This window comes from Propionimicrobium lymphophilum DSM 4903, assembly GCF_000423485.1.
Classification (GTDB): Bacteria; Actinomycetota; Actinomycetes; order Propionibacteriales; family Propionibacteriaceae; genus Propionimicrobium; species Propionimicrobium lymphophilum.
On record NZ_AUIB01000001.1, the window covers coordinates 230686 to 346028 of the forward strand.

General features: G+C 56.9%; 93 protein-coding genes, 1 pseudogene and 2 riboswitches (2 of these 96 only partly in view). Of the genes and pseudogenes, 69 read left to right on the top strand and 25 right to left on the bottom strand.

What is annotated here, in order from left to right:
- Positions 1-622, bottom strand: partial view of a hypothetical protein gene (locus G556_RS0101010; RefSeq protein WP_028821441.1) — the 5' portion only. 353 nt of this gene lie to the left of the window's left edge; the window shows 622 of its 975 coding nt (coding positions 1-622); the start codon lies at positions 620-622; its stop codon lies beyond the left edge, outside the window.
- Between the two features lie 115 nt (positions 623-737).
- Here G556_RS0101010 and G556_RS0101015 point away from each other — a divergent pair, with 115 nt between their 5' ends.
- Positions 738-1754 carry an ICP22 family protein gene (locus tag G556_RS0101015; RefSeq protein WP_024111327.1) on the top strand — a complete coding sequence of 339 codons (1017 nt, stop codon included), beginning with the start codon at positions 738-740 and terminating at the stop codon, positions 1752-1754.
- A 51-nt stretch (positions 1755-1805) separates the two neighbouring features.
- Here the strand turns inward: G556_RS0101015 and G556_RS0101020 are convergent, their stop codons facing one another.
- Positions 1806-2354: an inorganic diphosphatase gene (locus tag G556_RS0101020; RefSeq protein ID WP_016456732.1), complete on the bottom strand. Its 549-nt coding sequence runs from the start codon at positions 2352-2354 to the stop codon at positions 1806-1808.
- 91 nt (positions 2355-2445) lie between these two features.
- On the opposite strand from G556_RS0101020, the gene dacB reads away from it, so the two are divergent.
- The 12 genes from dacB to G556_RS0101080 all read left to right on the top strand — a co-directional run bounded on the left by dacB (position 2446) and on the right by G556_RS0101080 (position 14601).
- Complete coding sequence (gene dacB, locus G556_RS09760; RefSeq protein ID WP_051176514.1) at positions 2446-3870, top strand: D-alanyl-D-alanine carboxypeptidase/D-alanyl-D-alanine endopeptidase; 1425 nt, start codon at positions 2446-2448, stop codon at positions 3868-3870.
- A 10-nt stretch (positions 3871-3880) separates the two neighbouring features.
- Positions 3881-4882, top strand: a complete 1002-nt coding sequence (locus G556_RS09765) for a zinc-dependent metalloprotease (protein WP_024111485.1) — start codon at positions 3881-3883, stop codon at positions 4880-4882.
- 2 nt (positions 4883-4884) lie between these two features.
- Positions 4885-5859 (top strand): tRNA lysidine(34) synthetase TilS, encoded by a 975-nt coding sequence (gene tilS / locus G556_RS0101035; protein ID WP_024111413.1) that lies wholly within the window; start codon positions 4885-4887, stop codon positions 5857-5859.
- 5 nt (positions 5860-5864) lie between these two features.
- A complete protein-coding gene (gene hpt / locus G556_RS0101040; protein ID WP_016456728.1) occupies positions 5865-6416 on the top strand; it encodes a hypoxanthine phosphoribosyltransferase in 552 nt (183 codons plus the stop codon).
- Positions 6416-7009 (top strand): hypothetical protein, encoded by a 594-nt coding sequence (locus G556_RS0101045; protein ID WP_024111607.1) that lies wholly within the window; start codon positions 6416-6418, stop codon positions 7007-7009. Before hpt ends, G556_RS0101045 begins: the two co-directional genes overlap by 1 nt.
- A gap of 69 nt (positions 7010-7078) precedes the next feature.
- On the top strand, positions 7079-9046 hold the full coding sequence (gene ftsH, locus G556_RS0101050) for an ATP-dependent zinc metalloprotease FtsH (protein ID WP_028821442.1): 1968 nt from the start codon (positions 7079-7081) through the stop codon (positions 9044-9046).
- Positions 9047-9082: 36 nt separating this feature from the next.
- The gene (folE, locus tag G556_RS0101055; protein WP_016456725.1) at positions 9083-9697 is read left to right on the top strand and encodes a GTP cyclohydrolase I FolE; all 615 of its coding nucleotides are present in this window, start codon (positions 9083-9085) and stop codon (positions 9695-9697) included.
- A gap of 12 nt (positions 9698-9709) precedes the next feature.
- A complete protein-coding gene (gene folP, locus G556_RS0101060) occupies positions 9710-10531 on the top strand; it encodes a dihydropteroate synthase (RefSeq protein WP_016456724.1) in 822 nt (273 codons plus the stop codon).
- A complete protein-coding gene (folB, locus tag G556_RS0101065; protein ID WP_016456723.1) occupies positions 10512-10865 on the top strand; it encodes a dihydroneopterin aldolase in 354 nt (117 codons plus the stop codon). Before folP ends, folB begins: the two co-directional genes overlap by 20 nt.
- A gap of 14 nt (positions 10866-10879) precedes the next feature.
- Positions 10880-11377, top strand: a complete 498-nt coding sequence (gene folK, locus G556_RS0101070) for a 2-amino-4-hydroxy-6-hydroxymethyldihydropteridine diphosphokinase (protein ID WP_051176516.1) — start codon at positions 10880-10882, stop codon at positions 11375-11377.
- Positions 11378-11563: 186 nt separating this feature from the next.
- The gene (locus G556_RS0101075) at positions 11564-11899 is read left to right on the top strand and encodes a histone-like nucleoid-structuring protein Lsr2 (RefSeq protein ID WP_016456721.1); all 336 of its coding nucleotides are present in this window, start codon (positions 11564-11566) and stop codon (positions 11897-11899) included.
- 191 nt (positions 11900-12090) lie between these two features.
- Positions 12091-14601, top strand: a complete 2511-nt coding sequence (locus tag G556_RS0101080; protein ID WP_016456720.1) for an ATP-dependent Clp protease ATP-binding subunit — start codon at positions 12091-12093, stop codon at positions 14599-14601.
- Between the two features lie 314 nt (positions 14602-14915).
- Here the strand turns inward: G556_RS0101080 and manA are convergent, their stop codons facing one another.
- Positions 14916-16106, bottom strand: coding sequence for a mannose-6-phosphate isomerase, class I (manA, locus tag G556_RS0101085; protein WP_028821444.1), 1191 nt, complete (start codon positions 16104-16106; stop codon positions 14916-14918).
- 236 nt (positions 16107-16342) lie between these two features.
- Between manA and G556_RS0101090 the strand changes: the two genes are divergently transcribed.
- From G556_RS0101090 to G556_RS0101120, 7 genes are all read left to right on the top strand, one after another.
- Positions 16343-16630: a DUF3263 domain-containing protein gene (locus tag G556_RS0101090; protein ID WP_016456718.1), complete on the top strand. Its 288-nt coding sequence runs from the start codon at positions 16343-16345 to the stop codon at positions 16628-16630.
- A gap of 223 nt (positions 16631-16853) precedes the next feature.
- Positions 16854-18473 carry a chaperonin GroEL gene (groL, locus tag G556_RS0101095; RefSeq protein WP_028821445.1) on the top strand — a complete coding sequence of 540 codons (1620 nt, stop codon included), beginning with the start codon at positions 16854-16856 and terminating at the stop codon, positions 18471-18473.
- Between the two features lie 370 nt (positions 18474-18843).
- Entirely contained in the window at positions 18844-20232 is a 1389-nt protein-coding gene (locus G556_RS09770) for an MFS transporter (protein ID WP_081675465.1), read from the top strand.
- A 20-nt stretch (positions 20233-20252) separates the two neighbouring features.
- Positions 20253-21332 (top strand): LacI family DNA-binding transcriptional regulator, encoded by a 1080-nt coding sequence (locus G556_RS09775; protein WP_051176518.1) that lies wholly within the window; start codon positions 20253-20255, stop codon positions 21330-21332.
- Between the two features lie 27 nt (positions 21333-21359).
- Positions 21360-22001, top strand: coding sequence for a hypothetical protein (locus G556_RS0101110; RefSeq protein WP_028821446.1), 642 nt, complete (start codon positions 21360-21362; stop codon positions 21999-22001).
- Positions 21998-22702 (top strand): MgtC/SapB family protein, encoded by a 705-nt coding sequence (locus G556_RS0101115; protein ID WP_036915361.1) that lies wholly within the window; start codon positions 21998-22000, stop codon positions 22700-22702. Before G556_RS0101110 ends, G556_RS0101115 begins: the two co-directional genes overlap by 4 nt.
- Before the next feature lie 81 nt (positions 22703-22783).
- Positions 22784-24427 carry a phospho-sugar mutase gene (locus G556_RS0101120; RefSeq protein WP_028821448.1) on the top strand — a complete coding sequence of 548 codons (1644 nt, stop codon included), beginning with the start codon at positions 22784-22786 and terminating at the stop codon, positions 24425-24427.
- 67 nt (positions 24428-24494) lie between these two features.
- Here the strand turns inward: G556_RS0101120 and G556_RS0101125 are convergent, their stop codons facing one another.
- From G556_RS0101125 to cysS, 3 genes are all read right to left on the bottom strand, one after another.
- Positions 24495-25934 carry a glycine hydroxymethyltransferase gene (locus G556_RS0101125; protein WP_028821449.1) on the bottom strand — a complete coding sequence of 480 codons (1440 nt, stop codon included), beginning with the start codon at positions 25932-25934 and terminating at the stop codon, positions 24495-24497.
- Positions 25935-26026: 92 nt separating this feature from the next.
- The gene (rlmB, locus tag G556_RS0101130; protein ID WP_051176519.1) at positions 26027-26935 is read right to left on the bottom strand and encodes a 23S rRNA (guanosine(2251)-2'-O)-methyltransferase RlmB; all 909 of its coding nucleotides are present in this window, start codon (positions 26933-26935) and stop codon (positions 26027-26029) included.
- A gap of 2 nt (positions 26936-26937) precedes the next feature.
- Entirely contained in the window at positions 26938-28341 is a 1404-nt protein-coding gene (gene cysS, locus G556_RS0101135) for a cysteine--tRNA ligase (protein WP_028821451.1), read from the bottom strand.
- A 137-nt stretch (positions 28342-28478) separates the two neighbouring features.
- Here cysS and G556_RS0101140 point away from each other — a divergent pair, with 137 nt between their 5' ends.
- The 3 genes from G556_RS0101140 (at position 28479) to G556_RS11355 (ending at position 30920) form a co-directional block, all read left to right on the top strand.
- Entirely contained in the window at positions 28479-29000 is a 522-nt protein-coding gene (locus G556_RS0101140; RefSeq protein WP_028821452.1) for a hypothetical protein, read from the top strand.
- Between the two features lie 126 nt (positions 29001-29126).
- Positions 29127-30602: an NAD-dependent succinate-semialdehyde dehydrogenase gene (locus G556_RS0101145; protein ID WP_028821453.1), complete on the top strand. Its 1476-nt coding sequence runs from the start codon at positions 29127-29129 to the stop codon at positions 30600-30602.
- Between the two features lie 141 nt (positions 30603-30743).
- Positions 30744-30920: an NAD(P)-binding domain-containing protein gene (locus tag G556_RS11355; RefSeq protein ID WP_155941707.1), complete on the top strand. Its 177-nt coding sequence runs from the start codon at positions 30744-30746 to the stop codon at positions 30918-30920.
- Positions 30921-31005: 85 nt separating this feature from the next.
- Here G556_RS11355 and aroD read toward each other — a convergent pair whose 3' ends face one another.
- Both aroD and G556_RS0101160 read right to left on the bottom strand, forming a co-directional pair.
- Entirely contained in the window at positions 31006-31728 is a 723-nt protein-coding gene (gene aroD / locus G556_RS0101155; RefSeq protein ID WP_051176520.1) for a type I 3-dehydroquinate dehydratase, read from the bottom strand.
- A 16-nt stretch (positions 31729-31744) separates the two neighbouring features.
- Entirely contained in the window at positions 31745-32299 is a 555-nt protein-coding gene (locus G556_RS0101160; RefSeq protein ID WP_051176521.1) for a nucleoside/nucleotide kinase family protein, read from the bottom strand.
- An 82-nt stretch (positions 32300-32381) separates the two neighbouring features.
- Here G556_RS0101160 and G556_RS0101165 point away from each other — a divergent pair, with 82 nt between their 5' ends.
- From G556_RS0101165 to G556_RS0101175, 3 genes are read left to right on the top strand one after another with little or no spacing between them, the layout of a single operon-like run.
- Positions 32382-34082: a phospholipase D-like domain-containing protein gene (locus tag G556_RS0101165; RefSeq protein WP_028821456.1), complete on the top strand. Its 1701-nt coding sequence runs from the start codon at positions 32382-32384 to the stop codon at positions 34080-34082.
- A 60-nt stretch (positions 34083-34142) separates the two neighbouring features.
- Complete coding sequence (locus G556_RS0101170) at positions 34143-34829, top strand: HAD family hydrolase (protein WP_028821457.1); 687 nt, start codon at positions 34143-34145, stop codon at positions 34827-34829.
- Positions 34826-37324 carry a glycoside hydrolase family 65 protein gene (locus G556_RS0101175; RefSeq protein ID WP_028821458.1) on the top strand — a complete coding sequence of 833 codons (2499 nt, stop codon included), beginning with the start codon at positions 34826-34828 and terminating at the stop codon, positions 37322-37324. Before G556_RS0101170 ends, G556_RS0101175 begins: the two co-directional genes overlap by 4 nt.
- A 6-nt stretch (positions 37325-37330) precedes the next feature.
- On the opposite strand, the gene disA is transcribed toward G556_RS0101175, so the two are convergent.
- The 3 genes from disA to G556_RS0101190 all read right to left on the bottom strand — a co-directional run bounded on the left by disA (position 37331) and on the right by G556_RS0101190 (position 40527).
- A complete protein-coding gene (gene disA, locus G556_RS0101180; protein WP_028821459.1) occupies positions 37331-38392 on the bottom strand; it encodes a DNA integrity scanning diadenylate cyclase DisA in 1062 nt (353 codons plus the stop codon).
- A 49-nt stretch (positions 38393-38441) separates the two neighbouring features.
- The gene (gene radA, locus G556_RS0101185) at positions 38442-39821 is read right to left on the bottom strand and encodes a DNA repair protein RadA (RefSeq protein WP_028821460.1); all 1380 of its coding nucleotides are present in this window, start codon (positions 39819-39821) and stop codon (positions 38442-38444) included.
- 67 nt (positions 39822-39888) lie between these two features.
- Positions 39889-40527, bottom strand: coding sequence for a VOC family protein (locus G556_RS0101190; protein WP_028821461.1), 639 nt, complete (start codon positions 40525-40527; stop codon positions 39889-39891).
- Between the two features lie 116 nt (positions 40528-40643).
- On the opposite strand from G556_RS0101190, the gene G556_RS0101195 reads away from it, so the two are divergent.
- The 14 genes from G556_RS0101195 (at position 40644) to G556_RS0101260 (ending at position 59117) form a co-directional block, all read left to right on the top strand.
- A complete protein-coding gene (locus tag G556_RS0101195) occupies positions 40644-41444 on the top strand; it encodes a sugar phosphate isomerase/epimerase family protein (RefSeq protein WP_024111463.1) in 801 nt (266 codons plus the stop codon).
- A complete protein-coding gene (locus G556_RS0101200; RefSeq protein WP_028821462.1) occupies positions 41441-42355 on the top strand; it encodes a proline dehydrogenase family protein in 915 nt (304 codons plus the stop codon). Before G556_RS0101195 ends, G556_RS0101200 begins: the two co-directional genes overlap by 4 nt.
- A gap of 51 nt (positions 42356-42406) precedes the next feature.
- Positions 42407-43441, top strand: a complete 1035-nt coding sequence (locus G556_RS0101205; protein WP_028821463.1) for an aspartate-semialdehyde dehydrogenase — start codon at positions 42407-42409, stop codon at positions 43439-43441.
- A 122-nt stretch (positions 43442-43563) separates the two neighbouring features.
- Positions 43564-43665: a 30S ribosomal protein bS22 gene (locus tag G556_RS11195; protein WP_081636672.1), complete on the top strand. Its 102-nt coding sequence runs from the start codon at positions 43564-43566 to the stop codon at positions 43663-43665.
- A gap of 13 nt (positions 43666-43678) precedes the next feature.
- Positions 43679-45265 carry a uroporphyrinogen-III synthase gene (locus G556_RS10890; RefSeq protein WP_081675467.1) on the top strand — a complete coding sequence of 529 codons (1587 nt, stop codon included), beginning with the start codon at positions 43679-43681 and terminating at the stop codon, positions 45263-45265.
- Between the two features lie 12 nt (positions 45266-45277).
- Positions 45278-45928 (top strand): histidine phosphatase family protein, encoded by a 651-nt coding sequence (locus tag G556_RS0101220; protein ID WP_028821464.1) that lies wholly within the window; start codon positions 45278-45280, stop codon positions 45926-45928.
- 64 nt (positions 45929-45992) lie between these two features.
- Positions 45993-47438: an FAD-dependent oxidoreductase gene (locus G556_RS0101225; protein ID WP_028821465.1), complete on the top strand. Its 1446-nt coding sequence runs from the start codon at positions 45993-45995 to the stop codon at positions 47436-47438.
- A gap of 111 nt (positions 47439-47549) precedes the next feature.
- A complete protein-coding gene (gene typA, locus G556_RS0101230; RefSeq protein ID WP_028821466.1) occupies positions 47550-49409 on the top strand; it encodes a translational GTPase TypA in 1860 nt (619 codons plus the stop codon).
- Positions 49410-49582: 173 nt separating this feature from the next.
- Positions 49583-49795: riboswitch (cobalamin riboswitch) on the top strand.
- 34 nt (positions 49796-49829) lie between these two features.
- Positions 49830-52172 (top strand): anaerobic ribonucleoside triphosphate reductase, encoded by a 2343-nt coding sequence (locus tag G556_RS0101235; RefSeq protein WP_051176579.1) that lies wholly within the window; start codon positions 49830-49832, stop codon positions 52170-52172.
- 8 nt (positions 52173-52180) lie between these two features.
- Complete coding sequence (gene nrdG, locus G556_RS0101240; protein WP_028821468.1) at positions 52181-52705, top strand: anaerobic ribonucleoside-triphosphate reductase activating protein; 525 nt, start codon at positions 52181-52183, stop codon at positions 52703-52705.
- A 55-nt stretch (positions 52706-52760) separates the two neighbouring features.
- The gene (locus G556_RS0101245) at positions 52761-53363 is read left to right on the top strand and encodes an ECF transporter S component (RefSeq protein ID WP_028821469.1); all 603 of its coding nucleotides are present in this window, start codon (positions 52761-52763) and stop codon (positions 53361-53363) included.
- Positions 53338-55632, top strand: coding sequence for an ATP-binding cassette domain-containing protein (locus G556_RS0101250; RefSeq protein WP_233418156.1), 2295 nt, complete (start codon positions 53338-53340; stop codon positions 55630-55632). The genes G556_RS0101245 and G556_RS0101250 overlap by 26 nt, the downstream gene beginning before the upstream one ends.
- Positions 55633-55647: 15 nt before the next feature.
- A complete protein-coding gene (locus G556_RS0101255; RefSeq protein WP_036915583.1) occupies positions 55648-57384 on the top strand; it encodes an ABC transporter ATP-binding protein in 1737 nt (578 codons plus the stop codon).
- 2 nt (positions 57385-57386) lie between these two features.
- The gene (locus G556_RS0101260) at positions 57387-59117 is read left to right on the top strand and encodes an ABC transporter ATP-binding protein (RefSeq protein ID WP_028821472.1); all 1731 of its coding nucleotides are present in this window, start codon (positions 57387-57389) and stop codon (positions 59115-59117) included.
- A 62-nt stretch (positions 59118-59179) separates the two neighbouring features.
- Here G556_RS0101260 and G556_RS10895 read toward each other — a convergent pair whose 3' ends face one another.
- A complete protein-coding gene (locus G556_RS10895) occupies positions 59180-62782 on the bottom strand; it encodes a hypothetical protein (RefSeq protein WP_155941709.1) in 3603 nt (1200 codons plus the stop codon).
- Positions 62783-63023: 241 nt separating this feature from the next.
- Here G556_RS10895 and G556_RS0101270 point away from each other — a divergent pair, with 241 nt between their 5' ends.
- From G556_RS0101270 to G556_RS0101285, 4 genes are all read left to right on the top strand, one after another.
- Positions 63024-63479: a DIP1984 family protein gene (locus G556_RS0101270; protein WP_024111472.1), complete on the top strand. Its 456-nt coding sequence runs from the start codon at positions 63024-63026 to the stop codon at positions 63477-63479.
- Between the two features lie 380 nt (positions 63480-63859).
- A complete protein-coding gene (locus G556_RS0101275) occupies positions 63860-65527 on the top strand; it encodes a ribulokinase (protein WP_028821474.1) in 1668 nt (555 codons plus the stop codon).
- 3 nt (positions 65528-65530) lie between these two features.
- On the top strand, positions 65531-66229 hold the full coding sequence (locus G556_RS0101280; RefSeq protein ID WP_028821475.1) for an L-ribulose-5-phosphate 4-epimerase: 699 nt from the start codon (positions 65531-65533) through the stop codon (positions 66227-66229).
- Between the two features lie 27 nt (positions 66230-66256).
- The gene (locus G556_RS0101285) at positions 66257-67318 is read left to right on the top strand and encodes an NAD(P)H-dependent glycerol-3-phosphate dehydrogenase (RefSeq protein ID WP_028821476.1); all 1062 of its coding nucleotides are present in this window, start codon (positions 66257-66259) and stop codon (positions 67316-67318) included.
- Positions 67319-67743: 425 nt separating this feature from the next.
- On the opposite strand, the gene G556_RS0101290 is transcribed toward G556_RS0101285, so the two are convergent.
- The 7 genes from G556_RS0101290 to G556_RS0101320 all read right to left on the bottom strand — a co-directional run bounded on the left by G556_RS0101290 (position 67744) and on the right by G556_RS0101320 (position 76172).
- On the bottom strand, positions 67744-70746 hold the full coding sequence (locus tag G556_RS0101290) for a type I restriction endonuclease subunit R (RefSeq protein ID WP_028821477.1): 3003 nt from the start codon (positions 70744-70746) through the stop codon (positions 67744-67746).
- Positions 70743-71948, bottom strand: a complete 1206-nt coding sequence (locus G556_RS0101295) for a restriction endonuclease subunit S (protein ID WP_028821478.1) — start codon at positions 71946-71948, stop codon at positions 70743-70745. The genes G556_RS0101290 and G556_RS0101295 overlap by 4 nt, the downstream gene beginning before the upstream one ends.
- Entirely contained in the window at positions 71945-73504 is a 1560-nt protein-coding gene (locus G556_RS0101300) for a type I restriction-modification system subunit M (RefSeq protein WP_028821479.1), read from the bottom strand. The genes G556_RS0101295 and G556_RS0101300 overlap by 4 nt, the downstream gene beginning before the upstream one ends.
- A gap of 385 nt (positions 73505-73889) precedes the next feature.
- Complete coding sequence (locus G556_RS0101305) at positions 73890-74156, bottom strand: type II toxin-antitoxin system RelE family toxin (protein ID WP_028821480.1); 267 nt, start codon at positions 74154-74156, stop codon at positions 73890-73892.
- Positions 74153-74374 carry a type II toxin-antitoxin system RelB family antitoxin gene (gene relB, locus G556_RS0101310; protein ID WP_028821481.1) on the bottom strand — a complete coding sequence of 74 codons (222 nt, stop codon included), beginning with the start codon at positions 74372-74374 and terminating at the stop codon, positions 74153-74155. The genes G556_RS0101305 and relB overlap by 4 nt, the downstream gene beginning before the upstream one ends.
- A gap of 362 nt (positions 74375-74736) precedes the next feature.
- Positions 74737-75681 carry a CAF17-like 4Fe-4S cluster assembly/insertion protein YgfZ gene (gene ygfZ / locus G556_RS0101315; protein ID WP_028821482.1) on the bottom strand — a complete coding sequence of 315 codons (945 nt, stop codon included), beginning with the start codon at positions 75679-75681 and terminating at the stop codon, positions 74737-74739.
- On the bottom strand, positions 75678-76172 hold the full coding sequence (locus G556_RS0101320; RefSeq protein ID WP_028821483.1) for a heme-binding beta-barrel domain-containing protein: 495 nt from the start codon (positions 76170-76172) through the stop codon (positions 75678-75680). The genes ygfZ and G556_RS0101320 overlap by 4 nt, the downstream gene beginning before the upstream one ends.
- 147 nt (positions 76173-76319) lie before the next feature.
- Between G556_RS0101320 and dtd the strand changes: the two genes are divergently transcribed.
- From dtd to G556_RS0101370, 10 genes and pseudogenes are all read left to right on the top strand, one after another.
- Positions 76320-76766, top strand: a complete 447-nt coding sequence (dtd, locus tag G556_RS0101330; RefSeq protein ID WP_028821484.1) for a D-aminoacyl-tRNA deacylase — start codon at positions 76320-76322, stop codon at positions 76764-76766.
- A gap of 69 nt (positions 76767-76835) precedes the next feature.
- Positions 76836-77687: pseudogene (gene mshD / locus G556_RS11655) on the top strand (mycothiol synthase); the annotation flags it as partial.
- 30 nt (positions 77688-77717) lie between these two features.
- Positions 77718-79853 carry an RNA degradosome polyphosphate kinase gene (locus G556_RS0101335; protein WP_267878589.1) on the top strand — a complete coding sequence of 712 codons (2136 nt, stop codon included), beginning with the start codon at positions 77718-77720 and terminating at the stop codon, positions 79851-79853.
- 39 nt (positions 79854-79892) lie between these two features.
- On the top strand, positions 79893-80774 hold the full coding sequence (locus G556_RS09790; RefSeq protein WP_051176524.1) for an NUDIX hydrolase: 882 nt from the start codon (positions 79893-79895) through the stop codon (positions 80772-80774).
- 180 nt (positions 80775-80954) lie between these two features.
- The gene (gene pstS / locus G556_RS0101345) at positions 80955-82049 is read left to right on the top strand and encodes a phosphate ABC transporter substrate-binding protein PstS (protein ID WP_028821486.1); all 1095 of its coding nucleotides are present in this window, start codon (positions 80955-80957) and stop codon (positions 82047-82049) included.
- Positions 82050-82164: 115 nt separating this feature from the next.
- Positions 82165-83151 (top strand): phosphate ABC transporter permease subunit PstC, encoded by a 987-nt coding sequence (gene pstC, locus G556_RS0101350; protein WP_028821487.1) that lies wholly within the window; start codon positions 82165-82167, stop codon positions 83149-83151.
- The gene (gene pstA, locus G556_RS0101355; protein WP_028821488.1) at positions 83148-84263 is read left to right on the top strand and encodes a phosphate ABC transporter permease PstA; all 1116 of its coding nucleotides are present in this window, start codon (positions 83148-83150) and stop codon (positions 84261-84263) included. Before pstC ends, pstA begins: the two co-directional genes overlap by 4 nt.
- Positions 84264-84300: 37 nt before the next feature.
- A complete protein-coding gene (pstB, locus tag G556_RS0101360) occupies positions 84301-85080 on the top strand; it encodes a phosphate ABC transporter ATP-binding protein PstB (protein WP_016456659.1) in 780 nt (259 codons plus the stop codon).
- Between the two features lie 163 nt (positions 85081-85243).
- The gene (locus tag G556_RS0101365; RefSeq protein ID WP_028821489.1) at positions 85244-86461 is read left to right on the top strand and encodes an amidohydrolase; all 1218 of its coding nucleotides are present in this window, start codon (positions 85244-85246) and stop codon (positions 86459-86461) included.
- A gap of 17 nt (positions 86462-86478) precedes the next feature.
- Positions 86479-88071: an MFS transporter gene (locus G556_RS0101370; RefSeq protein ID WP_028821490.1), complete on the top strand. Its 1593-nt coding sequence runs from the start codon at positions 86479-86481 to the stop codon at positions 88069-88071.
- A gap of 65 nt (positions 88072-88136) precedes the next feature.
- On the opposite strand, the gene ribH is transcribed toward G556_RS0101370, so the two are convergent.
- From ribH to ribD, 4 genes are read right to left on the bottom strand one after another with little or no spacing between them, the layout of a single operon-like run.
- Positions 88137-88598 (bottom strand): 6,7-dimethyl-8-ribityllumazine synthase, encoded by a 462-nt coding sequence (gene ribH / locus G556_RS0101375; RefSeq protein WP_028821491.1) that lies wholly within the window; start codon positions 88596-88598, stop codon positions 88137-88139.
- Positions 88599-89834 carry a bifunctional 3,4-dihydroxy-2-butanone-4-phosphate synthase/GTP cyclohydrolase II gene (locus tag G556_RS0101380; protein WP_028821492.1) on the bottom strand — a complete coding sequence of 412 codons (1236 nt, stop codon included), beginning with the start codon at positions 89832-89834 and terminating at the stop codon, positions 88599-88601.
- Positions 89835-90437 carry a riboflavin synthase gene (locus tag G556_RS0101385; RefSeq protein ID WP_028821493.1) on the bottom strand — a complete coding sequence of 201 codons (603 nt, stop codon included), beginning with the start codon at positions 90435-90437 and terminating at the stop codon, positions 89835-89837.
- The gene (gene ribD / locus G556_RS0101390) at positions 90419-91456 is read right to left on the bottom strand and encodes a bifunctional diaminohydroxyphosphoribosylaminopyrimidine deaminase/5-amino-6-(5-phosphoribosylamino)uracil reductase RibD (RefSeq protein ID WP_028821494.1); all 1038 of its coding nucleotides are present in this window, start codon (positions 91454-91456) and stop codon (positions 90419-90421) included. The genes G556_RS0101385 and ribD overlap by 19 nt, the downstream gene beginning before the upstream one ends.
- A gap of 58 nt (positions 91457-91514) precedes the next feature.
- Positions 91515-91636, bottom strand: a riboswitch (FMN riboswitch).
- A 205-nt stretch (positions 91637-91841) separates the two neighbouring features.
- Here ribD and G556_RS0101395 point away from each other — a divergent pair.
- Positions 91842-92855 carry a bile acid:sodium symporter family protein gene (locus G556_RS0101395; RefSeq protein ID WP_051176583.1) on the top strand — a complete coding sequence of 338 codons (1014 nt, stop codon included), beginning with the start codon at positions 91842-91844 and terminating at the stop codon, positions 92853-92855.
- 66 nt (positions 92856-92921) lie between these two features.
- Here the strand turns inward: G556_RS0101395 and G556_RS0101400 are convergent, their stop codons facing one another.
- Entirely contained in the window at positions 92922-94346 is a 1425-nt protein-coding gene (locus G556_RS0101400; protein WP_028821496.1) for a DUF2079 domain-containing protein, read from the bottom strand.
- A gap of 126 nt (positions 94347-94472) precedes the next feature.
- On the opposite strand from G556_RS0101400, the gene G556_RS0101405 reads away from it, so the two are divergent.
- The 12 genes from G556_RS0101405 (at position 94473) to G556_RS0101465 (ending at position 111596) form a co-directional block, all read left to right on the top strand.
- Positions 94473-95705, top strand: a complete 1233-nt coding sequence (locus G556_RS0101405; protein WP_028821497.1) for a toxic anion resistance protein — start codon at positions 94473-94475, stop codon at positions 95703-95705.
- Between the two features lie 21 nt (positions 95706-95726).
- A complete protein-coding gene (locus tag G556_RS0101410; RefSeq protein ID WP_028821498.1) occupies positions 95727-96269 on the top strand; it encodes a hypothetical protein in 543 nt (180 codons plus the stop codon).
- 3 nt (positions 96270-96272) lie between these two features.
- Positions 96273-97481 (top strand): hypothetical protein, encoded by a 1209-nt coding sequence (locus tag G556_RS0101415; protein WP_028821499.1) that lies wholly within the window; start codon positions 96273-96275, stop codon positions 97479-97481.
- The gene (locus G556_RS09795) at positions 97478-98572 is read left to right on the top strand and encodes a hypothetical protein (protein ID WP_051176525.1); all 1095 of its coding nucleotides are present in this window, start codon (positions 97478-97480) and stop codon (positions 98570-98572) included. The genes G556_RS0101415 and G556_RS09795 overlap by 4 nt, the downstream gene beginning before the upstream one ends.
- An 11-nt stretch (positions 98573-98583) precedes the next feature.
- On the top strand, positions 98584-100968 hold the full coding sequence (locus G556_RS0101425) for a serine/threonine-protein kinase (RefSeq protein WP_028821500.1): 2385 nt from the start codon (positions 98584-98586) through the stop codon (positions 100966-100968).
- Positions 100965-102026 carry a PP2C family protein-serine/threonine phosphatase gene (locus G556_RS09800; RefSeq protein WP_155941710.1) on the top strand — a complete coding sequence of 354 codons (1062 nt, stop codon included), beginning with the start codon at positions 100965-100967 and terminating at the stop codon, positions 102024-102026. Before G556_RS0101425 ends, G556_RS09800 begins: the two co-directional genes overlap by 4 nt.
- A complete protein-coding gene (locus tag G556_RS0101435) occupies positions 102026-103330 on the top strand; it encodes a vWA domain-containing protein (RefSeq protein ID WP_028821501.1) in 1305 nt (434 codons plus the stop codon). The genes G556_RS09800 and G556_RS0101435 overlap by 1 nt, the downstream gene beginning before the upstream one ends.
- Positions 103331-103348: 18 nt before the next feature.
- Positions 103349-103948: an FHA domain-containing protein gene (locus G556_RS09805; protein WP_233418157.1), complete on the top strand. Its 600-nt coding sequence runs from the start codon at positions 103349-103351 to the stop codon at positions 103946-103948.
- Positions 103945-104721, top strand: coding sequence for a queuosine precursor transporter (locus G556_RS0101445; protein WP_016456642.1), 777 nt, complete (start codon positions 103945-103947; stop codon positions 104719-104721). Before G556_RS09805 ends, G556_RS0101445 begins: the two co-directional genes overlap by 4 nt.
- 77 nt (positions 104722-104798) lie before the next feature.
- Complete coding sequence (locus G556_RS0101450; RefSeq protein WP_028821502.1) at positions 104799-106082, top strand: adenylosuccinate synthase; 1284 nt, start codon at positions 104799-104801, stop codon at positions 106080-106082.
- 294 nt (positions 106083-106376) lie between these two features.
- The gene (locus G556_RS0101455; protein WP_081675469.1) at positions 106377-110855 is read left to right on the top strand and encodes a Rib/alpha-like domain-containing protein; all 4479 of its coding nucleotides are present in this window, start codon (positions 106377-106379) and stop codon (positions 110853-110855) included.
- Between the two features lie 540 nt (positions 110856-111395).
- Complete coding sequence (locus tag G556_RS0101465; RefSeq protein WP_016456640.1) at positions 111396-111596, top strand: NINE protein; 201 nt, start codon at positions 111396-111398, stop codon at positions 111594-111596.
- 54 nt (positions 111597-111650) lie between these two features.
- Here G556_RS0101465 and G556_RS0101470 read toward each other — a convergent pair whose 3' ends face one another.
- Positions 111651-112205, bottom strand: coding sequence for a hypothetical protein (locus tag G556_RS0101470; protein WP_028821504.1), 555 nt, complete (start codon positions 112203-112205; stop codon positions 111651-111653).
- A gap of 148 nt (positions 112206-112353) precedes the next feature.
- Here G556_RS0101470 and poxB point away from each other — a divergent pair, with 148 nt between their 5' ends.
- The gene (poxB, locus tag G556_RS0101475; protein WP_028821505.1) at positions 112354-114081 is read left to right on the top strand and encodes a ubiquinone-dependent pyruvate dehydrogenase; all 1728 of its coding nucleotides are present in this window, start codon (positions 112354-112356) and stop codon (positions 114079-114081) included.
- Positions 114082-114222: 141 nt separating this feature from the next.
- A protein-coding gene (purD, locus tag G556_RS0101480) for a phosphoribosylamine--glycine ligase (RefSeq protein WP_028821506.1) crosses the window boundary here: on the top strand, positions 114223-115343 show its 5' portion. 148 nt of this gene lie beyond the right edge of the window; the window shows 1121 of its 1269 coding nt (coding positions 1-1121); its start codon is at positions 114223-114225; its stop codon lies off the right edge, out of view.

Genomic DNA, 115343 nt, shown 5'->3' on the forward strand with positions numbered 1-115343 from the left:
GATGGCTTTCGGCCTCTTCCTCGGAGGGGATGGCTGTGCCCCAGTCGCCGTAGCGGTGCAGAATTCGCAGGGTTTTGGAGACCGCCTGATCGTGGGTGCCCAGGTAGGCCCACAACGCGTCGTCGCCCGCTGGGGAGCCCTCCACGAAAGATTTCTCGAACATGTACTTTCGATCTTCGGGCTGTTTGGCCTCGTCGAGGATGGCGATTGCGGCGGGTATCGTCGCGGTGGCCCAGGCGGGGCCGCTGACTATGGTGCCTCCGCTCCACGTGTCCTGTGGACGGGTCTCGACGGTGCCGATGGCCGAGATTGCGACGCCGACCTCCATCTCTCCGGATTCCTCGATGGCCGCTATTGCCTTGAGAATTTCGGGTTGGTCGGGGGCTTCGACCATGTTCGGGTTGGGTTCGGGTTCGGCCTCATAGATCTGCGACGGCGTGGTGGTGGGGGACGGCTCTGGGCCGTCACCGGATTTGGATGCGCCGTAGACGGTTGCGAGTAGCAGCATGAGTGCCATGACGAAAACGAGCAGCCAAAGCGGCGCGTTCTTAAACCAGGCGGGCACGCGTAGTTTGCCGAGCCTGGTTTTGCGTGCGTTGTCGAATTTTTTTGCTCTGCTCATCTGTCTCGTAGCCGGTCGGTGGTTCAATGATTATTAATTAAGGTAATCTCAAGTTTCACAGATTATAGAACGAAAAGAGGCCGTAAGGATGTTCTGCTCTCGCTGCGGAAGTCATGTGGGGATCAGCGACGTCGAATGCGCTGTGTGCTCGGCCTCCTTGAACTCTCCTGGCGCGATACGTCTCATCGACCCTAAATTGGACCCGGATTTCGTCCCGCAAATCCTAGATCAGGACGAAGGCTCCGAGGGTGAGCAAGCCGATGAGGGCGACGATTCGGTAGAGGGCTCCTATTCGCCCGCCGATGACGCTGAAGATTCCGCAGTGGAAGCCACTGGCCTTGGCGAGGAAACCCCGCCTGGCGAAGGGGATTCAGACGACGAGGCCGAGACAGAGCCCTCCGAGGAAGATTCAGTAGAGCCCGACCAAAACCAGCAAGAAGATGCCGCAGATGAGGGAGAGCCCGATGAAGGCACAGCAGATAGCGAATCTGTAGCTGGCGAAGATTCGGAAAGCGACAATGAGGCCGTCGACGTTGAGGAAGATGAGGAAGAGCCGGAGGATAAGGAGTCTCGATTCGCCTCAACCCGCGAGAATGCTAAGGCGAAGTTCGCGGTGGTTAACGACAGGTTTCAGGCCACCTTTGACGAAGTGCGCAACCCCAGCACCGAGAACATTCGCGCGGTCGAACGCAGTTTGGGGCTGGAGCCCGAGCGGGTCCCGAGGCAGAAGGTCACGGCGGCGCTGATCATCTTGTTCTTGGCGATAGCTTTTTCCGGCGTCCTGATGGCCCAGTTAATCAACCTGGATAAGACGCTGCTCGGCAACAGGCCGCTGCCGGAAAGCACGCTGTCGGTTGCCCCTGAGCCGTCGAGCACGGCGAATCGTCCTGACATGGACATGGACGAGGGCGCCAAGGAATGCGATGGCGGCGTATGGGCGGGAGAACACACCTCATGCGAGCTGGCGAAGGCCGCCGCCGATCAAGTCAAAGAAATCACGAAGCCCAAGACGATCAAGGTGACCATCGGCGAGGAGAAGCAGGAGTTCGAGCTCAGCTGTGCCGTCGATAAGGCAGTCACCTGCAAAGGAACTGACGATAGTCAGGAAATCGCCGTTTGGGTGACCAGATAGCAGGATAAAAAATAGCCCCAGGCGATCGCCTGGGGCTTAATTTTTTAAAAGTTAAATGCTCATGTGTTCGTACGGGGTGCCCTTCGCGCGTTCGAGCGAGGCGAGCACCTCCTTTTCAGCTTCGGCGCGGCCAACCCAGGTTGCGCCCTCGACCGACTTACCGGGCTCTAGGTCTTTATAGACGGTGAAGAAGTGTTCAATCTCCAGCAGCATGAACTCGGGGATGTCGTCCAGGTCGTCCATGTAGTCGCGGCGGGAGTCGGCTGTGGGGATGCACAGCACCTTATCGTCGCCACCCATCTCGTCTTGCATCTGGAACATCGCGATTGCGCGGCATTCAACCAGGCAGCCCGGGAAGGTGGATTCGGGAAGGATGACCATGGCGTCTAGAGGGTCACCGTCTTCGCCGAGGGTGCCTTCAATGAAGCCATAATCGTAGGGGTACTGAGTGGACGTGAAGAGAGTCCGGTCCAGCCTGATGCGCCCCGAATTGTGGTCCATCTCGTACTTGTTTTTGGTGCCCCTTGGGATTTCGACGGTCATGTCGAAAGTAAGGGCCGAAAGGGGTTTTGTCTCCACCTTGCGGAAATCGTCGGTCACAACGGCCATCCTTCGCTTTGAGGTTTCCCTGTTGCCTTTAAAAAAGTATTCTGATCCTTAACGTACCTTTTTTTCGGGAGTGATACGAAAAATGCGACGACTCTCTACCGATTCCAGCCAAAAATCTTCTCGTAAGTTGAGTCCTGGGTGGGTTGCTTGGCTGGTTACGGTGGGGTTGTTGGCAACCGCGGCGATCGGCACATTGCCTCTGGCTAGCGCTAAAGGTTGGCTGATTTCGAACGGCGAACCCACGATTACGAATCTGCCTATAGACGAGCTGCAGCCTGGCGCAGGCAAGGCTGGGCTGATCGGTCCCGATATTTTTGACGAATCGAAGCCGGCCTCCGCCGATGCCATCAAGGCGGCCATCGAGGCCGTCGGGCCTGGTGAGGGTACGATCAGCGCTGCCGCCGGCGATCTGAACGGCGATGGACTTAGCTATTCAAACAATTCCGAACGTGCGCTGACCCCGGCTTCAACGATGAAGCTGATGACGAGCATCGGCTCGCTCTATAAATACTCCGCAGATGCCAGGTTCACGACGAGCGTTATTTTCGACGGCGCCACCGTGACGCTGAAGGGTGGCGGAGATCCACTTCTCGCGTCCAGCCCGGATTCGCATCCGTACGCGAAGGAGATCGACTTGCCGAATCTGGCGCATCTGGCAGCTGACACCGCTGCAGGGCTGAAGCAGCGAGACGCGACGCGCGTGAAGCTTGCCTTCGACGACTCGCTTTTCTCCGGGCCGAGCTGGCAGCCATCCTGGGACGATAGCTACCACCAGTGGGTTTCACAGGTGAGCGCCTTGGCCGTAGATTTGGGCAAGCCAAAGGAACATTCGGATCAGGCTGATCCGGCCATGTCTGCGGCGCTTATCTTCGCGGATCAGTTGCGGGCCAACGGCATCGATGTCGGCGACGACGTCTCCCGCGCCGAGCAGCCGACTGGAGAGGCCGTCGCAAGCGTGCAGAGCGTCCCGCTGTTCAACATCCTGGAGCGCATGAACGTGCATTCGGACAACTACCTCGCCGAAGTGCTGTTCCGGCAGATCGCGCTCGCGTCGGGGCAGCCGGGCAGCTTCGAGGGTGGGGCTAGCGCCCAAACCACCAATTTGAACGAGCTGGGCTTGTGGAGCGACGGGCAGGCCATCCACGACGGTTCTGGATTATCGGAAGACAACAAGATCGCCACCGGTAACCTGGTAAAAGGCCTGCAGATCGCCCAGCATAACCCTAAAATTCGTCCGCTTTTAGAGGTGCTGCCTGCGGCCGCCTCCACCGGGACGATGGCAATCAGGTTCGCCGACGAGGCAAGCACCGCGGGACGAGGCGTGGTACGAGCTAAAACTGGAAGCCTGGATCGGGTTTCCGCGCTGGCCGGCTACGCCCCGACCCGCGACGGTTCGCTGGTGGCGTTTGCGCTGATCGGCAACGATTTGCCGGAAGACCAGGACCCGAGGGGCTGGTTCGACCACGTTGCCTCGTCGTTGGCCGCATGCAATTGCGCCGCTGGCTAATCTTGTAAACATGATTAATTGGCAGCTAGCAGCGGACTTCGGCAAGGCCATCGTCCCTATCGGCAAACCCGGCGACCCGATGATGAACAACAAGGCAGTCGGGGAGATCCGCGCTGCGGCCCGCAAGGCGCTGCCGATCATCACAGAGGTGACGCAGCTGCCCGAGACCGGCGATGTCCTCGAGCTCGTGGTCGACCGTAAGGCCATGGTCGAGGCCAACGTGGCGACGGCTAAGAACATCATGGGCGACGCCGAAAGCGGTCTGCTGGGAAAGCTCAGCGAGGCCAGCAGGGCAGTCACGCTGGGCGGAGCTCTAGCGCTGCTCGCCCCAAGGATCCTCGGCCAGTACGTGCCATATGCCGATCGCCCGATGCTGCTGCTCAACGCCCCGACCATCGTCCAGGTGGAGGAAGAACTGAAGGTTAATCCGCAAGACTTCAGGCTTTGGGTGGCGCTGCACGAGCAGACCCACCGTGTTCAATTCGCAAACGCCCCTTGGCTGCGCGAGTATCTGGTGGCGCTCATCAACGAGGTGCTCGAGGACGACGAAAAGTTGAACTTCGACGTCGCCAAGCTGCGCGAGGTGCAAAAGCAGAAGGCTAACAGTCTGGATGCCATCAAGGCCGCGCTCAGCCCGCAGCTTGCGAAAAAGCTGGACTCCATCAACGCCATCATGGGGCTACTTGAGGGACACGCCGACTTCATGATGGACGCCGTCGGCGCCCAGACCGTGCCGTCGGTGCGCACAATCAGGCGACGTTTTCAGAATCGTCGAAAATCCGCGATGCACTCCAAGAACATCTTTAAGGCGCTGCTGAACCGCCTGCTCGGCATGGACGCTAAACTCGCCCAGTATCAAGACGGCGCTAGGTTCTGCCGCGCGGCAATCGACGAGGTTGGCGTCGAGGGCCTAAACCTGGTTTGGGAAAAGCCCGAAAATCTGCCAACTGCCGACGAACTGAAAGCGCCCATGCGCTGGCTAACCAGGGTTGCCTACCCGCAGGTCGACTAACAATGGCATTTCGTAATCTGAGCCCGTCCTGCTTGGCGGTTGTGCAAGCCGTGCGAGCTTGGTTAGAGGCAGCATGCGAATATCCTGTTGCGCCGGTGCGCATCGGGGTTTCGGGCGGGGTGGACTCGATGAGCCTGGCCGCTGCTTGCGCGCACGTCAAGCAGCGTAGCCTGCCGGAGGCCAAGGTGGAGGCGATGATCGTCGATCACCAGCTCCAAGAGAGCTCCGGAAAGGTCGCCGAATACGCCGCTCAACAACTGCGAAACATCGGCCTGCCCGCCAGAGTCGAGCGTGTCAACGTCGTCGACGATGGCGTTGGCATGGAGGCCGCCGCCCGCGATGCCAGATACGCGGCGCTCACCGACCACTTCAAAGGGATGCTGCTTCTGGCCCACAGCATGGACGACCAGGCCGAGACGGTTCTGCTCGGGCTGTCAAGGGGGTCTGGAACCAGGTCAATGGCAGGTATGGCCGTCGAATCTATGCGCGGCGAAACCAGAGTGGTTAGGCCGCTGTTGGGGCTGCGCGCCCAGACGCTGCGTCAGGCTGCGGTGGACTGGGGGATCGACTTTTGGGACGATCCGCAGAATGCTCAGGATCGTTTTGCCCGAGTACGGGCCCGGAAATCTTCCCTGCCGACCCTCGAGAAGGATCTCGGGCCGGGCTTCACCCAGGCGCTTGCCAGGACGGCGACCATGGCCGGACGCGACGCGGACTATCTGGATGCAGTGGCGGAAAGGGAACTTCCTAACCCTGGCGACGAGATATCCGTCGAACAGCTAGCTGGTCTACACCCCGCCATCGCGACGCGCGTGCTCAGGCGTTGGCTGAATCATCTGGGCATCGAAGAGGTTGGTTTCGACCACGTTGAGGCGGTTTTTCGCCTTGTCAGCGCCTGGAAGGGGCAGCGCGGGGTGGATTTGCCGGGTTCAGTTCGAATTCGGCGTGCACAAGGCAGGTTGCAGGCGGTAAGGTAAGCGAAGTGGAAGCAACAGACATTAGCCAAGATCTTGATCACGTTCTTTACACTCAGCAGCAGCTAGAAGACCGCATCGAAGAAGTCGCAGCGCAGATTGACGCCGATTACCAGGGGCGCGAACCCCTCATCGTTGGCGTTTTGAACGGCGCCATGATCACCGTTTCCGATCTGACCAGGGCCATGAAGAGCCACTGCAGCGTCGACTGGATGGCAATCTCGTCATACGGCGCAGGCACTCAGAGCTCCGGTGTGGTCCGGATCCTGAAGGACCTATCCACCGATATCCACGGCAGGGACGTGCTTATCGTGGAAGACATCATCGACACCGGTCTGACCCTCAGCTACCTCGTGCAAAACCTGCTTTCCCGCGAGCCCGCGAGCCTGGAAATCATGACCATGTTCCGCAAGCCGGAAGCCATCGATTGCGAAGTAGACGTCAAGTACATCGGTTACGACGTCCCCAACGAGTTCGTCGTCGGCTACGGCTTGGATTACGACGGACGCTACCGCAACCTGCGCGACCTGGCGACTCTCGCTCCGCACGTTTATAGCTAATGAATCGTTCAGGCAAGCAGCCGCGTGGTGTACTCACGAAAGCGCTCTTCGGCGTTCTGATCGGGCTCGTTCTGATTGCGGTCTGCGGCCTCGGCGTTCTGCTCTCCGCGCAAAGTGGAATGGTGGAAATCGGCCCCGAGGAACAACTCGAGAAGACACAGTTCTCGCGGCTGCAGCCTGGCGATTGCATGGTTTTCGCGGCAAAACCAGACCAGAATCCGGCTCCCGAGGGTCCTTCTGAAGTTGCCCACCTGAAGGTGGATTGCCAATCTGGGGGCTTCAAATTCAAGGTGGCGTCCGAGGGCGGCGACAACCTCACCTGTCCGAGCGACTGGTATTGGCAGTATTACAGCCCGAAGCTGTTTGGCGACGGGGTGCGCCGCTCCCTGTGCCTTGCGCCGCAGTTCGAAAAGGGCGCCTGCTACGTTTCAGACAAACTTTCCGTCTGGAAACAAACCGACTGTCGTTCCGAACATTATCTGAAGGTGCAGAAGTTGGCGTCGTCGGCGCAAGAATGTCCACGCCCCGATGGTGCAATCGAGTTGCCGCTACCCGAGCCGAGTGTTGTCTGTGCGGTGTCCGGGCGCCAATAACCTCTCGGTTAAGTTTCAAAAGGGAATACGCTGAAGCAATTTCGCCGTCATTGTGGAAAACTGTAGGACATGCCTAAAGCCCAACGAAACGAGGCCCCCAACAACTCTCCGGAGAATGACAAGCGCGTTCTCCGGCGATCGATAATCGCGGTCGCGATCGTCGTCGTGCTCGCTTTCCTGATCGTTCCAAAGGTGATCGTGAGCGCCAACTACGAGAAGGTGCCGACGTCCAAGGCGGTTCAGGTGATCGACGGCACGGATCCCATCCGGCAAGTGACGATGACTGCCGGCGACCAGACCATCCGTATCGACATGCTTAACGGCAAGAAGTACCAGTCGACATACCTGGAGGGGCAGGCAGAGGGCCTATCCAAGCGGCTAGATTCGCGAGTTCGTGCGGGCTCCCTTAAAACTTGGGAGGGCATCACTTCGGGTGATTCCTTCGGCATCATTCTGCTCTACATGGGTTTGCCTATTCTGCTATTGATTTTCCTGGTCTTTTACCTGTCGCGCTCGTCGGCTGCGGGCGGTATGGGCAACCCGCTTAGCTTCGGTAAATCCAAGGCGCAGCTGATAGATCCGGACATGCCCCAGAATAAGTTTTCCGACGTCGCAGGTTGCGAGGAGGCAATCAGCGAGTTGACGGAGATTCGCGACTTCCTATCCAACCCGGATAAGTTCCGTCGTGTCGGAGCCCGCGTGCCCGCCGGCGTGCTGCTATACGGGCCTCCCGGAACTGGTAAAACTCTTTTGGCCAGGGCCGTCGCTGGTGAAGCAGGTGTGCCGTTCTACTCGATTTCCGGTTCTGATTTCGTCGAGATGTTTGTCGGTGTCGGCGCCAGCCGAGTGCGCGATCTGTTCGCCAAGGCGAAGGAGAACTCTCCCGCCATCATCTTCGTCGACGAGATCGACGCGGTCGGCCGCCACCGTGGTGCCGGCATGGGCGGCGGTCACGACGAGCGAGAGCAGACGCTGAATCAGCTGCTGGTTGAGATGGACGGCTTCAACGCCAAGACGAACGTGATCTTGATCGCTGCCACCAACCGTCCCGATGTTCTCGATCCTGCTCTGCTGCGTCCTGGTCGTTTCGATCGGCAGATCGCCGTCGAGGCACCGGACCTGAACGGGCGCCTGCAGATTCTGAAGGTGCACGCCGTGGGCAAGCCACTGGCCGAATCGGTGGATTTGAGTGGCGTCGCCCAACGCACGCCCGGGTTCACGGGCGCGGATCTGGCGAATGTTCTGAACGAGGCGGCCCTGTTGACCGCTCGCTACGACCTTTCACTGATCACCGATACCGAGATCGACGAGGCGATCGACCGGGTCATCGGAGGTCCGCAGCGCAGCACCAGGCTGCTCGACGATCGCGAGCGCCTGATCACTGCCTATCACGAGGGCGGTCACGCGCTGGTTGCAGCCGCCATGCCAGGCACTGATCCCGTGCAGAAGATCACGATTCTTCCTCGCGGTCGGGCACTCGGCTACACTATGGTGCTACCGGACAACGACAAGTACTCGCAGACCCGCGGGGAGCTGCTTGATCAGTTCGCCTACATGATGGGCGGTCGAGCGGCCGAGGAGCTGGTGTTCTACGATCCGACGACGGGCGCCGCGAACGACATCGATAAGGCAACCACGCTGGCCCGAAAAATGGTCACGCAGTTCGGCATGACGGAGAAACTCGGCGCCGTCAAACTCGGCGGCGATGAAACTTCCGAACCGTTCATGGGCATGTCCGCGACGCAGAATTCGCGTCCCTATTCCGATCAGACGGCGGCAGCCATCGACGATCAGGTGGCCGAAATCCTGGAGAACGCCCATCAGGAGGCCTTCGACACGCTCGTCGCCAACCGGCACATTCTCGACGAACTTGTGCGTCAGCTGCTGGAAAGGGAGACGCTCACCAAGGCCGAGGTGGCCGAGATCTTCAAGGACCTGCAGCGTCACCCGAAGCGAGGCGCATTTACTGGTTCCAGCAGGCGGGTTCCGTCGACGGTTCCTCCCGTCACGCCAAGCCTGCCTAGCCGCGCCGAGTAGGGTTAGTATTCATGTGGGGGACGTCTGGAGTGGAAAATGAGTAGTAACGCTAAGGCGCGCCGAGCGGTCAAGCGGGTCGAGGGCGGCTTCGATTATTCGCTGATCGAGCACGGAGTAAAAGAGATCCTGCAGGGCATCGGTGAGGATCCGAACCGCGATGGTCTTAAGGAAACTCCGGCACGCATCGCCAGGGCATGTGCGGAGCTTTTTGCTGGGCTAAGCCAAGACCCCAAAGAGTTGTTGGAGACCACCTTCGACGCCAGCCACGACGAGATGGTGCTGGTCAAAGACATCGACGTGCATTCGATGTGCGAACATCACCTGCTGCCGTTCCACGGTTTCGCCCACGTCGCATACATCCCACCCGCCAGCGGGCGGGTCGTCGGCCTGTCCAAGCTGGCTAGGCTGGTCGAGGTGTTCGCACGTCGCCCACAGGTTCAGGAGCGGCTCACCACTCAGATCGCCGACGAACTCGAGCACACGCTCGGGGCAAAGGGCGTGTTGGTCGTCCTCGAATGTGAACACAACTGCATGACAATGCGCGGTGTGCGCAAGCCCGGTTCCAAGACCGTGACGTCCGCTGTCAGGGGACAGCTGCGTAACGCCGCCACTAGGGCGGAGGCGATGAGCCTCGTGCTCGGCCACAACTAGAAGAAAGCCAAGATGTCTTATCAGCGCACCCTGGTTCAGGGCATTCTTAACGTCACGCCCGATTCGTTTTCCGACGGTGGCCGCTGGGCCTCTACGGACACCGCGATCGCTCACGGCATGGAGATGATCGCAGACGGCGTCGACATCATCGACGTCGGCGGCGAATCGACCCGTCCGGGGGCAACCAGACCCAGCGAGGACGAGGAATTAAAGCGGGTTGTTCCGGTGGTTCGAGAACTTGCCAAGCACGTTCCGATCAGCGTCGACACCATGCGCGCGAAGGTGGCGGAAGCGACGCTCGAGGCGGGGGCCACCATCATCAACGATGTCTCTGGCGGTCTTTCCGACGAAAGAATGCATCAGGTTGTCGCGGATGCCGGTTGCGAATACATCTGCCAGCACTGGCGCGGATACGGCGACCAGATGAATGAGCATGCCGTCTACGTCGATGTCGTCCGTGAGGTTTACGACGAGCTGGCCAGGCGCATCGAGGTTTGCGAGCAGGCGGGCATCGCCTCCGAGAAAATCATCGCCGATCCCGGCCTAGGCTTCGCCAAGACCGGAGATCAAGATTGGCTGCTCATGGGCAACCTGGGTCTTTTCAACTCGATGGGTTACCGGCTGCTGATCGGCGCCAGCCGGAAGCGGTTCCTGGCAGGTGCTATCGGCCAGCGTCCCGCCGAACAGCGAGACGCAGCCACCGCTGCGATAACCACCATCTGCGCCCAGGCTGGCGTGTGGGCCGTCCGCACCCACGAGGTCAAGGCGCAACGGGACGCCGTGGACGTCGTGGCACATTTAAGAATGGTTAACGATGCAACACACAATAATTAAACTTTTAGGCCTAAAAACCACCGGTTATCACGGGGTATATGAATACGAACGCAGGGAAGGGCAGGAATTCATAGTCGACGCGGAATTGAAAATTAAGACTCCCGAAGACGACGACCTGACTCAAACTGTGGATTACGGGCAGATAGCTAGAAAACTTTTGGCCGTAGTGGAAGGCGAGCCCGTAGATCTTATCGAAACGCTTGCCAAGAAATTGCTGGATCAGATTATGGCCGATCCGAAAGTGTTGGCTGCTAATGTCACCGTTCATAAGCCGAATGCGCCGATGAAATTAGAATTCGATGACGTGCAGGTTTCTATAGGTGCGCAGCGGTAATAGCTAATTATAAGGTGATTAATTTGCCCCAAAAGTGCATATTTTCAATCGGATCAAATCAGGGCGATAGTTTAGCTACCATTACTGCCACAATTAAAGAACTCGAGCAAACCCCTGGTTTGGACGTCGATGCCGTTTCTTCGTTTTATCGCACGAAGCCCGTCGGAGACGAAAATCAGCCGGATTTCCTCAACGTGGCGGTTCGCGTCCAATCCACACTCACCCCCCTGACTCTCCTGCGCAGGACGCAGGCGATAGAAAAGAAGCATGGGCGGCTTAGGGACCCTAGTCGTCCCAAGGGGCCGCGGACTTTGGATATCGATTTAATTGTCATTGATGATTTAGAAAGTCACTCTGCAGAATTAACTCTGCCCCATCCTGCGGCTCATTTACGCGGGTTTGTTCTAGTGCCTTGGGCCGAGATTGAGCCAGAGGCCCTATTGCCGCAGGGGCGAATTATTGATTTGATAAATCAACTAGACGTTAGGGGAATTGAAAAAGTTCCCCGTTAATTCGCCCCGTCGGACGCTTACTAAAGCATTAATGTCTAAGCCGATGGATGTAAATATGTATAATCCTGTCAGGGGACTGTGAAAATTGGATATCTGGGTGTAAATTGTTTTATTGTTTACCCGTAGGGTTATCAAAGGTGAGAGATCGCCTTTATGCAAAAGCTTAGATTTTAATAAAGGAAAATAATGGCTAGGAAGACACAAGTTCTTTTGATTGACGACCTGGATGGGGTTACTGAAGCTGACGAGACCGTAAGTTTCAGTCTCGACGGAGTTAATTACGAAATCGATTTGGTCAAGGAAAACGCCGATCGTCTTCGCGAAGGCCTAAACGAGTGGGTCGCTAAGGCTCGTCGAGTTGGTGGCCGACGCAGCACCGGCCGTCGCAGTGTTCAGGACGGCCCTGCCGCAAGCGACATTCGTAAGTGGGCGACGGAGAACGGCTACGACGTTTCCCCGCGTGGCCGAGTCCCTAGCGAGGTTCGCGAAGCCTACGAGAAGGCTAACGGCGGCGCCGAGTAAATCGGATCCGATCTTTTTCGATGCACACCGCTTAGGGCGGTGTGCATCTGTTTTCCTCCGGGAACAAATGAGCTATCCCGTGCCTTATAAAAAGGTGTAATTCTCCTTCTAGGTGTCACCTAATACACTGGGAGTAACTGGACTTTTCCTGGAAAGTTCCAGGCGAAGTCGACTATTCAAGGAGTCATAAATTGTTTGAGCGATTTACCGATCGTGCACGTCGCGTGGTCGTTTTGGCCCAAGATGAGGCCAAGATGCTCAATCACAACTACATCGGCACTGAGCATTTGCTGCTCGGCCTGATCCACGAGGGTGAGGGCGTTGCGGCGAAGGCGCTGGAGCAGCTCGGCATATCGCTGGAGGCCGTTCGTGAGCAGGTCGAAGAGATGATTGGGCACGGTCAGACCGAACCCGCTGGTCATATTCCGTTTACCCCGCGCGCTAAGAAGGTTCTGGAACTTTCGTTGCGCGAGGCGCTGCAGATGAACCACAGCTACATCGGCACCGAGCACATCTTGCTCGGCCTGATCCGCGAGGGTGAGGGCGTCGCCGCCACAGTTCTTATTAAGCTCGGCGCGGACCTCAACCGCGTCCGCAGCACAGTGCTGCAGTTGCTGAGCGGTTACCAAGGCGGTGCCGAGGGAGACCTGGCTACCTCTGGGGCTCCGCAGGACACCCCGCGCAGTGGTTCGAGTATTCTCGACCAATTCGGCCGTAACCTGACTCAGGCTGCTCGGGAGAATCGCCTCGATCCGGTCATTGGCCGTAAGAAGGAAATCGAGCGTGTGATGACGGTGCTCAGCCGTCGCACCAAGAACAATCCGGTTCTGATCGGCGAGCCCGGCGTCGGTAAGACCGCCGTCGTTGAGGGCCTTTCGCAGCAGATCGTTCGCGGCGATGTTCCCGAGACGCTGCGCAATAAGCAGATCTACACGCTGGACCTCGGCTCGTTGGTGGCGGGTTCCCGATATCGCGGCGATTTTGAGGAGCGCCTGAAGAAGGTGCTCAAGGAGATTCAGCGCCGTGGTGACGTCATGCTTTTCATCGACGAGATTCACACTTTGGTTGGCGCTGGCGCTGCCGAGGGCGCAATTGACGCGGCCAGCATCCTGAAGCCGATGCTTGCCCGTGGCGAACTGCAGACAATCGGCGCCACCACTCTCGAGGAGTACCGCAAGTACATCGAGAAGGACGCCGCTCTGGAGCGTCGTTTCCAGCCTATCCAGGTCGACGAACCGAGCGTCGAGCTGACTGTTGACATACTTAAAGGGCTGCGTGACCGCTACGAAGCTCACCACCGCATCACCATCACTGACGACGCCCTGGAGGCCGCGGCTCGTCTTGCCGCCCGTTATATCCAGGATCGCTTTCTGCCAGATAAGGCCATCGACCTTATTGACGAGGCCGGCGCGCGCATGCGGATTCAGCGCATGACCGCTCCGCCGGATTTGCGCGAGTTCGACGAGAAAATCTCCAAGGTTCGTTTGGAGAAGGAAGCCGCGATCGACCAGCAGGACTTCGAGCGTGCAGCTGGCCTGCGCGATCAGGAAAAGAACCTGATCGCCGAGCGCAATGAGCGCGAGTCGGCCTGGCGCGAAGGTGATTCCGATACTCCGGCCGTCATCGGCGAGGAGCAGATTGCCGAGGTGCTTTCCACCACCACGGGCGTTCCGGTCAGCCAGATCACCGAGGAGGAGTCCACCAGGCTGCTCCACATGGAGGAAGAGATTCACAAGCGCTACGTCGGCCAGGACGAGGCCGTCAAGGCACTGTCGCGTTCCATCCGTCGCGCCCGCGCCGGCCTGAAGGACCCGAACCGTCCCTCCGGCTCGTTCATCTTCGCTGGCCCGTCCGGTGTTGGTAAGACCGAGCTGACCAAGGCACTAGCCGAGTTCCTGTTTGGCGACGAAGACGCACTCATCACTCTGGACATGAGCGAGTACTCCGAGAAGCACACTGCTTCCCGCATGTTTGGTTCGCCGCCAGGCTACGTCGGCTACGACGAAGGCGGTCAGCTCACCGAGAAGGTGCGTCGCAAGCCGTTCAGCGTCATCTTGTTCGACGAGATAGAGAAGGCTCACCCGGACATCTTCAACTCTCTGTTGCAGATTCTGGACGAGGGTCGCCTGACCGACGCCCAGGGCAGGGTAGTGGACTTCAAGAACACCGTCATTGTAATGACCACTAACCTTGGCACGAAGGACATTAGCCGTTCGGTTAGCCTCGGATTCTCGAACTCGGGTAAGGCCGGAAACGACTACGAGACCATGAAGAGCAAGGTCAACGAGGAACTGAAACAGCACTTCCGCCCCGAGTTCCTGAACCGCGTCGACGAGGTCGTCGTATTCCACCAGCTGACCGAGGAAGAGATCGCTAATATCGTCTCCTTGATGGTTGGGCAGGTGGAGAAGCGCCTCGCCGAGCGGGACATGGGTATCGAACTGACCCCGGCGGCAAGCAAGTTGATCGCCGAGATCGGGTACGATCCGCTGCTGGGCGCTCGTCCGTTGCGTCGAGCAATTCAGAGCAAGATCGAGGACCCGATCGCCGAGCAGATTTTGTTCGGCGAGGTGAAGGCCGGCTCTATCGTCGTGGTGGACGTCGCAGAGGGTGCCGACAAGGATTCGGCGGAGCCGTTCGTGTTCCGCACGGCACCGAAGCTCGAGGAAATCGATCACCTGCCTGAGAACACCGAAAACTAGGCACAAGCCAAAAGCGCCCGGCAATTAGCCGGGCGCTTTTTGTTAGGTGCTTCGTCCGCGAAGCGGTCGCCTGACGAGCGAAGCCAAGTGCCGTTAACCATGGCGATAAGATCGCGAAACAATTTCTGAACCTTTGTTTGGGACCTTGGGTGTGACCGATTCAACTCAAGGAAGAAGAAAATGTCTGGCCGCTCATCCCGCTATCTCTCGGGCCGGCGCTCCTGTTTGTTGCCGGTCTTTGCTGCAAGGAAGCGTGACTAACAATTAAAAAATAGATCTCGCCTCCAGGTGGGGAGGCGAGATCTAATATGTCTTTATTTTCCGATCGAGGTCAGGAACGCGCAGCCTTCACCGACCGCTTTCACTTCCTCGTTGGCTGCAATGAATACCGCCTGTCCCTTGTCCAGACGGGTCTGGTCCTCGCCGCTGGTCAGCAACATGCTGCCGTCTATGGCAAGTAGGATGCGGGCGCTGGAGATCGCCGGCAGCTCTATCGCAAGCCCATTCGGGTTAATCCTCCAAACGCAGTAGGAGGAGTCCGGGTAGTCGTAGGTTTCGACGCCTTCGCGCACGTAGGAAGGCGCCAGCACCTTCGCCGGATCAGACTTGAAAGTAACCACTTGCACCAGCGCGTCGACGTCGATGTGCTTGTGGGTAAGGCCGCCACGCAGCACATTGTCCGAGCTTGCCATGACCTCAACGCCCGAGCCGTTCAGATATGCGTGCATGGTTCCGGGGGAGACATGCAGCGCCTCGCCCGGCTTCAGGTGTCTGCGGTTTAGCAGCAGGGCAGCCAGCAGGCTCGGGTCGCCGGGGAAGTGCTCGTCGAGCATGACTGTGGTGCGGGCGAATTCGCCAACCTTGCCCGCATCGGCCACGTGCTTGATGGCCGCCGAGACAACCTCGTTTACGATCCATTTGCGCTCTTCGTCGATGCTCAGTGCGTCCAGGAAAACCTCTTCTAGGGCTGCGCTGCCCCTGCGGTGTTCCAGCGGCCCGATGACGGAATCAAGCTCAGGGATACGGCAAATCTCGTTGAACAACCGATAGCTTTCGGCGGGGTCGCGAAAGCCCACTAGAGCGTCGAATGGGGTCAGCGCGACGATCAGCTCCGGCTTGGGTCGGGGGTCTTTGAAGGTGCGTCGGGGGTCGTCGATGGGTATGCCGGAGGCATTCTCGCGCTCGAACCCAGCCTTGGCGTCATCGGCGTTGGGGTGTGCCTGAAGGCTTAGCGGTACGGAGGCGGAGAGGATTTTGACTAGGTAGGGCAGCTCGTTGCCGAACTCGTCGCGGATCTTATTCCCGAGAAGGCCTGGGTTATTAGCCAGGTAAGTGCGCAGGTCGCTGGTTTTGCCGTCGACGGTAATCTGGGTTGGCGACGACGGGTGCGTCCCCAGCCAGTATTCTGCGTCGGGCTGATCAGTGACTGGATTGCCAAGAAGGTTGGCGATGAAGTCGGTCGAGCCCCAATCGTAGTGCCGGATAGTTCCGACAATTCGCTGCATCGGTGCGCTGCCTCCTCGACGTTATTTTTAGATTAGCAATCAATGAGTATTGCACGCTTAGTTGTGTTGTCACCAAAAGCGTCGGTTTAAAGTTCCATAAAAATCAAAAATCTATTGAGTTTTCCGCGTGACTTCTGCGGCACCCGAACCTGTGTAGATAAACAAGGTAACACCAAACGGCGCGTATTGCTTGTTGGTGGGGCCTGGAATTACACCATTGTTATTAACTGGCTACAATGGGGGCTATGAGTACGCAGGTATATGAAGAGGTGACGGCCGAGCTGAGCGCTAGGGACGCCGCAATCCTCGATTTCGAGGGTTCTTGGTGGACGTCTAAGCTGCCTAAAGATCAGGCCATCCGCGATAAATTCGACATGTCTACGACTCGCTATTACCAGATTCTTAACTCGCTGATCGACAAACCGGCCGCGCTGGTGCACGACCCGATGTTGGTCAAGAGGCTGCGCAGGCTTCGTGAGAGCAGGCAGCGTAATCGTTCGGCTTCTAGGTTGCGCACCCGATAACCTATGGTTCAACTGTGAAATCCCGGCTTCCGAGCCGGGTTTTTTGCACTCTAGGGGTTAGAGTGCTAAAAATGAATTAGCACTCTAAAGGATAGAGTGCCACCTAAGTTCTTGAGATAGCTGAGGCCGAAGGGCCGTCCGTCGCGGGCAGCTTTCAAGGGCGCGATGAAAGACATTTACAACTTGCAGGGCAATCCTGTGAACCGGAGGAATGCCGGATACTATGGCAAAGCTAATTGAATTTGATAGCGAGGCGCGCAAGGGCCTTGAAAAGGGCATGAACACCCTTGCAGACGCCGTTAAGGTAACGCTTGGCCCGAAGGGTCGCAACGTCGTCCTGGAGAAGTCGTGGGGTGCCCCCACCATTACCAACGACGGTGTTTCGATCGCTAAGGAGATCGAGCTGGCCGATCCGTTCGAGAAGATCGGCGCTGAACTGGTCAAGGAGGTCGCCAAGAAGACCGACGACGTCGCTGGCGACGGCACCACGACCGCAACTGTTATCGCCCAGGCGATGGTCCGCGAGGGCCTGCGCAATGTTACTGCTGGCGCGAACCCGATTGAGCTGAAGCGCGGCATCGAGAAGGCTGTTGCTGCTATCTCCGAGAAGCTCGAGGCTATGGCCACCGAGATCGACTCCAAGGACCAGATCGCTCAGACCGCATCCATTTCGGCTGGCGACCCTGACGTTGGCGAGAAAATCGCCGAGGCCATGGACAAGGTTGGCAAGGAAGGCGTCATCACCGTTGACGAGTCCAACACCTTCGGCCTCGACCTTGAATTCACCGAGGGCATGAACTTCGATAAGGGCTACATTTCGGGCTACTTCGTAACCGACGCTGAGCGTCAGGAAGCAGTTCTGGACGACCCGTACGTCCTGCTGGTTGACGGCAAGGTTTCTTCTCTGAAGGATCTGCTGCCGATCCTCGAGAAGGTTCAGCAGTCCGGCCGTTCGCTGCTGGTTATCGCTGAGGACGTCGACGGTGAGGCGCTGGCTGGCCTGGTGGTTAACAAGCTGCGTGGCACCCTGAAGTCTGTCGCCGTTAAGGCTCCTGGCTTCGGCGACCGCCGCAAGGCAATCCTGGCTGACATCGCCGTTCTGACCGGTGGCCAGGTCATCAGTGAGACCGTTGGCCTCAGCCTCGAGACCGCCGACCTGAGCCTGCTCGGCACCGCCAAGTCGGTGACCGTCACCAAGGACGCCACCACCATCGTTGATGGCGCTGGCGACAAGGAGCAGATCGAGGGCCGCGTAAAGCAGATCCAGGCCGAGATCGAGAACACCGATTCCGATTACGACCGCGAGAAGCTGCAGGAGCGTCTGTCCAAGCTGGCCGGTGGCGTTGCCGTCATCAAGGTTGGCGCTGCTACTGAGGTCGAGATGAAGGAGCGCAAGCACCGCATCGAGGACGCCGTCCGCAACGCTAAGGCTGCTGTTGAAGAGGGCGTTCTGCCTGGCGGCGGTGTTGCTCTGGTTCAGGCGACCAAGGACATCAAGCTCGACGGTCTGACTGACGACGAGCAGATTGGTGCACAGATTGTTCTGTCTGCAGCAGCTGCTCCGCTGAAGCAGATCGCGGTTAACGCTGGCTATGAGGGTGGCGTCATCGCTGAGAAGGTACGCAACCTTCCTGCTGGCGAGGGCCTGAACGCCGCTACTGGCGAGTACGTCAACATGACCAAGGCCGGCATCCTGGATCCGACGAAGGTCACCCGCTCGGCTCTGCAGAACGCCGCCTCGATTGCTGGTCTGTTCCTGACTACCGAGGCCGTTATTGCCGACAAGCCTGAGAAGGTAACCATGGATCCTGCTGCTGCAGGCGACATGGGCGGCATGTACTAAACCTGCTGCTAAAAGCTATTGGAAGAGCCGCGGGGCAGCTGCCCCGCGGCTCTTATGTTTCCTGGCGTGAATTTTAGGCGACTATATCGGGAACCAAAAGGCTCGTAGTTGAGCTTTTTGGTTCCCGTTGATCATGAATCTGTTACTACAAAAATTTATCGTTTCGCATCCAGCGAATTGGATTCGAGATCGAGTTATTGAGCTGAATCTTTGACTTCGAAATGCTGGGGTAATACCCAAAAAGCTTCTTTTAAAGGCTTCTCGAAATGGGCAATTAGGTTTTTGATCTTGAAACTGAGTGCCTGAGATACTATCTTTATCTACGCGCGTAGACAATGCGTGTGGAAATATTCTCGATGAGGAGATAACTATGAGCTCATTGACTCAGTCTGAGCAGAAAAAAGCTGGTCTGCACTTTCAAAGACAGGTTGCGGTTTTATCTGGAGCCGGAATGTTCCTTGACGGTTTTGACGTATCGGTTATTGCGGTAGCGCTTCCTGGTCTCAAGAAGCAATGGGAAATTTCTGGCGCTGTAGAGGGCATCGTCGCGGCATCTGCAATCGTCGGTATGTTTCTTGGCATGCTCTTTGGCGGAAAACTAGCTGATGCGTTTGGGCGCCGAAAGATGTACATGATTGACCTGTCAGGCTTTGTTATTTTTGCTTTGCTGGCGGCTTTAACTCAGAACGCTTGGCAACTCGTCGCATCCCGTTTCCTGCTTGGGCTTTTTATCGGTGCTGATTATCCTATTTCCTCTTCGATCACTGCTGAATTTACTGCTCCCAAGCGGCGTGGTCGGTTCATCATTCTGATGTCGCTGTTTTGGCAAGTGGGTGCTTTCTTCGCCTACGTAACTGGAATCGTTATGCATCCGATCGGTCCATCTGCGTGGAGGTGGATGCTCGGTCTTGGTGCCTTCTTGGCGGCTGTAACTCTCGTACTTCGTCACAAGGTTCCGGAATCTCCGAGGTGGCTACGCCAGCACGGAAAGATTGAAGAAGCCAACAAGGTTATGGAAGCTATTACAGCGATCCAGGGTGATTACTTTGGTAAGCACGAAACCAAACACGTTGAGAACGAGTCGGAGGCCAAGAAATCTCGCTTGTATGGCACCTGGTGGGAGCTGTTTAGCCCGAACATGATTCGCTCTACGATTTTCTGCTGCACTTTCTGGTTCGCGTTCGCGGTATCCTTCTACGGAATTCAGATGTACACGCCTTCGATTTTGGAGCCGTTCACTAAGGGCAATACGATCTTGGCTTACGTTGGTTCCTCAATTATCGCCCTTCTGGGCGTTGCTGGTGCAGCTATCGGCATGTACACGGTTGAGAAGATCGGACGTCGCCCCCAGATCATATGGTGTTTCGTTGGCATGATCGTAGTTCTAAGTGCTTTAGCGCTGATGCCTAACCCATCTATAGGTGTTCTGATTTTCTTGCTGTCTGCTGCTATCTTGCTAGCGAATTTGGGGCCCGGTGTTCTAGATATGGTCTATCCAAATGAGCTGTTTCCGACTCGTCTACGTGCTTCGGGCACGGGATTCGCTGGTTCTATTAGCCGAATCGGAGCCATCCTCGGCGTGAGTATTTTCCCGATGATGGTTGAGAATTGGGGCATGGCTAGCTCTACCTGGCTATTTGCCGGTGTAGCCGTTATTGGATTGGTGGTTTCTCTGTTCCTCGCGCCGGAGACAAAAGGTAAGTCGTTAGAGGAACTTGAGGTTTTGGCAAATAATGGTTGGAAGAAGCCTGCTAAATAACCACTAATTTTGGAGTAGAGATGAAGGGCAAAAGGCCGACCCGTGAAGATGTAGCTCGAGAAGCTGGTACATCTGTTGCGGTAGTCACTTACTCGCTTAACAACGGGCCTAGACCAGTCGCCCCAAAAACTAAAGAAAGAGTTTTAGCTGCTGTTAAGAAGTTGGGATATCAGCCGAATCGTGCGGCGAGAGTCTTAGCCTCTGGAAAGAGCAATGTTTATGGGTTGGTTCTTCCGAATATTACTAACCCGTTCATTGCTGAAATAGCTCATGCTTTTCAGGCGAGGGTAATGGCCAGGGGCAAGACGATAATGCTTGGCGATTCGGCTGATGATCCGACGCGGGAGCGGGAGCTACTCAAGCTGATGATTTCTCATCAGGTTGATGGCGTCGTTTACATGGGCACAGTTGAAAACTTGGCTCTGGATCTGTTCGAAGACAGTGACATACCTGTTGTGGTCTTAACCTATGCAGACTCGGATTTCAGGTGCCCATCGGTCCGTATAGATGAGACTCAGGCTGTGTATGCACTTACTAGGCATCTAGTGCTCCATGGGTATAAAAAAATAGCCATGCTGACTGGCCCGAAAGGAATGAAAAATTCATTCGTGAGGGCAAAAGGCTGGTGCCAAGCGATGAATAGCGACTTGGAATCAGAAAACATATCTTGGCGTGCGTATTCAAGGGCAGCAGGTTATTCGTGGCTGAAGACGGCTTACGAGGCGGGAACAATACCGGATGCGGTCGTTACAGGAAACGAGCGTCAGGCGATAGGCGTCCTAGCTGCTTGTGCCGATATTAACCTTAAAGTCCCACAAGACTTGGCGTTGGTTGCGCTAAATGGCTCATCATCTTCAGGCTTTACCACGCCATCGCTGACGTCGATTCGTCAACCATGGGGAGAAATGGCGGATTGTGCTTTTAGCATATTGAGTAGCCCAGAGCTATCCAAGCTCACCAGAGCTACCATGAGTGGTTTTGATCTTGTCATTGGCTCATCTTGCGGTTGTGATCATACACAGACTAATGACCGTCGTTTGATTGCTTCCTGGTCTACGCCTTCATCAGAAACGTTGGATTCAGCAGCTGGGCTTTCGTAGCAAAACTCGGATATCAAGAAGTGAAAAATGCTTAATTTTTTTAAATATGCTCAAGAAAACTGGGACAATCCGGCAGGGCAATTGCATACCTATCTCTTGCCCGGGACAAACTTTGCCGAGTTGGCTCAGCCGTATTTAGGAATCCTTCAGGAAAGCAGCGTTTGTGCTGCGCAACCTAACGATTCGTTTCACGCGACTATCCAACGGCTTCCGTTCTTCGCAGACGACAAAGAAATTTGCGATCGAATTCCTGCTTTTGGGAAAGAATTGCGTAAGCACTTTGCTAAGTGGCCGATTCCAGAAATCAACTTTAACTACCCCGAAGTAACTAAAGATTCTGTCCTCTGTTTTGCAACTAAAGATAGTGGATGGACTGAGTTCGTTGATGGGGTCCGTAAGTGTTCTGTGAATATTTTCGGTGAAGAGGCTTCCCATTTTGAAGGAGTCCCTAGGGCCCACTTGACTCTCGGCTACGGAGTGAAAGATGGCTCCTCCGAAGATTTGGCTAAAGCCATTGAGGCTCAGAACGTTGAGGAAAAAAGGCACAGGTCCGGAGCAGTCTCCTTCTACGCCGCGAGTCTTGATCATGTAGCGCTCGTAACAGTCCATCAACGTCCGGAAGAGGGCGCGTATGTGTTTAGCTCAATAGCAGAGTTTTATTTGAAATGATCATTTTCGAAAATCAATATTTGAATCAGGTCGTATTGCTGCTAATAGCGCTATTTCTCTCTGCTCTTATCGGATTGGAGAGGCAGATACAAGGTAAAAGCGCAGGGCTACGAACGCAGGCAATCGTTGGGATGACCGCAGCTCTGATGATGATCATCTCAAAGTACGGCTTCATGGATGTTCTTGCTGAAGGCGTTGTTCGTTTGGATCCTTCTAGGGTGGCTGCCCAGATTGTTTCTGGCATTGGCTTTTTGGGTGCAGGCATCATCATGACCCGTCACGGAGCCATACATGGGCTGACTACTGCAGCGACAATTTGGGAAACTGCAGCAATCGGTATGGCATGTGGTGCAGGCATGTGGTGGCTAGGACTTGCCGGAACCTGTTTTCATTTCGTAGTCGTATGGGTAGTTGCTCCAATAGTGAACATGTGTATCCGGTCCAGAGTGAGTCCCGAAGCTACCTTAAGAGTTGCTTATCCGCAGGGTAAAGGCGCTCTGAGGGTCGTCTTATCTAAAGTAACCAAGGCAGGTTGGAGTGTAAACGCTATTCAATCGTCAATTTCTGAGAAAGACAACGATGTTATAGCTCACATCAGCGTTAAAGCTCACAAACGTAAACAACCTTCTGAACTCGTAGCAGCTCTATCCGAGACTCCTAATGTTCATGCCGTGCGGCTAATTGAAGATTTTTTGGATTGATTCGAATACTAAGTCACAAAAAATTTGGCATTCCGTAAATGAATCATTTTGGTAAATTGTTTATACCTAAAAAGGAAAATCGTGAACATTCGCGAAAAAGCTGAAAAATGGATTCGGCACGATCCTGACGCAGAAACACGAAAGGCTCTTGCAAATGTCTTAGAAGATGAAGAAGAGTTGGAAAAGGCATTCTCCGGCCCTCTTGAATTTGGTACTGCGGGTTTGCGCGGTGAAATTGGTTTTGGCGAATCGCGCATGAACCAGGCTGTTGTGATGCGAGCCACAAGCGGGTTGATGAGTTGGCTTAATTCTCAAGTAGATCGTCCAAGGGTGGTGATTGGCTGCGATGCAAGGCACGGGTCAGTTAAGTTCGCTAAGGCCGTCGCAAAAGTGGTTTCAGGAGCTGGTGGCCAGGCGCTGTTGTTGCCATTCTCACAGCCGACGCCGCTCACCGCGTTCAGCGTTAAAGAATTAAACGCCGATGCCGGCATCATGGTAACGGCATCCCACAACCCTAAAAAGGACAACGGCTACAAGGTTTATCTAGGCGGACGTGTGGCCACGGGGGAAGCTTCGGGCGTTCAGATTGTGCCGCCCGCTGATAAGGAAATTTTCGAATGTATCAATGCGGCGCCACCCGCTGACGAGATTCCGCTTTCCGATGAGGTCAGCGATGTCGATACTCGAGATGCTTATCAGAAGGCTGTAAGTGCTCTGGGGCGCGCAAAAAAGTTGAAGATAGTTCTGACTCCAATGCATGGAGTTGGTGGGGAAATCGCCCTTTCTGTATTTAAAGCTGCAGGGTTTAATGACGTCGTTAAGGTCGATAGCCAGTGGGAGCCGGATCCCGAGTTCCCTACGGTTGCTTTCCCCAACCCCGAAGAAGACGGTGCTTTGGATCTTGCAGTGGAGAAAGCCAATGAGGTCAATGCCGATCTGATCATTGCAATTGATCCCGACGCCGATCGCTGTGCTGTAGCTGTTCCTGCCCGGCAGACCCCTAGCGCTGGTATGCCGTTGGCTAACGGTTGGGTGAAACTTTCCGGAGACGAGACGGGTGCTTTGATCGGGAAGTACGTCGCGGAACGCGTCGAAACGGGCACGCTGGCGTCGTCTATCGTCTCTAGCAGGTTGCTGGGTAAGATCGCTGAAGCGCATGGCCTCAGGCACGTCACCACGTTGACTGGTTTCAAGTGGATCGCACGCGTACCTGACTTAGTCTACGGATATGAGGAAGCAATCGGGCATTGTGTAGACCCTGATCACGTTAGAGACAAGGATGGGGTTTCTGCCGCGGTAGTTATAGCCACCATCGTTTCAAGTTTAATAGACAGTGGCCTAGACGTTTTAGAGTTTTTTGATGCTTTGGCAGAACGGTACGGGATTCACAAAACCTTCCCACTCACTTTTAGAGTCAGCGATCAATCACTTATTACTAAAGCAATGCAACGTCTCCATCAGTTGGGGCCTAGCGAATTAGCAGATAATCCGATTACCGAATATGTAGACCTTAATGGTGGATACGGAGAGACTCCTGGAACCGACGGTGTTCTAATACGCACCGAAAACGATTCCCGAGTTGTTATAAGGCCGAGCGGAACTGAACCGAAGCTCAAATGCTATTTAGAAGTTGTTTTAGATCCTGCAGATGGAGCTGACTGGGATAAAGCCAACGTAAGACTGAAGAAGCTCTCTGACGCGACTAAAAAACTTTGCGGCATGTGATACAAAGAATTGTTGACACAGTAAGGGCGGCGTTCAAACGAATTTGAACGCCGCCCTCCTTTTCGGTTTAAAGCTCCAGGCCGGGGTAAAGCGGGTTGGCCGCCATCAGCTCGGCTGCGCCGTCACGGACGCGCTCCGCAACGCCGTCGGCCATCTTGTACTTGGCCCTGCTCGGGTTTCCGTTGCTGGTGGTGGTCGGCTCGGTTGCTTTGAGTGCCTCGACGATCAGCTCGGCGACTCGATCCATGTCGTTCTCGTCACAACCGCGAGAGGTCAGCGCAGGGGTGCCGATGCGGATGCCGGAGGTGTACCAGGCGCCGTTCGGGTCGCGCGGAATCGAGTTGCGGTTGGTGACGATCCCAGATTCAAGCAGCGCGGACTCTGCCTGGCGGCCGGTGATGCCGAAGCTCTTAGAAACGTTGAGCAGGCAGATGTGGTTGTCGGTGCCGCCAGTGACCAGCTTGACCCCGCGGCTCATCAAGCCCTCTGCCAGCGCCTTCGCGTTCGCGCAAACCTGCGCGGCGTAGGTGCGGAAGGACTCCTGCCTTGCCTCAGCCAGCGCGATGGCCTTGGCGGCCATCACGTGAGCCAGCGGGCCGCCCAGAACCATCGGGCAGCCGCGATCGACATCCTCGGCGTATTCTTCTTTGGCCAGCACTAGGCCACCACGCGGGCCTCGCAGCGACTTGTGAGTGGTGGTGGTGACGACGTCGGCGTATGGAACAGGGTTTTCCTCGCCGGTGAACGCCTTGCCAGCAACCAGGCCAGCGAAATGCGCCATATCTACCATCAGGACTGCGCCAACCTCGTCGGCGATCTCGCGCATCTTCGCGAAGCTAACGCGACGCGGATAGGCCGAGTAGCCTGCGACAATGATCAGCGGCTTGAATTCGCGGGCCTGCTTCGCCAGGGCGTCGTAATCCAGCAGACCAGTTTTCGGGTCGGTGCCGTAGCTGCGCTGGTCGAACATCTTTCCGGAGATGTTGTTTCGGAAGCCGTGGGTGAGGTGGCCGCCGGCGTCCAGGCTCATGCCCATGAGACGCTGGTTGCCGAGCTCGGCGCGGAGCTTGGCCCAGTCTTCGTTTGAGAGGTCGTTGATGTTGCGCACGCCGACCTTCTCCAGCGCCGGGGTCTCGATCTTGTGTGAAAGAATCGACCAGTAGGCCACCAAGTTCGCGTCGATGCCGGAGTGCGGCTGCGCGTATGCGTAGTCTGCGCCGAACAGTTCGCGTGCGTGCTCAGCGGCAACAGCCTCGACGGTGTCGACGTTGCGGCAGCCTGCGTAGAAGCGGTGACCGACGGTGCCTTCGGCGTACTTATCGGACATCCACGTTCCCATGGTCAACAGGGTGGTTAGGGAAGCGTAGTTCTCAGAGGCGATTAGTTTGAGCGATTCGCGCTGGTCTCCGAGCTCTTGTGCGATTGCCGCACCCACGCGGGGCTCCGTCTTGTTAATGAGAGACAAGATTGCCTGATAAGCAGTGCTCGCGGTGGCGACGTCTGACATTTTGCTCCTAAAAGTAGTTAAAAAGCGGTTTAGTTAGGCGCTACGCTGAATTATTGCCCATCGCAGCGCGCTGGTCGATTCTTGTTTCCGTGCTAACCGCGAACGCGAGAAACTTCGTATAGTGCAATTGCTGCGGCGACGGATGCGTTCAGGCTCTCGACGGAATTGCTGATTGGGATGGAGGCCAGCACGTCGCACTTTTCTTGGGTGAGACGAGAGATTCCGGCGCCTTCTGAGCCGACAACGATAACGAGCGGACCGTCTAGTCCGGGGGTCGCCGCGATATCCGCGTCGCCGCCACCGGCAAGGCCGACGACGGTGTATCCGGCCTTCTTGTATTGGTCGATTGCCCGGTTGATGTTGGTGGTTTTAGCCACGGGGATGCGCGCTGCGGCACCCGCAGATGACTTCCACGCAACTGCCGTCATGGAAGCCGAGCGGCGTTCCGGAATTACGACGCCGTGGGCGTTGAAAGCCGCTGCGGAACGGACGATCGCGCCGAGGTTGTGCGGGTCGGTGATGCCGTCGAGCATCACAACCAGCGCCTGCTTATCGTCGTCGTATAGCGCATCTGCCATCAGATCTTGGGCATCGGCGTATTCGTAACTCGGCAACTGCATGGCGACGCCCTGGTGCACGGAGCCGCCGGTAAGGCGGTCGAGCTCGCCACGGGTGGTCTGCAGCAGGGTGATGGAGTTTTCGGCTGCATACTTGAAGATGTCAGCGAGCCTGTTATCGCGGTCGCTACCTTCGGCGACGTATGCCGCCTTAACCGGCAGACCCGCCTTCATGGCCTCCAGCACCGGGTTGCGACCTACGACCCAATCGGCGCCGGCGCCGCGTCCCGTGCTGGACGGTTTGCGGTTCTGCTGCGGCTTGCCTTGGCCGTTCTTCCTGCCCTTGTATGCCTTGTGGTAGACGCGGTCTTCGGCTTTGGGCGTGTTGCCGCGTCCGCGTAGCGCGCGCTTATGCTTTCCGCCGGAACCTACTTTGCGTGCCATGCTTAACCTCCGATCTGCCAGCGGGCGCCGGCGGGGGTGTCTTCAACCTTGATGCCGAGCTGCGTCAGGGTGTCGCGAATCGCGTCGGCGTTTGCCCAGTCCTTACGTTCACGGGCCGCTGTGCGCTGGTCTAAAACCAGCTTCACCAGGCCGTCGATGATCTCGGTGTGGTCTGGGCCGGATGCGCTGTTCTCCCATTCTGGGGCTAGCGGGTCGAGGCCGAGAATGTGCAGCATCGCGCGGAGCGCCTTCAGCTGCTCGCTTGCATCATGCCCCGAGTCGAGGGCCTTGTTCCCTGCCTTTACTGTCTCGTAGATGACGGCGACCGCGGCTGGCGTGCTGAGATCGTCGTCCATAGCCTTGACGAATTCTTCTGGCAGGTCCTCGAACCTGAACTGTGGAGCCCCGGAGATGCCCGCGCGCACCAGGAACCCGTCGATACGGGACAGGCGTGCCGTGGCCTCTTCCAAAGACGTGTCGGAGAACTCGATGACCGAGCGGTAGTGGGTCTGAGCCAGGTAGAGACGAACCGCGCGGGCGGGGTACTGCTTGGTGACCTCGGTGACGCGAGCGTAGTTGCCTAGTGACTTGCTCATCTTCTCGCCGGCTGCGGTGACGAATGCGTTGTGCATCCAGTACTTGGCGAAGCCGAAGCCCGCCGCGCGCGACTGCGCGAGCTCGTTTTCGTGGTGGGGGAATTTGAGGTCCATGCCGCCGCCGTGAATGTCGAACTCGGCGCCCAGGTATTTCAGGCTCATCGCGGAGCACTCGAGGTGCCAGCCGGGACGACCGCGACCCCACGGGCTCGGCCAGGAAGCGGTTTCTGGTTCGTCCTCCTTGTGGCCTTTCCAAAGCGCGAAGTCACGGGCGTCTCTCTTGCCCTTGTTGTCGGCGCCTTCGTCGTTGACCATCTCAGAAATCTTCTGGTGGGACAGTTCGCCGTATTGCGGCCAGCTGCGCACGTCGAAGTAAACGTTTGCCGAGCCATCGTCGGCAACATAGGCGTGTCCACGCTCGAGCAGGCGCTGAATTAGCTCGATCTGCTCGGGGATGTGGCCGGTTGCGCGCGGCTCGTAGTCCGGCGGACGGCAGCCGAGTGCGGTGTATGCGCGGTGTAGCTCTAGCTCCATCGCGTAGCTGAGCTCGTACCATTCGATGCCCTGTTCGGCGGACTTGGCGATGATCTTGTCGTCGATGTCGGTGACGTTGGCCACCACTTTCACCTTCAGCCCACAGCCTTCGAGCCACCGCCGAAGCACGTCAAAGACGATCTCCTTGCGAATGTGGCCCAGGTGGGGCGGTGCTTGTACGGTCAGCCCACAGTGGTAAATCGAAACCTGGCCGGGGATGATTGGCTCGAATTCGACAACCTTGCCAAGCTGCTCGTCGTAAAGGTGAAATGTCATGGGGTAAGTCTAGCGTTATAACGCGATGGAGCGAGAAGTGAAGAAAGCGAATCGAAAAAATTCGAAGACATTAGTGATAATGGCTGTAAATTATTCTTTTGTTAGATATTTAGCTTTTAAGTTTAAGGAGATCTGTGATGGAGGTCGGAAGTCTTACAGAACTACTGGCGGGAATAATAAGTGCTGGAATTAGCTTATTTGCTTTGTTTTTATCTATTAGAGCCAATCGTAAAGCAGATGAAAATGAGAAGGAGTTGGAGAGGAAACGCCTTGCGGCAACGGTGTATGCATACTGGGTCCAGAAAGTGGTGGACGAGGAAAATAGTAAGAAAAATGCTTGGGGATTGTTTATCGTGAATACTGGCGGCGAAAGGGGGCTTGTTGCAAATGTAGAAATCAAAGCGGAGTCTTTTTGGGTTTCACATAATAAACCATGTATCAAAGATCCGATTAAATTAAATCTGCTGCCGCCAGGGCACTACTTTGTTCTTAGTCATAATGATGAAACATGGGGCAGGCCCTGTTCTGTCTCGGACTGGTCAGAGTATGAACCCGTCATGAGTACTGAGAGATGGAAAGTGCGCAGCATTGCTTGGGGCGATATTGACGGCACGAAGAGGTGCTGGAAGCCGGAAGATGGGGTTACGGACGCGGAATAAAGTGTGGTGACTGTTGGCTGGTTATTCCGTATTTTATGTGTATTTCTTCTCTAAAAAGAATCGGGGTCCGTAACATGTAATTACAAATGCGCGGTGCGGCGCAGTTTTATTTATTGGGAGGGACACATGGCAAACGCTAATTACCTACTTTCGGATTCCGAGCTGGAGTTTCTTCCGGACCTTTCTAAGGCGCTCTACATCGATGGGGTTTGGCGTGCCTCAGAATCTGGCGAGACCTTTAAGGTCGAAAATCCGGCTACCGGCAAGGTGCTTGCTGAAGTCTCCTCGGCAAGCGCTAAAGACGCAAAAACCGCCCTCGATGCCGCAGTTAAGGCCCAGGATTCCTGGGGAGCCACCACCCCCAACGAGCGCTGGCAGATCCTCTCCGATGCATACGTGATCATGCTTGAGAACAAGGAAATTATTGCGCGCGTCATGACCCTCGAAATGGGCAAGCCGCTGTCCGACGCCAGGGGAGAGGTGGACTACTGCGCTAACTTTCTGCGCTGGTTCGCCGCCGAAGCGCTGCGCGGCCATGGACGTCAGTTCACCCTGCCCAACGGCAAGGAGGGCGTGGTCAGCTACGAGCCGGTTGGCCCCTGCTACCTGATCAGCCCCTGGAACTTCCCGGTTGCCATGTTCGGCCGCAAGGTGGGGCCAGCACTCGCGGCCGGCTGCACAAGCATCCTCAAGCCTTCGGAAAACACGCCCCTAACCGCCCTGCTGTTCGTGCGGGTTCTTGAGAAGGCTGGGTTGCCCGCAGGCGTGGTCAATATTCTGCCGATGCACGGCTCGAAAGCCATCAGCGATCAGCTCCTGTCTGATCCGCGCCTGGCAAAAATCTCCTTCACAGGTTCGACGGGCGTCGGCTCTAGCTTGCTGGCAGACAGCGCGCCCAACATCTTGCACACCTCCATGGAGCTTGGCGGAAACGCGCCACTGGTTGTGCTCGAGGGCGCAAACATGGACACAGCCATCGAAACCGCTATGGCTGCTAAATACCGCGGTGGCGGTCAGGTTTGCATCGCGGCCAACCGGTTTATCGTCGACGAAAGCCTCGCCGACGAATTCGCCGAGCGCATGGTTGAAGAAACCGAGGCTCTTAAGGTGGGCAACGGCATGGATGAGGGCGTCAAGATTGGCCCGATGATCGATCAGAAGGCCGTGGCGAGGATGACCGAGCTGGTGGACGACGCGGTTAAGCGCGGCGCGAAGGTACTGACCGGTGGTAAGCCGCTCGACAAGGAGGGCCGTTTCATGGCTCCGACCGTCCTAGACCATGTGCCCACCGACGCCGAGATCTTCAAGAACGAGATCTTCGGGCCGATCGTCGCTATCTACCGCGTGAATGGCGAGGAGGAGGCGCTCAAGCTGGCAAATGACACCGAGTTTGGGCTTGCGGGTTACGTCGTAACCGACGATTACGCGGCCGCCATGCGCGCCCGACGTGCCATTCGCGCCGGAATGATTGGCGTGAACACGGGCGCGGTCTCCGACCCGGTTTCGCCATTCGGTGGCATGAAGCAATCCGGCCTTGGCGCGGAGGGCGGTAGCGAAGGCATTTTTGAATACCTGGACATGAAGGTAAGCGTCTTTGGCTAAACCAAATGTGCAAATAAAAAACTAAATGTTTCTGCTGGCACGCGCCAAGCACCTAGAAGATGAAAATTCGTTCAGTAGACGTTACAAAAGAGTCTTTATGCTGCATAATGTAATTACATTAACACTCGGGAAGGTCTAACAATGAAGTTTGCAATTCTAGGTGCTGGGCGCATTGCTCAGGTACATGCTCGTACTTTCGCATCCATGCCGGAACATTCCATCGAGATTGTGGCAGACCCGTTCGGTGACGCAGCAGAGAAGCTGGCCACCCAGTACGGTGCCCGCGCGACCCGCGTCCCGCCACGGAACAATATGTAAAAACCTCCGGCGACATCTTCAAGGACATGACGATCCTCGACTTCTTCCTCGAGCGCTACGCAGATGCGGGTCCCGCTACTTTTGCCTAAAGGTCGAATTGATCGAGGCCCGCTTGGGTATCTTCCAGACTTAGCTGACCGGGGGCTGAGGAGTCGCGGATCGTTGCGAAGGTAGCCACGGAACCGAAGGCTTGGCCGCAGATCCGGCTTACCGCACCGTCCTTTCCCATGGCTATCGTCAGCACGCAAAAATCTTTCGCGCAGCGGGCGGTAACCTCTAGCAGCCTGGCGACGTCCACTGGGCTATTAGCGGTGACGGCGATCTTCGCTATCTGGGCGCCGGCCTCTTTCATCTTGCGTAGCTTGGCCTCCATCTCTTTGTTGGACGGAGTGGCGGAAAAATCGTGGAACGACGCCACGACCGGCTTGGACCCGGCAATCTTCATTGCCTCTTCGAAGACGGGGGAGGCTAGTTCGATGTCAATCGCGTCAACGCAGTCATGGCCGGCTGCGGTTTGGATCAGCGAGAGGTAACGCTCAGCGGTAACCTCTGCGCCTCCCTCGGCAGCGGTCCTGAACGTGAACAGCAGCGGCTTGCCGGCTAGCGCGTTTCGGATCTCGTCCAAAAGCGCGGGCAGGTCGGTTTCGGATAGCACGTCGACGCGCAGCTCGGCCATGTCTGCTGACGAAGCCCCTATCGTCCCGGCCGCGTCCACTGCCTCTTCTGGCGATGCGCAGGCGATGGGGACGATAATCTTCGGTCGCTGGCCGGGGGCGAGACTCAGGTTTCCAATTCGCGTCGAAGTCACAAGCGAAAGCCTAGCCTTAACTAAACGTGACTTTGACGTCGGCCAATTGCGACGGAGGATTTTTCTCGCGTAGCTTACGTTCGTTGGCAGCCCAGCGATCCCACCAAGGTGCGAATGTGTCGCCGTCGCGCGCTAGCGCCAGCCGCTTGCGGTCCTCTTCGGGACGCTCGAGCCAGATGCTCAAATCTGCCAGTTCAACGCTTCGCCGAGTGATCGCCCCGCAACCCTCCACGAGCAGTGGGACGCCTGGGCGCAGCGAAACCCATTCGCCGGGCTTGCTCTCATACCAATCCCAGGTGCGATACCCCGGATTTGGGCTGGTCAAAATTCCGTCGACGAGGTGACTTGCGGCCTCGAAGACCCCGTCCCAGCCCTGATAGAAGCTGTCCAAGGCTAGAAGTTCGATGCCCGGGAACCGCTCCTTTAGCCTCGGCATGAGCAGCCCCGAAAGCCTTGATTTCCCAGCTCCGGAACCGCCGTCGAGCAGGAAAACAGGGCGTGGCGAATCCACCGAGCACATCATGGTCACAAGCGTCTCGAAATCTGTTGGCAGCACTAATTCGGGTGGCATTTTCACCTTGCGTATCGCTCCGAAGACTGGTCAATGGTGGGGGACAATGTGAAAAGCATAACTTCTGTTAGATAATTTGAATGTGTCTGTAGATCTTCAAGGCAAGCGCGCTGTCTCGCGTAACCAGAACAAGCACCCCAGGGGGCAGCGGTTCGCCGCAACCTGGCTGAGATTTGGCTTAACCGCCCTAGCTCTGCTGGCGCAGCTGGTTCTATTCGTGATGCTCATCTTCGTCGGCGCGTCCTACATGCGTTGGGTCGCCGCCCTTGGAGTCCTGGTCAGCGCATTGGTGGTCGCCTACATCCTCAACTCGCGCATGCAGATCGAATACAAGCTGGCGTGGTCGATCGTCATTTTGCTCGTGCCGCTGGCTGGCGGTGTTTTCTACCTGCTATTCGGTGCTCGAAGCGGAGCAGGTAAACAGATGCGTCGCTACATGGAGATCCAAGAGGACATTCGACGCCACCAGGTGAACTCTCCCAAGGCGATAACCGCCGGTCCGGCTGCCGTCCACGAGTCTTGGGCGGAAGGCAATAAGAAAGACGCCGAGTTCCCCGACAGCAAGGCTGAGCTGGAACAGATCAAGTCGGAAAGTTCCATGATCCCGGTGGGCCCAGACGTCGACCCGAGAGCCCGACGTCAGCTGGCATATTTCGAAGCCGCAGGCCCGTTCATCGGCTACGCGGGCACGAAGACCACCTATTACCCGGTGGGCGACGACGCCTTCGTCCAGATGCTCGAAGACCTTGAGAAAGCAAAGCGATGGATCGGACTGGAATTCTTCATCGTCGCCGAGGGCTCGATGCTCAACGAGCTGCTCGAGGTGCTGGAGCGCAAAATCGCCGAGGGCGTCAAGATCTTCTTCATGTACGACGACTTCGGCTCCATGCTGAAGGTAGCCTCCGGCTTTGAGAAACGGCTTCGCAAGATGGGCATCAAGGCGCAGCCGATCAATAAGTTCGGCCCTGGCCTGACCCTTCGCTATAACAACCGCGATCACCGCAAATTGCTCGTCATCGACGGCGAAATCGGCTACACGGGCGGCATCAACATCGCCGACGAATACGTCAACCGCATCGAGCGCTTCGGCCACTGGCGAGACACCGTCCTGCGCATGGAGGGGCCGGGCGTGTGGGGCCTAGCTACCCTCTACTTCTCGTTCTGGGACCTGAACACAGGCGAGGTAACCGAACTCGACGCCTACAAACCCGATCGGCAGTGGGACGGGGACGAGCCCGGCGCCACATTGGTTTTCGACGACACACCGTTCGATAACACATCGACAGGCTGGGCTGGATACCGCCAGCTCATCATGCGCGCCCAGAACTACGTCGATTTGACGACTCCTTATCTGGTGCCGTCGCAAGAGCAGACCGATGTGCTGGTCGCTGCAGCAAAATCTGGCGTAAGGATCCGCATCTTCGTGCCGGGGATACCCGACAAGAAGGTCGTCTACGAGGTGACCAGATCCAACTATGCGCCGCTGCTGGAAGCAGGCATCAAAATCTTCGAATACTCCCCAGGGTTCCTGCACGCCAAGCAGATGGTTGCAGACGACGAATTCGCCATCATCGGAACCATCAACTTTGATTTCCGTAGCTTTTACCTGCACCAGGAGAACGCGGTGTGGATGTTCAAAACCACCGCAATCGCGGACATGGCGGCCGATTTTGATGAGCTTGAGCGCCTCAGCAAACCCGTCACTTTGGAGGAAGCGCGGTCGGTCAGCGTGCCACGCAGGGTGATGCGCGCGATCCTTCGAACCTTCTCGCCGATGATGTAGGCATTGCACGCGTGGGTGCAGCACTTTGGTGAGCATGTGCGGCTGGCTTAGGGTAGAGCCATGGAATGGAGTCAATTTCGGGTCATACTTTTTGATCTTGATGGCGTGCTAACCCCCACAACTCAGATTCACCGCAAGGCGTGGTCGAAGATGTTCAACGACTACCTGCGCGAAATCGGCGACGACCGCACCTACACCGACGACGACTACTACAAGTTTGTCGACGGCAAACCCCGATACGCGGGCGTGAGAAACTACCTCGAGAGCCTGGGGCTGAACCTCAGCGAGGAAGAAGTGGTTCGTCTCGGTGACCTGAAGAATGACGATTTTTCAGCAGTGCTTGAACGCGACGGAATTGAGGCATACCCGGGATCGAAGAGGCTGATTGACCAGCTTCACGATGCGGGCGTGAAGATGTGCGTAGTCAGCTCTTCGAGAAACGCGCTGGCGGTGCTCGATGTCGCAGGCATTCGCGATTACTTCGAGCACGTTGTCGATGGCAACGTCGCTCGCGAACAGGGGCTGGCCGGAAAGCCGGCACCCGACACATACTCTTACGCAGCACATCTTTGCGGCGAGCAGAACTCGGCTGCGGTCGTGGTCGAGGATGCCATCTCAGGCGTCCAGGCCGGAGCGGCAGGAAACTTCGGTCTTGTTATCGGCGTTGATAGGGGAGCAGGCGTCGAGGCTCTGGAGGCGTCAGGAGCGCAACTGGTGGTATCCGATCTTGAGGAGCTTACGAAATGATCGTTCCCGAACCTCGCGAAGATCCGATGGATGCCGAGCGTTTTCCGATCGATCCTTGGCGGCTGGTGGAAAAATATCCCAGCAACGATGACCTGGGAATAACCGAGACGCTTTTTGCAACCGCGAACGGCTATCTCGGCATCCGCGCCACCCCGGAAGAGACCCGTCCTAGCTATAAAAACGGCACGTTCATCAACGGGTTCCACGAGACCTGGGAGATCAAACACGCCGAGAACGCATTCGGATTCGCAAAGACCGGACAGACGCTGGTCAACGCGCCAAGTTCGCACATCATAAAGCTCTACGTCGACGACGAACCGCTGATCATCTCTATGGCCGACCTAGTAGATTATGAACGTTCCCTAGATTTTCACGATGGCGTGCTGAGGCGCAATCTGATCTGGCGCACCCCCTCGGGTAAGCGCGTCCAGGTGCGCAGCCGACGAATGGTCAGCCTCGCCGACAGGCACCTGGCCCTAATGACCTTCGAGGTGACCATGCTGGAGGGCGACGCGCCGATCGTCATCAGCTCGCAGATCGTCAACCAGGAAGACTTCGACAGCCTCGCCCAGCAGCCCATAACCGCTGAAAGCCAGCAGGTGGGCATCAAGGATCCGCGCAAGAACCATGGCTTCGGCCACCGGGTGCTACTTGGCGAACTCGACTGGTGCAGCCCTCGACGCATGATCCTTGGCTACAAAGTGGCAAACTCCGGCATGACGCTCGGGGTGGGCGCTGATCACCAGATAATCACCAACAACGAGTTCGAAGAGATCGACGACACCACCGCTGACATGGGGCGCAAGATCTACCGCATCGGTGCCAAACAGGGCGAGCCGATACTGATCTCCAAAGCCATCGCCTACCACACCTCCAGGTCCGTTCCCGTTCGGGAACTAAGCGACCGGGTTCGTCGTACGCTCGACCGCGTGCGTAATAGCGGATTCGAGCAGATGGTTGCCTCCCACAAAGAGGTGCTCGACGGGTTTTGGCGCCGAAGCGACGTCCAGGTTGGTGGCGACGAGCGCATCCAGCAGGCGGTTCGCTGGTGCCTATTCGAGCTGGCGCAGGCAGGTGGCCGCTCCGACGGTTTGGGTATCCCGGCGAAGGGCGTCACCGGCGACGGCTACGAGGGCCACTACTTCTGGGACTCCGAGGTTTACGTCATCCCGTTCCTTTCCTACACCAGCCCGATTTGGGCTAGGAACGCGCTTCGTTTCAGGTACACGTCGCTGCAGCAGGCCCGCGAGAGGGCGCGCGAGATGTCCGTTGGTGGTGCGCTGTTCCCGTGGCGAACCATCAACGGCGAGGAAGCGTCCGCCTACTACGCTGCAGGCACCGCGCAATACCACATAGACGCAGCCATCGCCTACTCGATTGGGCGCTACTGGGACGTCACGGGCGACACGGAGTTCATCTACGGCGAGGGTGCAGAGTTGCTGATCGAAACGGCCAGAATGTGGGCCGACCTCGGGTTCTGGCGCGGCGACACCTTCGAGATCCACGGCGTCACCGGCCCCGACGAATACACCACGGTCGTGAATAACAACATGTACACGAACGTGATGGCCAAAAATAACCTGGAACTGGCTTGCAAGGTCGTCGAGACGATGCACGAAGAAGCCCCCGAGGAACTCTCCAGGCTGCGGAAAAACCTTAATCTTCGCGCAGATGAAATCGAGGAATGGGCACACTGCGCGGAAGGCATGAAAATTCCCTACGACGAGCAGCTGGGCATCCATCTGCAAGACGACGTCTTCATCCACAAGGAACTCTGGGACATCGAAAACACCCCGAAGGAGCGCTTCCCGCTGCTACTGCACTACCACCCGCTGGTGATTTATCGCTTCCAGGTGCTAAAGCAAGCAGACGTCGTGCTCGCGAATTTCCTGCTCGGCAACCGCTACACCCGCGAGCAGAAGCGCGCAGACTTCGAGTACTACGACCCGATCACCACGGGTGATTCTTCGCTTTCCGTCGTCGTGCAGTCGATTGTTGCGGCCGAGGTCGGCCATCAAGATATGGCATACGAATACTTCCTGGCGGGACTCTACGTCGACCTGGCAGATCTGCATCACAACGCATCCGACGGCGTCCACATCGCATCTGCTGGCGGTGTCTGGCACTCGCTCGCCTGCGGCTTCGCTGGTATGCGCCAGTGGGGTCCGGTTATGGAATTCGATCCGCGTTTGCCGAGGCATTGGGATCATCTGCAGCTGCGGCTCACGCAGGAAGACACGCTATTCGAGGTTCGAGTTGAGCGGAAGAAGATTCGCTTCGAGATCCTCGAAGGCACCGAGAAACCGGTTCGCGTGCGCGACAAGGAATACTTGGTGATGCCCGGCGTGCCCCTCGAGGTTGAGCTTAAAGGACAGGGCGTGAGACTGCCGAATCTGGCGACGACCCACCCGATCATCGGTGGGACGCGTCCCGATGGCAGCCGCATCACCGCCGAGGTGCCTGACGCTACGGAGTCGATTCCAAGGGTCGAGTGACCTCAACTAGCCGTGCTGACGCTCAAGGCGGGCCGCGAGGCGGGTCAGCCCGTCTCGAATGGCTCTTGCCTGGGCCTCGGAGACGCCCTTAACCTCTCGCAACTCCTTAGGTGTGGCGGTGAAAAGCGCCTGTAGGCCGCCGAAGTGCTCCAGAAGATACCCGGCGATCTTCGTCGACATTTGGGCTGCCTGCGTCACCTGGCGGAAGCCGCGGCTGGTCATGTGCGCAGTTAGTTCTGCGGGCAACCCTAGCGTCTCGGCGACTGTGACGCCGTCTAGGAGGTCGCCGGTGGGCAGGTTGGAGAGGTCGTCGAGGTGGAAATCCTCCGCTCCCTCGGGCTTGTAGTCGAGCTCGAGCATCGAACTGAATTGGTCGATGTCGCTGGTCAGCTCATAGAGCTGAAGCTGCAGCAAGCGCCCGTCGACGCCGAGCGCCTCGACGTATGTCTCAAGTTCTTGGTTGAGCCGACGCATCATAGCAACCGGCTGAATCGTCTTGATGAAGTCTGCGACCGTCACGCGGTCGTCCACCTCGAGCATGGAGAGGTTGGCAGATTGTTCGTCTAGCCTCTCGTGGAACCTGGTTAGGGTGTCAAGGGCTTGGTTGGCCCTCATCAAAATCTGTTCGGAGGATTCGATTGGGTAACGCAGCCCGGACATGAAGAGCGTGATAGTAGACATTGCGGCTGAAACCGTAACTGCAGGAATCTCGGCCTGCTGGGCGATTCGGTCTGCCGTGCGGTGTCTGGTGCCGGTTTCGATGGTGGGCAAGGAGCCGTCCGGCACGAAGTGCACTGCAGCTTTGACAATGACATCGAGGTCGTCGCTAAGGACGATTCCGCCGTCCATCTTGGACAGCTCGCGAAGCGCGGTGGGGGTGAACGGTGTGTTTACCTCGAAGCCGCCAGTGCTGATTTCCTTGACGACAGCGTTGTTCCCGAGCACGATCAGGCCCCCCGTATGGCCTTGTGAAATGCGGTTTAGGCCACTACGTAGCGGTGTGCCGGGCGCCAATAAAGCCCGGTAGTGACGATATCTTTCCTCGTCGTGCCCCAAAAGTTTCCCCATGTTGGTAATCCTAGCTACAGCCATCTAACCCGTGTGCCGGCCCCTGTGTTTAACGCGCTCTTCGTAGGTCTAGCGTGGCGAGGGCCTGCGCGAGCGAGTCGACCTCGACGACTTTTAGCCCACCCAGATTCGGTATGTGTTGATTCTTGTCCCTGTTATTTGCGGGCACCAGCGCAAGGTCAAAACCTAGCCTCGCGGCTTCGCCGACGCGCTTTTCCAGGCCGGGAACCCTGCGGAGATCGCCCGCCAACCCGATTTCTCCGAACGCGACCACTCTTTGCGGAAAGTTTCTGTCCAATGCTGCAGAAGCCACCGCGCACGCAACTGAAAGATCTGCGGCCGGATCGTAGATGCGAGCCCCGCCGACCGTAGATACGTACACGTCCTGACGCGAGAGCGGGAAGTGTGCCTTTCGCTGTAGAACCGCCAGGATCATTGCCACCCGCGAATTGTCCATGCCGTGAGTAACTCGCCTGGCGGGCGCTTCCGCTGGAATCGGCGCGACGAGCGCCTGCACCTCGATCAGCAACGGGCGCTTGCCCTCCATCGCCACCGTCACGCAAGTGCCGGGCGACGGCTCGCCCTTCCCTGTCGTGAACATTCCGGATGGGTCCGGCACCTCGAAAATGCCATGGTCGCCCATCTCGAAACAGCCAACCTCGTCGGCTGGACCGAACCGGTTTTTCTGCGCCCTGACCATCCTGAAACCGCTGGATTTGTCGCCCGAAAAGTCGAGGACGACATCAACCAGGTGCTCCAGAGTGCGCGGGCCTGCGATGTTGCCGTCCTTAGTGACGTGCCCGACGATCAGCACAGCCATGTTGCGCTGCTTGGCCACCCGAACCAGCGCGCTGGTGATCTCGCGTACCTGCGTCAAACCACCCGGCACGCCGTTTGATTCGTCCGCAATTATGGTCTGCACCGAGTCGACAACCAAAAGCGATGGACGAACCTGCTCGATCTGGCCAAGAACAGTCGCTAGGCTCGTTTCGGCAGCCAGGTAAAGATTTTCCGAAAGCGAATCGGTTCGACCCGCTCGCAGCCTTACCTGTGCGGCAGACTCCTCGCCGGTTATGTAGAGCGTCTTGTTTGAGTGCTTGGCCCAGCGTGAAGCGACCTCGAGCAGCAGCGTCGACTTACCCACGCCCGGCTCGCCTGCCAGCAAGACGACTGCACCCGGCACCAGCCCGCCGCCCAACACGCGATCCAATTCCCCGATGCCCGTGGGAGAATGCTCGGCGGTTTCGGCGTCCACAGCGGTGATGGGCACCGCTGGAGCAGAAGGGGCAGAGATGGAGGCAGCCTTAACCTCGAAGTCGCTTCGCTCGACTATGCTTCCCCAAGCCTTGCAGCTGGCGCACTGACCGACCCATTTGGCGGTGGTCCAGCCGCATTCGCAGCACTCGTAGGAGTCTTGTTTCTTAGCCATGGATAAAACAATAGAGGCCCGGTCTGACAAAAAATGCCAGGCCGAGCCTCTAACTAAAAAGCGAAAGTTAGATTCGCACCGAACCCTTGCCAGGGACGTCGAACGTCACAGCCAAGATCGCGGGCGCGCCGTGCGGGGCGGTGAAATCGAAGTGAACGCCGTCGAAATTGGCATCCATCGGGGCGCCCAGCCATTCCTCTACGCGCTGCTTCGAGCCGGCGATATCGATGCTCGCAAGAGTCACATCGCCGGGAAGCGCGGACGGCAGCACCTCTGCATCGGATTTCCAGTGCACAAAGTAAGGCAACTGCGCGTCGGTCATCAGGCCCTTAACGCCGATCTGCTCCCACTCCAGCAGCCTGCCGTCTGGGAAACGACGAGAACCCTTCACCGACTTGCGGTCGAGACGCTTCTCGTATGGGCTCAGATCGTCGACGGAGACGACCCAGCCCAACCAGCCGCCGCCAGTCTCTTGGCGCTGACGAACCGCCTGCCCATAAACAGCCTTATCTGCTGCCGGATGGTTCAAAACCTCAACCATCTCTAAATATCGGCCATCAGTTAGCGGCATGATGTTATTTCGTGTTCCGAAACTCGGGTGAACGCCACCGTCTTTGAACCTGTCACCAAAAATGTGGCTTAGTTGCTCGACGGTATCGGCTAATCCCTCCGGCCCTGCAACAAAAGTTAGGTGATCGACATGCATGACACCATTTTGACCGTTTCTTTTCTCAATAGCGAATCAGATTTGCAGTTAGCCGGCCGATCAGCGCTTGTTGAAATGCAATTTTTGAATCTTCCACAGTGGGCTAGCGTGTAACTGTGCACGAGAAAATAAAAGTTGGATTGGGCACCTCAACTGTTCACCCAGAAACCACCGCTGGCGCCTTCGAGACAGCTGCCGAATTGGGCTATGACGGCGTTGAACTTATGGTCGGTGTGGACCGCTCGAGCACGGACATCAACTACGTGGAGAGCCTCAGGGATAAGTATCAGGTGCCGGTGCTCAGCGTGCATTCGCCGTGCCTGATCATCACCCAAAACACCTGGAGTTCCGAACCTTGGGAGAAGCTGGAGGTCTCCACCAAGGCCGCCAAGAGGCTGGGTGCCGATGTGGTCGTCGTGCATCCGCCGTTTCGTTGGCAACACGATTACGCGGCCAACTTCGTCACCGGGGTGCGGGAGGTTGCAGAGAAGTCCGGGGTGACTATCGCCGTCGAAAACATGTATCCCTGGCGAGTGCTCGGCAGAGAAATTTTGGCCTACCACCCGCACTGGGACCCGACAAATTTCAATTATGATGCGCTCACATTCGATCTGTCTCACGCAGCCATTGGCCGTGCTGATCCGTTTCAGATGGTCGATGAGTGGGGCTCGCGGCTTCGTCACCTACACCTAACCGACGGACACGATTCGATGATGGACGAACACCTCTTTCCAGGCGAGGGCGACATGCGCTCTTGGGAGGTGCTCGAACACATAGTGCGCAGCGGCTATGCCGGGCATGTGATTCACGAAATCAGCACCCGAAAAATGCCGTCGGTTCAGGCTAGGCGGGAAAAGCTGCGAGAATGTCTGGAAACCACAAGAATGCACATCGAAAATGCGAGGCGAACTGCATGAAGAAGCTCATCGATAAGCTAGCCGGCGACGAGCGGGTACGCGAAGCCGTCGAGAAAAGCCCAGCCACTCGAGAGCTCATCAGCAGATACATCGCTGGACGTGACCTCGACGAACTGATGCCCGTCGTGGACAATCACGTTTGGAAGGGCCTTGATGTCTCGATTAATTACCTGCCTAAGCAGTTGGGGCGGGTGCAAAATTTGCGTTACGTGGTGGACGACTATAAGCAGATTCTGCAGCGCATCTCAGACGGCGGCTTCTCGCATAAGGCGGAGCTTTCTTTGCGTCTTTCGACGTTGGGGATGGGGCAGGTATTTCCGGAGATCACGCTTGAGCTTGCCAGGGAGATCACCCGCACGGCGACAAATCTGGATATCGATGTTTGCCTGGACATGGAAGATTTCGAGCACATCCACACTGTGCTAGTCGTTCACGATCAACTCCACCAAGACTTCCCGAGGATCGGTGTGACCGTGCAGGCGAACTTGAAGCGCAGCCTGAAGGACGTTGAACGGCTGGCAGAAAAGAACGCCCGAATAAGAATCGTGAAGGGCAGCTATGCGGCGCCGGACGCCGACAGTTTCGATAACCGCCTGAAGGTCGACCAGTCTTACGTGCACTGCTTGCGTAAAGCGTTCGAGGGCGGGGGAGTGCCGCTGGTCGCGACCCACGATCCGCGCCTGATCGAGATCAGCGAGGCTCTGGTCAAGAAGCACGGCTACAGCGATTACGAGTACCAGATGTTCTACGGGGTGCGGACGTTCGAGCAGCGTCGGCTCGTGGACACCGGTAGGACCTGCCGCACCCAGTTGCCATTCGGCCCCGATTGGATCGGCTACTACCTGCGCAGGGCTGAGGATCGGCCCTCGAACCTGCTCCTGTTCATGCGTTCACTCATTGGCAAGCGCTGACGATATCTGGACGAATATTCTCAATATCTTGATAACGGGTAGGCTTGCCCCATGCGAGTTGGAGTATTTGGAGCAACCGGCCAAGTTGGCGGCGTCATGCGTCAACTTCTTGCCGAACGTAATTTCCCTGCCGATGACATCCGTTTTTTTGCGTCTTCGCGTTCCGCGGGCAAGACGCTGGACTGGAAGGGTAAGCCCGTCGTCGTTGAGGATATGGCCAAGGCAGACTTCGCCGGCCTGGACATTGCGATCTTTAGCGCAGGGGCAACCGCCTCGCGCGAGTATGCTCCGAAGGCCGCAGCCGCTGGTGCCACCGTCGTCGACAACTCCTCCTGCTGGAGGCGCGACCCCGATGTGCCGCTGGTCGTCAGCGAGGTAAACCCGGAGGACGTCAAGAATCCGCCGAAGGGCATCATCGCCAATCCGAACTGCACCACCATGGCTGCCATGCCGGTGCTTAGCCCGCTGCACAAGGCCAAGAAGCTCGTTCGCCTAACTGTTGCTACCTACCAGGCCACCTCTGGTTCCGGTCTTGCCGGCGTGCAGACCCTGAAAAACCAGACCGAGGCCGCCGTTAAGCAGGACTTCGCTAAGCTGGCTCTCGACGGCCACGCAATCGACGACGTTGACAACGGCCCGTACGTGGCACCCATCGCCTTCAACGCAGTCCCGATCGCCGGCAACCTTGTTGACGACGGCACTCTAGAGACCGACGAAGAGCAGAAGCTGCGTAACGAATCGCGCAAGATTCTGCACATCCCCGAGCTGCTGGTTTCCGGCACCTGTGTCCGCATCCCGGTATTCACCGGTCACGCGCTCGTCGTGCACGCCCAGTTCGCTGATGAGATCACGCCCGAAGAGGCAATGAAGATGCTCGAGAACGCCGACGGGGTTAAACTCCTCGACGCCCCGACTCCTCGCGACGCAGCCGGCGCTGACTTCAGCCTCGTTGGCCGCATCCGACAGGATCTGTCTGTGCCCGACAAGACCGGTCTGACCATGTTCATTGCATGCGACAACCTGCGTAAGGGTGCCGCTCTGAACGCCATTCAGATCGCCGAAATCGTTGCAGCGGATAAAAAGTAACTTTATTTAGAGTTTGCCCTGTGGCTAAACTGGTCAACTGTCTGTCGAGAACTTTCTAGGGACGCAACGCGTCGATTAAGGTTCTGCAGTAAACATTTTCGAAAATCAAGGAAGGCGATCTAGTGGGATCCGTTATTAAGAAGCGTCGCAAGAGGATGTCGAAGAAGAAGCACCGCAAGCTGCTCAAGAAGACTCGTATCCAGCGTCGACGCGCAGGTAAGTAGCTAAGACTTCTGCATGAGCGCCGAGCCAGCTCGGGAGCGCACGAGTAACGCAGCAGCTCGAGTATTTTTCTTGGGCTCTGCCGGCGGGCTACCCGCCTACCTGCCACTATCGAGCACACGAGTGCTGGCTGAGGCGAGTCTGGTTATTATCGAACCGCAATTGCGACACATCCTTCAACAGGAAGAGATGCAGTTGCGGAGAGACCACACCTTAATCGAGGTAAACAATTTCGATGAGGTGTTCGCAGCAGTCAGATCGGTCAGAAGCAACAGCCAATGCGACGAAATCGTTGCGTGGCTGTGTGTTGGCGATCCGCTTTCGGACGGCGAGATCTGTTCCCGTCCCGTCCACGAGGTAATGGCGCTGTGCTCTGCCGCCGGCATGAAGGTCGGCGTCGTTGCGAGTCTGACTTATCCCCAAATCGGCTCTATGCGGTTCGGCATGCATTTGCCGAACACGTATGTCCGCGCTCGAATTGGTGCGGAAGAGGAGGTCTCCCTTCCTAAAACGGGAGATTTGCTGTTGCATGTTTTACCGGGGGCACTGGAGGCGGCGAGTAAGTCGCTTCGCAAGGCCGGCTACAAGGCGTCCGAGCCAGTGTTTCTGGTTACATGCGATCAAAACATTCTTCCGCCAGAGCAGACCACCGTCGGTAAGCTAGCGAGAATCAAGGATGAGTACGGCAGTCACCATCTTGTCGCCGTAGGCCCTTATCTGAACAACCCGCGTATTGAGTGGACACAGACCCGCCCATTGAACGGCTGGAAAGTTCTGATTCCCGTGACGAATTCGCTGGATCCGTCGTTGGTGCGCCGGCTGCAGATTTATGGCGCCACGCACACGGCGGTTCCGACCATGTCGATCGAGCCGCCGCGCAGCAAGACCGCTTTGGAACGCTGCGTCCACGGCATTGTCGAGGGCAACTATCAGTGGGTGGTTTTTACTAGCGTCCATTCTGTTCGCATCATCATCAAGCAGATGCAGGAGTACGGGTTGGACGCTCGTTGCTTCGCTGGTATCAGGGTGGCTGTTACGGATGAACAGGCCGAGAACGAATTGAAGAATTGGGGCATCAACCCCGATTTCGTTCCCGACGAGCGCACTGCTTCTGGGCTTGCGGAAGAATTTCCGTTCCACGATGATCTGCTCGACCCTATCGACTGCGTCTTGGTTCCTAAGGCGGAGGTTGCGACCGATCCTATGGTGGCTGGCCTCGAAGAGCTTGGCTGGCAGGTCGAAGAAGTTACGGTTTATCGGGCAGTTCGCGCGGCTCCACCGTCCCCCAAGGTTCGAGATTCGATCAAGGGCGGCGACTTCGATGCGGTGCTGTTTACCAGCTCGAGCGCTGTGCGCAACCTGATCGGTATCGCGGGCAAGCCGCACGCCAGCATGGTGGTCGTCGCTATCGGCGATGCCACGGCGAAGACGTGCGAGGAGATGGGGCTAGAGGTTGCTGCTATCGCGCCCGAGCCTAATCCTTCTTGCCTGGTAGAGGTGCTGACCAATTTTGTGGAGGAGCGCAGAGCAATTCAGATTGCCGACGGCAAACTTCCGCTTCGCCCGTCGCAGCGGCGTAGGCGTCGTAAGAAACGCAGTTAAGGCTATATTTATATGACTCTGACCAAGGTTCACCTGATCAGGCACGGAGAAGTGCACAACCCCGAGGGCATTCTTTATGGACGGCTGCCCGGTTTCCACCTTTCAAGTAATGGGCGGCAGATGGCGGACGCGCTTGCCGAGCATTTCTCCGACTACGAGTTGGGCGCGTTCATCTCTAGCCCCCTAGAGCGCGCGAGGGAGACTATTGCCCCCATTGTCTCCAGCCACGACGGCGAGTTGGAGATCGACGAGCGCCTGATCGAGGCTGGTAACAAGCTGGCAGGTCAGGTGTTCGGAAAGAACAACAAAGCGATTTTCGATCCGCGCAACCTGCGCTACTACTACAACCCGTTCAAGCCGAGCTGGGGAGAGCCCTATGCCGAGATTGCCGAGCGGATGCAGGCTGCTGTTCGTGACGCAGCTAAGAAGGTCGGCCCGGGTGGTCAGGCTGTGATGGTCAGCCATCAGCTGCCGATCTGGGTTTGCCGGCTGGCTTTCGAGGGCAAGAAGCTCTACCACGACCCCCGCAAGCGCACCTGCCGGGTTGGTAGCGTCACGACGTTTGCGTTCCGTGACGATGAGCTGCTGGGTATTGGATACCTGGAGCCGGCGAAGCACCTGTTAGGGGCCGATGCGAACCGGGCATTTTCTTCCGGAAAATAACGGTTTGGCGTGGCGTTGGAACACGCGCTCATTTTTTGGTGGTGGCATCTGTCATGATTGAACCATGAGTGAGCACTTCGATCTTTGTGTAATTGGTTCGGGATCCGGGCTTGCGGTGATGCCGCCCGAGGTTACCGAGCGTTGGCGGACGGCTCTGATCGATCCGGGCACGGGCCCTACCCAAGCTTTCGGCGGCACATGTTTGAATGCCGGTTGCATCCCTTCGAAGATGCTCTCCATTCCTGCGTCTAGCGTCGCTCAGGTGCCGGACGCGGAACGAATGAATGTCTCCTTAACCTCGCAAGGCATCGATTTCGATGCTCTTCGCAAGCGCACTTTCAACCGCACGGATGCCATCTCTGATGGCGGTCTTGAGTGGCAGCTGAGCCGCGAAAACGTGCAGGTTTTCCGTGACTACGCGCATTTCCTCGACGAGCACACGCTCCAGGTTGGCGACGAAATCATAACTGCCGATCGGTTCGTAATCGCTGCGGGCTCTCGTCCTAGGCAGACGGATAAGCCGGGCTTCAACGAGCGTGATCTGCAGCCGTTCATCCACACCAGTGAATCCGTCATGCGCATTGAGGAGGTGCCGGAGCGCTTGGTGATTCTGGGCGGCGGTACCGAGGCCGTCGAGTTTGCCCACATCTTCTCCGCATTGGGTTCGACGGTCACGGTGATTAACCGCAGCGGTACTCTTCTTCGCAAGATGGATGAGGATATTGCCAAGGCCGTCACCGATGCGCTGAGCGAGCGCGTTGCCGTTAGGCTGAATCAGAGCTATCAGAGCGTGGACGCGGCTCCCGAGGGCGGGGTGGTAGTCACGGCCAAGGACTCTTCTGGCATCGAGTATACCTATCAGGCGGACATCGTACTTTCGGTCATCGGTCGCGTGCCCAACGCAGATGTTTTGGACGTGGAGAAAGCTGGCGTGGAGCTGGACGATTCCGGTCTGATTGTTACCGACGAGTTGCAGCGCACCAGCGCAGACCATATTTGGGCAATAGGCGATATCTGCAACACGCACATGCTCAAGCACCTCGCTAACGTGCAGGCTCGAGTCGTTCTCGCAGACATCAAGGCTAAGCTCGCTGGCGACGAGCTGAAGGTTGAGGATAGGCCCGGTCCGCGTAATCAAGACGTTGTGCCGATGGGCATCTACATCACTCCGGAGGTCGGCAGCATCGGCCTTACAGAGCAAGAGGCCAAGGAAATCGGTCCCTACGCGGTATTCACTCAGAAGTTCTCCGACACGGCTTGGGGCTGGGCAATGAATGACGGGGGTCACTTCGCCAAGATCCTGGCCAAGCCGGATGGCACGTTGCTCGGCGCGCACATCGTCGGCCCGCAGGCGACTTCTCTGCTGCAGCCGATTATTTCCGCAATGGTGGCCGGTCTTAGCGCCAGGGAGGCAGCGGACAGGCAGTTCTGGCCGCACCCGGCGCCCGTCGAGGTCGTGGAAAATGCGCTGCTCGGCGTCGCAGAAGAAGCCGAAAAACTAAACGTCTAGACAGGACTATTGCGTCCTTTAGGGCGAGTTATGAAAGTGGTGGTGTCAACCGTATTTAGCGAGCGGGCCTACGGGGCGTACACTTTTTGAGGTTTAACTTAAAGGAGACTGATGCCAGTACGTGAAGATCTACGTAACATCGCTATCGTCGCACACGTCGACCATGGCAAAACTACGCTCGTTGACGCCATGCTTTGGCAGTCTGGTGTTTTCCGAGAGGGCGCGGATGTTGCCACACGGGTGATGGATTCGATGGATCTTGAGCGCGAAAAGGGCATCACCATTCTCGCTAAGAACACCGCAATACGTCACAACGTTGGCGGCGCCGAGGCGGTCATCAACATCATCGATACCCCCGGTCACGCTGACTTCGGCGGCGAGGTTGAGCGCGGCCTAGAGATGGTTGACGGCGTTCTGCTACTAGTCGACGCATCGGAGGGCCCGCTGCCGCAGACTCGCTTCGTGCTCAGCAAGGCACTGGAAAAGAAGCTGCCGATCATCGTTGTTATCAACAAGGTGGATCGTCCTGATGCCCGCATCGAGGCCGTTGAGGAGGAAACCTACGAGCTGTTCCTAGACCTAATCGCTGACGACGACGAGACGGGTCTCGACTTCCCGGTCGTCTACGCCTCCGCCAAGGCCGGTAAGGCATCTTTGAACCGTCCCGCAGACGGTGAACTGCCCGACAGCAACACGCTCGAGCCGCTGTTCAAGGTGATCATGGACACCATCCCTGCTCCGACCTACGAGGAAGGCGCGAGCCTGCAGGCCCACGTAACAAACCTCGACTCCTCGCCGTACCTTGGCCGCCTAGCGCTTTGCCGCATCGTCGCAGGCGAAATCACCCGAGGCCAGACGGTCGCCTGGATCCGTCGTGACGGCTCAGTCAAGAACGTTAAGCTTTCCGAGCTCCTGATGACCGATGGTCTGGAGCGCGTCTCCGTAGAGAAGGCAGGCCCTGGCGACATCATCGCAGTCGCTGGTATCGAAGAGATCACCATAGGTGAAACTCTCGCCGACCCGGAGAACCCGGTTGCTTTGCCGCTTATCCACGTCGACGAGCCTTCTATTTCAATGACCATCGGTATCAACACCTCGCCGCTTGCCGGGCGTTCCGGTACTCAGCTGACGGCTCGTCTGGTTAAGAACAGGCTCGACGCCGAGCTCATCGGTAACGTATCCATCCGTGTTCTGCCCACCGAGCGCCCAGACACCTGGGAGGTTCAGGGCCGTGGTGAGCTGCAGCTCGCCGTCCTGGTGGAGATGATGAGGCGCGAAGGCTTCGAGCTTACCGTCGGTAAGCCGCAGGTCGTCACCCAGGAGATCGACGGAGTAACTCAGGAGCCGACCGAGCGCCTGACCATCGACATCCCCGAAGAGCACCTTGGTGCTGTCACCGAGCTGCTTGGTCAGCGCAAGGGGCAGCTCGAGAAGATGTCGAATAACGGTTCGGGCTGGGTTCGTCTGGAATACGTAGTGCCTAGCCGTGGCATGCTCGGTTTCCGCACTGAGTTCCTGACTAACACTCGAGGCACCGGCATTATGAACCACGTCTTCGAGGGCTACACGCCTTGGGTTGGCACGCTGCGCACCCGTCAGACCGGGTCGCTGGTTGCTGACAGGCAGGGCACCGTCAATAGCTATGCATTGTTCAACCTGCAAGAGCGCGGCACTCTGTTTGTTGCTCCGGGCGACGACACCTACGAGGGCATGGTTGTCGGCGAGAACTCTCGTCCCGACGACATGGATGTCAACCCCACCAAGGAAAAGCATCTGACCAACATGCGTTCGTCCACCGGCGACGAGCTGGAGCGGTTGATTCCGCCACGCAGGATGAGCCTGGAGCAGTCGCTGGAGTACTGTGCTGCCGACGAGTGCCTAGAGGTCACCCCGGACGTTGTTCGCGTCCGCAAGGTTCTGCTGGACGCTCGCGACCGCGCGAAGGCACGCAACCGAGCTAAGAACTCTTAATCGAATAAACTCTAAACGTGTGGGTCATGCTTTCGGGCGTGGCCCACATCTTTATTAATTGGCCCACTCCGCACGAACGTGCATCGACTATTTTGGCCCATACGGCGGACGCAAGAATCTTTTCGTTTAACCGATTCGATGGTGTGTCCGGGTGGATATGGCACAAGATCAGGAGTACCTTATCTAGTGCTGGTTCACCACGGTGGCCACTAGATGCAGTGGTTTTGGGGTGATGCAAGAGGGAATCCGGTGAGAATCCGGAGCTGTCCCGCAGCGGTAATAGGGAACGAACGGCGAACAGAAGCACTGGCCGAAAAGGGCTGGGAAGCGCGCTAAGTAGGTTTTAGCCCTTAAGTCCGAATACCTGCCGGCATATCGCAAAGAGGTTTTGCGATGAAATCCGAGCTTCGAGGAGAAAGCATGTCGGTAGAAACGCGCGCGCACACGCACGTCATTACCCCGATTTCCATTCACAAGCGCGACGGCAGGGTCGTCGATTTCGATCTGGGCAAAGTCATCGACGCGCTAACCAAGGCATTCGCCGCAACTGATCAGAAGAACCCAAAGCAGCACGCCCACCAGGTTTCGTTCGGAGTGCTCGCAGAGTTGCAGCGTCGCGAGTTGAGCACCCCGGGTGTCGAGGATGTGCAGAACATCGTCGAGGACACCCTGATGCGCTACGGCTATCCGCACACCGCGAAGGCCTACATTCTGTATCGCAACGAGCGCACTCGCGCCCGGGAGGCGCAAAACCGCCTGATGCAGTCGTTCGACAAGATCACCTTCGGCACCGAGATCTCGGATGCTCAGCGCGAGAATGCCAACGTCGACGCAAATTCCGCAATGGGCACCATGCTCCAGTATGGTTCCGAATCGGCCAAGCAGTTCAACATCCTTCGGGTGCTTAACCCCGATCACGCCGCGGCTCATGTCGCAGGCGATATTCACATCCACGACCTTGACTTCCTGACGCTGACCATGACCTGCTGCCAGATCAGCCTTCGCGATCTGTTCAAGGGTGGCTTCTCCACTGGACACGGCGTCATCCGTGAGCCCAAGTCGATCACCTCTTACGCATCTTTGGCCTGTATTGCGATCCAGTCCAACCAGAACGATCAGCATGGCGGCCAGGCGGTGCCGAACTTCGACTACGACATGGCCGATGGTGTGCGCATGACCTTCAATTCCAACTACCGCTCGAACCTCGCGAAGGCGCTCAGGCTTTTCGGTGCGGAAGAAGCCGCCGAAAAGCTCGGTGAGGTCAAGCTGCGCGCAAGGCTTTCTGCAACCGAAGACGTTTTGAATCAAGAGGCCGAAGAGCTCTCGGAGGCACTCGGAATCGACTTAAAGACCGTTGTCAAAGTGCAGAAATTCGCGCTTAAAGAGGCCGAAACCGAGACCCGTCGTGCCACCTATCAGGCCATGGAAGCCTTCCTGCACAACCTTAACACCATGAATTCCCGTGCGGGGGCGCAGACTCCGTTCTCTTCAATAAACTACGGAACGGACGTCAGCGCGGAGGGCAGGCTCGTCGTGCAGCAGCTGCTGCTGGCGACGGAGGCAGGGCTTGGCCACGGCGAAACTGCGATCTTTCCGATCCAGATTTTTCGTGTCGCAGAGGGCGTAAATCTGAACCCCGGCGACCCGAATTACGACCTCTTCCAGTTGGCCTGCAGGGTCAGCGCCAAGAGGCTGTTCCCGAACTTCTCGTTCCTGGATGCGCCCTTCAACCGGCAGTACTACAAGCCCGGCCACCCGGAAACCGAGGTCGCCTACATGGGCTGCCGCACGCGCGTCATGGGCAACGTCGCCGACCCCACCCGCGAGATCACTCACGGACGTGGCAACTTGTCCTTCACGTCGATCAACCTGCCGAGACTGGCGATCGAGGCTAGGGGATCTATCTCCAAGTTTTTCGAGAGCCTAGATTTCAAAATCGATCTGGTCATTGATCAGCTCCTCGAGCGACTAGCCATCCAGAGCAAGCGTCGAGTGTGCAACTTCCCGTTCCTGATGGGGCAGGGCGTCTGGATCGACTCTGAGAAGCTCGATTGGAAGGATCAAGTGGCGGAAGTGCTAAAGCACGGCACCTTAGCCATCGGCTTCATCGGCTTGGCCGAGACCCTGACAGCGCTGATCGGCGAGCATCACGGCCAGTCGGAGAAGGCCCAGGCGCTGGGGCTGGAGATCGTCCGCCAGATGCGTCGTCGCACGGACGAAGCCGCAGAGAAATACCGGCTCAATTTCTCGTTGATTGCCACTCCCGCCGAGGGGCTGTCAGGGCGCTTCGTCCGCATGGATAAGGAGCGCTACGGTGACATCGAGGGCGTCACCGACAAGGACTACTACACCAACTCGTTCCACATTCCGGTGGCATTCAACATCAGCGCCTTTGACAAGATCCGTCTCGAGGCTCCCTACCACGAGCTGACCAACGGAGGGCACATCTCCTACATCGAGCTTGACGGCGACCCAACCAAGAACCTCAGTGCATTTGAGGCCGTCGTAAGGCAGATGTATGCGTCTGGAATTGGCTACGGGGCCATCAACCACCCGGTCGACCGCGACCCGGTTTGCGAGTTCACCGGATGCATCGATGATGAGTGCCCGAACTGTGGCCGTCACGAAACTCCCGATAAGCCGTTTGACCGCATCCGCCGAATCACCGGATACCTAGTTGGCACCCTCGACCGCTTCAACGACGCCAAGCGCGCCGAAGAAGCAGACCGCGTCAAGCACGGCTCAAGAAGCCCCCTGATCTAGTGGTCAAGATCAGGGTCGCGGGCACCTTGAGTGATTCCATCGTGGACGGGCCCGGCCTGCGCTACGTGGTGTTCACTCAGGGTTGCCCGCTTGCTTGCAAGGGGTGCCACAACCCGGCGACTTGGGATACCAACGGTGGCAAAGAGTTAGATGTTGAGCAGATTTGCGCGGATATGTTCGCAAATCCGATGCTGACCGGTCTGACGCTCTCAGGTGGAGAACCCAGCCTGCAGGCCGGTGCTTGCGCACTGCTAGCTAAAGCCGCAAAGTCTAGGGGCATGAGCGTGTGGTCTTACTCGGGATACCGAATCGAGCGGCTGCTCGAACGTTCACGCACACAACCCGATATCCGCGCATGGCTGAATGCTCTCGACGTGTTGGTGGATGGCCCTTTCATTCTAGCTAAGAGAACGTTGAGCCTTCCTTGGCGCGGCTCCACCAATCAGCGACTGATTGATGTGCCAGCAACACTATTGGCCGGCGTGGCAGTGGAATGCGCTAAAACGAATATCGAAAGCTATTCACAAAATTAAGCACCGAGGGTACCCTTAGTTGAGAATCGTTTTCTTTTTAACTTAGGAGTGCAGAGTGGCGCAAGACCAAAAGGCCGGCGAGACCGTCCACACATCCGCGCGTAAGGGGCTAGCGAATTCGGTTTTGGGCACCCGAAACCTGATGATGGTGGCGGCGCTTTCCGTCGTCGGATTGATACTGCTTATTCCCCTGAACTACATCGCCCCAGCGTTCGGAGCATCCCCTAAATCTGTTTGGATCGGCTGCTCCATTATGGGCCTTTGGGTGATTCCGTATCTGCTGCCCTCGACGGTTGTGCGGCGCCCAGGTGCGACGATGGTGGCTTCGTTGATCATGGGCGTGATATCGATTTTCACCACTCCGGCCGGCCCGTCCGCCGTGATAGGTAATCTGATCGGAGGCGCATTCATCGAGTTGCCTTTGGCCTTTACGCTCTACAAAAAGTGGAACAACTGGATGTTCATGATCTGCGCTGCCCTTTTCGGCACCCTGAATGGAACGATGTACCTGGCGCTGCTTAGTTCCATTACAAGCGCAAAAATGAACTCCTTAATTGTGGTTACGTCCATTGTTTCGGCCTTACTGGGCGGCCTGGCGACAATCGGTATCACCAAATTGCTTAACCGTGCCGGTGTTGGCGTGGCTAACCGTGCCTGAGTCGCTGGTGGGCACCGCCGAAGTTTGCGACGTTCAGCTAAGTGTCGAGGGTCTATCGGCGCATTATTTGGGGCAGGAACGTTGGGTGCTTGATGAGGTTTGCCTGAGCAATTTAGCCGGCCAAGTCAGCGCGGTGGTCGGGCCATCGGGATGTGGCAAAACTACATTGGTGCGCACGATTTGCGGCCTGGTGCCACACTGCCTGCCGAGCGAATATCGCGGTAGCGTCAAACTGCAGGGTGTCGAGATCGCCGACGCGAGCGTCCAGTTCATTGCCGAGCGGGTGGCATATGTCGGTCAGAATCCGGATGCTGCCATCATCACTAGAAGCGTCCATGACGACATCGCCTTCGCGCTACAAAATCTTTGTTTACCCGGCTGTGAAATTGAAACGAGGGTTCGCGATGCGGCCGAAAAGGTTGGGCTGACGGATTATCTTTGGGCCGACCCCTGGACGCTTTCGGGTGGGCAACGTCAGCGGCTGGCGATCGCAGTTGTGTTGGCGATGAGTCCTAAGCTGCTGGTCTTAGATGAACCAACTTCAAACATTGATGCGCTTGGACGTCAACAGTTTTATCAGCTAATCAGCCAGCTGGTGGCTGCCGGCACTGGCGTGGTGGTGATAGACCACGATCTAGACCCGATTCTGCCGATCGTCGATCAGGTAATTGCCCTTGATGCCGAGGGCGCAGTCATTGCCGCTGGCCCACCCAGGCAGGTTTTTTATCAGCACACCACCCAGCTCGAACAGGCCGGCATCTGGTTACCGCGGGCAGTGCGGGCAGGCAATACTCAAGCCTTGACCTGCCAGGAAGCCGAAATTGAGCTGCCAGGGTTGGAGCGAGTTTGTGGCTCTCAGGTGCGCTACTGGCGCAAGGAAACATCGGGCTGGAGGTTGGTCGAAGAAATCGACAACTGCCCGAAGGGACAGCCGCAACTGGAACTGAAAGACTTCGCGGTTCCCGGACGTTCGCCTGCCATCAGAGCGCGGTTGGCGGGTGGTGAATTTGTCGGGCTGCTTGGGCAAAACGGCGCAGGCAAAACTTCTCTGCTCTCAGCGCTTGCCGGCCTGCTCAGGTTCGATGGGCAAGCACAGTTGGAGGGTTCGCGTATGCGCAAAGGCAAACATGGCATCGGCTACGTGTTCCAAAACCCCGAACATCAAATGGTGGCGGCAACCGTCGAGAAAGAGCTGGCGGTTGGCGGGGCCGATGCGCAAACCGTCGAAGATCTGCTTGCTCGCTTTCATCTGGAGGCGGTCAGTCAGCAACACCCGTTGACGCTTTCTGGTGGCCAACAGCGCAGACTTTCGGTTGCGACGATGGTGGCCGAGCAGCGGGCTATCATCGTCCTAGACGAGCCGACGTTTGGCCAAGATTGGGATAACACCTGTGAACTGATGGACTTCATTGGCCAACTTTGCGCCCAGGGGCACACTGTTTTGATGGCCACTCACGACATCGAGTTGGCGTTGGATAACTGCAGCCACCTGATTGCCCTGCCAGCTAGGCAAAGTCAGCCGGCCGAGTCTAGGCATAATGTGCGAGAGAATCGTCGCGGGCTGTTTAGTGCTTTGAATCCGCTGACGCTGTTCTTCGCGCTGCTGCCGCTGATGGTGACGATCTTCGTAGTCAAACAGGCCTCGCTGAATCTGACTTTGTTATGCCTGGAAACTGTGCTGATGTTTGCAGCTAGGGCGCAGCGAATGCGCACATTAATCGGCGTCTTGGCGCCTTGGGCTGCCACCGGATTTCTGTTTTGGGTTTTCTCGCGGGCAGACGTGCTGGAAAACATCTCGAAAATGCAGGACCCCGGCGACGCACTAACCGCCGGCAGCGGCATCGGAGCGTTGCTTTCGCTGATCTTCCTATCCGGCATGGCCAGCCAGCCGGAGGAACTGTTGGTGACGATGAGCACGACATTCAAAGTGCCGTATCGAATAACTTCGGCGGGCACTGCTGCGGTGGCCTTCGTCACCCGCTTTAGCAAGGATTTTGCCTTGATTAGAACCGCGAAAGCGCTTCGCGGGGTGGGGGACAAGGCAGGACCGTTGGCTCCCGCGCTCAGATGGTTCGGTTCCTTCTTGCCGCTGGCGATTCTTGCGGTTCAGCACGGCGAGCGGGTGGCGCTGTCGATGGATTCGCGCGGCTTCGGAGCCTACCGCCATCGCACCGAGCTGCTCGACGTGCCTTGGCGCCTGCTCGATTGGATCGTGGTGGCGGCCCTGTGGGGTTTGGCTTTTGCGCTGTGGTTTTTCTGGCTGGCTTAGATAAAGAGGAAAATGATGAGTGTATCTATCTGCGATATGTTGAGGCCGGCGCGGACCTCGATGATCATTTCTGCGCTGCTGACCGCGGCAGGGGCGGTTGTGCGGCTGCTTCCCTTCGTGGCGATGCAACAGATGGCAGCAATCTGGCTGGGTGAAAAACACCCCGAAGGCTGGTCTGGCAACCCTTGGGTGCTTGCCCTTGTCGCGCTGGTTTGCCTGCTCGCCTCCCAGCTGCTTTATATGGGTGGGCTTGGCGTAACACACGTCTCTGAGGCGAAGCTGAGGCACAAGCTTCGTCGTCGCGTGGTTGACTCGATCGGGTCGCTGCCGCTGGGCAAAGTGGAGGTCATTCCGCACGGGCGGCTGCGAAAGATCGTGTGCGACGACACCTCCGCCATCCACACGCTCGTCGCCCATGTGCCAGGCGATGCGACGAACGCCGTCGTTTCTCTGCTGGCCGGGTTTGTCTATCTGATGGTCGTCGATTGGCGGATGTGCCTGGCGCTATTTGGCATCTGGATTGTGGTGGTCGTTGGATTGCAGGCCGCCCACATGCGCGGCTACGCGAAGATCACCGAACGATTCGGCGTCGCCCAGACTGATCTGGCCTCGGCGACGGTCGAGATGTTGGAGGGCATCAAAGAGATCAAAAACTTCCAGGCCGTTGATGCCACTAGGACGCGCTTTAACCGGGCCCGAGAAAAGTTTTCGGACATCTCCTACGAATGGGTCAGCCAGTCCGGCAAGGCGATCAGCGCGACAGGGGCGCTGCTTCGCCCAGCCGTCATTTTCGTCACTGTGGCGATTCTTTCGGTGATATTCGTCAACAACGACTGGATGCTGCTTTCCGCCACGCTGCCGTTCTTCCTGGTGGCGCCGGGAGTTCCCGATGGGCTTTCGGTGCTGCTTGGCATGACGCAACATATTTACGACGCCAGGCTGGCCTCGCAGACCACGGCAAAGCTGCTATCTGAAGAACCCATGTCCGCCGGTGACTTCGCCGAAGGCGAAGGCGAGGCTCCCGGCCAGGTCGAAATGATCGACGCGAAATTCTCCTACGAGCCAGGAGATCCGGTGATAGACGGGATTTCTTTCGTAGCGCGCCCAGGAACGGTTACCGCGCTGGTCGGGCCGTCAGGCGGCGGAAAATCCACTCTGGCGAAACTGATCGCCAGATTCTACGACCTCGACGAGGGCACGGTGAAGGTAAGCGGCATGGACGTGCGTCGGGTGAGTTTTTCTTGGCTGCTTTCCAAAGTGGCAATTGTGCTCCAAGACATTGCGCTGTCGAACGACACCGTGTTTAACAACATAGCTTTGGGCAAACCGACTGCGAGTCTCGAAGAAGTGCAAGAGGCCGCGAAGAAGGCCTGCATCCACGAGCGAATCACACAACTGCCCAACGGCTACGACACAGTGCTCGGCGAAGAAGGCGGTTTCTTGTCCGGTGGTGAACGCCAGCGCGTCACCTTGGCTAGGGCATATTTGCAAAACGCGCCGATTCTGATTCTTGACGAGGCCACCGCCCAGGCAGATCCGCAGTCTGAGCGGCAGATCCACCTGGCGCTGTCTGGGCTTGCCAAGGGACGAACGGTGATCATGATCGCGCACCGGCTGGCCACGGTTCGCGACGCCGACCAAATCCTCGTCGTCGATGGCGGACGAATAGTTGAGCGCGGAACCCACGAACAGCTGCTGGCCGAAGACGGCAAATACGCCGCCATGTGGAACCTCCAGATGGAAAGTGAATAAACATGTGGAAGTTAATGATTCGAATCGTTGATGCGGGCAAATTACGTTCGAATATTGCCTGGTTCGTGGCTTCGGCCATCCTTCAGGGTCTCACGCTGGCCGCGATGATCCCGTTCCTGCGCTCCTTCTATTCCCGCTCAGACCAGAGTCAAACCTGGCTGATAGTGGTGGTTGCGTTGGGCATCGTCACCTTCGTTATCGACGCCGTGGCCATGTTCTTGTCCTATCGGGTCAGCGTGTACGTGATCTGCGACTCGATGATTTCGAGCCTCGCCGAACACGTCCTGGCGCTGCCGCTCGGCTGGTTCAACGCCCAACGCGAGGCAGCCGTGGCAAACGCCAACTCGAAAGAGGTTAACACGCTTTCACACTTGGCCTCGTTGGTTATTCCGAGCCTGTGCAACGCCTTCATCACGCCTCTGGTGGTGCTGGTGGCCACGGCCTTCGTGTCTTGGCCGCTTGCTTTGATAATGGCCGCGGTGATCGTCCCGCTCTACCTGATTTGGCGCAAGATGTCGGCCGCTACCACCAGGGCTAATGAGCTGGAGGACCGAACATCGCGGTTGGTGGCTGGCCGCCTGATTGAGTTCGCCCGACTGCAACCAGTTTTGCGAGCCACCGGTCGAGTGATGAATTGGGAGCCTGTGGTGCAGGCGCTCGATGCGGACAGCCGCGCCACGCTATCGGGCTTGAGAATCAAGGGCCGGCCCGCCCAGGGGTTCAGCCTGGTGGTTAACCTGGCATTCGCCTGCGTGCTGTGCCTGGGCGTTTCGATGGTCAGTGGTTATCACCTAGACCCGATCAGTTTTCTGGTGGTGTTGGCTATCAGCGCGCGGATGTTGCTGCCGCTCACCGAGGCCGCACTGTTGTCCACGGAGCTCAATAACGCCGAGGTGGCCGTGCGTTCGGTGTGCGAGATTTTGGACGCTCGGCCATTGCCCGAACCTGATCGGGACGAAGCTCAGGTTACGAAGGGCCAAGAGATCGTCTTCGACGGTGTGACATTCGGCTACGGCTCCGAGCGCAGAGTTTTAGGCGGCGTCGAGCTACGCGCACAGCAGGGCAAAGTCACGGCCCTCGTCGGACCGTCGGGGGCCGGTAAATCAACCGTCCTTCGGCTGGCAGCCAGGTTCTGGGACGTCGATTCGGGGTCGGTGAAGATCGGGGGAGTGGACGTCAGAAACATCCCAACAAAGGAGCTGATGGCGTCCATATCATTGGTGTTCCAAGACGTTTATCTCTTCGACACAACCATTAGGGAAAACCTGCGCCTGGCCAAGCCCGATGCCACCGACGGCGAATTGGAAGTGGCTGCTCGGCGCGCCCAGCTAGATCGGGTTATTGATGCACTGCCCAATGGCTGGGAAACGAATGTCGGCCCTGCTGGGTTGAGCCTTTCGGGAGGCGAACGCCAGCGCGTCGCAATTGCGCGGGCATTCCTGAAAGACGCACCGATTCTGCTGCTCGACGAGATCACCTCCGCGCTCGATAGCGAAAATGAATCGGCGATCACGAAGGTGGTCAGCGAGCTTTCAGCCGGGCGAACGGTGATCGTCGTTGCACACCGGCTATCTACGATCCGAGACGCCGATCAGGTTGTGTTCTTGCAGCCCGGCGAGAATGGCGCCCACGTGGCCCAGGTTGGTTCGCCCTCGCAGTTGGCTGTTATCCCAGGACCGTTCCGTGACTTCCTTGAGGCGGCGTCTAACGCATCTTGGAGTATCAAAAACTAGAAAATAAAAAGCGGGGTGCGGCTGGATTATCTGCCGGCCGCACCCCGCTTTGTTATGAAAAATTAGTTGTCACGACGCCTAATGGCGACCGCAACCGCAGGGACGATCAGGCCAAGCAGCGCCAGCTCAGCGAACGGCAAACTACCTGCGGTGCCGGTATCCGGTAGGCCACGCCCAGCTCGCTTGGCCTTGGTGTTCTCCGCATGCTTCGTGCCTTGTTTTTCGGAAGCGTTTGCGTCTGCCGCACGTTTTGGCTGCTGCTGGTTAGAAGCATTCGAGTTAGCTTTTACATTGACGTCTACGTTAAGCGTCAAGCCACTGGTTTGGCCGGTAGCAACTACTTTGTGTTGACCAGCTGTAGCACCAGCCGGAACAGTGATTGGCTCAGCAATTGCGCCTTGCCCGTCTGCAGTAGTGCTACCTAACTGAACAATCACAGAGTGGAACTCCAGCCGCACCTCTTCGCCAGGTAAGAAGCCATAACCGGTTACCCTGACATTAATGCCCGCATACTCCGAGCTTGGCGTAGTGGTGACTTTGGCAACGGCCAGCCAGGCTTCCTTGGCCTTAGCCTGAGTGGACTTGGCGCCAGCAAGTTTTGTGATTGCTGAATTGAGAGCAGTCTGTGCCTTTTGAGTAGCAACAGCCTTGGCTGCTAGAAGCTCAGCTTTTTGCTTTGCAACGGCAAACTTTTCACCTAGCTTGGCTAGGTCGCCATCAGCAGCCTGTTGTTCGGTTAGGCCGATAGCCGGATCAATAGAGTTGACCTTTTCTGCCAGTGCGCGTTTGGCTTTAGCCGTAGTTTCTGCCGTGGTTGCCTTTTCTGCGGCCTTGGTGGCTATGTCGTCAGCGGCACGCTTAGCATCGTTGGCTTTTTCTAGGTCAGTGGCAGCCTTATCGGCGTTTTTCTTGGCCTGCTGATACTTGGTCTCTTGCTCTGCAATTACGCGCAGAGCCTCTTTGGCCTGATTATCAGCTTGAGTAGCTGTAGCAAGCTCATCTTGGGCGGTCTGCTTAGCGATGTTTGCTTGGTCAAGTTTGGTCTGTGCATCCGCAGCCTTGGTAGTGGCGGCTCCTGCTGTTGCAGTGGCTTGTGCTAATTTTTCATCGGCTGCAGCTTTTTCTGTTTTCTTGACTTCAAGATCCGCTTTCGCTTTCTTCAGCTCTGCAACTGCTTGTGCCGCAGCAGTGCCTGAGACAGCAGCTTCAAGGTTTTTTTGTTTTTGCTCAACGATAGCTTGCTTATTGGCAACTTCGACGGCTAGCTTAGCGACTTTAGCCCGTTCTTCGGTTTCTGCCTGCTTAGCACTATCGGCTAGTTGTTTAGCAGTTTTAGCTTCATCGTTGAGCCGAGCTGCTTGCTCAGCTGTTACTTTGGCATCATTTGTCTTGCTGGCCAGGTCTGTTATAGCACTCTGCAGAGCTTGGGCTTTGGTATTAGCTTCTTCCTGGGCAGCAGCGACGGCTGCAGCTTTTTGCGTCTTAGCGTTGAGCGCCTCGGTAAATGTCTTATTAGTGTTGGTCAGCTCAGCGTTAGCGTCATCAAGGTCTTGCTGGGCTTGTTTTGCTGTCTGCCGCGCTGTATCAAGATCCTGCTGAGCTTTAACAACCGCAGGATCAGTAGTTGAAGCGTTACCGCTCTTTACCGCGTTGTAGTACTTGTCGAAGATAGCTTCGTACTCGTCGACATCGTAAAGAGTCTCATCGCCTTCTAAATCCCAAAAGCCAGCGCCCTTTTTCTGGACGAAAATCTGATTTGTTGTCCACTGGTTGAGCCCTGGATACATGGCTAAATGAGCACCGAAGGGGCCATCTTGAGCGATAGCTAGACCTGTCGCGACAAATTTTGCTCCGCTATTTTGATCGATGATTGTCTCGTAATGGCCGGTTTGGCCACCATTGTTTTCCTCAAGATTGCGTTTTTCACCCCAATACCAGCCGTTATTGTAGCCAGTGCTTCCACCATCGAAACGCTCTTTGCTGGTTCCCGCTATGGACTGGTCGCCAAATGGATTTGGCATTTTTGTGTTTGCAGCCATGCTCACGTTTTCGCCAACATCAAGATGGTTAGAGTGAGGAGTGCCAGCTCCAGCTTTGAATAATTTTACCGAAAGGTTTGTGCTCGACTGGGCTATTGCCATCAACGTGTGGCTTACTTTCAGTGGGGCTAGGCCGTGCAAAGCGCGTAGTCTATTGCCTTCTCTAATCCACTGGAAAGAGGCCTTCATATTGTCCAGATTGGTGGCGTTGGTTGCGTCAGTTGAATCGTTATAGCCGGTGAAAGTTTTGCCGTAAACGGGGTTACCTACTTCGTTCACCGGAGCGTTATTTGTGCCATACGTTGACGTCTTGTACGAATCAGTTTTACCAACCGTATTTGGGCCATAGGTGTCAGAATCTAGAATCTTTACCGCGTCAGTTGCTCCAACACTCTCAAAGAAGCCGCGCGAGCCTTCCTTAAAAGTGTGACCTGGGCCAGCGTTCTTCTTAGCCTCGGCTAGAGCCTGTTCGGCAGCGGAAACCTTAGCTTCTGCTTGAGTCTTGGCTGTGGTGGCCTTTTCCACCTTGTCTTTTGCAGAATTAATCTGTTCTTGTGCCGCATTAACAGCAGCTTCAGCTTGTTGCTGGTTTTCTTTAGCCTTTTTCAGCTTCTGCTGGGCAGTTTCAGCGGCAATTTCAGCAGCTTCTTTGTCTTGTTGAGCTTCGCCTAACGCCTTTTCAGCGGCCTGTTTAAGGACATCTGCACGTTCGGCCGCCTGCTGTTTCTCGGCTGCACTAGCTGCTGTTTCTTTAGCTTTTACCTCAGCGACGGCGAGAGTATTGTCAGCTGCGGCCTTTTTGGCTTGTGCTGTTTGCAGCTCGTTCTTTGCTGTATCTAGGGCCGCCTCAGCTCTTTGGACGATCTCGTCGCTCTCTCCTGAAGTGGCATCAACTTTTGCCTGAGCTTCTTTAACTGCTTGTTCTGCTTTGTCCTGGGCCTCGGCTGCGTCTTCGCTTGCCTTGGTTGCGTTGACCACATCGGCGTCAGCCTTGGTCTTTGCCTCGTTTGCTACGGTCAGAGCCTGCTGGGCGGCTTTAGTGTCGGCGTCAGCCTTCGTCTTGGCGGAGGCGGCTTCATCAAGCCCGGCTTTGGCCTGCGCGGCGTCCTGCTTGGCCTTATCGAAAGCTGCCTGATCCGGAGCCGGAGCATCGGCCAGAGCCTTATCGGCATCTTCCTTTGCGGTGGTGGCGGAGGTGACGTTCTCGTCGGCCTTAGCGGCATCGGCGTCCGCGGTTTCCTTAGCCTTGTCTGCCTCGGCTGCTGCGGTTTCTGCAGCGACTGCGTCAGCTTCCGTGCTCTTCTTAGCCTCGTTTACGGAGTCGACAGCGGCCTGCTTAGCTGCCTTTGCCTCTTTAGCCGCTGCCTGCTCGGCAGCGGTGGCATCGTCTGCGGCTTTCTGGGCTTTGGCCTCGGTCTCAGCGGCCTGCTGCGCCTTAGCGTCGGCGTCGACAAGCTCTCTAGCCTCGTGGCCGTCCTTGGCTGGTTTTACCTGCGAATCGTTGGTGGCAGGCGCGGTATCTTCCGCGAAGCTAGTAGCGGCCCCAGTGAAAGCGCTCGTGGCGGCGATTCCGGCTGCTAAAGCCGTGATAGAAAATTTGGAAACTGCGTTGTCAGGCTTCGCCATTTTCTTCCCCTTCATTCAATTTCTTAAACAAATATGAGAGTATTCGAGGCCACTGATAAAGAACGGCCTCGTTCCTCAAAATGACAAATAGACGCGCTAAGCGTCACTAAGAATTATGTCAGAGTGCCTTTTCGAGATTGTTGCACCCCCATTGTTTAGCTGCTTTCCGGGCAATCTGAGCTCAGACCGGTTACTTTGTGGTTTTTACGCTGGTGCTTTTGCTCATAGATAAACTTGGCGCATGTTATTAGCCGAAGCGCTTGCAATGCGCGCCGATATCCAACGCAGGCTGACTTCCCTTAAGGGCAGGTTGCTGAAGGTGGCCCGCGTCCAAGAAGGGGAGAGGCCCGACGAAGATCCGGCCAAGCTGCTTTCAGAAAGCGAAGAGCTGATGCGTCAACTCGAAGAACTAATCTGCAGAATTAACGCCACTAACTCTGTGACGAAGTTCGACGAGACCCGCACGCTAACCGACGCGATAGCTGCTCGGGACGTCGCTCTGATGCGCAGGCGTCTGCTCGCCGAGACGGCTGACGCTGCGAGCACCCGTCAAGACGTCTATTCGCGCTCCGAGGTGCGTTATGTCTCTTCCGTGGACGTGCCCAAGCTGCGCGCCCAGGCCGATGAGGCGGCGAAAGAATATCGCCTTCTGGACACGAAAATCCAGCAGCTGAACTGGCTGACCGAACTTAACTAAAAAGACTTGTTGGTAGTTTCGCGATTTTGGCGAGCGTCACCGCGGCCGACGGCTTCGGCCACATGGCAGTCCGACATAGGCCCGGACTAGGGCGTTCAAGCCGCCCGAAATCACTCAGGGCCTATGCACGGCGCACAAGAGCACTACGCGAGAGCGTGGCATGGCTTATTGATTTACTACCGGACGCTGAAAATCGCGAGGCGAGGGTGGGCTCGGGGACCTGTCTTTTTAGCTTTTAGATTGAAGAGTCAGCTATGGCGAAAACAGATTCGTGTAAAGTTGTAGAGCATAAGTGATTCAGCTCAAGGAAGGGCTGGGTCATTGCTTTGTTAACTAGCGAAAACTTCTCGTATTGAGGAACCGAGTACGAAAAGGCGAAGATGCCAGAAACTAAGTATCTAGTCGGTATTGACTTTGGAACACTATCTGGGCGTGCTGTTGTGGTTCGCGCAGACAACGGTGAAATGCTTGGCACTGCTGTTGCCGAGTATCCGCACGGCGTCATGGACGAGACGTTGGATAGCGCTGATGGCCAGGCGCTGCCGCCTGGCTACGCGCTGCAGGATCCGGGCGATTATGAGTACGTTCTTCGCCGTGTAGTTATTGGAGCCGTCAAGGACGCCGGAATCGACCCCACTAGTGTGGTCGGAATTGGCGTGGACTGCACGTCGGCAACCGTCTTGGTAACGGACAAATACGGCGTGCCGCTTTGCAAGAAACCCAAGTATGCGAATAATCCGCATTCTTGGATCAAGCTGTGGAAGCACCACGGTGCGCAGGAGCAGGCGGACCGCCTGGTTGCCGCCGCTAAGGAACGTAACGAGCCTTGGCTGGCACGTTACGGTGGGGTCCTTTCTTCCGAGCTGCTGCTGCCGAAGGTCCTGGAGACCTACGAGAAGGCCCGCGATGTTTACGACGGAGCTTCTTACTTCGTCAACATGATGGACTGGCTGACCTGGAAGTTGACAGGAAAATTGACTTACGCGGCTGGCGACTCTGGCTACAAGCGCATGTACCAGGATGGCCATTACCCCTCGCACGAATACCTGGAATCGGTTTCTAAGGGCTTCGGCACTGTTTTCGAGGACAAGATGTCTGGCCCGATTCTGCCGTTGGGAGCCAAAGTTGGTGGTTTGCATAGCGAACCTGCAGCAATTCTGGGGCTGCCTGAAGGAATCGCAGTCGCTTCTGGCAATATTGACGCGCACGTTGTTGTTGCTGGTGCTAACGCCGTCAAGCCTGGTCAGTTGACCGCCATCATGGGCACCTCCAGTTGCTACGTAGTTAACGATAAGGAATTGCACGAGGTGCCTGGCACCTTCGGTGTTGTTGATGGTGGCGCTGTTGACGGTGCCTGGGGTTACGAGGCAGGCCAGACGGCAGTTGGCGACATTTTCGCGTGGTACACCGAGAACTGCATCCCTGTAAGGTACGAGGATCTCGCCAAGGAGAAGGGCGTTTCCGTCCACGAGCTGCTTTGCGAACTAGCCATGCAGCAGAAGATTGGCGAACACGGTCTAGTAGCGCTGGATTGGCATAACGGCAACCGTTCAATTCTTTCCGATTCGCGCCTTTCGGGCACGATCATGGGCTTGACCCTAATTACAAAACCGGAAGAGATCTACCGAGCACTACTCGAATCGACCTGCTTCGGTGCGCGCGTGATTATCGAAAACTTTGAGCAGTACGGCGTCAAGATCGACGAGATTGTTGCCGCAGGTGGTCTGCTGAAGAACGAGTTCTACATGCAGATGCTCGCGGACATCACCCGCAAGCCGATCACGATTTCGACGGCTCCGCAGACTGGCTCCTTGGGTGCTTGCGTCTTCGCTGCCACTGCCGCCGGTATCTACCCATCGGTATTCGAAGCTGCTGAGGCAATGGCACAGACCGAGCAGTACAAGTACAAGCCGAACGAGCCCAGCTCCAAGGAGTATGACGTGGTCTTCAGCTTCTACAAGGAACTGCACGATCACTTCGGGCGTGGCGAGACTGACATCATGGCAAGGATGAAGGCATTCCAGAGCGAGCAGAAGGAAAAGAAGTAGTAAATGCACATTTCTGATTTTTCGTCCGATATCCGCGACCGCATTCAGTGGACTCGCGAGAAGGTGGCAAAGCTGCACGCCGAACTGCCGGCAAACCAGTTGGTTGTATGGACGGCGGGCAATGTCTCCGAGCGCGTTGAGGGCGAGGACCTGTTCGTCATCAAGCCTTCGGGTGTGCGCTACGACGAGCTAGAGCCCGGCAAGATGGTGGTCTGTGACCTTGACGGCAACAAGATCGACGACGACACCTCGAAGGGTCTGAACCCGTCGTCGGACACTGCCGCTCACGCATACGTCTACCGTCACATGAGCGAGGTGGGCGGGGTTGTGCACACACACTCGCCGTACGCCACCGCTTTTTCTGCCGTGCGCAAGCCGATCCCATGCGTGCTTACTATGATCGCCGATGAGTTCGGCGGCGAGATTCCCGTTGGGCCGTTCGCGATCATCGGTGACGACTCGATTGGCAGGGGAATCGTCGAGACGCTCAAGTCTTCGCGGTCCCCAGCTGTGCTGATGGCAAACCACGGCCCGTTCACTGTGGGCCAGCACGCAACCGCAGCCGTGAAGGCGGCGGTGATGGTGGAAGAGGTCGCCAAGACCGTGGCGATCGCTAATTCCCTGGGCGAGGTGGTGCCGGTTGAGTCCGAGGCCATCGACAAGCTCTGGGAACGCTACCAAAACGTCTACGGCCAGAACTAAAGCTTCAATCAATAGGAAGGATTTGTTATGGCAACGATGGTTGTCTTGGGCAGTGGAATTATGGCCACCGCTCTGTCGTTCCCGGTCACTGAGAACGGCCACGAGGTTCGCCTTGTCGGCACGCATCTTGACCGCGAGATCATCGATTCAATCCAGAAGACCGGGGTGCACCCGAATCTTGGCCTGAAGGTCAACGAGGGCATCAAGGCTTACCAGCTCGAGGACGCTGCCGAGGCGTTTGAGGGTGCGGACGTCGTCATGTGTGGCGTTAACTCGTTCGGTATCGAGTGGATCGCTGAGCAGTTCAAGACCCTGCTTAAGCCGGGTCAGAAGCTGCTTTGCGTGACGAAGGGCATGCGCGCAGACGAGGACGGCACTTTGCATCTGCTGCTAACCATTATCCAGAACGCGCTACCCAAGGAACTTGTAGATCAGGTTTCTTGGAACGCGGTTGTTGGCCCGTCGATTGCTGGCGAGGTTGCCGTTCACCACGACACTTGCGTCGTGTTCTGCGGCCACGATCAGGACGATCTGGATTATCTGGCTGACATGTTCCGCACGGATTACTACCACGTGTGGACTTCGTTGGACTTCGTTGGCCACGAGACTGGCGCTGCAACTAAGAACATCTACGCGTTCGCTGCCGGTTTCGCCAAGGGCATGCTTAAGGCGGCAGGCAAGGAGAACGACAAGTACGTCATGTACAACTACTCCTCGGCCGTGTTTGCTCAGGGTGCTAAGGAGCTGATCCAGTTCATCAAGCTGATGGGCGGCGATCCGAATACGGGCATCGGCCTGGGTGGCGTTGGCGACATGTTCGTCACCTCCATGGGCGGACGTAACGTGAAGGCCGGCACTTTCGTCGGTCAGGGCGTGCCGTTCTCTGAGGTGCGTAGCGTCCACATGAAGGGCGTGACGCTTGAGGGCGTCGCAGCTATTTCAGTGGTTGGTAAGGCACTGCGTGCGCTGACCAAGCGTGGCGTGATCAAGGAAGAGGATTTCCCGCTGTGCCGCTTCCTGTATTCGGTTGTCGAGGAGGACCACCCGCTGGAAATGCCGTGGGATGAGTTCTTTGCGGACCTGAAATAGCAGGGTTTTAAATACTGTGTGGCTGCCTTCCTCGGGAGGCAGCCACTTTTTTGCATAAATTTTTCTGGTCGAATGTCCCGCAAGTCTCTAACAGCCTTGAGGCGTAATCTGCGCCGATCCTAGAAGAGTAACGCAGTAATTCTCCCATGCGCATTGGCCGTGAGGTTTTCTGCGAATTGAAGGTAGTGCAATGATTTGGTTAGTTCTACTGCAAAGATTTGGTACAAGTTGCTGCAATGATTCGGTAAGAAGGTGTGGTTGTGATTCCGCGGATCGCTAGTGAATACCTCGCACGGTTGGGCCAATGGTTTCCTGTAGTTTCTGTTACCGGGCCGCGGCAGAGCGGAAAATCTCACTGTTTTAGCTGCTGAAAAGTTTCTAACGGATTATCCGAAAACTTCTCAGAACTAAGGCGTTAACGAGCTTTATCCCAGCACGTGGAAACGGTCGAAGAAGTCCGTCAACCAGCCGATGACGCGCTTCTTGCGGCTCAGGCGGCTGTTTGGCCCGGAGTCGAAACGGGAGCCAGCAGGCAGCATCTTGTCGATGTCAGTGCCGGACGTCTGTAGCCTGCCAAGTCGGAACATCGTTTCGATGAATTGGTCGGTTTCGGGCTGCTTGAGCCTCTCCTTCTGCACCATCTTGCTGATCTCTTCGGCTTTCCGCTCGTCCAGGTACTGCTTCCATTCCTCGTTGATATCGCCGGTGGCGGAAACCGAGTCGACGAACCTTTCGATGAGGTCGATCTTGTTTTGCAGCGTGGGGCTGGACTTGACCGTGCGGCGAATTTCTTCGCGCACTTCTTCCTTCGATTTCTCTTCGTGCTCGTCGCGGTATTTCTCGACCAGCATGAGAATGTAGTCGACGTTAACCTCGACTTGCTTCATCAACTCGATCTCGAAGGTGAGGTCGTCGTTGATTTCTTCCGGCTCGCCTTGAGTCTGATTGCGGCGGTCGCGGTATAGGTCGAGGTAAGTGGACTGGTAGTCCTGCAGATCGCGGGCGGGTAGCGGATCGGCGTCTTCGAATTCGTCGAATGCCGTCAGGATGTTTCGCAGCCGAAGCAGTTCGCCGAATATCCGGATGAATTCGTCTTTCTCGGCCTCGCTGGTAATCATCTGGCCGGGTGTCCACTTGCCCAGGTCGTCCAGTTTGGTCAGGTATTCGTCGAAGTAATGACTAAATGGCTGCAGGATCGTGATGCTGTCGGCCTGTTTATTGCCGAATAAAGCGATTGCTTCGTTGGTTTCGTCCTCGAGGTTTCTGAACGACACGATATTGCCGTATGTCTTCACCGAGTTGAGGATGCGGTTCGTCCTCGAGAATGCCTGCAGCAGCCCGTGGTGGTGCATGAATTTGTCTACCCACAACGTGTTCAGCGTCGGCGCGTCGAAGCCGGTGAGCAGCATGTTAACGACGATAACCATGTCTAGTTCGCGCGATTTCATGCGCATGGTGACGTCGTCGTAGTAGTTGCTGAAGCCTTGCGCGGAAGTGTCGAAGCTGGTGCCGAACATGGCGTTGTAGTCGTTGATCGCCCTGTCGAGGAAAAGCCGGTCGATCTGGTTGAGTGAGTCGGTGTCGAACTCTTCTTCGGGCAGCAGGCCTTCGCTGTATTGATCGGAGTTGGGCGCATACGTGAAGATCGTGGCGATTTTCAGCCGCTTCGTCGGGTCTTTGATGTCTCGTTGCTGGTCGGCGAATTCCAGGTAGTAGGTCTTTGCGGCGTCCACCGAGGCCGTCGCGAAGATCGAGTTGAAGCCGCGCACCCGTTTGTCTTTGAGAACGTAGTTTGAGTTGCGTTTGGTTTTCTGGTCGAAGTGGTTGAGAACGTAAGAGACCACCATGGCGATCCTGCGCCTATCCAGCAGGGCTTTCTCAGTGGCGATGGACGACACTTCTTCGTATTCCAGGTCGTCTTTTGCCTTGATGGTGTTGACGTAGTCGATGCGAAACGGCAGCACGTTTTCGTCGGCGATGGCGTCGGAGATGGTGTAGGAATGCAGCCTGTCGCCGAACACCTGCGGGGTGGTGCGAATGACTGCCGAGCCGGCGTTCTTGTTTTCGTTGAAGATAGGTGTGCCGGTGAAGCCGAACAGGTGGTATTTGCGGAAGGCTTTGGTGATTGCCTTGTGCATGTCGCCAAATTGGCTGCGGTGACATTCGTCGAAGATGATCACGACGTGTGCATCGTAGATGGCGTGCGACTTTGTGGTCTTTACGAAGTTTGAGAGCTTCTGAATCGTGGTGATGACGATCTTGGAGTCAGGGTTGCTGAGCTGCTCGCGCAGTTCTTTCGTGGACTTGTTTGAGCTGACCGCGCCTTTCTGGAACTTCTCGTATTCTTTCTTGGTTTGGAAGTCCAGGTCTTTGCGGTCAACGACGAACAGCACCTTGTCGATGCCCTCGAGCTGGGTGGCGAGCTGTGCGGTTTTGAAGCTGGTCAGCGTCTTGCCTGAGCCGGTGGTGTGCCAGATGTAGCCGCCGGCTTCGATGCAGCCCAGTTTCTTGTAGTTGGTGGCCAGTTGGATGCGGTTGATGATTCGTTCGGCGGCGACGATCTGGTAGGGGCGCAGCACCATTAGCGCCTGGTCGGAAGTGAACACGCAGTATTTGATGATGACGTTCAGCAGCGTCCGCTTGGAAAGGAACGTCTTGGCGAAGTCCATCAGATCGGTGATGTGGTGGTTATGCGAGTCCGTCCACCACGATGTGAACTCGTAACTTGCCGACCCGGAGCGGCCTCGATTTTTGGTTCCGCTGGTGTGCTGGGCTCTGGTGGTGTTGGAGTAGTACTTGGTATGAGTGCCGTTGGAGATAATAAATAGCTGCGCATACTGGAATAGCCCAGACCCAGCCCAGAAGCTGTCGCGCTGGTAGCGGTTGATCTGGTTGAAGGCTTCGCGCAGGGCAACTCCGCGTCGTTTCAGTTCGATGTGAGCCATCGGTAGGCCGTTTACCAATATGGTGACGTCGTAGCGGTTCTTGTAATTGCCCTCGACCTCGTACTGGTTAATCACCTGCAGCCGGTTGCGGTGAATATTTTTCTTATCGATCAGATGAATGTTCTTTTGGGTGCCGTCTTCGCGTTCGAGCACCAGGGCGGCGGGCGTGGCCTGAATGATCGCGGTTTTATCCAGGATGCCCTGGGATGGGTTAGCTAGCTGACCTTTGAAGAAGCGTGTCCACTCGGTTTCAGTGAACTGGATGTCGTTCAGGGCCTCGAGTTGGCGGCGAAGGTTTGCTACCAGATCATCCTCGGTTTTGATGGGCAGGAACTCGTATTCCTGCTTGCGAAGTTGGGCAATCAACGCGTTCTCGAGGTCTGCCTCAGACTGGTAAGCCTTTTCTTTGCGCTCAGGAATCTCATATTCAGCCACGACTGTGGCATCCGGCCCAGCGGCAATAGGAAGATACGTGCTGCTCACTTCGCCTCCTCGAAAGTTAGAAGACGATCACGGTAATACTCATACTGTTTACGACGCGCCTGGATTTCGGCGGGAAGGCCAGAGGACAGGTCGGTGGTTAGCGCATCGAACTTGTCGAGGACAGAGACGATGCGTTCCTGCTCGGAGAGTGGTGGAATAGGGATTTTTGTATTCAAAATTATCTCATTGTAAAGACGTTTTATCGTTCCGCCTTGAGGAACTATCCAAGGTTTGGCTTGGTAGATGTAATAGAGAAATTTATTTATAACTAGTGATTCGTCATGCTCTAGCCAAACTATATTAGAATCTTGGAAATAGGCAGGCTTGCCATCATAGATAACAGTATTTCCAATAGTTCCTGAAGCAGAGATTAAAATGGAACATTTTTTCGGAAAAGAGAAATCATTTTTTAGTTTATGATAAAGCTCTTTACTGATGTAAGCGTCAGCTTTTTTACCGAAAGTACCGATCTTGAAGAATGGGACGTCGCCACTTTTTTCTGTTTGATTTTTCAGTACTCGTTTGCACATTCTCACAGTGCCTACTTCGCCAAGCGGCATTAGCCTAATACCCCCCCCTAGACGGGCTTCAAGATTTTCAAAGCTCAAAAGCGAGTCGCGGTAGTACTCGTACTGCTTGCGACGAGCTTCTAGCTCCGCTTCTAGCTGCGTAAATGAATCCAAAATTCGGACAATCTCGTCCTGGACGGGGAGTGGTGGAACTGGAATTTCGATTTTCTCAAGAGCAGTAGGAGAAACTCTTCTAACTTTTGTTCCAGTAATAAATTTTTGCTTTGCTTTGTGAAATTGTGCTGAACCAAAAAAGTAAGATACGAATTGCGCGTTCAAAGATGAAGAAAAACTGCAGCAGTCGCCACTAAAGGCTAATTTTTCTTTTCCTAACCATGCTACTGCTTTGCAAAGATCTTCATCGTTCTCGCTTGTTGTTGCTATTAATACATCGCCTGGGGATGCGTGTTTTAGCTTCAACGAATCTGTCTCGGAAACGTAACTTGTTGTGTGCTTTATTGCGTAGCTATATTGCGTGTATATCTGACCATAATGAATCGCTGGTACGCCTGCATTAACAAGCTGTTTCTTTTGAAGTCCCGTGCCACGTTCGAAAACACCCACTTCGCCCATTGGGGAATGTTCAACACCATCCGGGCAAAGCTCCCGGATCAGCTCATCAATCCGGCTCATTTCACGCCCTCCAGTTCTGCCACGATCGCGTCGATGGCTTTACGCAACTTAGCTTGGCGGGTAACGATCTGCTCGATCTCTTTGTTTAGCTCGGTGATGTTGATGACCTCGCGGGTGTCTTCCGGCTCGACGTGGCTGGATACCGACATGTTGTAGTCGGCCTCGGCGATGTCCTCGATTGCCACCAGCTGGGCGAAATGAGTGAGGTTTTCGCGTTTAGCGTATGCGTCGATGATCTGGTTGCGGTGGGTTTCGGTTATCTGGTTCTTCGTGCCTGAGCGTTCGAAAAGCTGCGAGGCGTCGATGAACAGAACGTTCGAGTCCTTCTTTGACTTCTTTAACACCAGTACGCAGGTGCCGATGGTCGTGCCATAGAAAAGGTCGACGGGCAGCTGGATCACGGCGTCTACATAGTTGTTGTCTACCAGGTATTTGCGGATCTTCTTCTCGGCGCCGCCACGGTAAAGCACGCCGGGGAACTGAACGATGGCCGCCGTGCCGTCCTCGGCCAGCCACGACAGGATGTGCATGGTGAACGCCAGATCGGCCTTGCCCTTCGGCGCCAGCACGCCGGCAGGGGAGAAGCGCTCATCGTTAATCAGGGTGGGCGAATCGGAGCCAACCCAGCGCGTAGAATAGGGTGGATTCGACACGATCGCCTCAAACGGCTCGTAGTCCCAATGTGCCGGGTCGGTGAGCGTATCACCCAGGGCGATGTTGAATTTTGAGAAGTTGATGCCGTGCAAAAACATGTTGATGCGGCAAAGGTTATAGGTGGTCAGGTTGATCTCTTGGCCAAAGAAACCCTCGTCCACGTTCTCGCGGCCCAGCACCTTCGCGAACTTGAGAAGTAGCGACCCACTGCCGCAAGCAGGGTCATACACGCGGGAGACGCGCTTTTTGCCTAACACGGTAATGCGCGCGATCAGCTCCGAGACGTCCTGCGGGGTGAAGAACTCGCCACCCGACTTGCCTGCCGACGAGGCATACATGGTCATCAAATATTCGTAGGCGTCGCCGAACGTGTCGATGTCGGCGTCCTGGTAGTTGCCGAACTCTAAATCTCCAATAGCATCCAGCAGTTTGACTAGCTTGTCGTTGCGCTGCTCAATCGAGTTACCCAGGCGGGCGCTGTTGACATTGATGTCGTCGAATAGGCCCTTCATGTCGTTTTCGGACTCACTGCCGATAGCCGAAGCCTCAATGTTCGCAAACACCCTGGCCAAGGTCTCGTTCAGGTTGAGGTCGCGCGGGGCGCTGCGACGCACGTTCTCGAAAAGTTCTGACGGCAGAATAAAGAAGCCAAGGGTGTTGACCGCGTCGTTGCGAACTTGTTCGGCCATGTCGTCGGAAATCTGTGCGTAGTCGAAGCCGGCGTTGCCATATTCAGCCTCACCCTCGTTAACCCAGGTGGTGATGTGCTCCGAAATGAATCGGTAAAACAACATGCCCAGCACGTAGGCCTTGAAATCCCAACCATCGACGCTGCCACGTAAATCGTTAGCGACCCGCCAGATAGTGCGGTGAAGATTAGCGCGCTGCTGCGATGCTGCCATGAAACCCTCCAGGTGTAGGTACGCCAACTAAGTTTATCGGTGAATCTGATTTTCTAGCTCAGACCCAACCAGAATAAGCGTAAAGATCGTCACTGACATTTTTTGGTAGAGATATTGGCTTAGCAATTTTATAGCTGAATGCAGTGATAAAAAATCAACTATCCGGATTTTCCGGATAGTTATTTCGCGCTTTCATTCAAGCTCGTCACCTGCACATTGAACCATCGGAATTTTTTCAATAGTTCCCAGATCAGCACGCTTAAAACCCTATGCTGCAATTTTCGCGGCACCACCATTATTGGTGCGAAAGTTTAGGTCTCAAATTTTGGCAAGGGGAATGGCTGTTTGTGAAGGTCTTGTCAGCAAGACCTTGCCTTCAGCAAGTTCATTTATATATCTGGCGTCGATGCCCCATGCTAAGAGCAAGAATCACCAGGCGCTCATCAACAATCTCGCAAATCAATCGATAGCCGCCTATGCGATATCGCCACAGCCCTGAAAGATTTGCGGTAAGCGCCTTGCCGTGCTGGCGAGGATCCTGAGTTCTAACAAGATTCTTATCAATCCAGCCCTTGATCATGCGCTGGGTGTATTTATCAAGTTTTTTGAACTCACGCTCGAAACTACGAGCGGACTCGACGTTCCAGCTCACAACTCCAGCTCATCCCAAAATTCGCTGATCGGGCGGCTGACTTTCCCGTCCCGCTCATATTCGTCTCGTGCTTGCTCGGCGATGGCAAAGTCATACTCGTCCTCAATGCGTTCAAAAAGAGCTCGCTTAAAAGCCTCACCTAGCGAGAGTCGATGCAGTTTCGCGTAACTGGTGGCAAGTGATTTTTCCTCATCAGTTAGGCGGATCGAAAAAGCCATGGACAACACCTCCACATAAAAGTGTAGTACAAAGAACTACGTCTGGCTATCTGCTTTGCCTGATTAAAAACTTAAAGCTCGCTTCGATGGCTCTGAGGCTTCGGTTGCGGATACTTCCTAGATCGAAGTTTGACTTAGTAAAGCTAAGAACTGCTCTAATTTTTCGAGCAGGTCGCAATACTTTCCAGTTGGTAACCCTGCGCCACAATGCTTTACAGCGCCACCACTATCAGCGCGCAGACCTCAACGTCCGAGTCCTCTCTGTGATGGTCTATCTGGTAGCTCGGGGCGTCCGCAACCGACACTTCGAACGAGTTGCTAGAGCCGGTGAGCTACGAGCAACCTTCGTCGCTCAAATAGCTCTATAGCAGAGACTTGCCCCGCCCACCCAGCTTAGGAGCCTTGAAGTGGATGCCAATCTCCGGATCCACCAGCACCTCTTGACTAGCTGCTATGCCATCAACAGTTAGCTGTGCCTCCACCGGAGTCGAGCGCTTAATTAAACCAAGTGCGATCGGGCCTAGCTCCCAGTGCTGCTCGCTAGCGCCAACAAAACCAACCGGCTTCTCGCTGCCGTGCAGAAAAATTGGCGCGCCCAGTTCGGGCAACCGGTTTTCGCTACCATCAATTAACAGGCGAATCATGCGTCGCGGCGGGCGGCCAACATTGTGCACCCTCGCGACGGTTTCTTGGCCGGGGTAGCAGCCCTTGTCTAGCTTGGTAGCGTAAAGTCCCAGCTCGTTGGGGATGGTCTTATCATCGGTGTCGGCGCCGATGCGCGGCAGGCCGGCATCTATGCGTAGCGCCTCAAAAGCCCAGACGCCAGCATTAGGGAAGTAGGCATCAGGAAAAGCCAGCACGATGCGGCCGCCCTTGATGCCGTAATCGATTTCGGGGCCGAGCGCTTCTTCATCGTTGCCCACGAAGAAAGCATGACGTTTGCTTACTGAAATCTCGACCTTCGTCCAGAACTTCATGCGCTGAAGAAACTCAAGCAAGGAACCCGTCTGATCAGCCCAAACGAATGCTGTTTCGCCATCATCAACGACGTGTAGCCGGTGCAACACGTGGCCATTGCCGTCTAAAATCAGCGCACCAGCCTGTCTGCCTTCATCAAATGTGTCGGTAGAAAGCCCAGACAGCCAGCTACAACGCGCCAGCCCACTCAGCTCTAGGACGCAGCGGCCACCTAAGCCGTTACCGAGATCAACAACCCCGCGCCCGTCCAACAACTCGCGCTGTTCACGCAGTGGATCACCGAAATGCCAGGCCAGCCCTTTATCTGGGCCATGCTCAACCTCGATCATGCCCGCTGCAACCTAGCCCACATATAGGGCTGTAGCTTGTCGTCGGTAGTGGCACGGTCATACGTCCACAGCAGGTCACCCTCAACCTGGCCGTAAAGGCGCTGGCCGCCGGTAACCTCGGGCTTGGACGTGCTGGTGGATGCGACAAGATCGGTAGTCAGCTCGATCTTCGCGCCGTCAATTTTTCCGGCCCAAACCTCCGCGCGACCCTCTGGGGCAGCAAGCACAACCTCAAGATCCTTCTCGTTCGCTCGCCAAAAACCAGTCTCCATGGAAAGCGGTTTAACCGGATTACCGTCCTCATCAGTCTCGTAGGTCTGGGCAAGGTAGTGCAGATAGCCTGAACCGTTGTCGGCAAACTCAACCTGGATGCCATACTCAAACTCGCCCTGGCCGGGCCAATTGCCGTGACCATTGCCGCGCCAGGTGCCGATCATCCACGCCAGCGGCATTAGCGCCGGGTTTAGATCGCTTGGAATCGTGAACGCCATTCTTACTCCTACTTTTCGACCGAAGCCTTGCGAACAATTTGAACTACCACCGCCAAGGCGCCCGCGGCCGCGCATGACGCTGCGATTAGCCCAACGATGAATGAAGCCATGCAATAAACATTACCTGCCCGGGCCTAAGCTAAAAGTGTGAGAGTTGTTCTGCAGCGCGCCAAAAGCGCAAATGTAAGCATCGACGGCGAAATCGTCGGCAAAATCGATTCGCCAGGCCTGGTTCTGCTGGTTGGCGTCACCCACGACGACACCCCAGAACTGACCAGGCGCATGGCCGAGAAAATCTGGAAACTGCGCATCCTCGAAGGCGAAGTGTCTGCGTCTGACGTCGACGCGCCCGTCCTCGCGGTCAGCCAGTTCACCCTCTACGCAAACACCCGAAAGGGCAGGCGCCCGTCTTGGAACCAGGCAGCCCCCGGCGAAATCAGCGAGCCTCTTTTCAACCAGTTCGTTGAGGACCTGCGCGGGCTGGGCGCGCACGTCGAGACCGGAAAGTTCGGGGCAGAAATGCAGGTCTCCCTAGTCAACGACGGGCCCGTGACGATAATCCTCGATTCAGCGGATTGGGGAAGCGCAAAGTAGCGGAAACGGGCAACACCAATTATGCGTTCGGGAGTTTAGAATCCGGCGAAATGACGTAGCGTTAAGGGCGTGATCGTTATTGAGCATACGGGTTTTCTAGCCGGGGACTATCCCACAAAAATTTTGCAGATGGCGGGCCAGGTCAAGCAGGCCGACGGCGCCAGCCCGCTCAACGAGGCTGCCCAGTTGGCGATAACTTCCGACTGGTCTAGGGCCCGTCACCTTTTGGCACTCGATGACGAAGACCGCGCCCTAGTTGGTTACGCGCAGTTCGACCCGCGAGACGCCTCAGCGCAATTCTTCATCTCCCCAGAGCATCGCGGCAAGGGCCTGGGCACGCAGCTGCTCAATCAACTGATCGTTCGCTACTCTCCGGCAACCTGCTGGTCTTTCAGCACGCTCGAACCCGCCCGCAAGCTCGCGGAGCGTTTCGGTTTCGAGCAGACCCGTCAGCTGCTGCTCATGGGCCGCGAGCTAAACGAGGTGCCGGACTTCCAGGCGCCCGAAGGCTTCGCCATCGACACCTACAAGAACACCGACATCAACAGGTTGGTCAAGGTAAATGCCGAGGCCTTCAAGGACCACCCGGAACAGGGCGCGATGACGGAGACGGACTTCCGCAGCCGCTTCTCCGAGGACTGGTTCAAGCCGGAAAGCCTGCTCGTTGCGCGAGACGCCAGCGGTCAGCTGGTCGGTTTCCACTGGATCAAGATCGAGCCGGAAAGCCCGGAAGAGGCCGAGGTTTACGTCATCGGCGTCGCCCCTGAGCACGAAGGCAAGGGGCTCGGCAGGGCGCTTCTGCTGTCCGGCTTACGTCACATGATTTCTCGCGGAGCTAAAACAGCTAAATTATTTGTCGAGGCGGCCAACGACCGCGTCGTCACCCTCTATAGAAACTCGGGTTTCGACACTCTGAACGTTGACACCTCGTACTCAGCGTCCGAGAAACCAATACTTTTAAGCGACGATGCAAGAACGGAAGGCGAAAGCGTGAGCGACGATCCGCTGAATAAAGACCTGCCCGACAACCGCTACACCGACCGCGAATTGAGCTGGCTGGAGTTCAACAACCGTGTGCTCGATTTGGCTAAGGATGCCCCGCGCACACCGCTTCTGGAACGTGTCCAGTTCTGCGGTATCTTCAGCTCCAACCTGGACGAATTTTTCATGGTTCGCGTCGCCGGCCTGAAGCGCCGAATCGACGCGGGGGTTGCCGTCAAGTCCGCAGCTGGCATCACGCCGAGAGACTTGTACGACGCCATCCTTCGTCGCACGCACGAGCTGGTCTCCGAGCAGGCTCGAGTTTTCAACGAGGAGCTTCGCCCGCAGCTTGCCGAAGAAGGCATCCACATCATCGGCTGGGACGACCTGACCCTAGAGGAACAAGACGAGATGCAAACGGTATTTACCGAGCGGATCTTCCCGATCCTCACCCCGCTGGCCGTCGACCAGAGCCACCCGTTCCCGTACATTTCCGGCCTTTCGCTGAACCTCGGAATCCTGCTTCGCAACCCTGAAACCGGTAGCGAACAGTTCGCCCGAATCAAAGTGCCGGCCATCATCGACCGATTCATGCAGGTGACGCCAGGACGCTTCCTGCCACTCGAGGAGCTCATCAGCCACCACCTCAGTCTGATTTTCGGCGGCATGGAGATCATGCACTGCGTCACGTTCCGCGTCACTCGTAACGAGGACGTCGAGATGGAAGAAGACGACGCCGAGAACATCCTCACCGCGCTGGAGAAGGAGTTGCTGCGGCGCAAGGTTGGCCGTCCGCCGGTCAGGCTTGAGGTTGAAGACGACATCGACGAGAAAATGCTAGACATGCTGGTTCGAGCCCTCGACGTCTCAGAAAAAGAAGTCTTCAAGCTGCCTGCGCCCCTAGACATGACGGGCCTGGGCGATATACACGGCATCGACCGCGAAGACCTCAAATACCCCGGATTCTTGCCTAAGACGCACCCAGATCTGGCCGAAATCGAGACCAGCAACCCGGCCGATATCTTCACGCAGATCCGCAAGCACGACGTGCTGCTGCACCACCCGTACGACTCGTTCGCGACCTCCGTCGAGAGGCTGATCGAGCAGGCCGCAAGCGACCCGAAGGTGCTTGCGATCAAGCAGACGCTGTATCGCACCAGCGGAGATTCACCCATCATTGACGCCCTGATCGAAGCTGCGAAGGCCGGCAAACAGGTGCTCGCTGTGGTGGAGATTAAAGCCCGCTTCGATGAGCAGGCCAACATCGCCTGGGCGCGCAAGCTCGAGAAGTACGGCGTCCACGTCGTCTACGGCATGGTCGGCCTCAAGACACACTGCAAGCTGATGCTCATCGTTCGTGACGAAGGCAAGCACGGCCTGCGTCGCTACGCCCACATCGGCACCGGAAACTACAACTCCAAGACGGCCCGCCAGTATGAAGACATGGGTCTTCTGACCTGCAACCCGATCATCACCGACGACGTGGCTAGGCTGTTCAACCATCTGTCCGGCATGACGCAGGAGAACCACTACCGCAGGCTGATGGTGGCGCCCGAGGGCATCCGCACCGGGCTCATCGAACGCATTAACGGCGAAACCGCCAACGCATTGGCGGGCAAGCCCGCCCGCATCCGAATCAAGGTCAACTCGATCGTTGACGAGGCAATCACCGATGCGCTCTATCGAGCTTCGCAGGCGGGCGTCAAAGTGCAGATGTGGGTGCGCGGCATCTGTGCGGTTCGTCCAGGGGTGCCTGGCTTAAGCGAAAACATTCAGATCATCTCGGTGCTTGGCCGCTACCTGGAGCACTCGCGAATCTACTGGTTCGAGAATGGCGGTACGCCGATCGTGGGCATCGGTTCCGCTGACCTGATGCACCGCAACCTAGACCGCCGAGTCGAGGCGATCGTCGGTATCAGCAACCCGCGGCATATCGCCCAGATCGACGACATGCTTAACGTCGCCTTCGACGAGAACACCGTCCAGTGGCGCCTGCACGATCAGGACTACGAGGTGAATATCTACAAGGAAGACGGCACCCCCAAGCTGCACATCCAGGACTACCTGATTCAGCAGACCACAGCCCGCACGCGTCGCAAAAAGTAGATTCGGGTAAACAGGAATAACAGCAGAAGGGTGAAGAATATGGCCAAGACATCTAGGGCATCCGGTGCGGTTGTTTTGCGTGGGAAGGGCGACGACTGCGAGGTGTTAGTCGTGCACCGCCCTCGCTACGACGATTGGAGCCTACCCAAAGGGCACGTCGATGAGGCTGAGCCCGACGCTGTTACCGCCGTCCGCGAGGTGAAAGAGGAGACCGGATACGACATTCGGCTGCTCTCGCAGCTTCGCGCTATCCACTACCAGGTGAAGAAGCGCTCGAAGGTGGTCACCTGGTGGCTGGGAGAGCTGGTCAGCGACGAGCAAGACCCCAACCACGACGACGAAACCGATTTAATCGAGTGGTGGCCGATCGGCAAGGCCATCCGCAAAATGACCTACGATGACGACGTCAAAGTGCTGGTCGAGGGTGTGCGCTCGCCGAGGATGATTCCGTTCCTGATCATTCGTCACGCCAAGGCGCTTGGACGCAAGAACTGGGACGGCAAGGACAAGCTGCGTCCTCTGAACAAGCGCGGCGATAAGCAGGCCACCGCGCTTGCGCAACTGCTTAAGGCATTCGGGATAACGACGCTAGCTAGCTCCAGCGCCGAACGCTGCATGGCCACGCTTCGTCCCTACTCACAGTCGAGCGGCATAGAGATCAAGGCATACGACGAGCTCACCGAGCCTGCCTTCGAGAAAGACCCGCGAGGCGCCGAGTGGGCGATGAGCCAGATCCGCGGCCAAGCCATCGACAGCCGTCAGCCCACCGCCATCTGCGGCCACCGACCCGTGCTGCCAACCATGATCGAGTTCCTGGAAATCGAATTCGACCACACCCTCGAGCCTGCTGAACTGCTCTACGTGAACATCGATGAGCAGGGTGAAGCAACTAACCCGAACTACCTACCGCCAGAGGTTTAAGCCTCCGCGAAACGCAAACGTTATCAAAAAGCCTAAAAAATAGTGTTCTGTTAACCTTCCGTTAACCTTGCGTGGGGTTTTTGGTTACAAGCAGTCATTACCTTTTGAGTTGTTGGGCAAATGCCTACCACTGTAGAAATCTGCAGAATGAAGACTTGAACCGAAAGTCCTGGAGGACTCGTGAAGACTTTGCGTACTGGTGCGGCTGTAGTAGCCGCTTTGGCTTTCTCTCTGACCCTCTCCGCTTGTGGCGGCTCCAACGGCACCACCACCGATACTTTAAGCGCTGCCTCGAGCCTGTCGGGCAACCTGCATGGCCAGGGCGCCAGCTCGATGGGCGCAGCCCAGGAAACCTGGATTGCTGACTTCCAGACCGACAACCCTGGTGTTACCGTCAACTACGCACCTGAAGGCTCCAGCGCTGGTATCAAAGCAATGACCGAGGGTAGCGCCGACTTCGGTGGTTCCGACGCATACATGGATGACGAGGAGATGGCTCAGAAGCACCCGAACTGTGGTGAGGGTGGCGTCATCAACCTCCCGGTTTACATTTCTCCGATCGCCATCGCCTATAACTTGGACGGCGTTGACGAGTTGAACCTGACCGCTGAAGTAATTGCCAAGATTTTCACCGGCCAGATCACCAAGTGGAACGACCCGGCCATCGCTGAGCTCAACTCCAAAGCCACCCTTCCCGACCTGGCCATCACCCCGGTACACCGTGGCGACGGTTCTGGCACCACCCAGAACTTCACCGACACCCTTTCCAAGGTTGCTCCGGACGTCTGGACCTACAAGCCCTCGAAGGAATGGCCGGCTGAGCTGACCAACGGCGAGGCGGCCCAGAAGACCAACGGGGTCGCTTCCGCGCTGAGCAGCGGTAAGGGCTACATCGGCTACATCGACGCCTCCGGCGTTACCTCCGAGCTGAAGACCGTTAACTACGCCCCTAAGTCTGGCGACGACTTCGTTGGACCGACCGCCGAGGCTGCCGCCCAGGTCGTAGACAACTCCAAGAAGGTCGAAGGCCGCGCCGAGAACGACTACTCGATCGATCTGGACCGCACTGCTGCAGGTTACCCGTTCGTTCTGATTGCCTATGCGATGGCTTGCCAGAACTACACCGACGCCGCCACTGGCGAACTGGTTAACGCCTACCTTAGCTACGTAGTCTCCGAGGACGGCCAGCAGGCCGCAGCCGATGAGGTTGCCTCCGCGCCGCTGTCGGGCGACCTCGCGACCAACGTCCGCAAGGCCGCTGCAAGCATCAAGTAAACATCTGCACAATGCCGTGCCCGACTCCTCAAAATGAGGGTCGGGCTCGGTTTGTGTCAAAGGTGGCTCACGCCACACCCGAATTACTTCTAAACAAAGAAAGCGAATAGAACACATGTCTGCTCCAGTTCGTGAGATGGAGCAGTCTTCACCTGAAGACTCGCTTATCAGCAATCGCGGCCACGCCGGCGATGCCATCTTCAAAGGCATTTCCGTTGGCTCCGGTTTGCTAATTCTGGTTATTTTGGCGGCTGTTGCCTTCTTCCTACTTTCGGAAGCCATGCCGGCATTCACCACTCCCGCAGAAGACCTGCCTAGCGGCAACACTTTGCTGTACGTGGTGCCATACCTGTTCGGCACGGTTTGGTCGTCGTTCATGGCGCTGCTGATCGCAGTTCCGGTTGCCGTCGGCATCGCACTGTACATTTCCCACTACGCACCGAAGAGGCTTTCGACCCCGATCGCCTTCATCATCGACCTACTGGCCGCTGTGCCGTCGGTCGTCTTCGGCCTGTGGGGCATTATGACGCTGGCGCCGATGATGGTGCCCGTCTACACCTGGCTAAACAAACACCTCGGCTTCATTCCGCTGTTCTCCGGAACTGTGGCGACTAGCGGTCGCTCCATGCTGACCGCGGCTCTGGTTCTGGCCATCATGATTTTGCCGATCATCACCTCGCTTTCCCGCGAGGTTTTCCTGCGTACGCCGAAGCTTCAGGAAGAAGCATCCCTGGCGCTGGGTGCAACCCGCTGGGAAATGATCAATCAGGTGGTTTTCCCATTCGGACGTTCCGGCATCGTCTCGGCGTCGATGCTCGGCCTGGGCCGCGCGCTCGGTGAGACCATGGCTGTCGCCATGGTCCTCTCGCCGGCGAACGTCATTAACTTCCAGTTGCTGACAAGCCAGAACCCGAACACCATCGCCGCAAACATTGCTAACACGTTCCCCGAGGCCGGCCAGCTGACCGTATCTCAGCTGCTAGCTACCGGCCTGGTGCTGTTCGTGCTGACGTTCGTCGTCAACATGGCCGGCCGGGCTATCACAGGAAAGAAGTCTTCGTTCGGCGTGGCGAAGCGCGCTGGCAAGGAGGACGAAGAATGAGCACCAATCTTAGAGAACGCCCTGTAGCCCCCGAGGTTGATCAAAGCCTGACCGGTGGGCAGCTAAATAAATGGATCCCGCTGGCGACGCTCGTCGTCTGCGTAGTGGTCATGACCGCGCTGATGGCTATGTTCAACCCAGACGCAAAAATGTTCGGGCTGTTGGTTGGTGGAATCATCTCCGGTGGCCTGGTGGCGCTGGTCGTGATCTTCGCGCTTAGCTGGTCGGTCGAAGGCCGCCGGCGTGCGATGAACCGTACTATGGCGTTCGTCATCTTCGGTGCGTTCCTGCTGGCATGTCTGCCACTGTTCTCGATTCTTTACACGACCATCACCAATGGCTTGCACCGCTTCGACATCGAGTTCTTTACCGAGACGATGCGTAACGTTAAGCCGACCGCTGACCACGGCGGTGCGCTGCACGCCATCACTGGCACCTTGATCGTCACCGGCCTGGCCACCATCATCTCCGTTCCGATCGGCCTGTTCACCGCTATCTACCTCGTCGAATATGGAAAGGGCACGCTGAAGCGTGCGATCACCTTCTTGGTTGACGTCATGACCGGTATTCCGTCGATCGTCGCAGGCCTGTTCGCCTACTCACTGCTCAGCCTGGTGCTCGGCCCGTCGAAGTCCGGCCTGGCCGGCGCCGTCGCACTTTGCGTGCTGATGATTCCATACATCGTGCGTAACTGCGAAGAGATCATCCGTCTGGTTCCCGACAAGCTGCGCGAGGCCTCCTACGCGCTCGGCGTAACCAAGTGGCGCACCATCGTAAAAATCGTGCTGCCGACGTCGATCTCCGGTATCGTCTCCGCGGTCATCATCGCTATCGCCCGAATCATCGGTGAGACCGCTCCGCTGCTAATCACCATGGGCTACACGGCGAGCATGAACACCAACCCGATCCCGACGCCTAACCAGCCGATCAACAACATGACCGCTCTTCCGGTTATGGTTTACTACCAGTACATGCAGGCCCCCGGACGCAATCCCGACGCGTCGTATGCGCGCTCATGGGCCGGCGCTCTGGTGCTGGTGCTTATCGTAATGCTGCTAAACATCGTCGGACGCTGGGTGGCAAAGAAGTTCGCGCCCAAGATCAACCGCTGACCCCAACGACATTAAATAAAGAGAAGGACCAATCAATATGGCTAAGCGCATGGAACTCAAGGACTTGAACGTCTATTACGGCGACTTCAAGGCCGTCGAAGGGGTCAACATGGTGATCGAGCCCAACGCCGTCACCGCGTTCATTGGCCCGTCCGGCTGTGGCAAGTCGACCGTTCTCCGCTGCCTCGACCGCATGCTCGAGCTGACCCCGGGCGCCCGCACCGAGGGCCAGGTCATGCTCGACGACCAGGACATCTACGCATCCAACGTAGACCCAGTTCGGGTTCGTCAGCAGATCGGCATGGTTTTCCAGCAGCCGAACCCGTTCCCGACCATGAGCATTCGCGACAACGTTCTGGCCGGAATCAAGCTGAACAACCGCAGGATGCCCAAGAGCGAGCAGGACGACCTAGTCGAGCGTTCGCTGCGCGGCTCGAACCTGTGGGAAGAGGTCAAGGACCGCCTGGATCTGCCCGGTAACGGCCTTTCCGGCGGTCAACAGCAGAGGCTCTGCATCGCCCGCGCGATCGCGATCCAGCCGCAGGTGCTGCTGATGGACGAGCCTTGCTCGGCTCTCGACCCGATCTCCACCCTGGCAATCGAGGACCTGATTCACGAGCTGAAGGAGAACTACACTGTTGTCATCGTGACGCACAACATGCAGCAGGCATCGCGCGTTTCCGACAAGACCGGCTTCTTCAACATTGAGGGCACCGGCAAGCCGGGCCACCTGGTTGAATTCGATCAGACCGAGAAGATCTTCACCAACCCGTCCCAGCCGGAAACCGAGCGCTACATCACCGGCCAGTTCGGCTAATCAAAACAAACCACTAAAGAGGGCAGAAGCCAAGCGGCTCCTGCCCTCTTTGTCATGCAACATTCGCCAATTAACGGGCTGTTTAAGTTTTTAGCAACGAATAAGATTGAAAATTAGTTCAACTAAATAAGTGAGTCTCTGGGAGGCTTGAGAAAGGAACGAGATGGCCACACTCGATATTGCTAAGGCACTGGATTCCATCAAGGACTGGCAGGAGGAGTCTTACGTCCACCTGCATAAGAACCCAGAGCTTTCGATGCAGGAATCTGAAACCTGCGAGTTCATCGAAAGAGAACTCGAAAAATTTGGTTACAAAGTTCAACGAATCGGTGGGGGAGTAGTCGGCGTCTTGGAAAACGGGGAGGGAGCCACCGTTCTTTTCCGCGCGGATATCGACGGCCTACCCGTCAAGGAAAACACTGGGCTTGATTATGCCTCCACCATCACCCGCACCGATGAAAACGGTAACGAGGTGCCGGCGATGCACGCCTGCGGCCACGACTTCCACATCATGGCCAATCTGGGCGCTGCCCGGGTGCTTTCAGATAACACCGACTCTTGGAGTGGCACCCACATCGCGTTGTTCCAGCCGGGCGAAGAGACCGCTGCGGGAGCCAAGTCGATGGTCGACGACGGGCTGGTGGACAAGCTACCCAAGCCAGACGTGGCCTTCGGCCAGCACGTCCTTGCTGGCCCGATGCGCGCCGGGCAGGTTGGCACCCACGCAGGCCCGATTCTTTCGACGGGCGCATCCATCAAGGTGACGCTGCACGGCAAGGGCTCGCACGGTTCGATGCCGCACATGGGCGTCGACCCGGTGGTGCTCGCCTCGTCTATCGTGCTGCGCCTGCAGACGGTGGTTTCGCGCGAGATCAACCCGTTTGACATGGCAGTGCTGACGGTCGGTTCGATTCAGGCGGGCTCCAAATCCAACATCATCCCCGACACGGCGACCCTGCTGATCAACATCCGTGCCTACGACATGGACGTGCGCGAACAGCTGCTCGAGGGCATCAAGCGCGTCGTAAACAGCGAGTGCGAGGCGTCGAACTGTCCGCAGGCCCCGGAGTTCGAGGTGTACGACTCCTACCCGCTGACCGACAACTCCGCGGAGATCACCGAGAAGGTGACGAAGGCTTTCGTCGAGCATTTCGGCGAAGAACGCGTCATGGACTGCGGCGAGGTTTCCGCATCAGAAGATTTCAGCTTCATTCCGGACGCATTCGGAATCGAATACTGCTACTGGGGCTTCGGCGGCTTCGAAGAGGGCGCCCAGACATATCCCAATCACAACCCCGCGTTCGGGCCGGTAATGGAGCCGACCCTGCGCACCGGCACCGAGGCGGCGATCGTCGCCTGCATGGCTTGGCTGAAGGGCTAACAAGAAGGGCTAACAAAATGACAACTACCACACCAAAAACCGAATATCAGGGCACAGAGAAGTTGCTCTGGGGCATCGTCCTCGCGGTGGTGACGTTCTGGCTATTTGCCGGAACCGCGGCAACCGTCGCGCCCAATATCATGCAGGACATCGGCAGCGACAACATCGACCCTGCAGGAATGAACTTGGCCGTATCCATCACCGGCCTGTTCTCGGGCCTGTTCATGGTGCTGCTTGGTGGCTTTGCCGACCGCTTCGGGCGCGTGAAGATCACGCTGTTCGGCATTATCCTTAACGCCACTGGTTCGCTGCTGATCGTGTTTGCGACCGGCGCTGCCGCTTTGCCTTTGCTGCTCGTCGGCCGAGCAATTCAGGGTCTGGGTGCTGGCGCGATCATGCCGGCCTCGATGGCTTTGGTTAAGGCATACTGGGATGGCCCCGCTCGCCAGCGCGCCGTCTCGATGTGGTCGATTGGTTCGTGGGGTGGCTCCGGCCTGGCCGCGATCTTCGGCGGCACTGTCGTGCAGTTCGTCGGCTGGAGGGGCATCTTCATCGCCTCGATCATCATCTCGGTGATCGCTTTCTTGATGATTGTGGGAACTCCGGAAAATAAGGTGGTATCCGAGGGTCAGAACCACAAGTTCGACATCTTCGGCCTCATCTTGTTCATCATCGGAACGCTTGGCCTGATGATCGTTCTGCTGTACGGCTCCAAGCTCGGCTGGACCAGCTTCACTGCGCTCGGCTTGGCATCTATAGCTATCGTCGCTTACGCGCTGTTCATCTACTGGGAGCAGAAGCAGTCCAATCCCTTCATCGATTTCGCGCTGTTCAAAAACACCACGTTCACAGGTGCGACGATCTCGAACTTCCTGGTTAACGGCACCATCGGCATGTTGATCATCAGCCAGCAGGTGATTCAGCTTGCCGGCCACAAGGCCGACGGCTCGCTGTACACGGCGTTCGACGCAGGCCTGCTTTCGCTCGGCTACGGCGTGTGCATCATCGCGTTCATCCGAATCGGCGAGAAGCTGCTGCAGCGCTTCGGGCCGCGCAAGCCCATGATCTGGGGCTGCATGATCACCATCCTCGCCTGCGTGCTGCTGATGATGACCCACCTGCTGATCGGCCAGTACGTAATCCTCGCCATCATCGCCTACTGCTTGTTCGGCTTGGGCCTGGCGTTCTACGCGACGCCGTCAACCGACGCTGCGCTGGCAAACCTGCCCGCTGCTCAAGCCGGCTCGGGCTCTGGCATCTACAAGATGGCGTCGTCTCTGGGCGGTGCAATCGGCACAGCGATCTCCCTGGCCGTCTTCTACGGCCTGCAGGGTTCTAAGGTGCCCGACGTGCTCGCCATGGCCGGCCGCAGCGACAACGCGTCCCTGCGACTAGCCGCCATGGTGGCACTCGGCGTTTCACTGGTATTCCTGCTGGCCGCGATCGTCTCGATCACCACCACCGTCCCCAAGGGTGGCGGCTCGGCCAACGGCCATGAAGAAAGCCCGGACCCAGAACCCCAGGCAACCCCCGATGACGAGCGTCGCGAGATTCTGAACCGCCTCGCGAGCCTGTCAATCGAGGAACTGAGGAAGCTAGACCAGGCCTAAAACCGCGCAAAAACTATCGGGTGCATGAGCGACTTTGCTCAGCTCATGCACCCGATAGTTTATTTTTAGACGCTTTCGATGGCCTCTAGGGTTGCTAGGACGGCCTCAGCGGCCTCACGTCCCTTGTCTTCTGCGGAGCCAGGAAGCCCGGAGCGGTCGATGGCCTCCTGCTCGGTGTTGCAGGTAAGCACGCCAAAACCGATGGGCTTTCCGGTGTTCACCATCACCTGAATCAGGCCCTGGGTTGCGCCCTCGCACACGTAGTCGAAGTGCGGGGTGCCGCCGCGCACGACGACGCCCAGCGCGATCATGGCGTCGAACTTGTCGGCCAGCCGGGCGCAGGCGACGGGCAACTCGAACGTTCCGGGTACCCTAACAACGGTTACCTCTGCGCCGGCTTCCTCGAGAGTCTGCGAGGCGCGCTCGGTCAGCGCGTCAGTGACCTTCCCGTACCACTGGGCTGCGATCACAGCCACCTTGCGGCCCTTACTGTTGACGGAGATTTCGGGGAGTCCTTCCTTGGACATTTATGCCTCCTTAGGCAGTAGATGCTCGGGCAACTTATGGCCCATCCGGTCTCGTTTGGTTGATAGATACCTAGCGTTTTCTTCGGTGATCCCGGTGACGATCGGGCGGACCTTTGAGACCGCGATGCCGAGCTTCTCAAGCTCTTGCGACTTCTCCGGGTTGTTGGTCAGAAGCTGTACTTTGTCCACACCGAGATCCTGCAGAATCGCGACTGCCGCGCCGTATTCGCGGGCGTCGATAGGCATGCCCAGAAGCGTCTGAGCGTCGACGGTGTCTGCGCCATTGTCTTGCAGGCTGTACGCCTCAAGCTTGGCCATCAGTCCGACGCCGCGTCCCTCGTGACCACGCAGGTAGACGAGCACGCCGCCCTCCTTGCCGATGATCTCCTGCGAGAGTTCCAGCTGCTCGCCGCAGTCGCAGCGCATTGAGCCGAGCGCGTCGCCGGTCAGGCATTCGGAATGGACGCGAACCACCGGGTTATCGCCTAACTCGCCGCTGATCAGAGCGACGTGGCTGGCCCCGGTTCGCAGGTCTCGGTAGCCGAGCAGCTTGAACTTGCCGAAATGGGTGGGCAGCACCGTTTTTGCGACCAGCTCGACGCGGTCGTAGCGCTCTCGCCATTTCTCCAGCTCGTCGATCGTGACGACTGCCAGGTCGTTGTCTTCCCCGAGCGCCAGGACGTCCGGGGTGCGCATCATGCGGCCGTCGTCGTGGACTAGCTCGCCGATGGCGCCGACGGGTGGCAGCCCGGCCAGGCGGCAGAAGTCGACGGTTGCCTCGGTGTGGCCGCGGCGGGTGAAAACGCCGCCCTCGCGGGCGCGAAGCGGCAGGATGTGGCCGGGACGAATGATGGCTTGCGGGGTTGCGTTGGGATCAGCCAGCGCGCGCAGGGTGGTTGCGCGGTCTGCCGCGCTGATGCCCGTCGTCACGCCCTCGGCCGCATCGCAAGAGAAGGTGTAGGCGGTCAGCTTCGGGTCCTGGCTGTTCTCAACCATCAGCGGCAGGCCAAGCTTTTCCGCCAGCGATTCGGGCATCGGCGCACACAAGTAACCGGAGGTGTGGCGAACCATCCAAGCAACCCACTTAGGGTCGGCGTTGAAGGCAGGGAGTACGGCGTCGCCCTCGTTTTCGCGGTCTTGATCGTCTAGCACCAAAATGGGGCGGCCGGCCCTAAGCTGCTCGAACGCGGACTCGATGGTGGCGAAACCGTTCACTTTCTTGATTGCGGGGTGCATTTACTTGCCTTCGTTCATTCGTTCTAGATAGGTGACGATGTATTTGCCGATCATGTCCGCCTCGAGGTTTACTTTGGTGCCGACGGGGCTGGAGCCCAGAATCGTGTCGGAAAGAGTTGCAGGGATCAGCGAGATCGTGAAGGAGCTTTCCAAAACGTCGACGACGGTCAGCGAAACACCCATGACCGTCACCGAACCCTTCGGGACGAGGTAGCGCAGGAAGTCGGCGTCGGCACCGATCTCGAAGAGTTCCCAGTCCTCGCCGGGGGAACGCTTGACGATTTCACCCAGCGCTTCGACGTGGCCGGCGACGATGTGGCCGCCCAGACGCGCGTTCGCGGCCATCGCGCGTTCCAGGTTCACCTTGTCGCCGGTCTGCAGGTCGCCGAGCATGGTCATCCGAAGGGTTTCGGCCATGACGTCCGCAGTGAATACGTCACCGTCCAGATCGACGGCGGTCAGGCAGACGCCGTCAACCGCGATCGAGCAGCCAAGAGTGGCGTCAGAGGTGGCGATCGGGCCGCGAACGCTAAGACGCATCGACTCTGCGCCCTTATTTACGGCGACGACCTCGCCGATCTCTTCTACGATTCCTGTGAACATGGTTTCCTATCTGTTGGTTTCAAGATGATTAGACAATCGTCGTCGAGCTGTTCAACGTGAGTGATGTGAAGCCTTTTGATGTCGGCCATCGTGGAGATCCCGAGGTCCCCGATCAGCGGCTTGCCCGCGCCCAGCAGCGATCCGGACAAATAGCAGACGACCTCGTCAACCAGGCCCTCACGCACGAAGGACGCGGCAAGGTTAGCGCCGCCCTCCAGCCACAGGTGATGGACGCCGCTGGCGCTCAACTTTGCAAGGCCGGCACGGATGCCTTGAGTGGCGAATAGGGTGGGTGCTTCGTCGGAATAAACGTTGAAGTTTTTCGGTATTTCGCGGGCGCCAAACACCACCCGAATCGGCTGGCGTTTCGCGAGGCTACCGTCTGGGTGACGGGTGGTTAGACGCGGGTTGTCTGCTAGCACCGTGCCGGTGCCAACCGCGATCGCTCCGGCGCTTGCCCTGCGCTCGTGAACATCGGCGCGAGCGGATTCGCCCGTAATCCACTGCGAGGTGCCGTCGGTGGCAGCCGTCCTGCCGTCAAGCGTGGCGGCCACCTTCCAGGTGACAAACGGCCTGCCCTCAAGATAAGAGAAAGTCCAGTATCTGTTCAGCCTGGTTGCTTCTTCAGCCAGCAGGCCGCCTTGAACATCCACTCCGGCGCCCCGCAAAGTCTCGGCGCCGCCGGTGGCGTCCGGGTTGGGGTCCGGTTGGGCGAAGCGGACACGCTTAACTCCGGCCTTGATTAACGCCTGCGCACAAGGGCCGGTGCGTCCGGTGTGGTTACATGGCTCGAGGCTGACGTAAGCGGTAGCGCCGGAAGCGTCGCCGGCGTCCTTGAGCGCGGCTACCTCTGCGTGGTCGGTTCCGGCACCCTTGTGCCAACCTTCGCCAAGTACTTTTCCGTCACGAACCAAGACGCAACCAACGCGCGGGTTGGGGTCTGCCTGGGGGCTGCGGGCGGCGAGCTCTATGGCGCGGCGAATGAAGAGTTGATCTGCAGACGAATTCTGCTTCGACATCTAAAGCCCCTTTCTGCCAATAGGCTCGGGGCCTCGCGAGAAAAAACCTCGCAAAGATTTTGTGCGCCTCCCATCCGGACTTTAACCGTCGGTTCCGGATTTCCACCGGATCGGCCTGCTGGTGCAGGTTCGCGGACTATCACCGCCGGTTCAGATTTTCACTGACCCCGGGCAATCTTCATTGAACCACGTAAGTGTTGCGTATTCAACGCGGCAAAGCTAACGAATGTTTACTAGACGTGTACAAAAGAGCAACACGATGCAACAAGAGGTGGGTTAAGCCGTTTTTGCAGATTTGGAAAACCAAAACATCTAGTGTTTGCGGACTAATCTCACAAAATGAACATTGTGGTTTAAATTTTGGGAAATGCTTAACATTTTCTTCATGTCTAATAACAACCTCGGGGTTCTGGAAAAGAACCGGTCCGGACAGAGCAAAACCAGCAAGCTGACCCAGGAAGACCGCTCGGCGACCATCGCCGTCACCCTTTTCCCGGTGTTGATTATTGCTGCGGCGCTATTTGGATTCTTCGTGCCCGACGTCGCGAAGAGCATCGTGCCCGCAGTCAACCCGCTGCTGATTGTCATTATGTTCTGCATGGGTCTGACGCTGAGGCTCGAAGACTTCAAACTCGTTTTCACCCGCCCTCTTCCGGTGCTGGTTGGCATCGTTGCGCAGTACGTCATCATGCCGCTGGTTGGTTGGGGCGTTTCCAGCCTGCTTGGCTTGCCCCCAGAAATCGCCGCCGGCGTCATCCTGGTTGGCTGCGCGCCCGGTGGCACGGCGTCCAATGTCGTCGCTTATCTGGCTAAGGCCGACACCGCGCTTTCAGTGACGATGACCTCCATCTCGACGCTGTTAGCCCCGATCTTCACCCCGATCCTGACGCTGCTGCTGGCCGGACAGTACATGCCGGTTGACGCGAAGTCGATGGCGTTGTCGATCGTCCAGATCGTTCTGATCCCGGTTGTCGGTGGTCTGGTCGTCCGCACGCTGCTGCCGAAGGTAGTCACCCCGGTGCTGCCCGCAATGCCGTGGCTATCCGTTGTGGCGATCTCCCTGGTTGCGACGGCTGTCGTCGGTAACTCCGCAGATCAGCTGGTCAAGGCTGGCTGGATCATTTTCCTAGCCGTCATCTTGCACAACTGCCTCGGCTACCTGCTGGGCTACGGCCTGGGCAAGGTCACCAAGCGCGGCGAGCGCGCTAGCCGAACGATTTCCATCGAGGTCGGTATGCAGAACTCGGCTCTCGCTGCGGGTTTGGCCGTCCAGTACTTTAGCCCTGCGGCAGCTCTGCCGGCCGCCGTGTTTTCGGTCTGGCACAACCTTTCCGGCGCACTGCTCGCGATGTTCTACCGTCGCAGCGCCACCAAATACCTGGAAAACACTGAAAACTAATTAACTAAATAAGAAAGCCCTCGGTGACGAGGGCTTTCTTATTTAGTAGAAAATTTTCTTGCGCGATCATCCTGCGAGCGGGCCGCATTCTGTGCGCGGGCCCTGGTAGTCACCAGATCGCAGAAGTATAGAACCACCTTCGCGAGCGATCTGCGTGTATCCGTTGGCGAGCGCCTTGTTGTATTCGCCTTGGGCGGTGATCGACTCGTCGACGGGGTGGGGTAGCTCGTCTGCGTGCAGGACGATGAAGTCCGGTTTTGGGGCCTCTACCCCCGGCACGGTGACCCGCGTCCTGTCGGTCAGGTGCGGCACGAATCTTTCGGAGGCGGTGACGCAAACATTGTCCGGGATCTGGGAGATGATCTTTTTCTTGTTGGCCACTTGCTCGCGCAGCTGCGGCGACCTGTCAAACATGGTGCCGAGCGGGAACATGTCGTTGTTGATTCCCGTGCTCAAGACGGCCTGAGCGAGAAGAATCGCTGAGGCCAGCCAGGTCGAGACCTTACGAATTCGATCTTTGGCGATCAACTTGGCTAAAACCGGGATCGCGGCCATCGTGATGATCGTCCAAACCGGCGCGTTGTAGTGGTATTCGGTGGTCCACAGCGACTCGCGGTCGGCTAGGAAGCGCTGCAAAACAATTGGCAGAGCAACCAAGCTGAACTTAGAAAACAGTGGCAAAAACCCGAGTGGTATGAGCAGGGCGAGCAGCGTCCTGGTCTTGTCGAACGGCAGGAAGAGCGCTTTGAGGATGGTGACCGGCCCCTCCTCTAAGACGCTGTATTGCCAATAGCCAAAGCCGTCACCGAACGCCGGGACGATGACCATCGTAACCAAAAAGAACGCGACGAAACCGATTGCCGCAAGCGCGATTCCCTGCTTCCGCGGCTTGCGCAAAGCCCGGATGAACCCGAGCATGAAAACACACGCGCCCATGTCCTCGCGCACCAAAAGCAACAGCAGGCAGGAGGCGAAAAGCTGCCTGTCTCGCGGATGCTCTTCATCTAAAGAAAGCGCCGCCCATGCCAGCAGCGGCAGTGCGAAGGCGATCTCGTGAAACTCGAAATCCGCCATCGCCTGCAGCGGCCAACCGAAGGCGTAAATCGCGGTGACCAGCGCAGCCAGCATGCCGGGCAGCTTGCGCCTGGCAAAAACCCAAACCAGCCAGATCGATGCAGCCATCAGCACCGACTGCACGATTAGCAGCACGCGTGGATCGTCCCAGATCCAATAGAGCGGAGTAATGAGAATCAAGATCGGGTGGAAGTGATCTCCGAGTAGGTTAAAATCGATGCCCTTCAGCGGCGAGTACGGCGGCATGAAGTGGGCGTAATGGCGGATTGCCTGGTCGAAGATCCCGACGTCATAGCCTGCGGTCTTGAAGTCGACGTGGCGGATGACTGAAAGCCAACAATAGGCGCTAAACGCGAGGAGGGTAATTATCGCCCCGCTCCACCGCCACAGATTGTTCTTCAAGGACGAAGTTTGCATCCCTCAATATTAGGGCCAATGAATGACAGCGAAATAAAGCAAAGAGTTCGCCCGTGCAACACCCAAGTTCTTCCGGCATGTTTAGCCGGTGGCTAAAGTAGAAGGCAAAAGCTACTTGGAGGCAAGATGAGCGAACCGACCAATACACCGCTGACTCCGCCCGCACCGAGCACGGAGTTGAATCTTTCCGTGCCCGAGCCCCCGCAGCCGGTGGTGGCCGAGCAGGCAAGCTCGATAGCGCTGCCCGTCGACGAGGCGAAGAAGCCGGAGCTGGATCGTAAGGTGGATTCTTTCGTTGATTCCTTGCTTAGCGAACAGATCGGCAGTCCCAACTTCGCGGCTAAGGCCGACGTGGTTCGGGCCATGGGCGACGCAGATATTCGTCGCGCTGCCGAGGCCTCCAACAGGTTGCTGGAAACGCCAATCCAGGAGGTCAATTCCGGTGGCATCAGCGAAGTCAGCCAAGTCGGTCAGAGCCTGGTTGAACTGCGTCGCGTTGTTGAGGAGCTGGATCCGTCTGCCGTCTCCAAGCCCAAGCGCAAGATCCTTGGCATCTTCCCGGTCGGTCAGAAGGTGGAGGACTACTTTCGCAAATACCAGTCCAGCCAGCAGCATCTGAACGCCATCCTGCACTCGCTTCGTTCCGGCCAGGACGAGCTGACCCGCGACAACACCAGCCTGAACATGGAGAAGGTGCAGCTGTGGGAAACGATGGAGCGTCTCAACCAGTACATCTACATGGCCGGGCAGCTGGACGAGCAGTTGAGCGCAAAGATCGAGGAGCTGAAATACTCTGACCCGGCTAAGGCCGACACGCTGAGCAAGGATGTCTTGTTCTACGTGCGACAGAAGCATCAAGATTTGATGACGCAGCTTGCCGTGTCCACCCAGGGTTACCTCTCTATGGACATCATCATTAAGAACAACATCGAATTGATCAAGGGCGTGGATAGGGCGTCGACCACCACGGTATCCGCACTTCGAACTGCTGTCCTCGTTTCGCAAGCGTTGGGCAACCAGAAGCTCGTGCTTGACCAGATCACCGCGCTCAACCAGACCACCAGCTCCATGATCGAATCCACCAGCGAGATGCTGAAAAACAACTCCGTTGGCATTCAGCAGCAGGCGGCCAGTTCGTCGATCGGCATGGAGAGCCTGCAGAAGGCTTTCGAGAACGTCTACGAGACGATGGACTCCATCGACAACTTCAAAGTGGAGGCCCTCAAGACAATGGAGCAGACCATCGGTACGCTCGAGAGCGAGGTGTCCAAGTCGCGGTTGTACCTGGATCGGGCAATACGCTCGGAGAACAACCGCGTCATCACCAACCCGCTCGACGTCCCCGAGCTCGACAGGTAGGCAGGCGAGGAAGGAATATAAATGGGTCTGTTTGATTGGCTGAAGCCCAAACCACAGGCGGAGCCTGAGCCCGAAATGCCCGCTCCGCCCTCGAACGTAGACATTGAGCGCGCGCTTCGTAAGGCCGAGGATATGGTGGAGAATAACCAGGTTTCGACGCCGGTGCTCGCCAGGGTGCTGCGGGTCACGCACCTGGTTAGGGGCATCCTGCCAAGGCTGGAAAATCTAGGCGTGTCCAGCGAGGAAGCCTACACAGTGGTGGCCACCGCCACCGAGTACCTGCCTGAATCGCTTGCCGGCTACCTAGCTCTGCCTCGTGACTGGGCCGACACCCGCCCGGTGGCAAACGGCAAATCCTCCCTGCTGCTGTTGATTGATCAGCTCGATCTGCTCGCGCTGACCACCTCGCGCATGGCGGACGCAGCCAACCGTCATGACGCGGCGACCCTCGTCGCGCAGGGTGCGTTCCTGGACGCCAAGTTTGGCGGAAAGAATCTTGCTCCCACCAAACTCGACGACCCGGAACCGACGGCTAAGGCGTCCGGGCCGCTGGACATCGAATAAGTCGTGCAATCAGCGAAGACGAAGGGCAAAGACTTCTCCGTTGCGTCCAATAAACCGATCGACCCGGCGGTCTTGCGCAAGGATGCGTCTTTACAAAAGGCTCCAAACATTCCCCGCAGCCTAAATTTTCTACGGGCTATAAGCGTTCTCGCCTGTTTCGTTTCCAGCATGCTCGGCATCTGGTCGGCCGCGGGCTCGGATGAATTCGTCCAGTCTTTTAGCGATTCCGCGTCCAGCATCGTAGACGTCCAGACGGTGAAGTCTGACGTCTACACGGCTGACGCGTTGGCGGCGAAAAGCATCGTGGCGGACGAAAACGACGACTATCTGCAGCCGCTTCAAGAAGCCGCAGTCATGCTTTCTCAGCAGATGAGGGACGCGCAAGCCTCCGTCGCCTTGTCAAAGCAGCTGCCAGTAGCGGCGGCCGAACTCGGCAAGCTTTCCGCCAGCGGCGACTCCCAGACTCTAAACAAGTCGAAGCAGTCTAACGATTCTGGGGTTGGCGCGGAGACGAACGCCCAGGTAAACGCTCTTTCGGACAAGATAAGTTCGCTACCCAAGGGTTCCACGTACCGCTTCATGTGGCTTCTCATGCCAATAGCTGTGTTGATTTACGTCAACGTCCGGCACGCCCAGTTGACTCGCCGGGTGTTTAACCTCGGCTTGCTCCTTGCCACGCTGCTGAGCGCCGGGAGCATGTATCTGCTTGGCACCAGCGGCCTGACTTCAGCAAAGATGGTCGGCACGGAGCACGAGCAGGCATACGCGAGGCTACGCATTGATAGTCAGACACTAAGCGATTTCGCCATTGCAAGATCTACCGGAAACCGCGCGGTGGCGGCTGCGAGCCTCGACGCAGGAGCCCAGGAGATCTCGGAGGACTGGTCGAGACAGATCGAAGACATTTCTGCTGGGGTGCTCGTCACGGATACCAGCTTCGAGGTGCCATTCGACACCTACAAGGCTGCGCAGTCGAAGGCCGTCGAGGAGCCGAGCGCGCAGAATATTTCTGCAAGTGACGAAGCAGCAGAAGCCCTGGCTACCAAGCTTTCGCAGAAGAGCGAATCGAGCAGATCTGAAGTGAGCACACAGGCCGAAGACCAGCGACGGGCCAACAACCGAAATCGTCTTTTGGCCGTCGGGCTGAACGCTGCTGCCGTGCTGCTCGCCGGGTGGGGGCTTTCGCAGCCGCTGCGAAAGTACCTGCGATGAGTTACGCGTTGACCCCATCGGCCCCCGGAGCGATCGGGCGCGGGGCGTCGCCAATGGATAACCGCAAATACCTGATCGAGTTAGGCGAGTGGTTGGGGCAACGCCGGGCCGAACTCGACGAGCTGGACGCTGCCGCACAGAAGGACAAGGATCCCGAACGCCTCGTTTCCGACATTGCGCTCGGGATGGCGCTCTGGCAGGCAATCAAGACCAGGTATCAACGGCTGCTTGCCATCTGGGACGGCGGCAGGGTCGGGCCCAGGCAGTGCGAGGAACTCGCCAACTTAACCTGGGGCAAGCTGGACGAGGCCGACAACACCGCGGCCAGCGGGCTATCGCTACCCGAAGCCTGCAAACTATCTGACGCGTTAACAGGCCAGTTGCGCCAGAACCTGATGATCGATCCATCCGGCAGCGAGGTGCTGGCCAGGACCCGTCAGATTCGCGCCGGGCTGGAACGAATCCGTGACCAACTAACTTTGACCTCTGGTGACGATCTGGTGCAGGCACAATCACGGTTCCAAGAACTCGACGCAAGGCTTTCCGCCGTTCTCGAACGTTCGGGCAGGGGAGCCGACGTGGGCGGTCTGCTGGGGCCGCTCGAAAACGATACCGCAAGGCTCGAACGCGACTTGATCGTCGGGGTTGCGAAGCATCAGAAGCGTCAGCAGCTTGCTTCTCCGTCTGCGCAGACGGCCGTCGCTGTCAGAGACCGCCTAGCAAAGCGGAAAAAAGACCTCGACCTTCTCGTACAAGAGGCGAGAGGTATTCCCGGCGCACCCGATCTGGTGGTCCCGGACGTCGCCGTTTTAGGTTCGGTTCCCGAAGACGAGGAGGCAATCGAGCGCTACCTCAACAGGCTGCGTCGCCTCGAGTCTGCAATGGAACAGGTGGAGCAGGCCTATAAAGAAGCGCTGACTCCGTCGCCTGGTTTGGCGCAGCTGCAGGCAGGTTTGGACGCCATCGCGGACGCAATTTCTACCGGCTTGGTGAACAGCGATCAAAAATTGTCAGAGGTCGTCGATAGCCTAGATACAGCAGTCGAAAACTACCGTTGCTGGCTAGCCGAACGCAGCCGGTCTGGCGAGTGAAAGGAGGCCCAATGAGCGAACAAAAATGTACGCAGCCCGGTTGTCCGGGCTCAGTGGTTGATGGCTATTGCGACTACTGCGGGATGCCTCCTGGTGCCGCAAAAATTTCTATCGAAACGCCTGAGCCTATGCCGCTCAGAGCACCGACTCGCAAAACCGTTTCGACGCCGAACAAAGCTAGTCCGCGACAGAGTGGCCCGATGGGGGTCTCGACCGGCCCATGCCCGCAGTCTTATTGCCGAGGCGAGATAATCGACGGCTACTGCAACGTCTGCGGGCAACCTCCCGTTGTGCAGCAGGTGCCAAACGTGTTGGGTGCGCCGCTGGTGGGAATCTCCAGCGAGCAGCTCGGCACCGTCGCTATCGGCTCGGCAATCGCCGGCGAAGGAGACGACAAACACCCGCTTAGCTCGTGGCAGAGTAACCGAACGCGCATCGGTGCCGGAATCACCATTGTGCCGCCCGCGCCTACGTTCGATCCGCTGGACGCGGTTATGGATAATCCAGTCGTGCCCGAGGCACGCAGGTTCTGTTCTGCATGCGGAAAATCTGTCGGGCGCGGGCAAAACGGCGCTGAGGGTGCTCAGGTAGGCACTTGCGATTCGTGCGGCACTTCATTCGATTTTCGTCCGGTGATATCGCCGGGTGAATTGGTGGCGGGTCAATACGAAGCGGTCGGCTGCCTCGCATACGGAGGCATGGGCTGGATCTACCTGGCTAGGGATAAGAACGTCTCCGACCGCTGGGTGGTGCTGAAGGGGCTGCTGAACGAATCCGATGCCGACGCCGCCGCATCCGCGAAGTCCGAGGGTAAATTCCTCGCCAAGGTAGAACACCCAATGATCGTCGAGATCTACAACTTCGTCGCGCACGAGGGCGCCCGCTACATCGTCTTGGAATACGTTCCGGGCCGTTCCATTACCGATCTGCTGAAGAAACGCAAGGCTGAAAACGACGGCGTGCACGATCCACTGCCGCCAGACTGGGCGCTGGCTTACGTCATCGAGATCCTGCCTGCCTTCAGCTATCTGCACGATAGAGGCCTGCTGTATTGCGATTTCAAGCCCGATAATCTGATGCAGGTGCAAGATTCCCTCAAACTGATCGACCTTGGCTCTGTTCGGAGGGTCGACGACGACATCTCGCCCATCTACGGCACAGTTGGTTATCAGGCCCCGGAGGTCGCCGAGCAAGGCTGCTCCGTCGCCAGCGACATTTACACGATAGGCCGGACGCTGCTGATGATGTGTACGGTCTTCCCAGGCTTCCAAACCGACTACGTAGACAAGCTGCCGCCCGCCGGCAAGATACCGCAGCTTTCCCAAAACGACTCGCTGTACAGACTGGTGAAGCGGGCCTGTGCGCCCGAACCGACGGATCGGTTCCAGTCTGCCCAAATTCTGCGCGCCCAATGCTTAGGCGTGCTCAGGGAGGTCGCGGGCAGGGCGTCGGGAGGCGCTGCCATTACTTCACACGAATCGTCGCTTTTCACCACGCCCGATCTGCTTGACGAAACCGAAATCGATTGGCACATGCTGCCGCAGATCCGCGCGGACATCAACGACCCGATGCGCGAGTGGCTGACCAGACTGCCGACGAAAGACCCGTCCTCTCGGGCGAAGGCCCTCGCTAAGGCGCCGCAGCGCAGTCCGGCAGTCGTCTTGGCGGAACTCGAACTGAATCTGCAGCTCGGTAAAACTCGTCAAGTGGAACGCCTGATCAGCGAACTGAAACGGCTCGACCCTTGGGACTGGCGGGCGGTGTGGATGCAGGCGATCTCGCACGTCCAAACCGGCAATTGGCACGAGTCCGTGGCCGCATTCAACACCGTTTACGGCCAGCTGCCGGGCGAAGTGGCGCCCAAGTTCGCCCTCGCTTTGGCCTGCGAGCGAGCCGGGATGAGCCAAGTTGCCGAACAGCTTTTTGCCATTTGCGCCAGCACCGATTCCGCTTATGCAGCCGCGTGCGCATTCGCGATCGCGAGGATCAGGCTCGCCAGAGGAGACGTCCAAGGCACCCTCGACGCGCTCGACTTGGTGCCAGCGAAGTCCAGGGGATTCTCCCTGGCAAGACAAAAGCGCACGAAGCTGCTTCTGGAGCGCGGTGAGAGTCTGCCAGATCTCGCACAGGCGCTAGAGGCTGTGGGCCATTCCGACCTAAGCGAAAAGGAGCGGGCGCGGTCCCAGGTGCGCATCCTTGAGGCCGCTTTGAAGAAGCTGGAAGAATCCGGGAGCCAGCCAGGCGTGCGCATCGGTGGGCAAATTGCGACGTTAAGAAACGTCCGATCACAGCTCGAGGCCGCATATCGGGCTGCGGCGTCTTGGACTCAAGACCGCAGTGAGAGAAATAGTCTGCTTAGTAAGGCCGACACGAAAAGAAAGTGGAGCCTGTTTTGAACGAGAATGAATGGCGGCAGCCGCCCTTGGTCGAAAAAGCGGACGTCGAGGCACAGCCCGAGCTCGAGGCCCATCTCGAACCAGAAGACCAGAGCGCGCCACGAGTATTTGAGAGCCAGCCCGCAAGCTGCCAAAGGTGCGGGGGAGCAATCGACGTCGACGGCTACTGCTCCAAGTGCGGTGCGAAGGCTCCGTCGATGTACGACCACGTTGAAATCCAGCCGCAAGGCTGGGTTGCGGGGGTCAGCGATCGTGGCCTTCGGCACGCAAAAAACGAGGACGGCATGCACGCAATTGCCAGCGACGAACCAGGATGCTGGGCGGCTCTGGTGGTTTGCGACGGCGTGTCCAGCGCGTCCGATTCCGACGTCGCCTCGAGGGCGGCCGCGCTGGCCGGAGCGAGCGCGCTTCAAGACCTGGCCAAAGATGTTCGAATGGTCGAGGAGAACTCCGTGCAACTGCAAGCATCGTTCATCGCAGCCTGCGAAGCGGCAGGCGAGGCCGTGCTCGAAAATACCGACCCCGAGGACACCAATCCGCCGTCCTGCACGGTAGCGATGGCGGCAATCCAAGATGGCTCGGTGATCGCCGGTTCGGTTGGCGATTCCAGGGTCTATTGGGTCCCCGAAAACGGCGAGGTGGAGCTGCTAAGCATCGACGATTCCATCGCCCAAGAACATATTGCTGCCGGTGTCGCCCGAGAGACCGCCGAGTCAGGCCCAGACGCACACGTAATCACGCGTTGGCTCGGCAAAGACTGTCCGCAGATTCTGCCGGACGTCCACTTGATGCCTGCACAAACTAGCGCTGGTTGGCTAGTCGTCTGCAGCGACGGAGTGTGGAACTACGCATCCGAACCGGAAGACTTTGCTGTCGTCGTGCGCCAGATAATGGCTCAGGCTGACGGGCTCGCCGAGGGCACGAAGGACCTGATCCATTGGGCCAATCAGCAGGGTGGGATTGATAACGCGACGGCCGTCATCGCAAGGTTGGAGGGCTCGGCAGATCCGCTGGATATCCCTACCACGAAGATCGTGAGAAACGTGGAGCAGGCCTGATGGCGGTTTATTCTTCCGAGGTTTTCCAAAACGAGTTTCTGCCCGATGGCGGCACCGACGTAAACGCGATCGTGTCTATCACCGTCGACGATGCCGGAAAAGCGGGGTCTGATGGCGCGGCTGGTGAGATCATCATCATCGACTGCTCCGGCTCCATGGGCATGCGCACGATGTCGGCAGCGAGGTCGGCTGCAATTACCGCGATCGACAACATCCTCGACGGCACCTACTTTGCCGTTGTCTCTGGCACCCACGAGGCATTCCTTGCCTATCCGGTCGTCCAATCCGGCCCCGGAATGGTAAAGATGGACGAGTTTACGCGTCAGCAGGCCAAAGTCGCTGTGTCTCGGCTGATTGCAGACGGTGGCACGGCGATCGGTAAGTGGCTGAACCTGACGCGGGCACTGTTTTCGTCGATGGGCGATATCTTCAGCCAAAAACATGCGCTGCTGCTAACTGATGGCGCTGACGAACACGAGACGCCGGCCCAGCTCAACGCAGCCATCGAGGCCTGCCGTGGTCAGTTCCAGTGCGATTGTCGTGGCGTAGGAACCTACTGGGTGGTTTCGGAGATCCGAAAAATTTCGAATGCGCTGATGGGCACGCTTGGTTTCATCTCCGATCCGAACCGCCTGAGCGAGGAGTTCGCTTCGATCATGCAGGCGTCCATGAACCGAGGCGTTTCCGAGGCTAATTTGCGAGTGTGGACTCCTCAGGGTGCTCAACTGCTTTTTGTGCGTCAGGTTTCTCCCGAAGTCGACGACATGACCAACAAGGGCAGGGCGGTTAGCCCGCTAGTCGTCGAGTATCCGACAGGAGCCTGGGGCGACGAAACCCGCGAATACCACGTAAGCGTGCGGATACCCGCCAAAAATATCGGGATGGAGCAGTTGGCCGCGCGTGTGCAGTTGGTGGTGGACAACCAGCCGAAAACGCAAGGGCTGGTCAAGGCTATTTGGTCTCAGAACGATAGCCTCACTGCCCAAATAAACAGCGAGGTAGCGCACTACACTGGTCAGACGGAGCTGGCCCAGACAATTCAGGAGGGGTTGGCTGCTAGAAAGGTCGGCGATCTTTCGACCGCCACGGCTCGGTTGGGCAGGGCGGTGCAGCTTGCAGACCAGACCGGAAACGACGAAGCCGCAGAAAAACTGTCTCGGGTGGTCGACGTCGTCGACATCAGCACCGGAACCGTTAGGTTGCGTCAGCAAGTAAACAAGGCTGACGAAATGGCTTTAGACACCGCATCAACGAAGACGACTCGCACCCATAATCGTGGCAAAGACGAACAGCAGCGGCCATAATTGGCCTCGGAGGGACATATGAGCAACGATTTTGAGAGCAAGGACACCGGCCAGTGCCCTAAGTGTGGCGTTTTCCTGACCGGTGAGGAGTCCTTCTGTATGACATGCGGCTACGACTTGAATCAGCCGGAAGAAACCGGCGGCCTGGGGCTTTGGGAGTCCCCGAAACCCGCCAGTGAGCCCGACGAAGAACCAGCTCAGATCGAGGAGAAGCCGAGAACTAAGTGGGCGGCAGAGGTGTGGATCGACCCGGAGTGGTACCGCACCCAGTCCAGCCCCGACCAGCTGCCGTCACCGGGTCAACCCGAAATCATCGGGCTGCACGAGGACGTGATTGCGATCGGTCGTCCGTCTGCCGAACAGCCGTCTCCCCAAATCAACTGCGCAACAGATTCGGGCGTAAGTCGTCAGCACGCGCGCCTGATCAGCGATGGCAAGCGTTGGTGGGTGGAGGACGCCGGAAGCTCGAATGGGACGTTCGTGGGCGTCATAGATCAGACGTTGCCTGCCGAGCCGATCACGGGACGAGTCGAGATCGGCCCGCACCACCGCGTCTATGTCGGATCTTGGACTCGAATCGTGGTTCGCGCAGCTTTGGTGCAAGAATCTGATCTGTGAAAAACAAAGACCTGAACGAAAACCAGCTAGCCAACGACACTTTTGCCGCTAGCGCCGCTTCCGAGCGAAATGGTTCGACAGGTCGACATAGCCAGCCGAAATACGCCGACTACGGGACAGGAAACTACGCGATCCTCGTGGCGATCATGTGCATCATCGTGATCCTGAGCGGCATCGGTGGGGCAAAGGGCGTCGTATTTACTATCGGTGGCTTCGACATCATCACCGACGGAGCCTTCTTCATGTTCCCAATCGCCTACATCATGGGTGACACCGTAACTGAGCTGTACGGCAAGAAGGCGGCAACCAGAGCTGTTGCCATGGGTTTCATCACAAACGTCATCGCCGCGCTCATCTATTGGGTGATCATCATCCTTCCCGGTTTCAGCGACGATTACGGCATCGAGAAACAACACGGCATCGAGGTCGCTCTCGGGCCCGTCTGGCAGATCGTGCTCGCCTCCATGACAGGTTTCGCAATCGGCCAGACTGCAAACTCGGCGATCATGTGGTTCGGTAAAAAGCGCCACCTGGAGCGTCGCCTAGTTAGACGTTTGATGTCGGCAACCGGTGTCGGCGAGCTGCTGGACACCATCGTCTTTTGCACCATTGCCGCCAGTGCTATCGGCATCTCGACGGTGGGGCAGTGGGCCAACTACACCATCTTCGGTTTCCTTTGGAAGATCCTTGTGCAGTACGCGATGATGCCCGTAACCGTAACCCTGATTAAGTGGCTGAAGAAGCGTGAACCGACTTACGCGAACGCCGAGTAGAAGGCGTGTAGTTGCTCGCTGGTGGCTACACCTGCTCATTTTGGAGTAGAGTTAGGCCGCGCTATTAGGAGGCATAGATGCCAGGAATCGTTATTTTGGGAGCCCAGTGGGGCGACGAAGGTAAGGGCAAGGCCACGGACGCAATCGGCGACCAGGTCGATTTCGTCGTTCGCTATTCGGGCGGTAACAACGCGGGGCACACCGTGGTGGTTGGTGACGAAAAATTCGTCATGCATCTGCTGCCTGCGGGCATTCTGAACCAGAACGCCACCACAGTCATCGGTAACGGCGTCGTCATCGACCCGGATGTGTTGGCCGAGGAGCTTGATGCTCTCGCTCAGCGGGGCGTCGAGGTCAGACACCCGCTACTAAGCGCTAACGCCCACATCATCACGAAGTACCATCAGGTGCTCGACCGAGTCACCGAGCGGTTCGCGGGCAAGAAGAAGATCGGCACCACCGGTCGTGGCATCGGCCCGACCTATTCGGACAAGGTCAACCGCATCGGCATCCGCGTCCAGGACCTGCTCGACGAGCAGATTCTGCGCGACAAGGTGGAGGCGAGCCTTGAGCAGAAGAACCAGCAGCTGGTGAAGATCTACAACCGCCGCGCTATTGATGCCGAACCGATTATCGAGAGCCTGCTTGCCCACGGCGAGCGCTTCAGGCCGTACGTCGTGGACACTTCCAGGCTCATCAATAAGGCTTTGGACGAGGGTAAGACCGTCCTGTTCGAGGGCGCTCAGGCGCACCACCTGGACATCGACTACGGCACCTACCCGTACGTCACCAGCTCTAACCCGACTGCCGGTGGCGTCTGCACCGGAACCGGCGTAGGCCCTCGCCGCATAGATCGCATCATTGGCATCGCTAAGGCCTACACCACCCGCGTGGGTGAGGGACCGTTCCCGACCGAGCTGCACGACGAGGTTGGCGAGAGGCTGCGTCAGCTTGGCGGCGAGTTCGGTGCCACCACGGGGAGGCCGCGTCGCTGCGGCTGGTTCGACGCGCTGGCCACCCAGCAGGCGGTCATGACTAACTCTTGTACCGACATCTACCTGACGAAGCTCGACATTCTGTCGGGTTGGGACGAGATTCCGGTTTGCGTCGGCTACGACATCGAGGGCACCGTCATCGATCACTATCCGCTGACTCAACGCGAGTTCCAGCTCGCTAAGCCCGTCTACGAGATGCTGCCCGGCTGGAGCGAGGACATTTCTGGAATCCGCGATTTCGACGATTTGCCGGCAAACTGTCAGGCCTACGTGCATCGCTTGGAAGAGCTGATGGGCTGCAGGATCAGCGGCATCGGCGTCGGCCCGGGTCGCGACCAGGCAATTATTATTAACGACCTGGTTTAGGCCAGAGATAAAAGAGCCTGTGCGTTTCGCTTTAGCTGGAGGATGCAGGCTCTTAATTTAATCTTGTGTCGAATCGTGCTAACTGAGTTAGCTTTGTTGCTGTTGAGTGAAATTTTTTCACTCAACAGGTCAATTGCTGATGACGCGGTGCGCTGTTTCGCACTAAATGATTAAGAAGTTCTCGGTACAAAGTGGTTTGGGGGGCGTAACAGTTTCCGTCAGAATTTTTTTAGGCCTGGCAGAAACTATTACAGTTGTTTAATTGGCTTATATATTCACCTTCAGGGGGGGGCAGTGACTCAAAAAGACAACTCTGCGCGAGGCAAGAAATTTTCCCGCGCACTTCTTGCCGGACTCATCGCAGTAGTAATGGCTTTTACTTGGTTGCCTAATCTGCCAGCAGCTCAAGCACAAACTTCATCTAGAAAATGTGGCTATGGCGAGTCTCCCAAGTGGGATATGACTGATGATCCTTATATGCCGCCATATGAGCGCCGAGATAATGTTCAAGTCGTCACTTGGAAACAAAACCAAAAAGCTTACATACAGCTTTCGTATAACCTACTTAAACTCGGCAGCAATCTTGTCTTTACCCCGTACGCTGAGTGGCAAGACCAAGATGGTGTCCAACACAAGGAAAAAATAGAGTTAAGCAGTAGCGTGCCGCCGCGCTTTACGCCACCTGAATCTGCCGTAGATAAAAGCCGTGTTGGTTGGCCAGCTAAAATCAAAATCACTCTGGAACGCATTGATGGTAGCTGCACAATTCCTGCAGAATATGCTTCACGAACAGTTGAAGTTCCAGGCGGTAAGCTGCTTGATCGTAGTGATGTTTTAAGAGTCAACTATAAGTATGGCGAAGGTGAAACTGATGCGTCAGATAAACCTGTTGATCCATGGCCAGATTCTGAAAATACTGGCCGTAGCGTTGGCGACAAATTTTACTTTGATAAAGACCCGAGCCAAACACCGTATACCGAGTATGCAGTGTGGGCTCAGGGCAAGTGTGCTGACGTAGCTGCTGATGCTGCGAAAGATCGATGCACTCAAATCACGGTCAAGGGTAAAGAGTACGCGCAAATTACCCTGCCTAAAAAGAAGCAGACATATTTCAATGAAATTCTGAAATATGTCGATGGTAAAGCTAAACAATTTGACTATGCTGGTTCGTTGCCGGCTGAGGGCTACTCCTTCATAGAAGCGGTTGATCGTCATGGCAACATTGACTATCCCTCACCGTATAGTCGCATGGAGCCGAATGTTCATGGGCCAGCATATGGAAACCTTGAGCCGGACGGGCCTAATGACCCCAAACCCGCGAAGTGGGGCTGGGAGATCGAGGATAAAATCGGTAAAAATGGCGATAGATTCCGTATGCCACTGGCTCAACATAGAATCCCTGAAAATGAGCGCGGCTTCTACTACTACGTAGTTAAAAAAGATGGCAGCCTAGAGTGGCAGGGTAGCGATACTACGAAATGGGTCAACGTCAAGGGCGTAGCTGAATACGTTAATGGCAAAGCCACGGTTACAGTTCGTGCTTATCCATGGCTATGCCATCCAGACCCTAATAATCCAAAGGGTGGAACGGTAACCAAAAATGGTATGACCGACCCCTATTACACTATCGACGATAGTTACTGCGGTTTCCGCGAATGGAAACTTGAGTTCACCGATGTTCCACCGGCACCTGTCGTTCGGGTAACTCCGATGCAAGTTGCAGAATCTTTCAAAGATGAGCAAGGAAATTGGGTTAATAATTTCCTCCCCTCAATTGATGATTTGAAAGCTAACTTAAAAGTCAGGAACGATAACGGCAATTTTGTTGCTTTGCCTGATAACGCCAAGCTCGAAATCGGCGAAGGAACTGTCCAGAATTGGGTTGGCTATTCCGATACCGAAGCAGTTGAGAAGTTATACGAGAAACTGCAAGAAAAGTACACTGGCAATCAGCCAACACGTGAGGAAAAAATCAAAGTCAAGGTGACCATTAATGGCGCCAGCACGGTTGTTGACGTCCCAATTACCGTCGTGAAAAATATTTATGAGGCTTTGACGCAAAATGGGCAGCCCAGGTACGTGCCTGGAGGCTATCTGCGGGTGTCTTTGGACCCAACGAATAATGCACAAGATGCGCAGCGTACTTACTATTATGTGAATCCGAAAGCTAAGGTAGCTATCCCTGCAATCACGCCGAAGCCCATACCAGGTAAAACACATGTTGGCTGGGAGCTGCGTGCTGGACAGGCAGAACCCCAGGCATATGATCTGTCAGCGCGTCACCAGTTTACCGATTCTAAGAATGAGATCATTGCTAAATACTCTGACAACGTTCTTCCAGAAAAAAATGGGCAAAAGCCTGCTGGGACGCCAGACAACTTTGTCAAAGTGACCGTTGATCGCGGTAAAGAAGCAAAGTTGGAAGGTCAAGATCAACAGTCTGTCTTCTGGGTTAACCCAGCTAGCGACGTTGAGCTACCAGTGGTCGAACCTATCGGAAAAACTGAGGATAGATTGACCTATAACTTTGTTTCTTGGAAGTCTGATGATTCAAGAGAGTGGAAGTCGGGCGCCAAACTAGCCGGAAAGTTCACTAAAGATACGGTGATTAGTGCTGGATATAACATCAACCAACTTCCCCTGCAGCCGGCGGTCAAAACTACCGACAAGATCGTCGTACCAGAGGGCGGTTCTGTTAGTGCAAAGGATCTCGTCATCAACCAATACAATGATGGCGACCCGAATAACCCAAATAACCTACCGGCAGGCATGAAGTTCACCTTTGTACAAGAGCCAGATCTAAGCAGTGCTGGCGATAAGCCAGTCAAGGTTCGGGTAACTTATCCTAATGGCGATGAAGTTGTTATCGATTCGAAGATAACGGTGACAAAGGATGTTGTGTCCCAAGATGGTAGCAATAAACCAACGGTGCCAGATAATTTTGTCAAGGTTACAGTCGATATCACTGATAAAGGTGTGGTCGAAGAAGGTGCCCAACAGGTTAAAACTTTCTGGGTTAATCCTGCTAAAGAAGTAACCATTGATATTGCTGAGCCTAAAGGCAAGGAAAAGTTCAAAGACAATTCTGGTAAGGCGTACAACTATGAATTCACCGGTTGGGCTCCTAAAGGCATCAAGGCCGCAAAGTGGCCTGCTGGTGACAAAATTGTCTACGCTTTTACCAAACCGAGTGAGTTGGTAGCGCTTTATAAGCTGCCAGCTATCGATATCAAACCGGTGCCTAAACCTGGCGTAGAGCAAATTTCTACCTACGTTGGTAATGAGCCGAACCTTGATGTGATTAAAAAGCACATCAAGTTACCTGATGGCAAGACATTCGATAATGATGTTAAGAATGTTGAGATCACTGCTAAACCTGACGTCAGCAAGGCCGGCGATAGCGAGGTAGTGGTAACCGTTGAATACACCGATGGTGTGAAGGTGACGGTAAAGGTTCCGGTAAAGGTTTATGACAACTTAATCCCTGCCGAGACTAATGGTCGGCCGACTAGAGACATTCCGGATAATTACGTCAAAGTAATTGTGATTCCTACCAGTCTCAATGAAGATAGCGACAAGAAGGTTTACTTCGTAAATCCTGAGGTTGAGGTAACCATCCCGATGCCTGAGATTAATCCGAAGGAAGGCGCAAAATTCGTCAAGTGGTCTATCAAAGACGAAACATATGATCCTCAAACAGCGAGGAAGTTTGTCGAAGAGACCAAGATCGTAGCTTCTTATGAGAAGAAAACTAATCCAGAAGTTAGCTATAAGTCTGGTGTGAAAGTTATCGAAACATTCGTTGGAAATGGTGCTGAAAAACTTGATTACAAGGCACACATCATTGCTCCTGACGGTTTGACGATAGCTGATGTGGCGCTGCTGACGGATGGCTTCCCTGACCTCAGCAAAGCTGGTGACACTCTGGCGAAGGTACGGGTCAAGTACACAAATGGTGCAGTACATGACCTGCAGATACCAATTATCGTTCGTGACACTGTCATCCCCTCAAAAGATGGGCAAAAGCCTGAGGGGACGCCGGATAATTATGTGCGGGTAACTTTCAAACCTACACAGAATGCGAAAGATAGCAGCGATAAAGTATTCTATGTAGATCCGACTGTTGAGGTCGACATTGATGTTGCTGATCCTGAGGGCATCGAAAAAACAGTCGATGGAAAAACAAGTACTTACCTATTTGACGGTTGGGATAAACCTAAGAAAGGTAAGTTCACTGAAGAAACCATTGTGACCGCTAAATTTAAGGTAAAAACTTCGCTTCCTGCTACGCAGATAACTGAAATTCCAGAGGTAACTACCGAGCCTTTCGTGACAAAGCTAGGTGAAAAACCTGAACTGGATAAGTACATTTCAGCGGTCGTAAATAAGGGTGACGATTGGAAGATTGAACTTGTTTCAGAACCAGACGTCAGCAAGGAAGGTTTTGCTAAAGCACAAATCAAGGTAACTTTCCCTGATGGAGCCACAAGAACAACTGATGTATTGATTTACGTCAAGAAAGAATGCGACGCTTGCAAGCCATGTGAGTCTAAGGACTCGTCGGTGAAGCCAGATGGGTCTAACCAGAGTCCAAATACTGCGGGCTCAGGTCAGCCTACCAATCCTCGGCAAAACTCGAATACCACAAGCAACGCGAAAGGCAAACATGGTGCTGGAGTGCCTACTACGGGTGCTCAGGGCGCTGCGATGTTTACCTTAGCTGCTATCGCAGTGGCGGCTCTTGGTTTGGTAATTCGTCGGCGCAGAAGTTAATAGCTAAATAATCAGCAGCGGTGTCTTGATCAGTAGATCGGGCACCGCTGCTGGTTTTGTCTGGTCAAAGAAGTTATCCGAGAAAGCTCGGTTAAAAATTTGGGGTTAGTACCCAAAATTTGCGATTTAGATAAGCTTCTTGAACAACCTAATTGTTTTGGTTTTGCGCAGTGGTGGACGAGAGTACGCGTTGATGCGTGGTTTAGCTGATTCAACTGTTGCCTAAGTGCTTGTTGCGCCAGGTAATCCCAGTATTAGCTACTATGCGCGATGGATGTCTCAGCGGTGGTAGATCTGGCTTGCCAAATAAGGGCCAGCTTCGTCTTGATCGAACCTGATGCTCCGCTGGTTGCGGTCATCGGCGATTTTATATGCCAGGCTGGAATTCCGGTTTTTGGTCAGTCAAAAACATCTGACTGACTCTGCCGACAGTAACAATTTGAGACGCATCGAGATCGGCCCCCCTGTTCCGATTAACTTTCGGATAGCGCGGGCTCTTTTGGTTAGATTGGTTGTATCAGCCGACGAGAGGTAAGCATTATGAGCCGCATGACTGCGTTTTTACTAGCACTTTTGGGTCTGGTCGGAGTTGCCGGAATCCATCGCTTCTACACTGGCAAGGTGGCCACGGGAATCTTGTGGCTTGTGACTGGGGGGCTATTCGGAGTCGGCACGGTAATCGATATCATTCGAATCGCCGTCGGTGGTTTCCCAACGAAAGACGGCCAGCGGCTGCAGTAGAACTTAAAAACGGCGGGTAAGTAAAATGCTCACCCGCCGTTTGTTTGTCTTTAATTACTTCTTTGAGATGTTTCCGGTGGCGTCAGCAAAGAAGGAGTCCAGGTCGTCACCCTGGGCGTCGTCGAAGTCTATCGCGAAGCCCAGCTTGCCGTCCTCTTCATCAAAATCGGCCTCGTCTAGGAATTTTCCGCCGTCGGCAGCCTGTCCTTGAGCATTCTCAATGGCCTCAACCAGAGTGATGCCGTTTTTGATCTTCTGATCCTTCGCATCGGCGGTTTCGCGCTCGGTCTCGATTACGGTGCCGTTGAGCATTACGTCGTACTCAACCTTCTCGTTACCCTCGAGAACAGCTACCTCCCAGTGGCTGTTGTCCTCGGTGGAAACGGATAGCGCGACGCCGTCCTTAACCTCTTCAGCCTTCTTGATGGCATTGAGAGCGCCGTCGGTGTCAAGCTGGTTGGTGGTGGCCGGGGTCTGTGCGCCGGAAGATTCGGTCTTTGAGGCGACTGTGGTGTTAACTTCAGTGTTTGCGCCATCGCCAGAGCAGCCAGTCACGGTGGCTGCGAGTAGTGCAGCGCAGATTGCGGATGTGATCTTTAGTTTGATCATGCAGCCATTGTCTCTAGTTATTTTGAGCTAATCAAATAATGGTAGAATTGCTTATATCTACGGCTCTAATTTGTGGTGACAAATTTCCGCCGCCGATTGTAAAGAGGGCGCGTTGAAAATTGCGCCTAGCTATTTAATAAGGAGCATTGTGAGTACGATCGCGCAGCATATTGTTGAAACGCTAAAGGATAGCGGCGTCGAGCGGGTCTGGGGTGTCGCCGGAGATTCCCTGAACGGCCTTACGGATGCCATTCGCCGCACAGACGGCATAAAGTGGGTGCCGGTTCGTCACGAGGAGGCTGGGGCTTTCGCTGCAAGTGCGGAAGCCGCCACCACTGGGGAACTCGCAGTGACGGTCGGATCTTGTGGTCCCGGTAACCTGCACTTGATCAACGGCCTGTACGACGCCAACCGATCCCGAGTTCCGGTGCTAGCCATCGCCGCACATATTCCTCACGACGAGATCGGCGGTTCGTACTTCCAAGAAACCCACCCCGAAATAATTTTCCAGGAGTGCTCGGTTTACTGCGAGCTGGTCTCGATGCCGGAGCAGATGCCCAGGATCCTACGTTCGGCAATGCGCGCAGCATTGGACAAGAGGGGAGTGGCGGTTCTGGTTATCCCCGGAAACGTGCTGCTATCCGAAACCGACGCAGAACCCGAAAAGATAGAGAGCGCTCCATTCCGCGCTGCACCCACCGACGATCAACTGGATAAAGCTGCTGAGATCCTCAACTCTTCCAAGAAGATCTCGATCCTCGCCGGAGCAGGTTGCCAGGGCGCACACGACGAAATCGTCGAGATCGCCGATAAGTTGCAGGCACCTATGGTGCACTCAATGCGCGGCAAGGAGTGGGTGGCATACGACAACCCGTTCGACGTCGGAATGACAGGCCTTCTTGGCTTCACCTCCGGTTACAACGCGCTTAAGGAATGCGACACCCTTCTCGTGCTCGGCTGTGATTTGCCGTACCGGCAGTTCTATCCGCAGGATGCCAAGGTTATTCAGGTCGACATCGATGGCCAGCACATCGGTCGCCGCGTCGACGTCGATCTGCCACTCGTTGGCACCGTGAGGGATACCGTCCAGGCGCTGCTGCCGAAGCTAAAGGGCAATAAATCTTCTGCCCACTTGAAGTCCATCCAGAAGGACTATGCAAAGTCTTCCAAAGACCTGAAGTCGCTCGCGAAGCCCACCAAGCGCGGAAAAATTCACCCGCAGTTCCTCGCCGACCTGCTCAACACCTACGCAACCGACGACGCAGTTTTCATCCCCGACGTCGGCTCGCCGGTAATCTGGGCCGCCCGCTACATCGACGTGAACGGCAAGCGCAGAATCATCGGCTCGTTCAACCACGGCTCGATGGCAAATGCCATGCCGATGGCGATGGGCGTTCAAGCGGCGTTCCCATCCCGCCAGGTAATCGCGATGTCCGGTGACGGCGGTCTGTCGATGCTGCTCGGAGACCTGCTCTCGCTCAAGCAGAACGGCCTTCCCGTGAAGATCGTGGTGTTCAACAATTCGTCGCTGAATTTCGTCGAGCTGGAAATGAAGTCCGCGGGCTACGTTAACTTCGCAACTGACTTGCAGGATCCGAATTTCGCCGATATCGCCAACGCTGTTGGCCTGAAGGGCTATCGCGTTGAGAAGGGTGGACAGCTGGAGAAGACCGTCAAGGAATTCTTGGCCCACGACGGTCCCGCGGTTCTGGACGTAATCACCGACCGTCAGGAGCTGACCATCCCGCCGACCCTAGAGCTGGATCAGGTTAAGGGCTTCTCACTCTACGCGATGCGTACCGTGCTCTCCGGCAGGGGATCGGAACTTCTCGACATGGCTAGGACAAACCTTCGTCAACTTCCGAACCTGTTTTAAAAAAAGAGATTCCAATCATCGAAAAGTATCCGCCAGGGCAGCGCCCGGTTATGCGTGTGCTGCCCTGTTTCGCCTAGTCGCATTCGAGGATGGGTGAATTTTAAGGGTAAGGGCTTAGTAATAGGCGCTAGGATATGGCCCGTGAGCAACTTAATTGTTTTGGTTTTGGGCTCAGGTGGCCGCGAGCACGCGCTGGTTCGCGGCTTGGCTGCAGACCCAACCGTCGCGCAGATACACGTCGCCCCAGGCAACCCAGGCTGCGAGGATTTGGCGACCAACCATGAAATCGACCCACTGGATTCGCAAGCGGTAGTCGAACTCGCCCGTGAAGTCGAGGCCAGTTTCGTTTTGATCGGTCCCGAGGCCCCGTTGGCAGCAGGTATCAGCGACGCTTTGCGCCAGGCCGGGATTCCGGTTTTCGGCCCGTCGAAGGCAGCAGCTCAGCTGGAGTCGAGCAAGTCGTTCGCCAAGCGCGTCATGGAGAAGGCTGGTGTCCCGACCGCGGGTTACGTGGATTGCAAGAGTCCGGAGGACGTCGGGGTTGCGCTGGAGAAGTTCGGTGCGCCATACGTCGTTAAGCACGACGGTCTGGAGGCAGGCAAGGGTGTGCTGGTCACCAACGATCTCGAAGAGGCCATCGAGCATGCGACTAAAGCCGACGAAGTGGTGATCGAGGAATACCTGGAGGGTCCGGAGGTTAGCCTGTTTTTCGTCACCGACGGACAGACTGCGCTGCCGATGATGCCCGCTCAAGATTTCAAGAGGCTCTTAAACGACGACCGCGGCCCCAACACCGGCGGCATGGGTGCATACACTCCGTTACCCTGGCTGGACGACGACTTCGTCGACCAGGTGCAGCGCGAGGTTGCTGACCCGGTGCTAGCCGCCATGCGGGACGCCGGAATGCCATTCGTGGGTCTGCTTTACGTCGGCCTCGCCGTCACCAAGGATGGCCCCAAGGTGATCGAGTTCAACGCCAGGTTTGGCGATCCGGAGACGCAGGTACTGATCGCCACGCTCGTCACGCCGCTGGGGCAGCTGCTCTACTCCTCTGCCACCGGCAAGCTTGCCGAATTTGGCAGGATGATCTTCGAGGGCGCCGCGGTCTGCGTCGTAGTCGCAGCAGAAGGTTACCCGGCTGCACCCAAGAAGGGCGGCCATCTGGATCTGCCCGCCGACACCGAAACCGCGCACGTCATCCACGCTGGAACCGCGCGAGATCCTGAAGGCGACATAATCGCCAACGGTGGCCGCGTGTTAAC

Coding starts and splice junctions, on each gene's coding strand:
- dacB (WP_051176514.1), top strand. CDS start 2,446: ATGCGACGACTCTCTACCGATTCCAGCCAAAAATCTTCTCGTAAGTTG.
- G556_RS09765 (WP_024111485.1), top strand. CDS start 3,881: ATGATTAATTGGCAGCTAGCAGCGGACTTCGGCAAGGCCATCGTCCCT.
- tilS (WP_024111413.1), top strand. CDS start 4,885: ATGGCATTTCGTAATCTGAGCCCGTCCTGCTTGGCGGTTGTGCAAGCC.
- G556_RS0101045 (WP_024111607.1), top strand. CDS start 6,416: ATGAATCGTTCAGGCAAGCAGCCGCGTGGTGTACTCACGAAAGCGCTC.
- ftsH (WP_028821442.1), top strand. CDS start 7,079: ATGCCTAAAGCCCAACGAAACGAGGCCCCCAACAACTCTCCGGAGAAT.
- folE (WP_016456725.1), top strand. CDS start 9,083: ATGAGTAGTAACGCTAAGGCGCGCCGAGCGGTCAAGCGGGTCGAGGGC.
- folP (WP_016456724.1), top strand. CDS start 9,710: ATGTCTTATCAGCGCACCCTGGTTCAGGGCATTCTTAACGTCACGCCC.
- folB (WP_016456723.1), top strand. CDS start 10,512: ATGCAACACACAATAATTAAACTTTTAGGCCTAAAAACCACCGGTTAT.
- G556_RS0101075 (WP_016456721.1), top strand. CDS start 11,564: ATGGCTAGGAAGACACAAGTTCTTTTGATTGACGACCTGGATGGGGTT.
- manA (WP_028821444.1), bottom strand. CDS start 16,106: ATGCAGCGAATTGTCGGAACTATCCGGCACTACGATTGGGGCTCGACC.
- G556_RS0101090 (WP_016456718.1), top strand. CDS start 16,343: ATGGGGGCTATGAGTACGCAGGTATATGAAGAGGTGACGGCCGAGCTG.
- groL (WP_028821445.1), top strand. CDS start 16,854: ATGGCAAAGCTAATTGAATTTGATAGCGAGGCGCGCAAGGGCCTTGAA.
- G556_RS09770 (WP_081675465.1), top strand. CDS start 18,844: ATGAGCTCATTGACTCAGTCTGAGCAGAAAAAAGCTGGTCTGCACTTT.
- G556_RS09775 (WP_051176518.1), top strand. CDS start 20,253: ATGAAGGGCAAAAGGCCGACCCGTGAAGATGTAGCTCGAGAAGCTGGT.
- G556_RS0101110 (WP_028821446.1), top strand. CDS start 21,360: ATGCTTAATTTTTTTAAATATGCTCAAGAAAACTGGGACAATCCGGCA.
- G556_RS0101115 (WP_036915361.1), top strand. CDS start 21,998: ATGATCATTTTCGAAAATCAATATTTGAATCAGGTCGTATTGCTGCTA.
- G556_RS0101125 (WP_028821449.1), bottom strand. CDS start 25,934: ATGTCAGACGTCGCCACCGCGAGCACTGCTTATCAGGCAATCTTGTCT.
- rlmB (WP_051176519.1), bottom strand. CDS start 26,935: ATGGCACGCAAAGTAGGTTCCGGCGGAAAGCATAAGCGCGCGCTACGC.
- cysS (WP_028821451.1), bottom strand. CDS start 28,341: ATGACATTTCACCTTTACGACGAGCAGCTTGGCAAGGTTGTCGAATTC.
- G556_RS0101140 (WP_028821452.1), top strand. CDS start 28,479: ATGGAGGTCGGAAGTCTTACAGAACTACTGGCGGGAATAATAAGTGCT.
- G556_RS0101145 (WP_028821453.1), top strand. CDS start 29,127: ATGGCAAACGCTAATTACCTACTTTCGGATTCCGAGCTGGAGTTTCTT.
- G556_RS11355 (WP_155941707.1), top strand. CDS start 30,744: ATGAAGTTTGCAATTCTAGGTGCTGGGCGCATTGCTCAGGTACATGCT.
- G556_RS0101160 (WP_051176521.1), bottom strand. CDS start 32,299: ATGCCACCCGAATTAGTGCTGCCAACAGATTTCGAGACGCTTGTGACC.
- G556_RS0101170 (WP_028821457.1), top strand. CDS start 34,143: ATGGAATGGAGTCAATTTCGGGTCATACTTTTTGATCTTGATGGCGTG.
- G556_RS0101175 (WP_028821458.1), top strand. CDS start 34,826: ATGATCGTTCCCGAACCTCGCGAAGATCCGATGGATGCCGAGCGTTTT.
- disA (WP_028821459.1), bottom strand. CDS start 38,392: ATGGGGAAACTTTTGGGGCACGACGAGGAAAGATATCGTCACTACCGG.
- radA (WP_028821460.1), bottom strand. CDS start 39,821: ATGGCTAAGAAACAAGACTCCTACGAGTGCTGCGAATGCGGCTGGACC.
- G556_RS0101190 (WP_028821461.1), bottom strand. CDS start 40,527: ATGCATGTCGATCACCTAACTTTTGTTGCAGGGCCGGAGGGATTAGCC.
- G556_RS0101200 (WP_028821462.1), top strand. CDS start 41,441: ATGAAGAAGCTCATCGATAAGCTAGCCGGCGACGAGCGGGTACGCGAA.
- G556_RS0101205 (WP_028821463.1), top strand. CDS start 42,407: ATGCGAGTTGGAGTATTTGGAGCAACCGGCCAAGTTGGCGGCGTCATG.
- G556_RS10890 (WP_081675467.1), top strand. CDS start 43,679: ATGAGCGCCGAGCCAGCTCGGGAGCGCACGAGTAACGCAGCAGCTCGA.
- G556_RS0101220 (WP_028821464.1), top strand. CDS start 45,278: ATGACTCTGACCAAGGTTCACCTGATCAGGCACGGAGAAGTGCACAAC.
- G556_RS0101225 (WP_028821465.1), top strand. CDS start 45,993: ATGAGTGAGCACTTCGATCTTTGTGTAATTGGTTCGGGATCCGGGCTT.
- typA (WP_028821466.1), top strand. CDS start 47,550: ATGCCAGTACGTGAAGATCTACGTAACATCGCTATCGTCGCACACGTC.
- G556_RS0101235 (WP_051176579.1), top strand. CDS start 49,830: ATGTCGGTAGAAACGCGCGCGCACACGCACGTCATTACCCCGATTTCC.
- G556_RS0101255 (WP_036915583.1), top strand. CDS start 55,648: ATGAGTGTATCTATCTGCGATATGTTGAGGCCGGCGCGGACCTCGATG.
- G556_RS0101260 (WP_028821472.1), top strand. CDS start 57,387: ATGTGGAAGTTAATGATTCGAATCGTTGATGCGGGCAAATTACGTTCG.
- G556_RS10895 (WP_155941709.1), bottom strand. CDS start 62,782: ATGGCGAAGCCTGACAACGCAGTTTCCAAATTTTCTATCACGGCTTTA.
- G556_RS0101270 (WP_024111472.1), top strand. CDS start 63,024: ATGTTATTAGCCGAAGCGCTTGCAATGCGCGCCGATATCCAACGCAGG.
- G556_RS0101275 (WP_028821474.1), top strand. CDS start 63,860: ATGCCAGAAACTAAGTATCTAGTCGGTATTGACTTTGGAACACTATCT.
- G556_RS0101280 (WP_028821475.1), top strand. CDS start 65,531: ATGCACATTTCTGATTTTTCGTCCGATATCCGCGACCGCATTCAGTGG.
- G556_RS0101285 (WP_028821476.1), top strand. CDS start 66,257: ATGGCAACGATGGTTGTCTTGGGCAGTGGAATTATGGCCACCGCTCTG.
- G556_RS0101295 (WP_028821478.1), bottom strand. CDS start 71,948: ATGAGCCGGATTGATGAGCTGATCCGGGAGCTTTGCCCGGATGGTGTT.
- G556_RS0101300 (WP_028821479.1), bottom strand. CDS start 73,504: ATGGCAGCATCGCAGCAGCGCGCTAATCTTCACCGCACTATCTGGCGG.
- relB (WP_028821481.1), bottom strand. CDS start 74,374: ATGGCTTTTTCGATCCGCCTAACTGATGAGGAAAAATCACTTGCCACC.
- ygfZ (WP_028821482.1), bottom strand. CDS start 75,681: ATGATCGAGGTTGAGCATGGCCCAGATAAAGGGCTGGCCTGGCATTTC.
- G556_RS0101320 (WP_028821483.1), bottom strand. CDS start 76,172: ATGGCGTTCACGATTCCAAGCGATCTAAACCCGGCGCTAATGCCGCTG.
- G556_RS09790 (WP_051176524.1), top strand. CDS start 79,893: ATGGCCAAGACATCTAGGGCATCCGGTGCGGTTGTTTTGCGTGGGAAG.
- pstC (WP_028821487.1), top strand. CDS start 82,165: ATGTCTGCTCCAGTTCGTGAGATGGAGCAGTCTTCACCTGAAGACTCG.
- pstA (WP_028821488.1), top strand. CDS start 83,148: ATGAGCACCAATCTTAGAGAACGCCCTGTAGCCCCCGAGGTTGATCAA.
- pstB (WP_016456659.1), top strand. CDS start 84,301: ATGGCTAAGCGCATGGAACTCAAGGACTTGAACGTCTATTACGGCGAC.
- G556_RS0101365 (WP_028821489.1), top strand. CDS start 85,244: ATGGCCACACTCGATATTGCTAAGGCACTGGATTCCATCAAGGACTGG.
- G556_RS0101370 (WP_028821490.1), top strand. CDS start 86,479: ATGACAACTACCACACCAAAAACCGAATATCAGGGCACAGAGAAGTTG.
- ribH (WP_028821491.1), bottom strand. CDS start 88,598: ATGTCCAAGGAAGGACTCCCCGAAATCTCCGTCAACAGTAAGGGCCGC.
- G556_RS0101380 (WP_028821492.1), bottom strand. CDS start 89,834: ATGCACCCCGCAATCAAGAAAGTGAACGGTTTCGCCACCATCGAGTCC.
- G556_RS0101385 (WP_028821493.1), bottom strand. CDS start 90,437: ATGTTCACAGGAATCGTAGAAGAGATCGGCGAGGTCGTCGCCGTAAAT.
- ribD (WP_028821494.1), bottom strand. CDS start 91,456: ATGTCGAAGCAGAATTCGTCTGCAGATCAACTCTTCATTCGCCGCGCC.
- G556_RS0101395 (WP_051176583.1), top strand. CDS start 91,842: ATGTCTAATAACAACCTCGGGGTTCTGGAAAAGAACCGGTCCGGACAG.
- G556_RS0101400 (WP_028821496.1), bottom strand. CDS start 94,346: ATGCAAACTTCGTCCTTGAAGAACAATCTGTGGCGGTGGAGCGGGGCG.
- G556_RS0101405 (WP_028821497.1), top strand. CDS start 94,473: ATGAGCGAACCGACCAATACACCGCTGACTCCGCCCGCACCGAGCACG.
- G556_RS0101410 (WP_028821498.1), top strand. CDS start 95,727: ATGGGTCTGTTTGATTGGCTGAAGCCCAAACCACAGGCGGAGCCTGAG.
- G556_RS09795 (WP_051176525.1), top strand. CDS start 97,478: ATGAGTTACGCGTTGACCCCATCGGCCCCCGGAGCGATCGGGCGCGGG.
- G556_RS0101425 (WP_028821500.1), top strand. CDS start 98,584: ATGAGCGAACAAAAATGTACGCAGCCCGGTTGTCCGGGCTCAGTGGTT.
- G556_RS0101435 (WP_028821501.1), top strand. CDS start 102,026: ATGGCGGTTTATTCTTCCGAGGTTTTCCAAAACGAGTTTCTGCCCGAT.
- G556_RS09805 (WP_233418157.1), top strand. CDS start 103,349: ATGAGCAACGATTTTGAGAGCAAGGACACCGGCCAGTGCCCTAAGTGT.
- G556_RS0101450 (WP_028821502.1), top strand. CDS start 104,799: ATGCCAGGAATCGTTATTTTGGGAGCCCAGTGGGGCGACGAAGGTAAG.
- G556_RS0101465 (WP_016456640.1), top strand. CDS start 111,396: ATGAGCCGCATGACTGCGTTTTTACTAGCACTTTTGGGTCTGGTCGGA.
- G556_RS0101470 (WP_028821504.1), bottom strand. CDS start 112,205: ATGATCAAACTAAAGATCACATCCGCAATCTGCGCTGCACTACTCGCA.